This is a genomic window from Sphingopyxis sp. CR5, from assembly GCF_059693785.1.
In genome coordinates this window covers 134,302-249,644 of sequence record NZ_JCATIE010000001.1, presented here as the reverse complement: position 1 = coordinate 249,644, position 115,343 = coordinate 134,302, and the positions used below count along the sequence as shown (strand labels likewise).

Below are 115,343 nucleotides of genomic sequence, written 5' to 3'. Positions count from 1 at the left end.
GGCTCGGCGATCGGGTCCCAATGTGGCGCCGGCCGTCCACCCCAGCCGGTCCTGTGCCGCGGCGCGCCGAAGCCATTCGTTGTAATGCTGGCTGGCGACATAGCTGTTCTCCACCACCGCACCGCCGAAGGTCGAAAGCGCGAACCGTGCCATGGCGAAATTCACGGTCATCACGACCGCGAAGAAGGCGACGAGGATCGCCGTCATGTGCCAGCCGGTGAAAGACTTGCGTGTCCGCTGGGTCATTGTCCCGTCTCCGGCCGATCGAACTGGATGATTTCGCTGTCGCCGCGCGGATCGCCGTCGAGACCGCGCGTGGCGAGGGTAAAGTCCTGCCGCGCCGGTCCGGCGCCCGGCGCCGCCACGAACAGCCTGGCCCGCGTGACGCTGTCGGCCGGCAGGGTCAGTTCGATCCGCTGCGCACCGGACGCCCGCGCACCCTCTTCGGTCCACAACGCGGCCTCCGCAAGGCCCCGCATCGTCACCTCGACCCGGCGCGGACGCGTTTCCATGTTGCGCAGCTTCACCGTATAGCTGTTTCGGATATGACCGTCCGACAGCTGGACGTAGAGGGGACTGCGCTCGTGCTGGACCGCAAGGTCGAGCCGGGCCCGCTGGCCGAGCGAAAAGAGCATCGCGGCGCCGATCGCACACCAGATAGAGAAATAGACGATCGTGCGCGGGCGCAGCAGCGTCTTGCGCACCGGCTTTGCCGCGCCGCCGGCCTTTTCCGCCGCCGCATCCTCGAGCGTGCAATAATCGATCAACCCGCGCGGACGCCCGACCTGCGCCATCACGCCGTCGCAGGCATCGATGCACAGCGCGCAGGTGATACAGCCGATCTGCGGGCCCTGCCGGATATCGATGCCCGTCGGGCAAACCGCGACGCACTGGTTGCAATCGACGCAGTCGCCGAACGCGCCCGGATGCTTATCGGCCTTCTTGACGCTTCCGCGCGGTTCGCCGCGCCAGTCCTTATAGGTCACGAGCAGCGATTTTTCGTCCATCATCGCGGTCTGGATGCGGGGCCAGGGGCACATATAGATGCACACCTGTTCGCGCATGAACCCGCCGAGGACGAAGGTCGTGGCGGTAAGGACGGCCACGGTGCCATAGGCGACCGGCGCCGCCTGCCCGGTCCAGAAGGCGTGCGTCAGCGTCGGCGCATCGGCGAAATACATGATCCACGCGCCGCCGGTCCAGAAAGCGATCGTCAGATAGACCGCATATTTGAGCGCGCGCTTGCCGACCTTTTCCAACGTCCACGGACCGTTCGCAAGGCGGATCTGCGCATTGCGGTCGCCGTCGATCAGGCGATCGACATGCTGGAACAGGTCGGTCCACACCGTCTGCGGACAGGCATAGCCGCACCACGCACGTCCGACCGCGCTGGTGACGAGAAACAGCCCGATCCCCGCCATGATCAGCAGGCCCGCGACATAATAGAATTCATGCGGCCAGATTTCGATCTGGAACATGTAGAAGCGCCGGTGCGCAAGGTCGACGAGCACCGCCTGGTCCGGCGCATAGGGGCCGCGGTCCCAGCGTATCCACGGCGTGCCGTAATAGACGGCAAGCGTAAGCGCCATCACCAGCCATTTGAAGCGGCGGAATGGCCCGTCGACCGTCTTCGGATAGACGCCCTTGCGCGCGGCATAGAGCGACGCGGAGCCGCCGGTGAGGTCTTCAGGGCTGGCCATCGGCTCCCTGCCCTTCCGCGGCGGTGGCCGTCGCCGGCGCCGCTTCGCCTCCGCCGAGCGAATAGACATAGGCGGCGAGCATCTTGATCGTCACCGGATCGAGCCGCTCGCCCCAGCGGGGCATCACCCCGTTGCGCGGGCTGGTGACGGTCGCCGTAATGCTCGCGCGGTCGCCGCCATAGAGCCAGATCGCGTCGGTCAGCCTCGGCGCCCCGACATCGCGGCCGCCCTGCCCGTTGGCACCGTGGCACACCGCACAATTCGCCTCGAACAGCGTCGCGCCGCGCGCCGACGATACGCTCGGCTTTTCCTGCCGGCTGATGACGCGCACATGACTGACGACATCGGCGATCTGTCCCGCGTCCAGGATGCCGTCGCGGCCAAAGGCCGGCATCAGGCTGGTGCGCGTCGCCTTGTGATCGGGGTTCCGGATGCCGTGCGTGATCGTATAGTCGATCCGGTCGAGATCGCCGCCCCACAGCCAGTCGTCGTCGGTCAAGCTGGGATAGAGTTTCTGGACCCCGGCCCCGCCCGACCCGTGGCATTGGACGCAGTGGACGCGGAAGGCCGCGCCGCCGCCCTGCACGGCCGCCTGCATCAATTCGGGGTGCGCGGGCAGGTCGGCGACAGGCGTCGCGGCGATCGCATTGATCACGGGCGCGCGGCGTTTCGCGTCGGCTGCAAGCTCCTGCTCCAACTGGCCGCGGCTCGTCCAGCCGAGCATGCCCTTCGTCGCGCTGTTCACCATCGGCCACGCCGGATACAGGACGACATAGACCAGCGCCCAGGCAATCGTCAGGTAGAAGGTCCAAAGCCACCAGCGCGGCAACGGGGTGTTCAGCTCTTCGATGCCATCCCATTCATGGCCGACCGTGCTCGTGCCGGTGGCTTCGTCGATACGCTGTTGGTCAGCCATGCTCGTCGTCCTTGAAGATCATCGTTGCGGCCTCGCGATTGCGGTCGCCCGCACCGGGGCGGAACGGCCAGGCGATCAGGCCGATGAACAGCAGCGCCATGCACAGCAGGCCCCAGCTGTCGGCAAAATGGCGAAGGTCGTTGTACGTCATCGCGCCGCTCCAGCCGGGGCGGCCTCGACATGCGCCTGTTCCTGCGGTGCGGCCTTGTCGACATCGACGAGGGTGCCAAGCATCTGGAGATAGGCGATCAGCGCATCCATCTCGGTCACCCGGAACGGGTCACCATCGAAATCGCGCACCTGCGCCTTCGGATAGCGCTGGGCGAGGTCGCCGGCGCCGGCATTGGGATCGGCCTGTGCGCGGACATCGTCGTTCGCCTTTGCGATATCGTCCTGCGTATAGGGGACGCCGACGCGGTAAAGCGCCGTCAGGTCGTTGGCCATGTCGCCGGTCTTCAACTCGCGATCCGCCAAAAAGGCATAGGGGGGCATGATCGATTCGGGCACGACGCTGCGTGGGTCGATCAGGTGTGCGCGATGCCACTCGTCCGAATAGCGCCCGCCGACCCGCGCAAGGTCCGGCCCGGTCCGTTTCGACCCCCATTGGAACGGATGGTCGTACATGCTTTCGGCGGCCAGGCTGTAATGACCATAGCGCTCGACCTCGTCGCGGAACGGACGGATCATCTGGCTGTGGCAGACGTAGCAGCCCTCGCGCATGTAGATGTTGCGCCCGGCCAGCTCGAGCGGGGTGTAGGGCCGCATGCCGTCGACCTTTTCGACCGTATTGTCGATCCAGAAGAGCGGCGCGATCTCGACGATTCCGCCGATCGCGACGGTGACGAGCGCGAACAGGCCGAGCAGCGTGATATTGCGTTCCAGCTTTTTATGGCTGAAGCGCGGTTCGGCGGGTTGGGTAGCCATTTTCTGGGCGCTCCTCATTCGGCGGGAACGGGCGCGAGCGGGCGATCCGCCGCGGCGTTATAGGGGGTTTCGGTCATGGGCCGTTCGGCGCGGACGCGGCCGGCGAGCGTCGCCCAGACGTTGACGAGCATGATGACGAAACCCGCGAGATAGAGCGCCCCGCCGGTCGCGCGGATCAGATACATCGGGTGCATTGCGGCGACGCTTTCGGCAAAGCTGTAGACGAGGTAGCCGTCGGCGCCATATTCGCGCCACATCAAGCCCTGCATGATGCCCGCGACCCACATCGACGCGGCGTAAAAGACGATCCCTACGGTCGCGAGCCAGAAGTGCCAGTTGACCATGCGCAGGCTGTAGAGCCGCGGCCGACCCCACAAGCGCGGCACGAGATAATAGACGCTGGCGAAGGTGATCATGCCGTTCCAGCCGAGCGCGCCCGAATGGACGTGGCCGATCGTCCAGTCGGTATAGTGCGACATCGAATTGACCCATTTGATCGACATCATCGGGCCTTCGAAGGTGCTCATCCCGTAGAAGGCGAGCGCCATCACCATCATGCGGATGATGGGGTCGGTGCGGATCTTGTCCCACGCGCCGTTCAGCGTCATCAACCCGTTGATCATCCCGCCCCAGCTCGGCATCCACAGCATGATCGAAAAGACCATGCCCAGCGTCTGCGCCCAGTCGGGCAGCGCCGTGTAGTGCAGGTGGTGCGGTCCCGCCCAGATATAGAGGAAGATCAGCGACCAGAAGTGGATGATCGACAGGCGGTAGGAATAGACCGGCCGCTCGGCCTGCTTCGGCACGAAATAATACATCATCGCAAGGAAGCCGGCGGTCAGGAAGAAGCCGACCGCATTATGCCCGTACCACCACTGGGTCAGCGCATCCTGGACCCCGGAAAAGGCCGCGTAGCTCTTTGACCCGAGCAGGCTGGCCGGCATCGACAGATTGTTGACGATGTGCAGCATCGCGATCGTCACGATGAAGCTGAGATAGAACCAGTTCGCGACATAGATGTGCGGCTCGCGCCGCCTGACGATCGTGCCCACGAAGACCGCGAGATAGGCGACCCAGACCACCGTCAGCCACAGGTCGACATACCATTCGGGCTCGGCATATTCGCGCGCCTCGGTGACGCCCATCAGATAGCCGGTGGCCGCGAGGACGATGAAGAGCTGATAGCCCCAGAAAACGAAGCGAGCGAGCGTCGGAAAGGCCAGCCGCGCGCGGCAGGTACGCTGGACGACATAGAAGCTCGTCGCGATCAGGGCATTGCCGCCAAAGGCAAAGATCACCGCCGAGGTGTGGAGGGGGCGCAGCCGCCCGAAGGTCGTATATTCGAGATTGAGGTTGAGCACCGGAAACGCGAGCTGGAGCGCAATGTACAGGCCCGCGAGGAACCCCGCCGTGCCCCAGAATAGCGTCGCGATCACGCCCCACCGAACCGGGTCGTCATCATAGACGCCCTGGTCGGCGGGCATTTTCAACAGGCCGCGGGCGATCGCGTCGAAATCGGCACGGGAAACGGTCGCCCAGAGCGCGACAAGGCAGGCGACCGCGACGATCCCCATATGCACCGCGAAGGGCGCATCGACCGCGGATGCGGCCATGACGAGCGCGACGAGCGCCAGCGCCATCCATCCGCCCGCTTTCGAAACCAGACTTTCCATGTTCGCGAATCCCCGCTCGGCGCGGCCGCCCCGGCCGCAGTACGAGATCGCCATGAACGTCCGGGCACCGCGAAACATTGATACGGATCAACGAAAGAATTGCGCCGTATCAATGTGTCGGCACGCCGACGAGCGCAGGGGAAGCTCCGCCAACAGAGGAGCCATGACAATGAAAACGCGTACCATCTCCCTTATCGCCCTGGCCGCCGCCACGGCGATCCCCGGACAGGCTTTTGCAAAACAGGGCGACGTCCAGTTCAAGGTTCTCGCGACGCTGGTCGCCCCCGACGGCAAGATCAAGGACGTCAAATATGACGGCATCGGCCTGCCCGCCGGAACGCAGACCAAGGCGAACGACAATGTCACGCCGACGATCGCGGTCGAATATTTCGTGGCCGACAATGTCTCGCTCGAAACGATCGCCGGGGTGACCCAGCACGATGTCGACGGTCGCGGCGCGCTCGACGGAGCCGAACTTGTGTCGGATGCCAAGATCGTTCCCGCGACGCTGACGCTGAAGTATCATTTCGGCTCCGACACGGCGATCCGCCCCTATGTCGGCGCCGGGCCGAGCTATTTCATTTTCATCGACGAAAAGCCGGGAGCGGCAGCCCGCACGCTCGGCGCGACGCGGCAGAAGATGAGCGACACGTTCGGCTTCGCGCTGCAGGCGGGCGTCGACGTGCCGCTCAGCGCGAACGGCCTGTTCGTTTCGCTTGACGCCAAGCGCTATTTCCTGCGCCCGAAGGCGACCTGGTATGCGGGCACGACCGAAGTGTTGCAGACCAGGCACAAGCTCGATCCCTGGGTGATCAGCGCCGGCGTCGGTTTCCGCTTCTAGCGCCCTTGCGCGGCGCGGCGGTCGGGCCCCATCCCGCCGCTGCGCCGCGCGGCGCCTATCGGGCGGGTTTCAGGTTGCGGTCGGCAAAGGCGATATAGGCCGCCCAGTCCGCGGCGGTAATATCGTGCTTGCCGGTCCGGATATGATAGCCGATCCGCGCCCCGACCGAACGGTCGGGCGGCGGCATCTCGTCGCATCCCGGACCATCGAACCCGAACAGGCGATACACTGGCCCGGCAGCGCAGGCGGCGAGGAACTCGCCCCTGGGATCGGACCACCAATCCTCGGTCGCGCTCGCCACATAGACGGGGCGCGGCGCAATCAGCGCGATCAGTTCGTGGGCGTCGACCGGCAGCGCGGTCTCGCGTCCGGCAAAGGTCTTGAACCGCGGCGCGAACCAGTAATCGTTCATCACGCGGATCGTTTCGCCGAACGCCCGGCGATACAGCGCCGCGCCCCCCTCGCCGCTATCGTTCGCAACGACCATCGCGAAACGCGGGTCGGTTGCCCCCGCCCACAGCGCCGCCTTCCCATAGCGCGAGTGCCCGATCGCGATCACCCGCCCGGCGTCAACGTCGGGATCGGTCGCAAGATAGTCGTAGACGCGGCTCAGTCCCCACGCCCAGGTCGCAATCGCCCCCCACCCATCGGGGGCCGAAGGGCTGATCGGATAGGCAGGCTGGATACTTTCGGCGCGCATGTCGTCGCCGTCGGGGTAAAGGTCGCCCGGAAAGAAGGTGGCAACGCCATAGCCTGCCGCGAGGATCCGTTCGATCGGCCATTCGCCCGCGTCGATACCGCGCGAATCGGCGGTCGCGCGATGCTTGACGATCCCCTCGCCGGGCGCCGCGATCCAGCTATGCGCGATGTCGATCGCGGGGTCGGTCGAAACCGCCTGATTGCCGTGGAAATTCAAGCCCGCAAACAGGGGCACCGGTGCCTTTGCGCCGGCGGGAAGATAGATCAGGACCGAGGTTTGCGGCCCGTGGTCGGTGCCGTCGAGATAGAGCGTCACCTGCTTGCGGACCGCCCGGCCGCCAAGCGCCTGGCGGTCGAGGTCGGTCACCGCGAAGCGGATTGCCCCCGGCGGCGCCGGAGCAACGCCATAGATGGTCCGCTCGAACAGCGCGAGCAGTTCGCCGCGGCGTTGCGCGGTCCATTGCGCGGCGCTCGTGACGCGGGTGCCGTCGGCCATGACGAGCGGATCGGGCAGGGCATAGGCGGGCACCTTCGCCTCGTCGGAATTGCCATCGAGCTGCGCCCCGGCGGGCGTCGCCATGCAGAGCAGCGCCGCCGGCGCCAGCCGCAGAAGGCGAGAGAGGCTGGAAGCAGAATTCATGCGTCCAGCCTTCTCCCCCTTATGCCTTCCGATCAAGGATCAGAAGTTGATGTGGAACCCGACCTGATACGACCGGTCGAGCTGATTGCTCAGCGACGGCTGCAACGGGGTTCCGTAATATTGGTTCTGGTAGGCGATCGTGGCGTTGACCATGTCCGCCTTGATCGAAAGCCAGTCGTTGACATTGTAGGTCGCCGACACGTCGAGCGATTCCTGCGGCGCGTTCCACACGCTCAGATTCGCGTCGGCGTTGTTGCTCTGGATGCTGCGCGAGCGCCAGTTGTACGACACGTGCAGCGAGATCGGCCCCTTTTCGTATATGCCGGTGACGTTGTAGGCATTTTTCGAAAGCTGGTCGGCGGGAACGCGGCGGTCGATGCCGACCACGTCGAGCTTGCTGTCGACATAGGTGTAGTTCGCCTGAACCCCGAGCCCCGACAGAAAGCCCGGCAGGAAGTCGAAGAACTGCTGATAGGTCAGCTCGAAGCCGCGAATCTTGCCGTCGCCGCTGTTGCGCGGACGGCTGACCTGATAGACGTCGCCGTTAATCGTTTCGTCAGCATAGAATTTCTGGATGAACCCGCTGACATTCTTCTGGAACAGCGCCACCGCCACATAGTTCGACCTGCCGAAATAATATTCGAGGCTGGCGTCATATTGATCGGCCTTTGTCGGCTTCAGTGCCGGGTTGCCCCCGCTCGCGGTCAGGCTGACCGGGTTCAGCAGCAACGCGGGCGACAAATTGCCGAAATCGGGCCGCGTGATCGCCTTGGAATAGGCGAGACGCAGGAAGAGGTCGGGGGTGAACTGGAACCGGATATTGGCGCTGGGCAGCCAGTTTTCATAGGGTGTGCCACCGGTCAGCGGCTCATAGTCGCCGGCATCGTTCTGCACCAGGACCGTCTGCTCGCCGTCGGTCCGGACATAGCGCACACCCAGATTTCCATCGACGGGAAGCGTTCCGAGATCGAAACCGAACTGCGCTTCGGCATAGCCTGCCAGCGTCGTCTCGCGATAGTCGTAATGGCTGCCCGGCGCGCCCGCGGGGTCCCCCGGCGGCAGGCCGAACAGGCTGCGGTTGCGCGCCGCATCCACCATGTAGCGATGACTGATCGCGACCCATTGGTTCGTCGACGCATCCTGGTCGGTGAACAGATCGCCGGGTGTCAGTTCGGTGATGTCCGAATAGGGCCGCGTCAAACCCGCGCCGCTCTGCGAGAAGAAGTCGTAGATCGCGCGGTGATGCGCCCAGCGAAAGCCCGCCATCAGCGTCTTGATCGGCCCGGCATCGACGTCATAGGTCGCGTCGACCCGGAACGAGGGTTCGCGGCCGTCCTGCTGCGTCCCATATTCGAAATAGCTGACATTGCTCCAGGCATCGGGATCGGTCAGATCGACCCCCGACACCGCGACGTCGGGCGTGTCGCCGGCCAGGCTGATATCGGCCTGGTCGGCGCGGGTCTGGATCGTTGCGCTGCGGTAGTAGAAGGGCCCTTCGCTGCGCACATAGGATGCCTCGGCCGACAGGGTGAAGCGATCCGACGAATAGCTGCCGCCGAACGCCACGTTGATCGTGTCATAGGGATTGTCGGCCTGCCCGGCGGTCGACTTCACCACCGGATTGGCAAGCGAATAGCTTGCGGGAACCGACGATCCGTCCTTGAACGCGGGAACGCCCACGCCCGTCGTCGCCCCGTCGGTCTGCACCGAAAGCTGCTGCGTGTACGAATGGCCGCCCGAATAATTGTAGATCGTGTCGAGATGCAGTTCGACCGCGTCGCTCGGACGCCACTGGAGCGCGCCGTACAGGCCGGTGCGAGCCCGGTTTCCGGTCTCGTAGCGCGGGCGCACCTGCGACGGCATGGTCACGGCGTCGCCGGTTCCGCCCGTCGCACCGTCGCCGTCGACATCGAACAGGCTCGTGTTCGTGCCATAGCTGTTGGTCGAAACCTGATAGCCGCCCGAATAGAAACGCTCGAACTGCGCGCCGAGCAGCACGCCGATCTCGCCGATGCCGGTCTGCCAGCGGTTGGACACGACCCCCGACACGCGCGGCCCGGCCTTGTCCTGGAATTCCGAATAGGTCGCGGCGCCGGTGAAGGCGACGTGAAAGCCGTCGAAATCGAAGGGGCGCGCGGTGTGGATGTTGATCAGGCCGCCCAGGCCGCCTTCGATCTGGTCGGCGGTCGCGGTCTTGTAGACATCGACGCCCGACAGGATGTCCGACGAGAAATCGAGCAGGTGCGCCACGCGATCGGTCGTGCCGAACAGTTGCCGGCCGTTGACGGTCGTCATCACCTGCTTCAGGCCGTGAACGACATAGGCATTGCCCTCGCCCCGCGTATTGCGCGAAATCTGCACGCCGGGGATTCGCTGGAGCGTTTCGGCGATGTTGGTGTCGGGCAGCTTGCCGATGTCCTCGGCGACGATCGAATCCTGGATCTGGCCCGAATCGCGCTTGATCGCCGCCGCATTGCCGAGCGACGCGCGCAGGCCGGTGACGATGATCTCTTCGGTGCCCGCAGTCCCGCTTTCGTCCGCTGCCTGTGCAAAGGCCGTCCCCGGCATGGCCAGCATCAATGCCGCCACCGCGGCAGAGCCCAGCAGGGAAATCTTATCAGACATCTTCCTCTCCCGACATTCTCGGGCACGCGCCCGCTTTTTCTAGGAATTTACGACCATATCAATCAACCTTTCTGATATCTCAGTCAAGCAATTTCACGCATATAATATGCTTTTTCTGCGCGATCACGTCGATTTATTTGAGATATCAGATAAATTCCCCGCCCTCGCCGTCCGTGGCGGTCAATCGAGTTCGACCGAATCGAGGTCGAGGGGTGCCCCGGCCGCAATGTCCAGCGTCGCGCGATGGTCGCCGGCGTTGATCGCATCGGGCAGGACGATCGAGAGGTCGCGCCATCCGCGCCCCGGGGTGAACGACACGATGGCGCGCGCGATCTCGATTCCGCTCACATCGACAATGCGCAACAAGGCATCGCGGGGCGTATCGCCGTCGAGCGCGTAACGAACGCGGAGCGTCGGCCGACCGGCGGCGCCGGTCTTGACCGTCCAGCTCACCGCCGCCTCAGCCTTGCCGACCGCGCCATAACCGGTCCCCGCATAGCCCTGGCGACTGCTGGCGATGGCAAGGCCGCTGCGCTGCATCTCGGCCGCCTCGACCTGTCGCAGCCCTTTGCCCTTCGGCGATCCGAAAGCCCCGGGCGTGTAGGGAGAGGGCAAGGCGCGTTGCACGATCAACGGCGCCGCACCGCGGTGGGACACCCACTCGCCTGCCCGCGCTTCGCGTTTGGCAAAACGGTACGGCACGATTTGTCCATCCCTCACCGCACCGGCGGTCCATCCGGTCGGGGTCCAGCCCTCCGGAACCTCGGCGCCCTGCCGTAGCGCCAGATAGACGTCGGCATCGACGCGCGGGCGTACCGCTACGTCGCCCGCGTCCGTGGCGGCATCGGGCCGCAGCCAGTCGCTGTCGAGCAAATCGGCCGGCAGCTTCGTCCATTCCTCGGAACGATCGACGAACAGGGGATCGCCGTTGTCGAGATAGGGCCGCGGGGCGCCGCCGCGACTGTCGGCGATCAGGTCGGTGCCAGGCGCCTCGGGCACCGCCTGCCCCGGATCGGCGGCGGCAATCGCGATCGCCGATACGAGGGCCTGTCCCGCCGCGACCCGCGGAAAGGAGAGGGTCAACGCGCCGTCCGCCGCCTCGACCTCGATCACCTTCTTGACCGCACCGCCGAAGCCCGCCGCCGCGAACAAATCGACGTCGCTCAGCCGGGTTTCGCCATTTACCGCCACATCGAACAGGCGCCAGCCGCGGGCGTCTATTCCGGCGCGGCCATACCAGGGCTCGGCGAAGTACAGCTCCACCCGGTAGCGACCGGGCGCAACCGGGAAGCGGTAGCGCAATTCGCCCCGGCCGTAGCGATAGGTCTGGAACAGCGCCGCGTCGCGAGCGCCGCGGATGGCATCCGACGTCTTGCCGCGGCTGCCCAGTCGCGGATCGAGCGCGGGATAGGCATCGGCCCAGCTCGTCCACCCCCATTGGGCGCCGTCGCCGAAATGGCGATCGGCCTGCCACGCCTGCCCGTCGCCGTCGACGATTCCCGGTCCGCCGGCATTGACGCGGTACAGATAATGCCATCCCTTCGCCGCGCGCATCGAAACGGTCGGGGTCCCCGCGACGTCCTTCGCCCCGGGCGGGGGCGGCAGATGATAGAGCATCACCCGATCGCGGGCCGCGACCTTGCCACCGACAAGGCAGGCCGCCGACAACCGGTTGTAACGCACGGGCACGTCGTTCCACACGAACCGCTGCGTCGCATCGCGGCGCCGGCGCCCGAGCGACAGCCTGCCCGCTTCATCGTTGAACAGCTCGACCGCGTCGCAGTTGGAATAGACTTCGATGTGCGATTTGGCGCCGGGCGCCGTCCAGCGGTCGGGCCAGCTGTGCGAGACGATATAGACCATCGGCGCCACCGCGGCAGAGACCTGGCGCGCACGAAACATGTAATAGGCGTCGAGCGGTTCGCCCCAGAGCGTCATCAGGCCCTTGTTGTTCGACGGCCCGACATGGTCGAGCGGACGGATGCCGTCCCAGATCTGGGTCCCGTCCTCGCGCATCGCCCGGCCGGGGTTTTCGTGACTGGCGAGCAACCACTGGAAATGTCCGACGCTGCTGTCCGCGACCGAGTCGGCCAGGCGCGCCTTCTGCTGTTCCAGCGTCGCCATCCGCTCCTCGGAATGCGCGTCGGAAAAGGGCGGCTCTTCGTGCAGGCCCAGCGACCGCCAGGCGCCATATTCGCCGACCAGTCCCTGACGTTGCAGTTCCTCCGCATATCGATCCGGATCCCCGCCATAGGTGCCCGACCAGTTCTGGGGCACGTTCCAGTCGGTGCCTTCGCCGCCGTTGCAGGTCACGACCAGCCGCTCGACCGACGCGGTCGGGTCGAGCCGCCGGATCAGCGCGGTCGCTTCCTCCGCAAACGCCTTGGGAAGCTGGCTTTCATTCTGCAATCCCCACAGGAAGACCGCAGGATTGTTGCGTCGTTCGCGGACCCAGTCGCCGAGCAGCGACAGGAAGTTCGCACGATAGGAGGGATTGTCGAACCAGTTGTGTGCGCTGAACTGCGGCCACCAGAGCAGTCCGTCCTCGGCGATCCGTTCGCCATAGCGCAGGTTGTGCGGGTAATGGCCGTCGCGAAAGGCATTGAAGCCGGCCGCTTCGACCTGGGCGACGCGGGCCGCGACCTGTTCGGACGAAAAAGCATGGCTGCCGCCCAGCAGATGTTCATATTCGGCCGTACCGCGGATCGCGAAGGGCTTGCCATTGAGCAACAGGCGCCGCCGCCCGTCCGGCTCCTCGACGATCGCGACGGTGCGGATACCATAGGGCGTGCTCAGCCGGTCGCGCACGACCCCGTCCTCGCGAATCTCGGCGACGAGCGTATAGAGCGTCGGATGGTCGGGCGACCAGAGGCGCGGGTTGCGAATCGTCGGCAACGATTGGTCGATCGTCGCGTCCTCGCCCGCCGCGATCCGCACGCTGCGCCGCGCTTCGGCCACGACCCGCTTTTCGGGATCGACCAGGCGGGTGACGACTTCCAGCGCGCGCGAGCGCGCCGACGGGTTCTCGAACTCGGTGCGGGTGCGAAGCGTCGCGGTTGCGGCGTCGATCGCCCCGGGTTCGCCCCAGGCATAGACGCCGAAGGGACGCACGCGCACGTCGGCGGTCCGCACGACATGGACAGGTCGAAAGATGCCGAATGGTTGCGAGCCTTCCGAAAAGCCCATCTCCGGCTGGTCGTCGCCCGGCGCCCACGGCAGGTCGGTGATCCCCTTGGGATTGTCGGCCCTCACCACAAGCACGTCGGGCCCTGCCCGAACCGCCTTCGTCACCTCGACTTCGAAGCTCGTCAGGCCGCCGCCGTGGCGCCCGACCGCGACGCCGTTCAGCCACACCGTCGCATAGGCGTTAACGCCTTCGAAGCGCAGGAAGATGCGTTCGCCTGCGGCGGCCGGCGCGATGTCCAGCGCCTTGCGATACCAGGCGGTTCCGTGCCGCGATCCGTTGCGGACCTGACGGTTGTAGGAATAGCCCTGCCAATTGTGCGGCACCGATACCGGCGTCCAGCCGCTGTCGTCGAAGCCCGGTGCGGTCGCATCGCCTGCCGGCATCGTCGCGCCGTCCGCGGCGCCGGCGTCGAAGACCACCGATCGCCAGGAGCCCTCGACCGTCCGGTCGCTGCGCTGCGCCAGCGCGGCGGCGGGCAGCAGCGCGAGCAGCGACGCCGCGGCGAGCCATGCAGGCCGGCTCACCAGTTCCACAGCGTGCCGTCCGCCAGCCGCGCGACCGGAAGCTGTTTCGGGTCATAAGGGTATCGCGCCGCCAGCGTCTCGTCGATCTCGACGCCGTGGCCGGGCGTGTCGCCCGCGATCAGATACCCGTCCTCGAACCGGTAATCGTGCGGGAATACGGCGTCGGTTTCGGGGCTGTGCCGCATATATTCCTGGATCCCGAAATTCGGGACCCAGCTGTCGAAGTGCAGCGCCGCCCCCATGCACACGGGCGACAGGTCGGTGGCGCCATGACAGCCCGTGCGAACCTGGTACAGGCTGGCGAGGTCGGCGATGCGCCGCAGGTGGGTGATCCCCCCGGCATGAACAACGGTCGCCCGGATATAATCGATCAGCTGGTTCTGGATCAGCTCGCGGCAATCCCAGATGCTGTTGAATATCTCGCCGACCGCAAGCGGCGTCACCGTATGCTGGCGGATCAGGCGGAACGCCTCCTGATTCTCCGCCGGGGTCGCATCCTCGAGCCAGAAGAGACGATAGGGCTCCAGCGCCTTGCCAAGCCGCGCCGCCTCGATCGGAGTCAGCCGGTGATGCACGTCGTGGAGCAGCTCGATCTCGTCGCCGTGCACCGCGCGCAATCGTTCGAACAGCTTGGGCGCATGCGTCAGATAGGCGCTCGTCGACCACAGGGTTTCGGTCGGCAAGGCACCGTCGGCGGGTTCGTAGTAAAGATCGCCGCGGCCGACGCCATAGGCCCCGCGGACCCCGGGTATTCCGCTCTGCGCGCGCACGGCGCGGTACCCCATGTCGCGATAGACGCCGACCTGGTCGACCGTTTCTTCGATATCCGCCCCGTTCGCATGGCCGTACACGAGCACGCCCTCGCGCGAACGCCCGCCGAGCAGCTGGTGCAGCGGCATTCCCGCCGCCTTCGCCTTGATGTCCCACAGCGCGGTGTCCACGGCGGCGATCGCCGACATCGTCACCGGCCCGCGCCGCCAATAGGCGCCGCGATACAGAAACTGCCAGATATCCTCGATACGGTGGGCGTCGCGACCGATCAGATTGGGGATCACATGGTCGGCCAGATAGCTGACGACCGCCAGTTCGCGGCCGTTGAGCGTCGCGTCGCCGATTCCCGTCACACCTGCATCGGTTTCGATCTTCAGCGTGACGAAATTGCGACCGGGACAGGTGACGATCACCCGTGCATCGCGAATGCGCAGCGCACCGCCATTGCCTGCCGTCGATCCGGCCTCGCCCAACTCTCCCACCTCACGTCCTTTCACTCTAAGTTATCAGACTAATTGCCTGAACGCTTGCTGATAGGCAAGGGGGAAGGTGAAAGTCGAGGGCGATCGATGGCCCCGCCCCGTCAGGGGCATCAGAAAGCGGCGAGCCGCTCGGTGCGCGTCCGCAGCTCGGCCGCCTCGGCCTGGACGCGGCGAATCCCGTCCAGCTCGGTCGCACGGAGAAGGTTGTCGATGACGCGGCCCAGATGATCGCGCATCGCCTGTCGCGCACCGGGGCCGTCGTGCGCCGCGATCGCGTCGATGATCGCGCGGTGATCGTCGATCATCGGCTTGATCCCCGCGGCCCGCGACCGGGCGAGCATCCGTTCGCACAGCGGCGACCGGTGGCGAATGTCCCACAAGGTCTGGATCACCAGCACCATCGCGTCATTGTTCGTGGCCCGCGCGATCTGGACGTGAAACGCGCGATCGGCGAGCTCGTCGCGAAGCTCGCCCTTGTTTTCCTCGATCATCGCGTCGAGGATTTCGCGAAGTCGCGCGATCGCGGCCTCGTCGGCGGTGATCGCCGCCAGCGCGGCACATTCCCCTTCGATCAGCCGCCGGGCCTCCGTAAGCTCGAACGCGCCGATGTCGAGCTCGCTGGCGTCGATCGCGCCGCTCGACCGCTCGGTCACATAGACCCCCGACCCGCGCCGCGCCTCGACCAGGCCCAATATCTCCATTCCGATCATCGCCTCGCGTACCGTCAGGCGGCTGACGTCGAATCGCTCGACCAGCACGCGTTCGGGCGGCAGGCGGTCGCCCGCCTTGTAGCGCCCGGCGGCGATATCGGCCTGGAGGGCGTCGATGATCGCCTGATAGAGTTTGGGCGCGGCGGCTTTGGTCATGGCGTCTCCTTCACCGCTTGCGGATATCGCATCGGGACGGCGCTGTCACCGTTGTCAGCGCATGCCGCTTGCATTGGTCGAATAAATGATCAAATTGTTATCAGATATAAAATGCGTATCGGGAGAGTGATGATGGATATGTCGCGGCGGTCCCTGTTGCAGGCCGGGCTGGTCGCGCCCGTCGCTCCCGGCCTGCTCGCCTCGGCGCCGGCGAGCGCGGCGGAGCCGGTCCACCGCTCCCTGCTCTGGTACGGCAAGCCCGCGAACATGTGGACCGAGGCGCTGCCGGTCGGCAACGGGCATCGCGGCGCGATGGTCTTTGGCGGCATCAAGCGCGAACGCCTGCAACTCAACGAAGACAGCTTATGGTCGGGCGGCCCCTATTCGAACGTCAATCCGCGTGCGCGCGCCGCGCTGCCAAAGGTCCGCGACCTGATCTTCGCGGGACGTCACGCCGAGGCGGAAGAACTGGCCGACGCCGATATCCAGGCCGTGCCGATGCGCGAAATGGCCTATCAGGCGCTCGGCGATCTCCATATCGACCTGCTCGCGGTCAACGAGACCAGCGCGATCGACTATCGCCGCGAACTCGACCTCGACACCGCGATCGCGCGAACGCAGTTCGTCGCAGACGGCGTCGCCTATACGCGAGAGGTCTTCGCCTCTTCGGTCGATGGCGTGATCGTTGTGGCCATCGGCGGCGGGGGTGCTCCGATCGATGCCGAATTCTCGCTGAGTTCGGGCCAGCGCGCCCGTATCGAAGCCAGCGGACCCGACCTGATCATGCGCGGGCGAAACAACGCCGACCGGGGAATCGCCGGACGCCTCTCGTTCGAGGCGCGGGCGCGGGTCCTGGTCGAGGGCGGCGAGGTCGCCGCCGACGGCGCGACGCTGCGCGTGACCGGCGCACGCGCCATCCTGCTGCTGTTCGCCGCGGCGACCAGCCACCGGTCGCCGACCGACGTATCGGGCGACCCGGCGGCGCGGGTACGCACAGCACTCGACACCGCCGCGGCGCGGCCACTGGCCGACCTGCGCGCACGGCACGTCGCCGAGCATCGACGGCTGTTTCGCCGCGTCGCGCTCGATCTGCCGCGCGGCAAGCGCGCGCATCAACCGACCGACCAGCGGCTCGAACACGCCGCCGACGGCGACGACCCGTCGCTCGCGGCCCTCTATTTCCAGTTCGGCCGCTATCTGATGCTGGCGAGTTCGCGCCCCGGCAGCCAGCCCGCGAACCTTCAGGGAATATGGAACGAGCATAACCAGCCGCCGTGGGGCTCGAAATACACGATCAACATCAACACCCAGATGAACTATTGGCCGGTCGACAGCGCCAATCTGGCCGAATGTATCGAGCCGCTGGTGCGGATGGTCGAGGAACTGGCGGTGTCGGGCGCCCGCACGGCGCGGGACATGTATGGCGCGCGCGGCTGGGTGGCGCATCACAACACCGATTTGTGGCGCGCGTCGGGGCCCGTCGACCATGCCCGCACCGGCCTGTGGCCGACGGGCGGCGCCTGGCTCGCCTGCCAGCTTTGGGATCATTGGGATTACCACCGCGACCGCCGCTGGCTCGATCGCATTTATCCGCTGCTGCGCGGCGCGGCGCAATTCTTCCTCGACACGCTGGTGCGCGACCCGGCGACGGGGTTCATGGTCACCAATCCCTCGCTTTCGCCGGAGAATGATCATGGTCATGGCAGCACGCTGTGCGCCGGGCCGACGATGGACATGGCGATCCTGCGCGACCTGTTCGATCGCGCCGGCCAGGCGGCCGAACTGCTCGATCGGGATCCCGACTTGCGTGGCGAGATGGCGGCGATGCGCGCCCGGCTGGCGCCGCTGCGGATCGGCGGCGGCGGGCAGCTTCAGGAGTGGCAGGCAGACTGGGACGCCGACGCGCCGGACCCGCACCACCGCCATGTCTCGCATCTCTATGCGCTGTACCCCAGCTTCCAGATCGATGCGCGCGGCACGCCCGACCTCGCCGCCGCCGCGCGCACATCGCTCGACATGCGCGGCGACGATGCGACCGGGTGGGGTCTCGGATGGCGGCTCAACCTGTGGGCGCGGCTGCGCGATGGCGCGCGCGCCCACCGTATCCTGATCGACCTGCTCTCGCCCGGCCGGACCTATCCCGACATGCTCGACGCGCATCCGCCCTTCCAGATCGACGGCAATTTCGGCGGCGCGGCGGGCATTGCGGAGATGCTGGTTCAGGGCGACGGCACGTCGATCGACCTGTTGCCCGCCCTTCCCCCGTCATGGCGCGAAGGCGCGCTGCGCGGCGTCCGGGTCTGCGGCGGCTGCACGGTCGACCTCGCGTGGCGGGACGGCCAGGTCGAGCATGTCGACCTCCACCCCGAACAGCCGGTCGATTTCGAGGTGCGCAGCCCTGCCGGGCGGGCGCGGATTCGCGGCACCCCCGGCCGGTCGATCCGTCTGGACGCCGGCGATTTCGCCTGATCGCTGGCCGCTTATATAATCATACGATATTTCTATTTACGCCCCACCCTGGGGCCGATTATAAGCGGATTCGGAAGGCGCGGCGCGACGCCCGCCTTGTCCATTCGCCCTTTTCGTCGTGCAACCGGCCAGCGAGGACCATCATGCAGCTCACCCATTTCATCGGCGGCACCGCCGTCGCCGCCGACACGCCGTTCGAAAGCCTGAACCCGTCCGACACCGACGAGGTCGTCGCGACCTATCCGGCCGGTGACGCCAGCGACGTCGACCGGGCGGTGGCCGCCGCCCATGCGGCGTTTCCGGCCTGGTCGCAAGCGACGCCCGAGCTGCGATCGGACCTGCTGGACCGCGTCGGAACCGCCCTGTTTGCCCGGTCCGCCGCACTCGGCGAACTCCTCGCCCGTGAAGAAGGCAAGACTCGCGCCGAAGCGACGGGCGAGGTGATGCGCGCCGCGCGCATCTTCAAATATTTCGCCGGCGAGGCGCTGCGCCGCCACGGTCTCACCCTCGAATCGACGCGCCCCGGTGTCGACGCCGCCACCTATCGCGAAGCGGTCGGCGTCTTCGGCCTGATCACGCCGTGGAACTTCCCGATCGCCATTCCGGCGTGGAAGGCGGCGCCGGCGCTGGCCTTCGGCAATACCGTCGTGCTGAAGCCCGCGAATTCGACCCCCGCGACCGCCCACGCACTCGCGGCGATCATCCACGAAGTCGCCGACGACCTCAACGCGCCGGCCGGCATCTTCAATCTTGTGCTCGGCCAGGGCGGCGTCGGGTCGGCGATCGCCTCGCACCCCGATATCGCAGGGGTCAGCTTCACCGGGTCGCAGGAGGTCGGGGCCAAGGTCGGTGTCGCGGCAATGGCGCGGCAAGCCCGCGTACAGATGGAGATGGGGGGCAAGAATCCCCTCGTCGTCCTTGCCGATGCCGATCTCGACAAAGCGGTCGCGATCGCACTCGACGGCGGCTTCTTCCAGACCGGCCAGCGCTGCACGGCGTCGAGCCGCGTCATCGTCGAGGATGCGATCCACGACCGGTTCGTCGCCGCGCTCGCCGACCGCGCGCAGGCGCTGACGGTCGGCGCGGCGCTCGACCCCGACACCCAGGTCGGCCCCGCCGCGAGCGAGCAGCAGTTCGCGCAGAATCTTCGCTACGTCGAACTGGCGCAACAGGAAGGCGGACGCCTCGTCACCGGCGGCGAGGCGCTGCGGCTGTCGACCCCCGGCTATTACATGCGCCCCGCCCTCGTCGCCGATACCGCGCCCGACATGCGGATCAATACCGAAGAGGTGTTCGGGCCCGTGGTCTCGACGGTGCGGGTACGCGACTATGAGGAGGCGCTCGATCTGGCCAATCGCGGCAACTTCGGCCTGTCCGCAGGTATCGTCACCGGCTCGCTGAAACACGCCCGCCATTTCCGCCGCCACGTCCGCGCCGGGATGGTGATGGTCAACCTGCCGACCGCGGGGGTCGATTATCACGTCCCCTTCGGCGGCACGCGCGGATCGAGCTATGGCCCGCGCGAACAAGGGTTCGCCGCGGTCGAATTCTACACGCAGGTCAAGACCGTCTACACCGCCGACTGACGGCGCCGGTCGGGGAGAAGGCCATGTCCGACACACCGTCGCCCTTCGCGCTCTCCGGCCACCATGCCCTGATCACCGGCGGCGGCAGCGGGCTTGGCTTGGCCACGGCGCGGTGCATGGCCCGTGCGGGGGCCGCGGTGACGATCGTCGGCACCGACGCGGCAAAGCTGGCGCGCGCGCAGGCCGCGCTCGGCGATGTCGCGGCCGACGTGTTCGACGTCACCGCGGTCGACCGCGCCGCGGATTTCGCGGCGCGCATCGCCGACACGCACGGGCCGGTATCGATTCTCGTCAACAATGCCGGCAACACCGTAAAAAAGCCCCTCGACACGATGACGCCGGGCGAGTTTCAGTCGGTGCTCGACGTCCATGTATCGGGCGCGTTCGCCCTCACCCGCGCATTCCTGCCCCAGATCGCGGCGCATGGCGCCGGATCGATCCTCTTTACCGCGTCGATGGCGTCGTTCCTCGGCATTCCCGAGATCGCGGGCTATTCGGCGGCGAAGGCGGCGCTCGTCGGCCTGACCCGCTCGCTGGCGACCGAGCTCGCGCCTCGCGGCGTGCGCGTCAACGCGGTCGCGCCGGGCTGGATCGACACGCCGCTGTTCCAGAGCGCGAGTGCCAGGGACCCGGCGCGGGTCGAGCGGATCGACCGCCGCATTCCGATGGGCCGTTTCGGGACGCCCGAGGATGTCGGGCTGGCGATGCAGTATCTCGCCTCGCCCGCCGCCGCCTACGTCACCGGACAGGTGCTCGCGGTCGACGGCGGCGCGCTCCACGCCTTCTGACGCCCCTATTCGGCGACGATATCGACCGCCGACACGATCGGTTCGCCGACGCGCGGGGTAAAGTCGATCCTCAGCATCCCGTCGGCGACCGTCGCGGACAGGCGGATCGTCGCGGCCTTCAGCTTCCCCTTCCCCAGCGCGAACGGATCGACCGCACGCCGCACCGCGCCGCCGCTGACCGCGACGTCGTAGACGCGCTTGCCCGCCGCTTCCTCGACCGGCTCGAACAGGTGCAGCGTCACCCGATAGCGGCCGTTCGCCACCGGAACCCGATAGGCGGCAAGGCCGGTGCGATAATTTTCATACAGCGCGAGGGCCTCGGCGCCGGCGACCCGCAATTGCGGATCCTGTGCCTCGCTACCCGGCGCGGCGTAGATTTCGCGGCGGAAGCGGTTGAGCGGAACGCCCTTGCCGCCTTCGAAATAATTGTCGGAACCATAGCGGACCCCGTCCACGACCGCGCCGGTCAGCGTCCCGCTGCGGATATGGACGTCCCTCGCGCCGCCGTCATAGCGCCATTCGGCGGTGTCGCGCACCGCCCCGGCTTCGGCGACCAGGCTGTTCGCGCCGGGGTCGAGGCGGACCGCCTTCCAGACGCAGACCGCGTCGGCACAGCCCGTCCAGCCGACATCGCGACCGTTGACCGAAAGCCGCGCGCGCGGCTGGTTGGAATAGGCGCGGACATCGACCGTGCGATAGGCGCGGTCGATATAGCGCTTGCCCGTCAGGTGCAGCACCGGCACGTCGCGCCGCCACGCCGCCTTATAGAAATAAAAGGCGTCCTTCTTCACCTTGCGGTCGAAGCTGACGAGCCCCTTGGTGTTGACGTCGGTGGTATCGCCCTCTTCGCGGACCTCGCTCGCCGCGTCGAACATCTGCCACACCCACGCGCCGTACAGCCAGTCGAGCCGCTTGACCTGATCCCACGACCGTTCGTGGATATAGCTTTCGATTTCCTCGGGCTGGGGGCGGGAAACATTCATGATCTTGCCGCCGTGGACATTGTCGGTGTGCTGGCTGATCGCGCCGCCGCCGCCATATTCGCCGAGCGAGATCGGCAGTCCGGGGAATTTGCGGTGCAAGTCGGTCAGGTGGGCGCCCAGTCCCTCCACCTCGTCGACATACCCCTTGCCGTACCAGCCCATATACAGGTTGAACCCGACCGTATCGGCGATCCCCGAGAGGATCGGGCGATCGTCCTCGTCGCCCGGCATCGGCTCGCAACAGCTCGCCATCGTCGTCGGGCGCGTCGGGTCCTCACGCTTGGCGAGCCGGTTCAGCGCCTCCATCAGCGGGCGCGGGTTCGAGGGGGTCAGCCCTTTCCAGCTCCAGTTCGTCACCTCGTTGCCGATCGACCACATTGCGACCGACGGATGGTTGTAATTCTGCCGGATCAATTCGGTGAGCTGCATCTCGGCATTGGCCAGCATCGCGGGCGGGGTGTCGCGCACGCCCTTCGGCGCCGTCTGGTTCACCAAGCCCAATTCGGCCCACAGGATCATGCCGTTGCGGTCGGCGAGGTCGTAAAAAGGCGTCGCCTGGTTATAGTGAGAGAGCCGCACCGTGTTCGCGCCTAGCTCGCGAATCAACGCCATATCCTCTTCATGGTCGGCGACATCGATCGCCCAGCCCTTTGCGAAACGATCCTGGTGACGCGAGACGCCGTGCAGTTTCAATGGCTTGCCGTTGAGGAAGAATCCCTTGTCGGGATCGATCGCGATCGTGCGCAGGCCCAGCGGCTGCTCGACGCGATCGAGCAGCCTGCCCGCCGGATCGCGCACTTCGGCGACGATGCGATAAAGATAGGGATCGGCAAGCCCGTCCCATCGATGCGGATCCGCGACGCGCAGGCGTCGCTCGTCGCTGGCGACCGTCTTTGCCGCGAGCGGCATCCGCCCCTCGTCGCGTGCGACGACGCGCCCATCGGCATCCTTGATGGCGATGGCCAGCCGCGCCGACGAAGCCCGCGCACCGTCGTTGGCGATGCGCGTACGCACCACGACGTCGGCCGCGGCATCGCTCAGGGCCGCGACATGGCCGTATACGCCGGGTCCGCCATGATCCATCAGGTCGATATGCACGGGATCCACGCTGATCTGCGTGACCGGCCGATAGAGCCCGCCGAACATCATGAAATCGCCCGACAGCGGCACGACATGCCAGGTCGCGCTGCCCGGTTCGGGCTTGCTGTTGTCGGTCCGCACGGCGAGCAGATTGTCGCACCCCGGCCGCATCGCGGCGGTGGCGTCGACCCTGAAGCGCGAAAAGGCGCCTTCGTGACGGCCCAGCTTGACGCCGTTGAGCCAGACGTCGGCGACGATGCTCGCCCCGTCGAATTCCAGGAAACTGCGCCGGCCCGCCGCCGGGGCGCATAGCGCCCGACGATACCAGCCGATGCCGCGTTCGGCATTGATCGTCGCGTCGCGTTCGGTGCCCTTGTTGCCAAGACGGTTCCAGGTATGCGGGACCGCGACCCCGGTCCATTCGGCCTCGTCGACGGCTGGACGGACCGGCGATTCATCGGTGACGCCAAAGCGGAACGTCCAGCCGTCGGACAGCATCTGCGCATCGCGCGCCTGCGCCGGCGTCGCAGCCGCCAGGACCAAAGCTGAAATCGTCGCGAACCACCGCACATCCATCTCCCGCGTTTCTGAAATATAAGAATCATATATTGATATCTCAGAAACGCCAAGGCATAACGTCGCCGAACGCAAAATCGGGGAGAAGCGATATGCCGGGCAAGATCGGTCCGATAAGCCTTGCGGTGCTGGGCGCCACCCTCGCCGCGCCGCAGGCCGCCGGACAGACCGAGGGATTGACGCGCCCGACGGTCACCTTCGCGGTGTCGCCAGCCGGCGACGACACGGCCGATGGCAGCGCCGCCCACCCCTTCCGCACCCTGCCCCGCGCGCAAGCGGCGGTTCGCGATGCCAACAGGAACGGCGACGTCGTCGTCCGCATCGCCGGCGGGACCTATCGCCTCGACGCACCGCTTACGCTGACCGCCCCCGACGGCGGCCAAAAGCAATGGACCGTCACCTGGACCGCGGCGCCCGGCGCCCATCCGGTGCTGTCGGGCGGAATCGCCGTGACGGGATGGAAATTGCACGACAAGGCGCGCCATATCTATGTCGCCGACGTTCCGCGCGGCCTGGCGAGCCGGCACCTGTTCGTCGACGGCCGGATGGCCGATCGCGCCGCGATCGAACTCGATCGCGGCAAGGTGCGCTTTACCGACGAAGGCCTAGAGGTGAACGACCCGGCGGCGGGCGACCTGTCGCGCCTGGGCCGTAGCGGCGGCCTCGAACTGATGGGGCTCGGTCATTTCACCACGCGCTTCGCCCCGGTCGACCGGATCGAAGGCCGGATGCTGGTGATGAAACAGCCTGGCTGGGCGAACAATATCTGGGGCTATGACACCCTCGCGCACCCCTATAATCCGGACGATGGCAAGCTCTATCTGCGCGGCGACCTTGCCTTCCTGACACGGCCCAACCAGTGGGTGCTCGATGCCGGCGCGGGCAAGCTCTATTATCGCCCGCCGGTCGACACCGACATCGCGAAGCTCGACGTCGAATTGCCGCGGCTCGAAAGCCTGATGCACATCGCCGGCACCTATGATGCGCCGGTCCGCAACGTCACGATCAGCGGGCTGCGCTTTTCCTATGCCAGCTGGCGCGGTCCCAACGGACCCGAAGGCTATGCCAGCCAGCAGAGCGGATCCTATCTTACCGGCCGGGCCGCCGCATACCCCGCCGATCCCCTCCTGACCTGCAAATGGGGCTGCCCCGAGTTCGAAAGCGTGCGCAACGAATGGTCGCAGACCCCCGCCGCGGTCCAGGTTTCGGCCGCCGAAGGGATACGGTTCGACGGCAACATCTTTGCGCACCTCGGCCAATATGCGCTCGGTATCGGCAACGACGCGAGCGCCAATGCCTCGGGCGTCGGCCTGGGCGCCGTCGACGTCGTGGTTTCGCGCAATGTCTTCACCGACCTTGCCGGCGGCGCGATCGTCGCCGGCGGCGTCCGGCGCGACGCGCACCATCCGTCCGATCCGCGGATGACCAATCGCCAGCTCACGATCGTCAACAATCTGATCCAATCGGTATCAAAGGATTACAGCGACAACAGCGCGATCCTCTCGACCTATGTCGACGGCGCGCAGATCGTCCATAACGACATCAGCGACACCCCCTATGACGCGATCGACATCGGCTATGGCTGGGGGATGCACGATGCCGGGGGCAACGCCAACTACCGCACCCGCATGCACGGTTACGACTGGCCGCAGAACAAGGTCTACGAAACCCCGACGACGCATCGCAACGTCGTCGTCGCCTATAATCGCATCTATGACACCAAAAAGCATTTCGAGGACGGCGGCGCGATCTACAATCTGTCGGCCAGCCGCGGAACGGTGATTGCGGAAAACCATATTTTCGACCTCAATCGCCGCATCGCGCTCTACCTCGACGAAGGCTCGAAATTCATCACCGTTCGGAACAATGTCGTCGACGATGCCGGAACCTGGCTGAACATCAACGCCGTGACTCCGGCGGTGAAGATGTGGCTGCGGATCTCGACCGACAATCTGGCGACGGGGAACTGGCACAACGGCGGAGAGGTCGGCGGCTGGTGGACGGCGTATCTCGACAACCGGATCGAGGACGACCACCCGGTCACCGGCGACGACTGGCCGGCCGATGCAACAGCGGTGATGGCCAATGCCGGAATCGAACCTTCCGCCGGAGACGTCGCCTATGGAGATGTCCGCGCGCGCGCCAATCCCTATGCCGGAAAGCGGAGCGGCCAATGACCGGAGTTTCGCCTTCCATGCTGGACCGCGCCGACGTCAGCCGGCGCGCCGCGCTGCTGGGCATCGGTACCGCCGCCGCGATGAGCCCGTCGATCGTCCGCGCCACCGGATCGCTCTCCGGGTTTCACGACGTCCGCGATTACGGGGCCAAAGGCGATGGGCGCACGGTCGATTCGGACGCGATCAACAAGGCGATCGACGCCGCCTCGCGTGCGGGCGGCGGCACCGTCGTCGTCCCCCCCGGCCGCTATCTGTCCTTCTCCATTCGACTCCGGGACGATGTCACCATCGCGCTTGCATCCGGCGCGATCATCGAGGCGGCCGATCCGGATACGCATCCCGGCAGCTATGATGCGCCCGAAAATTATCTGGAGGAACAGTTCCAGGACTTCGGGATCACGCACGTCCATAACAGCCTGATCTATGGGGACGGGGTCCGCAACGCGGCGATCGTCGGCCGGGGCATGCTGCACGGGCTGGGGCTCGATCGCGAAGGACCGGGGTCGCATTGGCACGGCGTCGATGGATGGCAGTCCGCGAAAGCCCTGGGCCTTTCTCCCCGCGAGTTGCGGCTTCGCGATCCGAAGGAGCGCGCCCAGGTCGGGCGTGCGAACAAGACGATCGGGCTGATGAACTGCCGGAACATCTTGCTGCGCGACTTCACCATTCTGCAGGCGGGCCACTTCAGCGTCATCGCGCATGGCGTGACCAACATGACGATCGACGCCTTGACGATCGATACGGACCGCGACGGCATCGACATCGATTGCTGCCGCGACGTGCGCGTGTCCGACTGCATCGTCAACGCGCCAAAGGACGACGCGATCGTCCTCAAGAGCAGCTATGCGCTGGGGCGCAAGACGCTGTGCGAGGATATTGCGATCACCGGTTGCAAGACCAGCGGCTACCTGATGGGCAGCCTGCTCGACGGCAGCTATCGCAAGTCGGATTACATGGCCCCGGACAAGATCGGTCCTCTCGGCCGGATCAAGATGGGGACCGAAACCAACGGCGGATTTCGCAACATCCTGATTTCGGGCTGCACGTGCGAAGCAAGCCGTGGCCTTTTGATCGGCGTGGTCGACGGCGGCACGATGGAAGACGTGATCGTATCGGACATCGTGATGCGCGATCCGGTCAACCATCCGCTCTTCGTCCATCAATCGGGTCGCCTGCGCGCACCCAGGGGCACCGCGATCGGCAAATGCCGCCGTATTCGCTTCGACAACATCAACGTCTCCGGCGCGAACCCCCGCTTTCCGTGCGGGCTGACCGGACAGGCAGGCTACCCCGTTGAAGATATCAGCTTTTCGAACATCCTTGTGCAGAGCGCCGGAGGAGGCACGGCCGCGGATGCCGCCCGCACCCCCCAGGAACGCCCGACGTCGAGCCTCGAGGTCAGCTATCTCGGCACCCTGCCGGCCCAGGGCCTCTATGCCCGGCATGCCAGGCGGCTGACCGTCCGCAACGTCGGGTTCATCGTCGACACGCCCGACGCGCGGCCGCTCTTCCGGCTCGACGACGTGCAGGGCGCGACGATCGACGGCGTGACCTCTGCGCAGCCGCGCGACAATGCCGTCGTGCAGCACACAAGTAGCGATATCGCGCTGGGCGACGTGCGGACCCTCGGCTGATCCCTCGCCCGTTCCCCTTCCCGAAAAGGACAATTTATGACCGGAGTTTCGCATTCCATGCTGGACCGCGCCGACGTCAGCCGGCGCGCCGCACTGCTGGGCATCGGCACCGCCGCCGCCATGAGCCCGTCGATCGTCCGCGCCACCGGATCGCTCTCCGGGTTTCACGACGTCCGCGATTACGGGGCCAAGGGCGATGGACGCACGGTCGATTCGGACGCGATCAACAAGGCGATCGTCGCCGCCTCGCGTGCCGGCGGCGGCACCGTCGTCGTCCCCCCCGGCCGCTATCTGTCCTTCTCCATCCGACTCCGGGACCACATCACGCTGGTGCTCGCCCAGGGGGCCGTCCTCGAAGCCGCCGACCCCACGAAACATCCGGGCCGCTACGACCTGCCGGAGGGTGTCTATGAAGAACAATATGTCGACTACGGCCTGGCGCATTATCACAACAGCCTGATCTATGGCGACGGCGTCAGCGACGTCGCCGTGCTAGGTCCCGGCATGATTCACGGGCTGGGGCTGCGCCGCGAGGGTCCGGGACCGAAGTGGCACGGCGTCAAGGGCTGGATATCGCCGCGCGAGCGCGGAATGGACCCGCATGAGGCGCGGCTGAGCGATCCCGCCGAACTGGCCGAGGAAGGCAAGGGCAACAAGGCGCTGGCCTTCAAAAATTGCCGAAACATCCTGTTGCGCGATATCACCATCCTGCAGGGCGGCCACTTCTGCATGTATGCGCTCGGATGTTCGGGCATGACGATCGACAATCTGCGCGTCGACACCGACCGCGACGGAATCGACATCGACTGCTGCCGCGACGTCAGGATCAGCAACTGCGCGGTCAACGCGCACAAGGACGACGCGATCGTCCTGAAGAGCAGCTATGCCCTCGAACGCAAGGTGATGTGCGAAGACGTCACGATTATCGGCTGCAAGACGAGCGGCTATGCGCTCGGCACGATGCTCGACGGCACCTATCGGCTGTCCGACTATCGGGCGCCCGACGACGTCGGGGTGCTGGGGCGGATCAAGCTGGGAACCGACTCGGTCGGCGGCTTCCGCAACATATTGGTGACGGGGTGCACGTGCGAAAATTCGCGCGGTCTTCAAATGGGAGCGATCGACGGCGGGACGCTGGAGGACGTGACGTTCAGCGACATCACGATGCGCAACATCGTCAACCACCCGATCTTCGTCCGCTTGTCCATGCGCAACCGCGCGCCGCGCGACGCCGGCGTCGCAACGGTGCAGCGCGTACGCTTCGACAACATCAACGTGTCGGGCGCCAACGGCCGCTATGCCTGCGGGGTCGTGGGGATCGAGGGCGGGATCATCCGCGACGTCACCTTCTCCGACGTCCATGTATCGAGCGCAGGCGGCGGGACGGCCGCCGACGCGGCGCTGGAACCGCCCGAGCGCCGCACGAGCAGCCTGGAGCCGAGCTTCATGAAGACGCTGCCCGCGCACGGCCTGTATGTTCGGCGTGCGCAGCGGGTCGCCGCGGTGGATTGCAGCTTCGTCACCGAAACGCCCGATGCCCGGCCGGCGATCCTGTTCGACACCCAAAGCAGTGGCTTCGTGTCGGGGCTGCGTTCGCTCCACACGCCCGGCGACGCCGTGATTGCGCGGAACGGCGGCACGGTGAAGGCGGTCGATACGGTGCAGTTGACCTGATGAGCAAGCGCCGCCTTCTCGTCACCCGCAAATTGCCCGAAGCGGTCGAAAGCCATTTTCGCACGCATTACGACGTCGAGCTCAACGCCGGCGACGTGCCGCTGGACGATGCGGCGCTGCGCGCGGCGATGACGCGGTTCGACGCCATTTGCCCGACGATAACCGACCGCTTCGATGCCGACCTGCTGGCGACGCCCGGTGCGACGGTCAAGATCCTCGCCAATTTCGGCGCGGGATTCGAACATATCGACCTCGCCGCGGCGCGGCGCGCGGGCATAGCCGTGACGAATACCCCCGACGTGTTGACCGAGGCGACCGCCGATCTTGCGATATTGCTGATGCTGATGGCGACACGCCGCGCCGGCGAAGGCGAGCGCGAACTGCGCGCGGGGACCTGGACCGGCTGGCGTCCCACCCACCTGATCGGGCAGGGGGTGTCCGGCAAGACGCTGGGGCTCGTCGGCTTCGGCCGCATCGCCCGCGCGACCGCCGAACGCGCCCGCGCGGGGTTCGGCATGAAGATCGCCTATTTCAGCCGCCGGCAAGCGGCGGATGCTGGCGATGCGATCTTTCATCCGACGCTCGAATCGCTGGCCCGCGATGCCGACATCCTGTCGCTCCACGTGCCCGGCGGCCCCGAAACGCGGCACATGATCGACGCGCCGCTGCTGGCACGGCTCAAACCCGGTGCGGTCATCGTCAATACGGCGCGGGGCAGCGCGATCGACGAGGGGGCCTTGGCGGACGCACTGGCCGCACGGACGATCGCGGCGGCGGGCCTCGACGTCTATGAACGCGAGCCCGCCGTCGATCCGCGACTGCTCGCCTGCGAAAATGCGGTGCTGCTGCCCCATCTGGGCAGCGCGACGATCGAGGCGCGCACCGCGATGGGCCTGCGCGCCGCCGCCAATCTGGCAGCCTGGTTCGCCGGCAACGAATTGCCCGATCGTGTCGCCTGACGGGGCGGTCGACATCGCCGGCGCGGCCATCGCGGACTGGATCGCCGCGCCCCGCGGCCCGCGCCCGCTGGTCGTCGGCCTTTGCGGCGCACAGGGCAGCGGCAAATCGACGCTGGCCGGCGATCTGGTCGCGCGGCTCGACGGCGCCGGCCATCGTACGACCATCCTCTCGCTCGACGACCTCTATCGGTCCGCCGCCGCGCGCGCCGCGCTGGGCCGGTCGGTGCACCCGCTTCTGGCGGTGCGCGGGGTTCCCGGCACGCACGATGCCGCGCTTGGCCTGACGTTGCTCGACCGGCTCGCACGGCACGGGCCGGTCGAGATGCCGCGGTTCGACAAGGCGATCGACGACCGCGTCGCGCCCGTGACGGTCGAGGCCCCGTTCGACATCGTCTTGTTCGAAGGCTGGTGCGTCGGTGCGTGCCCGCAGGATGTCGAAGAACTCCCCGCGCCCGTCAACGCGCTCGAGACCGAACGGGACCCGGAGGGTATCTGGCGGCGGCGCGTCAACGCGATGCTCGCCGGCCCCTATCGCGCGCTGTTCGACCGGATCGACCGCCTGATCCTTCTCGCGGCCCCCGGCTTCGACATTGTTCACCGCTGGCGGGCCGAACAGGAAGACGGGCTGCGGGCCCGCGATCCGGGCGGCGCGCGGCTGATGGACGCGGCCGCGATCGCCCGGTTCATTCAGCATTACGAGCGGCTGACGCGGCATATCCTGGCCGAAATGCCGGGCCGCGCCGACCTGACCCTTCACCTCGACACCAACCGGCGCGTGCTTCGCGCCGAAACCAAGGACCCATCCCGATGACGCTTTCCTTCTCGCTCGACTGGCTCTGCGACGACTGGCGAGAGGCCAGGCTGCTCGGCCGCATCGAAACCGCCGACGGCCCGAGCCCGATCCTGGTGGACCGCGGCATCGTCCATGACATGAGCGCCGTGGCGCCCACCGTCGCGGCGTTGATCGAGGCGCGCGCCTTCGCCGCCGGATCGGGCCGCGTGCTCGGTCCGCTCGAAGACATCGGCGCTTCGCTGGAATTGCTGTCGCCGATCGACCTGCAATGCGTGAAGGCCGCCGGCGTCACCTTCGCGCTGTCGGCGGTCGAGCGGGTGATCGAGGAGCGGGCGCGCGGCGACGCATCGGCCGCGGGCGCCATCCGCGACGCGCTCGAGGCACGCGTCGGCGCCAGCATCCGGTCGGTCGTCCCCGGAACCGATGCCGCTGTGGCGCTGAAGGATGCGCTGATCGGCGAGGGGCTGTGGTCGCAATATCTGGAGGTCGCGATCGGCCCCGATGCCGAAATCTTCACCAAATCGCCCGTGCTTTCGACCGTGGGCGCGGGGGGCGACATCGGCGTGCGGTCGGATTCGAGCTGGAACAATCCCGAGCCCGAGATTGTCCTGGTCGCCGCACCCGACGGCCGCGCCGTCGGCGCCACGCTTGGAAATGACGTGAACTTGCGCGATTTCGAGGGGCGGTCGGCGCTGCTGCTTGGCAAGGCGAAGGACAATAATGCCTCCTGTTCGCTCGGTCCGTTCATTCGCCTGTTCGACGACGGCTTCGGGATGGAGGACATCCGGCGTGCCGTGGTCGAGCTGACCATCGACGGACCCGAAGGCTATCGCCTCGAAGGCAGCAGCTCGATGGACCAGATCAGCCGCGATCCCGAGGAATTGCTGCGCCAGGCGATGAGCGAGCATCATTATCCCGACGGCTTCGTGCTATTCCTGGGCACGCTTTTTGCCCCGACGCAGGATCGCGACGAACCCGGGCGCGGCTTTACCCACAAGGTCGGCGATGTGGTGAGCATCGCGAACCCGCGCCTCGGAACGCTGACCAACACCGTATGCACCAGCGCGGGCGCCCCGCCGTGGACGCGGGGGATCGGCGCCCTGATGCGCAATCTCGCGCGGCGCGGATTGCTTGACTGATATATCTATTGATTGAATTGATCTCTCTGTATATGCTTTTGCCCATAACAGCAGAGAGGAAATTTCATGGTCGACCTCTTCGGCCGCAGCATGAGCCGTCGCGACGTCGCTGCGCATTGCGGGGCGCTGTCGCAATTCGCCGGGGTGCGCCTGATGATCTTGGGCGACGGCGTTGAGCGCGGCATCCGGATGCTTGAGTTCCGTACCGGGACCGGACTGCGCTTCACCGTCCTCGTCGACCGCGCGCTGGACATCGCCGATTGCGAACATAACGGCCGCGCGATCGGGTGGAATTCGCCCGCGGGCTTCCGCCACCCCGGATTGCACGAATATGAAGGCGAAGGCGGCCTCGCTTGGCTGCGCTCCTTTTCGGGCCTCGTCGTCACCTGCGGGCTCGACCACACGCTGTTCATGGACGACGACGATGCGAGCCATTATGTCTACGGCCCTCGCGAAACGGTGTCCTCCTCCCTCCACGGACGGGTCGGGACGATCCCGGCGCGGCTGACCGGCTATGGCGAGCGGTGGGACGGCGACGACTGCACCCTGTGGTGCGAGGGCGTCGTGCAGCAGTCGACCGTATTCGGCGAAGACCTTCACCTGATCCGCCGGATCGAGGCGAAGGTGGGCGGCGACGAAATCCACCTGCACGACCGCGTCGTCAATCACGGCTTCTACCGGACGCCGCACATGTATTGCTATCATATCAATGTCGGCCACCCGGTCCTTGCCGATGGATCGCGCTATCTGGCCCCCATTGCCGAAACCGTGTGGGCGGCCCATGCGGGCGCCGATTATCGCAAGCAGGGGGTCGGATATCGAACCCTGCCGGCGCCGCAGATGAATTTTCACGAACAGGTCTGGCAGCACGAGATGGTCGCCGACGCCGCCGGCAGCGTGCCGGTCGCGCTGGTCAACGATGTCGCGGGACTCGGCATCGAAGTGGTGACCCGCAAGGATCAATTCCCCTGCCAGTACCAGTGGCAGAACCTGCAATCGGGCCAATATGCCCTGGGGATCGAACCCTCCACGAACCATGTGCTCGGCAAACCGTTCGCGCGCGAGCGCGGCGAACTGATCTGGCTCGAGCATGGCGACGCACGCACATATGACACGGTGTTTCGCATTCTCGACGGCGCCGACGCGATCGCCGCCAGCGAAAGCCGGATCCGCGCGATCGCACCGCAGCCCGACAGCGATTATCCCGAACCCACCGGCACCTATCGCCCGATTGCCGTGCAGGAGGGACGGGCATGAGCGTCGCGGGCAAAACCATCCTCTACACGGGCGCCGCGGGCGGCCTCGGGCTGCGCTCCACGCTGGCACTGCTCGCCAAGGGAGCGCGCGTCGTCGCGGTGGATCACGATCCGGCAAAGATCGCCGCGCTCCGCGAGGCGGCGGGCGACGCCGGGGGCCTGCACCTGGTCGCCGCCGACATGGCGGACCTGGACGGCTTTCGCGCCGCCCTGACCGAAGCGAGCGCCACGACCGGCGGGTTCGATGTCGTGATCAACAATGCCGCAATCTATCCGTCCAAACCCTTCGACGACTTTACGGTCGAGGAGCATCAGGCGGTCCAGCGGGTCAATGTCGACGCCGCGATCGTCGCCGTCCAGGTGGCGCGGCCGACGATGCGGGCGCGCGGTTGGGGGCGCATCGTCAACATCGCCAGCGTCACCTTCTACGGCGGCTGGGCCCTGCTCTCCCCCTATGTCGCGTCGAAGGGAGCGCTGGTCGGCCTGACGCGGGCGTGGGCGCGCGAATTCGGCCCCGAGGGGATTACGGTCAACGCGATCGCACCGGGCGCCTTTCCCACCGATGCCGAGAAAATCCACCCCGACCCCGAAGGCTATATGCGTTTCGTGCTCGATCATCAGGCGGTCAAGCGCCGCGGCACCCCCGACGACATTGCCGAAGCGCTCGCCTTCCTTGCCTCCGACGCGGCGGGGTTCATCACCGGCCAGACGCTGAACGTCGACGGCGGCTGGGTCATGCATTAAAGGAAAGCAGCGGATCATGGGAATTTTGAGCGGCTATCGAGTTCTCGATTGCTCGATCGCGATGGCGGGCCCGTTCGCGGCGCAGCGGCTTGGCGACCTGGGCGCCGATGTGATCAAGGTCGAACCGGTCACCGGCGAATGGCAGCGCCACGCCTCCGCGGGCGGGGCGCGCGGCAACCGGATCAACGTCTCCTTCCTCTCGCTCAACCGCAACAAGCGGTCGCTGGCGGTCGATCTCAAATCCCCCGAAGGCAAGGCGATCCTGCTCGATCTCGTAAAGACCGCCGATGTCTTCATCCAGAATTACCGGCCTGGCGTCGCCAAGCGCCTCGGCGTCGACTACGACACGCTGTCCGCGATCAATCCGCGGCTCGTCTATGTCTCGATGTCGGGGTATGGCGAGAGCGGTCCCTATGTCGATCGTCCGGGACAGGATCTGTTGCTCCAGGCACTGTCGGGGGCGATGCTTTCGGCCGGGCGCGCAAGCGATCCGCCGCAGCCCGCCGGTCAATTTCTGGCCGATGCGGTCACGGCCTACACCGCCTTCGAGGGCGCGCTTGCCGCGCTCCTGCACCGCGAACGCACCGGCGAGGGACAGCTTGTGCAGGTCAATATGCTCGACGCGATGGCCGCGGTGCAGATGCAGGAAATCTCGGTCCACACGGTCGGCGGCAAACCGCAGACGCGATCCGCGGAGCCGCATGCCCACAGCTATATCCGCGCGCCCTATGGCGTGTTCGAAACCGCGGACAGCCATATCGTCGTTGCCTTTGCCAGTCTCGACAGTTTCGGCGGCCTGATCGGCGAGCCGAGCTTCGCCGGAATGGACGACGAGACCGACAGTTGGACTCACCGCGATGCGATCTTCGCAAAGACGCGCGCGCGACTGAAGGAAAAGACGACGACCGAGTGGCTCGACATCCTGCTGCCCGCCGGCGTCTGGGCGGGCCCGGTCCACGGCTATGCCGATCTGGTCGAAGACCCGCAGGTCAAGCACAACGGCAGCTTTATCGAATATGACCATCCCAGCGAAGGCCGGGTGAAGACGCCGGGCTTTCCCATTCGCTTTTCCAAAAGCCCCGCCGCGCTCGATCGCGGCGCGCCGCAGGTCGGCGAACATACGCGCGATATCCTGACCGAAGCGGGCATCGCCGCCGACGAGATCGACCGCCTGCTCGCGGGCGGCGTCGTGAAGCAGGACTGATGCACTACCGCGGCCTGACCTGGGACCATCCGCGCGGCTATACCGCGCTTGCCGCCGCCTCGGCGGGATTGTCCGACGACACGCTCGAATGGGACAGGCATCCGCTCGAAGGGTTCGAAGCGCACCCGATCGCCGACCTGTGCGCGCGCTACGACCTGGTCGTGCTCGACCATCCGCATGTCGGCGAAGCCGTCGCGGCGGGATGCCTGCAACCGCTGGAGGATCATTTCGATGCGGGCGAGATCGCGGCGCTCGAGGCCGACAGCATCGGCCCCAGCCTCGCGAGCTATCGCTACGAGGGGCGCCATTGGGCCTTGCCGCTCGACGCCGCCACGCAGGTCATGGCGCGCCGCCCCGATCTGGTGGGCGAGGCGCCGCGAACATGGGACGAGGTCGTCACTCTGTCCGAACGCGCACCCGTGGCGCTGTCGCTTGCCGGTCCGCACAGCGTCCTGTCTTTCCAGTCGATCGTCGCCGCGCTCGGCGAGCGATGCGCGGCGGACGACCCCGGCATTTTCGTCTCGGCGGACGCCGGCGCACGCGCCCTCGATATCATGGCGACGCTTGCCGCGCGCAGCCCGGCGTCGGTACGCGGCCTGAATCCGATCGGGATCCTGGGCCACATGGCCGCGCACGACGATGTCGCGCTGTGTCCGCTGGTCTATGGGTATGTCAATTATGCGGCGCCAGCCGATACCGCGGCGAAACCCCTCGCCTTCACCGATGCCCCGCGGGTCTGTGCCGACGGCGCCCCCGGCTCGACTCTCGGCGGCACCGGAATCGGCATTTCGGCGCGGTGCCGCGTAACGCCGGCCCTGATCGCCCACCTGCGCTGGCTGATGAGCGAGGAAGCGCAAAGCGCGTTCATCCCCGCGCACGACGGCCAGCCGAGCCGGCGTTCGGCATGGCACGACGAGGCGGTCAATGCGCGGTGGGGCAATTTCTATCGGAACACCGCGGCGACGCTCGAGGCCGCCCATATCCGCCCGCGCCACGACGGCGCGATCGCCTTTCAGACCGAGGCGGCCGCGTTGATCCGCGACGCGATCCGTTCCCCCGTGCGACACGCGGCCCTGCTCGAAGAGTTGCAGGCCGCCTATACCCGGAGCCGCCTGCCATGACCGACACGGTCCAGTTCACCATCGACGGTGCCGTCGCCACGATCACGCTCAACCGCCCCGACAAGTTTAATGCCGCAACCCCCGCGATGGCGAAGGCGATCGTCGAGGCGGTGACCGAATGCAACGACAGCGACGCGATCCGCTGCGTGATCGTGACCGGCGCCGGGCCAAAGGCGTTCTGCGCCGGGTCCGATATTTCGGAACTCGATCGCTATGCGACGCCGTGGGATTTTCGCAACCGGTCCGATTATTGCGACGCGATCCATCGCCTGCTGAAGCCGACGATCGCCGCGGTGAACGGCTATGCGCTCGGCGGCGGGCTGGAAACCGCCCTGTCGTGCGATATCCGCCTCGCATCGAGCACAGCGCGCTTCGCCGCGCCCGAGATCAAGCTCGGCTGGATCGGCGGCGGCGGCATGGCGGCGATGCTGGCGCATTCGATCGGCCTGTCCAACGCCGCGCTGATGATCATGTCGGGCGACATGATCGACGCGCAGCGCGCGCTGCAATGGGGACTCGTCAGCGAAGTCGTGGAGCCCGAGGGCCTGATGGACCGCGCTCGCGAACTCGCTGCGACCATCGCCTCGCGCGCACCGATCGCCGCCGAAACCGCGAAGCTCAACCTGCGCGCCGCGGTATCGATGCCGCTCGACAAGGCGATGGAATATGAACGCGACCTCCAGGCGATCTGCTTTGCGACGGAGGATGCGAAAGAGGGGCGCGCGGCCTTTGCGGAAAAGCGGCCGCCGCAATTTCGCCGACGCTGATATCGGCCCGCGCGGAAGGCGGGAACCAAGGGAGATCCGGATGATGATGCGACGGACGATGCTGGTCGCAATGTGCGCGGCGAGCGCGGGGGCGGCGACCGCCCAGACGAGCTGGGACAAGCCATCGGTGGAATATCATGTCGCCCCCGACGGCGACGACACGGCCGCCGGAACCGCCGACGCACCGTTTCGTACCCTGGCGCGTGCACAGGCCGCGGTCCGCGCTGCGAATGCGGACCGGGACGTAACCGTCATCGTCCACGGAGGGCGCTGGGCGCTGACCAGACCGCTGGTCTTCACCGCCAGGGACGGCGGGCGGAACGGCTTTGCCGTGCGCTGGCGCGGGGCCGACGATGCGCGCCCGCTGATTACCGGAGGCATGGCGGTCGCCGGCTGGCGGCTTCAGGACAGCGCACACAATATCTATGTCGCCGACGTCCCGAAAGGCCTGCCGGCACGGCAGCTGTGGGTCGACGGCCGTCTTGCCCGGCGCGCCCGCACCGAAATCAGCCGCGCCGACGCCACGTTCGACGAAGGCGGGATCAGCCTTGTCGGCGCCAGCGCCCAGGCAGCGGCAGGGGCGGCGGGCGAGCGCCACGTGGACGTCGAGGCAACGGGATTTTTCACGCACCGTTTCTCTCCGGTGGACCGGATAACGGGCTCGCGGCTCGACATGCGCCAACCCGCCTGGAACAACAATGTCTGGGGCTATGACACGATCCCCGACCCCTTTCATCCCGAAGCGGCGCGCCTCTATCTGTCCAACGCCCTCGCCTTCCTCGACGAAGCGGGCGAATGGTATCTCGATCCCGAAGCCGGCAAGCTCTATTACAAGCCGGCCGCGGGCGTCGACATGGCCAGCGTAGACGTCCAGTTGCCACGCCTGTCCGCGCTCGTCAGCGTCGCGGGAACGGTCGAGCATCCGATCCGCGATCTGACGCTGTCGGGTTTCCGCTTTTCGCATACAAGCTGGACCGGCCCGTCGCGCGACGGATATGCGAACCAGCAGAGCGGGACCTTTATCGCCGGGGCGTCCAGGGCCTTTCCCGCTAACGCGCTGACCATGTGCCGGCAGGGCTGTCCCGAGTTCGAAAATGAACGCAACGCCTGGCGCCAGATGCCGGCGGCCGTCCAGATCTCGGCCGCACAGCATGTGACGATCAGCGAGAATATCTTCGCGCATCTCGGCCAATATGCGCTGGGGATCGGGATGGATGCGAATGCCAATATTTCGGGCGTCGGTCTGGCCACGGTCGACGTCACCGTGCGCGACAATCTGTTCGCCGACCTTTCGGGCGGCGCCATCGTCGCCGGAGGGGTCCGGCCCGACGCGCATCACCCGTCCGATCCGGGGCTGACCAATCGCCAGTTGATGATCCGCAGCAACCTGATCCAGGGGGTCGGGCGCGACTATACCGACAATGCCGCCCTGATCGCGACCTATTGGGACGATTCGATCATCATCCACAACGACATTTCCGACGCGCCGTACGACGGCATCGATATCGGCTTTGGCTGGGGCTATGTCGACCAGGGCGGAAATCCCAACTACCGCGCACGCCAGCGCGGTTATGATTCAGGGGTCAATCCGGTCTGGGACACGCCGACGATCCGCCGCGACGCAATCGTCGCCTTCAATCGCGTCTACGACGTCAAGCAGGTCGCCGACGACGGCGGCGCCATCTATAACCTGTCGGCCTGCACCGACTGCGTAATCGCCGAGAACCACATCTTCGATATCGGCCCGCGCGTCGCCCTCTATCTGGACGAGGGGTCGCGCGGCTTCACCGTTCGCGACAATGTGGTCGAAGGCGATGTCCGCCAGTGGCTGAACGTCAACACCGCCCACGCCTTTCAACCGGGGCGGACCAATTCCCGAAACAATGTCGCGCGGGGCAACTGGCACCAGGCGACGAATGTCGGCGGAATCTGGAACGCCTATATGAACAACCGGATCGAGGACGATCATCTCGTCCGCTTCAACAGCTGGCCGGGCGGCGCACGGCACGTGATGGGCAATGCGGGGCTGGAGGAGGAAAGCCGCGTCCCCGCTTATCGCGACTACCGGCCCCGGCCGAAAGGCGATCTGCCGCCGGCGCTGCCCCGCGGCAGCGGGACCTATGGCCGCAACGATCCAAAGGGTGCGCAGGCATCGAAGCCCGCCGGCGAGTGACCGTGGTCCGACGTCGATCCGGCCGGTGTTATTTCACGCTCTTGATCGGAAGCACGAGGAAGGACCCCGCATAGACGAAGGCGATCGCGGCGATGAACAGCGCGGTGTAATCGCCGCCCGACAGGTTGAGCAGCCAGGCCGCGAGCACCGGGCTCAGGATTTGCGGGATATTCACCGCGGTCGTCAATATCCCCAGATCCTTGCCCGTCGCCTCGCCGTCGGCCTTGGGCAGAACCTGCGTCATCAACGCCATGTCGACCGACATGAAGGCGCCATAGCCGATGCCGATCAACGCGGCATAGATCAGCATGCCCAGAAGCGACGGCAGGAACAACGGCACCGTAAGCGCGGCGCCCATCACGATGCTCGACGCGAAAACGATAGGCTTGCGGCGGCCGATCCGGTCGGACAGCAGCCCCGACGTAAAGGCGGCAAAGACCAGCGCAAAAAAGGTGATCGTCGACAGGGTCGCGATCGTCTTGTTCGCGTCGGCAAGCGACAGGCCGATGTAATCCTGCAGGATATAGAGCATGTAGGTGATCACGCCCTGATACCCCATGTAGATCGTGAAGCGCCCGAAGAAGGCCCAGGCGAAATCGGGATGCTCGCGCGGGCTGACCCAGAAGCTTTTCAGGAATTCGGCCGGACGGAAGCGCGGCGGCATCGGCGCGGTGACCTTCGGCTCCCGGTTGATCAGGACGAACGCGAAACAGGCGACGACGATCGCCGCGGCGAACAACCAATAGGCATAGGCGATCGTCCCGGCCAAAAGACCCGCCACGATCGTCCCGACCGTCAGGCCGGAGGTCATGCCAGCGCCCACGAAACCCGAAGCGGTGCCGCGCTCGTTCGGAGCGAAGCGGTCGGCGACCACCGTGGTCAGCGCCGCCTGCATCGAATTGAGCGCGACCGTCGCACCGACCCAGAACAGGGTGATCGTCCACAGCTGCGTCATCTGCGAAACGGCGAACAGGCACGCCCCGCCCGCCAGCGAACCGAGAACGATCCACGGCGTCCGGCGGCCGATCCGGGTTCGCGTGCGATCGGACAGGGCGCCGGCGATCGGGGTCGTCAACGTGCTGAAGATCGAGGTGATGGCAAAGACCAGCGCCAGCCCGCTCGCCTTGTTCGCGGGATCGATCGCCTGGATCTGGTTGGGCAAGAGGACCGAGAGCACCGCCGCATAGAGGGCGAGCAACACGAAGAAGACACTCGTCAGCGATGCGAGCAGGACCCATTTCTCGCGTCCGCGGGCGTGGGCGGCCTCACCCTGCAGGAACGCCGCTTCTTCGGGCGCTCCGCCGGCATAGGCGGCATTGAGGTCCGACATGCTATCCTCCCATTCGGCGGCCGTTCCCGCCCGACAAATCTATGCCGCCCTGCGCACCGTCATCCGCTGCTGCTCGGGCGCCGGGCCAAGCGCGTCGCGCGCCAGCAGGTCGGGTCGCCGCTGTTCGCGTCGCGCGGTTTCGCACAGGACGAGGCCGTGCCCCGGCGCGTCGTTGCCTCTGATGAAGCCGTTTTCGATGCGATAGGGCTGCTCGACCAGATGTTCGAAATTCTGGAAACTATATTCCAGCCAGTCGACCTCGGGCAATGCCAGCGCCATGTTGACCCCGATCTCGAGGAAGCTGTTGCCCATCGTCACCGGCACCGCCATATCGGCGGCAAGCCAGCCGATCCGCATCACGTCCGTGACGTGGCCGTGCACGTTGAGCATGTCGGCGGCCCCCGCCTGGATCAGCGCGCGCTTGCCCGAAACGTCGAGATATTCCCCCGAATTGAGCAAGGTCTCCCCCAGCGCGCCGCGCAACATCCGCAGGCCTTCGAAATCGGAGCGCAGGATGGGATCCTCCATCCAGTAGATGGGATGGCCGGCCCGGCGCATGGCCGCAATATTCTGCACCGTCTGTTTCGGGGACCAGGCTTCGTTCGCGTCGACCATGACCGTCGCGTCCTTGCCGACGGCGCGCTTCAACAGATCGAGCCGGTGGATGTCGCGGTCCAGTTCGGGATGGCCGACCTTGATCTTGAACGCCGTATAGCCTTGCTCCGCCGCCGAAGCGAACAGCGCGCCGAACGCCTCGTCGGACAGGTGAAAATCCAGCCCGCTTGCATAGGCGCGCACACGGTCGCGCCGCGCACCGAGCATTTTCCAGAGCGGCAGATCGACCGCCTTTGCCGCGAGGTCCCAGATCGCCTGCTGGAGCGCCTCCTCGAACGGGATGCTCATCCGGCGAATATTGCCGCCGCGCGGCCGGCCCACTCGATGCGCGAGCGCCTGGGCGCTTTGCCCTTCGAGTGCGGGCCACGCTTCGCTGCGGAATATGCGCTCGATCTCGCGTTCCGCGGGCAGCGGGTGAAAGAGCGACTGCACGAAACCCAGCCCGGTCCGGCCGGTCGAATCGACCAATTCCAGCGCCGCGAGATGGACGTCGTCGGCGCGCACCTGGCTGTCGCCGATCACCCTGTCGCGGGCAAACTGAAAGCGGGTAATGCGGAAGTCGACTATGTGCATATTCGGTGCTACCATCTTCCAGATGCCAAACGTGAAATATCAGATACGGGGATTAGATATGACAGAAGGGGGCAAACGGCAAGCGGCTTTTGACGCCGAGGGGACTGTAGCGGGAGAGCGCCCGACGAACGGCGAGCGGCTGAGCGATGTCGCCTACAAGGCGATCCTGCAGGGCCTCTTCGACCAAAAGGTTCCCGCCGGCGCGTTCGTCTCGCAAAACGACCTCGTCCGGCTGCTTGGCATCCCCGTACAGCCGCTTCGCGACGCACTACGCGTGCTCGAAGCCGAAGGCGTTCTGACGATTCATCCGCGTTCGGGAATCCAGTTCCTGAAGCCCGATCTGGAGCTCGCGCGCAGCACCTATCAGTTCCGCTCGATCATCGAACGCGCCGCGGCCCGCCGCTATGCCGAAACCGGCGATGCCGAGATGGCCCGCAAACTGATCGCCGATCACAAGGCGCTGATGACCCGGATCGAGACCGAAGGGCTCAGCGCGGGCGCGCTCGACCAGCTCGAGGTGCTGGAGGTCGGCCTGCATGGCAGCATGATCGCGAACATGCAGAACCCGCTGATCGAAAATACCGCGCGAAGGCTGAAGAACTACGTCACGCTGATCCGCCTCGACCGCCTGGTTACCGCGCCGCTCGCGCTGCGAACGCTTGGCGAGCATATCGAAATTCTCGAAGCTTTCGCCGCCCACGACCCCGACCGCGCCGAAGCGGCGATCGCAGCCCATTTCCAGGCCGCGCTGCAACGCATCCTCGGAATGTTCTGATCGAGCCGTTTACTGAAATATGAATTGAGATTTTTGAGATATCAGGCTAGGCGACGGGCATGACCATCGTGCCCGACCGCCACGCCTTCGACCAAAACCGCCTGGGCCGACTGGGATTCGGATGCTCGACGCTCGGGAACCTGTACCGGCCGATGCGCGACGCCGATGCCGAAGCCACGGTGCGCGCCGCGCTCGATGCGGGTATCGCCTATATGGACGTCGCGCCCCACTATGGCTTCGGGCTCGCCGAAAAACGGCTCGGCGCCGCGCTTGCCCAGGCCGATCCCGACGAACGCATCATCGTTTCGACAAAGGTCGGCCGTCGCCTCGATCCGGTCGCGCCCGGAACCGACCTGTCGCAGTCTCGACAGGCCTTCGTCTCGCCCGAGCCGTTCGAGAGCGTGTTCGATTACAGCTATGACGCGGTGATGCGGTCGTGGGAGGACAGCCGGCGCCGCCTGCGCCGCGAGCGCATCGACATCCTGTATGTCCACGACATCGGTCGCTATGCGCACGGCGACGATCACCCGCGCCTGTTCCGCGCGTTGATGGACGGTGGCTATCGCGCCTTGCGCGAACTGCGCGACGGCGGCGTGGTGGGGGCCATCGGGCTTGGCGTCAACGAATGGCAGGTCTGCGAGGAAGCACTCGCCGCGGGCGATTTCGACATGATGCTGCTTGCCGGCCGCTATACCCTGCTGGAGCAGGAGGCGCTCGACAGCTTCCTGCCGCTGTGCGCTGCACGCGACGTGCAGGTCGTGATCGGCGGCCCCTATAACAGCGGCATATTGGCGCATGGGGTCAAGGGTCCCGGCCCGTTCCACTATGAATATCAACCGGCGTCGCCGGAAACGGTCGCGCGCGTTGCGGCGATCGAGGCGCTGTGCGACGATCATCATGTTCCGCTCGCGGCCGCCGCGCTGCAATTCCCGCTCGCCCATCCGCAGGTCGCCTCGGTAATCCCCGGCATGAACAGCGCCGCGCGGGTGAAGCAGGCGGTCGGACAGGTCGCCCATCCCATTCCCGCCGCCTTCTGGGCGGACATGCGTTCGGCGGGCCTGATCCGCGCCGACGCCCCCACTCCCGTCTGATCTGAAAGGAAATTCCATGCCTCGCCTGACCGGCAAGACCGCCATCGTGACCGCCGCCGGCCAGGGGATCGGCCGCGCCAGCGCGGACCTGTTCGCCCGCGAGGGCGCGCGCACGATCGCCATCGACATCAACCCCGACACGCTGGCCAGCGTCGAAGGCTGCGAAACGCGCGTGATGGACCTGCGCGATGCGGCGGCGATCGAGGCGCTCGCCGCCGATATCGGCGGCGTCGACATCCTGTTCAACTGTGCGGGCTTCGTCCATGCCGGCACGATCCTGACGACCGACGAAGCCGATTTCGATTTCTCCTTCGATCTCAACGTCAAATCGACCTACCGGATGATCCGCGCCTTCCTGCCCGCCATGATCGGGCGCGGCGGCGGGTCGATCGTCAACATGGCCTCGGTCGCGGGATCGATCATCGGGGTCGGCAATCGCTTCGTCTACGGTGCCTCGAAAGCCGCGGTGATCGGCCTGACCAAGTCGGTCGCGCAGGATTTCGTGGCGCAGGGCATCCGGTGCAACGCGATCTGCCCGGGAACGGTGCAATCGCCCTCGCTCGACGACCGCATGGCGGCGACCGGCGACGCAGCGAAGGCGCGCGCGGACTTCATCGCCCGCCAGCCGATGGGACGCCTCGGCCGCGCCGAAGAAATCGCCCAGCTCGCGCTGTATCTCGCAAGCGACGAATCGGCCTACACGACCGGGACGGCCCAGGTTATCGACGGCGGCTGGACCAACGCATGAGCGACAGCGCGACGACCCGGCGCATCTGCCTGGCGCTCGACCTGGTCGACGATGCGGACCTGATCGCCGAATATGAACGCTGGCATCGGCCCGGCGAGGCGCCGGTCGAGATCGTGCGCTCGATCCGCGATGCCGGCATCCTCAACATGGAGATCTTCCGGGCCGGCAACCGCCTGTTCATGATCATCGACGCCGACGACCGATATTCGGACGCGGCGAAGGCAGAGGCCGACGCCGCCAATCCGCACGTTCAGAAATGGATCGCGCTGATGCAGCGGTTCCAGCAGCCGATCCCTGCGGCGGGTCCCGACGGAAGCTGGATGGCGATGGACTGCATCTACCGGCTGACCGATCACCTGGACTTTCACCGGCTCGACCGCTGACCCACCGATAGAACGGCGCCGCGACCCCGTCCCCGGGTGCGCCAGCGCGCGTAACAGACAAAAAAGAGGGACATTCCGGGCTCGCGGAAGGTCCCTCGATGTCGAAGGGGCGGCAGGGAGGCCGCCGCCCCAGGGAGGACAATCAGAATTTGGCACGCACCCCGAACGACAGCCGCCGTCCGGTCATGCGATATTCCTTCGTGCGATCGGGCGTCATCGAATAGAGGAACTCTTTCGAGTTCGTCAGGTTGAGCCCGTCGACGAATACCGTGAAATTGTCGGTCAGGTCATAGGACAGGCTCGCATCGAGCTGGCCGTAGCCGTTGAAATATTCCTGCTCGCTGTTGCGGCCGACCGCGGTCTGCAGGAAATCGTCGCGATAGGTATAGGCGACACGCGCCTGGATACCGTATTTCTCGTAATAGCCGACAAGGCTGTACGAATATTTCGACAGGCCCTCGAGGCTGTAGGTCGCCCCCGCCACGACGCTCGGGTAATTGGCGTTCGAGTCGGTATAGTTGAAGCTGGTCTGGACGCCGAAGCCGTCGAACGGCGCCGGCAGCCAGTTGGCGAACGACTGGCGATAGCCGATCTCGAAACCCTTGACCGTCGCGCCGTCGCCATTGCCCGGCACGGTGACCTGGAAGGTGATTTCGTCGACCTGCTGCGGCGTCGTGATCAGCGTCACGAAGCTGTCGATCTTCTTGTAAAAGACCGCCGCGTTGATCAGCGAATCCGGCGCGAAATACCATTCGGCCCCCAGCTCGGCCTGCCACGCCCGGAACGGTGCGAGGTCGGGGTTGCCGCGGCGGATGGTCTCGTTGCCCGGGTTGGTCTGGATCGACTGGCGGGGCGACAGGTCGGTCAGCGTCGGGCGCGTCATCACCTTCGACCCCGCGAGGCGCAGCACCAGATTGTCGGTGACGTCGAGCCGCACGTTCAGCGACGGCAGCCAGTCGTGATATTTGCCGCGGAAGCTGACCGGCACGATGTCCGACACGACGATGTCGTTCTGCCCGGTCGGGTTGCCGTCCTCGTCGACCCGCGGCCGCGCGCTGAGGACGGTGCGCGATGCGCCCGCCGAAGTATAGTCGGTATCCTCGAACCGCACGCCGGCGTTGATCGCGAGCGGCATGCCGCCGAGTTCGGTGTCGAGCGACGCCATGACATAGGCCGCGCGCACCTTTTCGTCGATCACCGACGACGCCGAGGCCGATCGCACCGCCGGATCGAAGGTGATCCCGTCTTCGGCGGCATAGGCATCGACCTGCTGCACCAGCGCACGGGGATCGTAGATGATCCAGTCGTGCAGGATATTGCCGTCATAGCCCGAGAAGAAATTGCGGTCGGTCGACTGGAACAGCGCTTCGGGAAGCGCGCGGTCCGATCCGCAATAGGCGCATTGCTGGCCAAAGGGCATTTCGAAGCCCTCGATCGTCTTGAGCCGCTTCGACGCCATCACGCCGGCAGAGATGGTCAGGTCGCCGCCGCCGGGGTTCCAGTCGGCATCGCCGCGATATTCCTGGATCTCGTCGTCGCCGTTCGATCCGCCGCCCCAGATATAATAGTGCGCGGTCAGTCCCTGGGGATTGGTCGCCGCATTGGAATAATTGGGGCTTTCGAGGCCATAGTCGTAGATCGGCGAGCCCGACCTCCGGTCGAACCAATGGTCGATATTCTTGCGGCGGATCGTCGTGAACAAATTGTTCTGGGCGCCGCGCTTGCGCGCGTTCGACAGCGACATGTCGAAGCGCAGCTTCAAATCGTCGGTCGCCTGCCAATCGACGTTGACGCCGATCTGGTCGGTCGTCACGTCGCGATCGTCATATTGGATGATCTCGTCGACGAACCCGCCGACATAGCGCTGGTAAACCGCCTCGCCGCCGGTCTGGACCCCGTTCACGACGCTGCCGCCTTCGACGACCTGCTCGACCAGCGTCCCGCCCGAGAAGTCATAGGCGAGGCCGGTCTGCTGCTCGATGAAGCGCGACTTGGTGTAGAGCCCGTCGATCGTCACCGTGAAGCGATCGGACGGGCGAAGCTGCACCGCACCGCTCAGGCCCCAGCGGCGCAGATCGCGCTCGAAGAAGAAGGGCGACAGGTTCGACGGCATCGAAACATTGGAAAAAGGTTCCACATCGTCGCCGATGCGCGCGCCCTGAACGCCACCCGCGGTGTAATAGGAATCGGTGCTCGACCGCCGCACATGTCCGGCGCCGATGGTGAATTCGTCGTCGCGGTTCTTCTGCTTCGCCCAGACGGCGGACAGCGACACACCGAAACTGCCGGCGTCGTTGCGCCAGCTGCCGACGGCGGCGACCTCGGGATTATATTTGTCCGACAGCTCGGACCATTGCATCGTCGCCGACCCGGCGAGCTTCAGCCCGGCCGGCTGGTCGAGCGGGCGCATCGTGCGAATGTCGACGGTCGCGCCGATCGACGACCCGTTGAGGTTGGCCTGCGGCGATTTATACACGTCGGCGCCCGAAATCACTTCGGACGGCAGGACGTCGAACGAAAATTCGCGGCCGTTGTTGTCGGTGGCGAGGGTGCGCCCGTTGACCGTGACGGCGTTGAACTTCGGACCGAAGCCGCGCACGGTGACGAAGCGCCCTTCGCCGCGGTTGCGTTCGATCGTGACGCCGGCGATGCGCTGGAGCGATTCGGCGACATTCTGGTCGGGCAGCTTGCCCATGTCTTCGGCCACGATCGAATCGACGACGGCGACATTGTCGCGCTTCAGGTCGATCGACGCGCGCTGGCTGGCGCGGATCCCGGTCACGATGATGGCGTCGGCCGCGGCATCGCCTTCGGCGGCCGGCTGAGCGGCATCGGCCGGCTCGGTCTGGGCGAATGCGGGCATGGACAACCCGATGCCCAACGCGGAAACCGCGATGCCGCCGACCAGAACTCGCTTTAAAACAGACATGAAACAACCCTCCTCCACAGACCGGGCAGCGTCGTGAGAAATTGCACTGCCCTTAACTGATATCTCAGATACCGTAACTGACATGGCAATGGCAACAGTTTTCGGTGATCGAAGCGTAAAAAAAGCAAGCTATCCCGCTGAAAATCGAAAGCGGGCGCGCCGGCCGCCCCCGACCTGACCGCGAACGGGCCGCTTAGTCATTAGTATTATTATATATATTCGGCACCGCCCGCCGAGGCAATCCCCGGCGGGCGTGCCGCGGCTCGACCGCGTCAGCGCCTCACATCGACCGGCGCGAGACGGGGAGAGAGCAGGTGCACTGCGACAAGGGCGATGAAATAGGCGCTGCCCGCCACGGCGAACAGCGGCGTATAGGTGCCGAGCGAATCGAGCACGAAGCCCGCATATTTGGCCATCAGCATCCCGCCGATCGCACCGGCCGTTCCGCCGATGCCGATCACCGACCCGACCGCGGCGCGCGGAAACACGTCGGAGGGCAATGTATAGAGATTCGCCGAAAAGGCCTGGTGCGCCGCCGCGGCAATGCCGATGACGAGGACCGCGAGCCACAGATTGTCGATACTCTGGGCAAAGAAGACGGGCAGGACCGCGATCGCGCTGAGCAGCATTGCGGCCTTGCGCGCATAGTTCACGCTCTTGCCGGCTTTCATCAGCCGCGAGGACATCCAGCCGCCGGCAACGCTACCGATATCGGACAAGAGATAGACGGCGACCAGCGGCGGCCCGAAACTGAGCAGGTCGAGGCCGTAGCGTTCGCCGAGATAGCCGGGCAGCCAGAAGAGAAAGAACCACCAGATCGGGTCGATGCAGAACTTGCCGATCGCATAGGCCCAGGTTTCGCGCACGCGCACGAGTTGTTTCCAGGGCATCTGGACGACGGGATCGACCGGATCCTGTTCGATCCATGCGAGTTCGCCCGCGCTGACTTTCGGATGCTCGCGCGGGCGGCGATAGAGGGTCCACCAGGCGATCAGCCAGACGAATGCCGCCACGCCGGTAATGACGAACGCCATCCGCCAGCCATAGGCGACGACGAGCAGCGGGACGAGCAACGGCGTGACGATCGCGCCGACATTGGCGCCGGCGTTGAATATCCCGATCGCCAGCGCGCGCTCGCGCGCGGGGAACCATTCGGTCACCGCCTTGATGCCGGCCGGGAAATTCCCCGATTCCCCGATACCGAGCCCGAACCGCGCCATCGCGAACTGCGTCACCGACATCGCGCCGCCATGCGCGATGTGCGCGAGTTGCCAGATGATGAACGCGACCGTATAGCCGAGCCGGGCCCCGACGACGTCGACGATCCGGCCGAACCCCAGATATCCGATCGCATAGGCCGCCTGAAACCAGAAGATCACGTTCGCGAAGTCGGTTTCGCTCCAGCCCAGATCTTGCGAGAGCGTCGGCTTGAGCACGCCGATCATCTGGCGGTCGATATAGTTGATGACCGTCGCGGCGAACAACAGCCCGACGACGACCCAGCGGTAGCGTCCCGCGCGTGCCGCCGCCTTTCCTATCGTATCCTGTCCCGTCGTGGCCATCGGCGATCCTTCCCATTATGTTGTCGGTGGCGGGCGCTCGCCCTCTGCCTTTCAGACGAGCGCCGAATAAATGTCCCCCGCCTCGATCCGGTCGAGGGCCGTCAGGACCGCGGCGCGCCAGGCGGGGTCGTCGGCCAGCGCCCTCGGGAACAGGTCGAGCGCGAGCAGCGCATCCATGAGGTCCCGGGCATCGCCCGCGGAGCGACCGATATCCGAAAGCCGCGCCGCAAGGGGGTCGGTTATCGTGTCGCCGCGCCGCGCCATGCGGCGAACGAAGGCCATCCACGCGGCGATCGGGACGGCAAGGCGTTCGATGGCCCGACCCGCGGCGCGTGCATCGCATGCGGTGTCGAGCAGCCGGTAGGGAAGTTTCTGGGTGCCGTCCCACGCGATCTGGCTGAGCAGGTGGCGGATCGCCGGATTGCGGAAGCGCGCGAGGACCGCCGTGGCATAGTCCGCCAGGTCGAGCCCGGCGGCCGGCGCGAGCGACGGGATGATGTCGGCGCGGATCAATCGCTCGGCAAAGGCGGCGAGGCGTTCGTCGGCCATCGCGCCAGCGACGCTTTCGTGGCCGAGCGCGAGACCGATATAGGCAAGGCTGCTGTGCGCGCCGTTGAGGATGCGAAGCTTCGCCTTTTCATAAGCGGCGACGTCGTCCGTCATTTCGACGCCGACGGCCGCGAGATCGGGTCCGTCCGGAAGGTCGAAATGTTCGACGACCCATTGGGTAAAGCCCTCGCGCTGCACCGCGGCGCCATCGTCCACGCCCAGCAGCTCTCGCGCCCGCTCGCGATGCGCGGCATCGGTCGCCGGAGTGATCGAATCGACCATCGTGTTGGGAAAGGCGACGGCGGCGGCGATCCAGTCCGCCAGATCGGCGTCGAACTGGCGCGCGAACAGCACCGCCGCCGCCGCCAGCTTCGTCCCGTTGCCGTTCATATTGTCGCAGCACAGGACGGCGAATGGCGCGACCCCGGCGGCGCGGCGGGCCGCCAGCCCGGCGACGATCCAACCGATGATGCTGACCGGCGCCGCACGGTCCGTCAGGTCGTGGACGATATCGGGATGCGCCAGATCGAGCGCGCCGTCGGCGCCCAGGCAATAGCCTTTCTCGGTCACGGTGCTGGTCACCAGCCGGACCGCCGGGTCGGCGAGCAGGCGATGGACCTCCGCATCCTCTCCCGGCCGCACGAAGGCGCTGTGGGCGGCGATCGCGCGGATCGCGATGTCCTCTCCCAGCGTCGTCAGGCTATAGAGGCCGCCTTGCTCGGCGAGCGCCTCGACGGTCGACGCCGACCGGAGCGATACCGCGGCGATCCCCCAGCGCGGATCGCGGTCGAGCAGCGCGTCGAAATAGCTCGCCTGATGCGCCCGGTGAAAGGCGCCGGGGCCGAAATGCACGACGCCGGTGCGGACCGCGGCAAGGTCGTGCCACGGGCGCGCCACGGTCGCCGGAAGGGTCGCGAGCGTCGCGGGCGACAGGCGGGTCAAAGCGTCACACCCCTTTTCCAGATGGCGATTTCGCGCTCGCCATTGCGCTCGGCGGCTGTTTCCCGGCCCGAGGCGACCGCGGCGACCAGATCCAGAAGCGCCGTCGCGCCGTCGTCTAGTCCGTCTTCCAGAACCTGCCCGCCATCGAAATCGACCCATCCGGGCTTGCGCGCGGCGAGATCGTGGTTCGACGCGATCTTGATCGTCGGCACCGGAAATCCGAGTGGCGTTCCGCGCCCGGTCGTGAAGAGGATCACCGTCGCCCCCGCCGCCGACAAGGCGGTCGACGAAACGGCGTCGTTTCCCGGCGCTTCGAGGAGGGTCAGGCCCGGCTTCGTTGCCCGCGCGCCATAGGCGATGACGTCGGTCACCACCGCCCGCCCGGCCTTCTGGACGGCGCCGAGGGATTTTTCCTCCAGCGTCGTGATGCCGCCCGCGATGTTCCCCGGCGACGGATTTTCCGACACCGGTTCGCCATGCGCGGTAAAATAGGCTTTGAAGTCGGCGACCATTCGGTCGATCGCATCGAAAATGCCGCGATCGGCGGCGCGCGCCATCAGCAGATGTTCGGCGCCGAAAATTTCCGGAATCTCGGTCAGGATCGTCGCGCCGCCAAGGCCGGTCACCGCGTCGCTCATCCGCCCGACGAGCGGATTGGCGGTCAACCCGCTCAGGCCGTCGGACCCGCCGCACTTGACCCCGAGCACCAGCTTGCCGAGCGGCAGTAGTTGGCGCTGCGCGGTTTCCGCCCGGTCGACCAGTTCGCCGATCGAAGCGAGCCCCTCGGCAATCTCGTCCCCCGCGCTCTGCGCCCGCAGGGACCGCACCCGGCCACGAACCGCCGGGTCGATCGAATCGATCAGGGCGTCGAGCTGGTTCGATTCGCATCCGAGCCCGACCAGCAGCACGCCGCCGGCGTTGGGATGCGATGCCAGCGCGGCGAGGATGGCGCGCGTCCCGTCCAGATCGTCGCCAAGCTGCGAGCAGCCAAAGGGGTGGGTGAAGGCATGGACGCCGTCGACGCGCCCGCGATGAAGGCGATCCGCCGCTTCGGCGATTTTCGTCGCGGTCCGCGCAACGCAGCCGACCGTCGGCAACACCCAGATTTCGTTGCGGGTCGCCGCGCGCCCGTCGTCGCGCAGATAGCCCATGAAACCGGGCGCATCCGCGAGCGGCGGCGCGGGGTCAGGATCGGGGCGATAGGCGTGGGTATCGTCGGTCGAGAGCGCGGTTGCCATATTGTGCGAATGGACATGCGCGCCGCACACGATCGCCGTACGCGCCGTGCCGATCGAGAAACCGAATTTCAGCACGGGATCGCCTGCGGCGATGTCCGTCACCGCAACCTTGTGCCCGCGTGCGATGGGCTCGATCAGGGTGACGCCCGCCCCGACATCGATCCGGTCGCCCGCGGCGAGATCGGCGAGCGCGGTTGCGACCGAATCGCGCGGATCGACAAAAATGGCTTTCCTCGCGGTCATGGCTCTACGGCGTCCTTGCCTTTTCGGATCGACTTGTTTTGAATAGAAAACGGTGTCATATATCACATCGTCAATGTTATATATCACCATTCGGAAAGCGACTGCAACCTCTGCGTTGCAGCGCCCGACCGAACGGATCTCGCGGATGCCGGACGACGCGACAATGCGGCGTACCGAACATGCGCTATAATGGGAAAAATAGACCGATGGCAAAGCCGCTCGACATCCACCCCGACCGCCTCTTCCCCGCCGAAGGTCGCACGCGCGACATCGCGCGGGCACTCTATGCCGATATCAGGGAATTGCCGATCGTCAGCCCGCACGGCCACACCGACCCCGCTTGGTTCGCCACCGATGCCAATTGGTCCAATGCGACCGAATTGCTGCTCGCACCCGACCATTATCTCTATCGCATGCTGTACAGCCAGGGCATCGCGCTCGACGCGCTGGGCGTGCCCGATCGCAACGGCACCCCCGCGACCGATCCGCGCGAAGCCTGGCGGCTGTTCGCCGCGAATTTCCACCTGTTCCGGGGCACACCGTCGCGGATGTGGCTCGACCATGTCTTTGCCGATGTGTTCGGCTTCGACACCGCCCTCGATGCGTCGACCGCGGACGATTATTATGACTGGATAAACGAGAGCCTCGCGACGCCCCAATTTCGTCCCCGCGCGCTCTTCGACCGCTTCAATATCGAGATGCTGGCAACGACCGAAGGCGCACACGAGGATCTCGATCACCACGCCGCCATCCGCGCATCGGGCTGGTCGGGGCGCGTCGTCACGACCTATCGCCCCGACGCCGTGGTCGACCCCGAACATCATGATTTCGCCGCCGCGATGCAGCGTTTCGGCGCGTTGACCGGCGAGGACGTCGAAAGCTGGCAGGGCTATCTGGCCGCGCATCGCAAGCGCCGCGCCGATTTCCGGGCCGCCGGCGCGACCGCGACCGACCACGGCCATCCGAGCGCCGCGACCGCGAACCTGTCCGGCGCCGAAGCCGAAGCCCTGTTTGCAAAGATCATTGGCGGCCGCTGGACGGCGGCCGACGCCGAATTGTTTCGCGCACAGATGCTGACCGAACTCGCCGCGATGAGCGTCGAGGATGGCATGGTGATGCAGATCCACCCGGGCTCGTGCCGCAACCACAATCACAAGCTGTTCGAAAGCCACGGCCGCGACAAGGGCTGCGATATTCCGATGCGGACCGACTATGTCCACGCGCTGAAGCCGTTGCTCGATCGCTTCGGCACCGAAACGAGGTTGTCGATCATCCTCTTCACGCTCGACGAATCGACCTATGCACGGGAACTGGCGCCGCTGGCGGGCCATTATCCGTGCCTGAAGCTCGGACCGTCGTGGTGGTTCCACGACAGCCCGGAGGGGATGCGCCGCTTTCGCGAGATGACGACGGAAACCGCCGGTTTCTACAACACGGTCGGCTTCAACGACGACACGCGCGCATTTCTGTCGATCCCGGCGCGGCACGACGTCGCGCGGCGCGTCGACTGCGCCTTTCTGGCCCGCCTGGTCGCCGAGCACCGGCTCATCGACTGGGAAGCTGCCGAACTGGCGCACGAACTTGCACACGGTCTCGTCCGCAAGGCCTACAAACTCGACGATCCGGCCTTTGCCCCGCACCCGGCGGAGGCCGTTCCGGCATAGCATTCCCCCGGCGCGCTCGCCCCGCGCCCGACCGGATCGTTCTAGACCCGGCGCACGCGCACCGCGATCCAGGGTTTGCCGGGCAGCGGGATCGTGGGACGCGCCGGATCGTGGACGTCGTAATCGTCGAGGCGCTCCATCGCGAAGACCCCGTCGACCGGCGTGACGGTCATCGCCCAGGTATCGATGACGTCGACGCGATACCGATGGAGCGGCTCGCCCTTCTTGACCGGAAGCCTCAGGCGCCATTCGGTCGGAGCGTCGCCGCCGAAATAGTGGAGATAATAGGCGCCGTCGCGGCCACCCAGATGATAATTCCACAGATGCTGGATCGGATCGATTCCAGGCGCAGGACCGTCCTCCATGATCCGCTTGAGAAAGGCGAGGCGCGGCGCGCTCGTCCCCTGCAGCGTACCGCCCTGCCCCAGCCAGGAAAAATCCGGATTGCGATCGGCTTGATAGGTTTCGCTGTGGCCGACATAGGTGCCGCCGACGAGACCCCACCAAAAGCGTTCGACCATTTGTTCGCCGGTCAGATTGGCCCAGCGCTGCGCCGAATTGCCTTCATAGACCACCTCGTCGAAAATCACCGGCTTCTGGGCGAAGTCGCGATGCAGGGCGGCGCGAATATCGTCGAGTACCGCGGCGCCGTTCTGGACGCTGGCGTGGGTCACCCAGGGCTTGCGGTGATCATAGTAGCGATGAAGTTGGTGGATCGAGCGCAATCGATCGTGCGGATCCGCGGCGACCAGGATTTCGAACAGCGCGTCCCAGTCGGCAACCGTCTTGCTCTCGACCGCGTCATATTCATTGGCCATCGACCACCACAGATTGCGGTAGGCGCCCCAGCGCGCGGCGACGTAGCGGATGTAGCGTTCGTCGTCGGCACGCGCCATGTCGCTGTAGCCGCGCGCCTTGTCATAGGGGTGGAAGAGGATGACATCGGCCTGTATCCCCAGGTCGCCGAGGCGGATGATCCGGTCCTCGAACCGCCGGAAATAGGCGGGGTCGAAACGCGCCGGATCCCAGTCCCCTGCCCCCGTTCCCGTCCGCACGAACGGATCGGTCGCAACCGATTCGACATTCGGAAAGACAAGCATTCGCATCTTGTTGAACGGAGCGGCCCGAAGCGTCGCCAGCGTTTCCGCGCACCGCGCATCGGACTGCAACGCCCAACTATAGGCGGTGGTGCCGATCTGGCGAAACGCGGTGCCGTCGGCGTGGACGAAGTGAAATCCGTCCGGGCTGACGCCAACCGGGCCATGATTGCCCGGTCCCGGCGGGTCACAATCGAACGCGCCCGTCGCACCCGAAAGGGCGGCGATGTTGCTGGCGCTGCGCCACGTCCATCGCCCCTCTTCGGGCGGGCTGAAACGAATCCGATAAATCCCCTCGCCGTCATAGAAGCCCGGCACGCGGATCGTGCGGTCTCCGTTTTCGAAGGTCGCGGCAAGATCGACCTCGACAAAGGGATTGCCGCCCGCAGGGCCGGTGAGCATGATTTCGTGGAGCCCCCACCGCTCGGTGCGGGCCGAACCCTCGCGCGCGACGGCAGGGGCAGCCGCCGCCGCGCCCGCGGCAAACCCGCCCGCCAGCATCGTCCGGCGTGAAACCTGCATCCTCTGCCTCCTTCGGCTGCGCGCCTCAGTCCGCTCGCGCGGCGGCGATTTCCTCGAGCGACTTGCCCTCGTTGCGCGGCGCCCAGATGAAGCCGATCAACCCGCTGATCGCGAGAAAGCCGACCAGAATCCAGGCCAGCGTGTGGAATCCGGTGGCCGTCAGCGCCGGCACGAAGAAGCTGAAAATCCCGAGCGCGATGCGCACCATCGCGAACATCACGCCTTGCGCCGTGCTGCGCAGCAGCGTCGGGAACATCTCCGAACTCCAGAGTTGAAAGAAGCATTGCGCGCCAAAGCCCTGGCCGACCGCCATCAGAAAGACGTGGACCAGCGCGACCGGCAGGGTCAGCGGAAAGATCGCGAGCAGCGACATGCCGATCACCTGGGTGATCGCGGAAAGGCCGAAGAGCAGCCGCTGGTTTACCCGGTCGGACAACTTCATGAAGATGAAGAAGATCGAAGCCATTCCGAGCAGGAAGCTCAACGCCTGCACCGCCACCGACATCGCCTGTGTCTGATTGCCGACCGTGCGCAGGATATAGGGAAAGAAAAAGCCGTTCGTGCCGGCCCACAGGTTCCAGAACAGATACATGCCCGAAAGGAATGCCATCGACCCGATGTGCTGACGGGTGAACAAGTCGCGCCAGCGCCCGCGCTCGGGCCGGCCATCCTGGCGCGCGCCTTCCGCCTGCGCCTCGAGCCAGCGCGGCGACTCCTTCATCCGCGAGCGGAGGAAGGTCAGCGCCACGGCGAGGATCGCGAGATGCGCAAAGACGATCCGCGCGCCGAGCAGCCCAAGCGGCGAGAGCGCAAGAAACATCAGGAGCACCACCACGGGTCCGAGGTACCAGAGCACCTGGGCGACCCCGCTGTGCTTGCCGCGCTTGTCGTTCGGCGCCATCTCCGCGATCAGCGACCAGGAGGCCGGGATGTCCGCGCCGACTGCCAGGCCGACGAGGAAAAATCCGACCACGATCATCCAGGCGTTGACCGCAAAGACGAGCCACAACATGCCAAAGGCATAGAAGAGCATATCATATTGGTAGATCTTCTTGCGCCCGAACAGGTCGCAAAGCCGCCCGCCGATCAGGGCGCCGACGCCGGCGGCGATCGCATTGGGGCCAAATGCTCCGATCAGGCCGACGAGGTCGGTATCGAGCCGATAGGCATCGACCCACAGCGCCAGCGCCGCGGCGCCGGCCACGATCGACCCGGCATCGATATAGTTGGCAAGGCCCGCCAGAATCGTATTTTTCCAGTCGTCACGGCCTGCAGTAGCGCTCGTCATAAGTCCTCTCCGGATCGGGCGGCGGTTCCCGCCTCAGCTGGTCTGGTCGGGGTCGCGACGATCTTGTCGGCCACCGGGCATCGATAGTCTATTCTGGCGGTCCTCCCGTTCCCGCCGCGACCGCCGCGTCCAGCGCGGCGCGCCAACCGCGGCGGATCGCCTCGCGCCGGCCGGGTTCCATGCGGGGTTCGAAACGCGTCGCATCGGGAAAGCGCCATTCGTCGCCATAGCCGAGCGCGCGGGCCGCCATCCGCGCGGCGCCGAGCGCGCTCGCTTCGGCGATCTCCGGCCTGGTGACGGTGTGGCCGCTCAGGTCGGCAAGAAGCTGCGCCAGAAAATCGTTGCGCGCGGCGCCGCCGTCGATCGACAGTTCGGCAAGAGGGTGGCCGAGGTCGGCTTCCATGGCGTCGAGCACGTCGGAAATCTGCAGGGCGATCGCTTCGAAGGCGGCGCGCGCGACGTGCGCCGGCCGGGTGCCGAGCGTCATGCCCGAAACGATCCCGCGCGCGTCGGGTCGCCAGTGCGGGGCGCCGAGGCCCGCGAGCGCGGGGACGAAGGCAACGCCTTGCGAACTTTCGACGCTTTCCGCCAGGCTCGTCAATGCTTGCTCGTCGGCAAGGCCGAGCAGCGCGGCCGCAAAGGCCGCCGCATGGCCCGATACCGAAATATTGCCTTCCAGCGCATATTGCGGCGCACGCGTACCGCATTGCCATGCCACCGTCGCCGACAAACCATGGCTCGAGGACGTACGGGCGGCGGTCGCCGCCATCAAGGAACTGCCGGTACCGATTGTCGCCTTGACCCGGCCCGGCTCGACGATGCCATGCGCGAAAAGCGCCGCATGGCTGTCGCCAAGCATGACCTGAACCGGTGTCCCGGCAGGAAGCGCCGTCGCGCCCGCGGCGACGCCCCCGAACCCCTCGTCGGACGGCACCACCCGCGGCAGCAGCGACAACGGGACGTCGAAGATGTCCGCCAACCGCGCGTCCCACGACGCGGTATCGAGATTGAACAGCTGGGTTCGCGACGCATTGCTGGCGTCCGTCGCATGGATCGTGCCGCCGCTGAGCCTCCACAAGAGCCAGCTGTCCACGGTGCCGCAGCGAAGCTCCCCACGGTCGGCGCGCGCCCGGGCGCCCGGGATCGAATCGAGCAGCCAGCCGATCTTCGCGGCGGGAAAGAGCGGATCGATCCCTAGCCCGCTGCGCGCCGCGATCTCGCCGGCGACCCCGGCTGTGCGCAGCGCAGCACAGCGTTCGACCGAGCGCTGGCATTGCCAGAGCACGGCAGGCGCGATGGGCTCGCCCGTCGCGGCGTCCCACAGCACCACCGTTTCGCGCTGGTTGGAAATGGCCAGCGCGGCGATCTCGACGCCCGGCGCCGCCGCGAGGCTTTCGGCGATCAGACCGGCGACCGCATCCCATATCTGCATGGCATCTTGCTGAGCCCAGCCGGGGCGCGGATAATCGACGTGCATCGGTCGCGCGTGCCGCGCGAGTACGTCCCCGCTGGACGCGACGAGCAACGCCTTCGTATTGGTGGTTCCCTGGTCGATCGCAAGGATGACGGGACCGGGCATCAGCCGTTCCGTAATCCCAGCATGTCGCGGGCGGCCGCGGCAATCCCGTCGGCCGACAGGCCGAAGCGATCCATCAGCCACGCCGCCGAACCGGTCGGCAGGAAGCCCGGAAAACCGAGCAGGCGCATTCGCACCGGGGCGTTCTCCGCGCACCATTCGGCGACCGCGCCGCCCAGCCCGCCACGCGCCAGCCCTTCTTCGGCCGTAACGATCGCGCCCGTTTTCGCGGCCTCTGCGATCAGATCGGTGTCGAGCGGCGCGATACTCGCCATATTGATGACCCGCGCCGCAATCCCTTCTTCGGCAAGAGCGTCGGCGGCTGCGAGGGCCCGGTGGACCAGCGTGCCATTCGCGATGATCGCCAGATCGCCGCCGTCCCGCAAGGTTTCGCCCTTGCCGATCGCAAACGCGGCGCTTCGACGCTCGAGCTGCGGCACCGGCATGCGACTGATCCGGACATAGACGGGACCATCGTGCGCGGCGGCGGCCTTGATCGCTTCGCCGGTCTCCCAGGGATCGGAGGGCACGATCACCGAAAGCCGGTCGATCGCGCGGAGCCAGGCGATATCCTCGATACTGTGGTGCGTCGCGCCGAGTTCGCCATAAGCGACGCCGCTCGAAATGCCGCACAGCTTCACGTTGGCGAAGCTGTAGGCGCAGTCGGCCTTGATCTGCTCCATCGCGCGCGCGCTCAGGAAGCAGGACGCGCCGCTGACGAAGGGAATCTTGCCACCGTTGGCAAGTCCCGCTCCGACTCCGACCATATTCTGCTCGGCGATCCCCACATTGATCAGGCGATCGGGAAAGCGGTCGCGGAACGCGCCGAGCTTCGACGAGCCGACCGAGTCATTGACGACCGCGACGATCCGCCGATCGGTTTCGGCCAACGCCTCGACGGCCCGGACATAGGCGTCGCGACAATCGAAGAGCGGGGTTGCGGCGGCGCTCATCGGGCCATCTCCTCTTCGAGCTCGCGGATTGCCTGGGCATATTGCTCCGCATTGGGTACGCCATGATGCCACCCCGCCTGGTCGCGCATGAAGCTGACCCCGTGGCCCTTGTGCGTGTCCGCGATCAGGCACAGCGGCTTTTCGCGCGGCCTGCGAGCCGCATCGAACGCCGCGAGCAGCGCGGCATGATCGTGACCGTCGACCCCCTCCACCAGCCAGCCGAAGGCGCGCCACTTATCGGCGAGCGGTTCCAGCGCATTGGTGTCCTCGGTACGCGCGCCCTGCTGGAGCCGGTTGCGGTCCACGATCACGGTAAGATTGCCAAGCCCGCGGTGACCGGCGAACATCGCCGCTTCCCACATGCTGCCTTCCTGCAACTCGCCGTCGCCGGTCAGCGCGAAGACGTGACGATCGGCGGCGTCGATCTGCGCCGCGACGGCGGCACCGACCGCGACCGGCAGACCGTGCCCGAGCGGCCCGGTATTGGTTTCGATGCCCGGCAGATAGGTGCGGTTGGGATGGCCGTTCAGCCGCGATTCGGGTTTGAGATAGGTGTCGAGCTCCGCCTCGGGAAAAAATCCCGCCCCGGCGAGCGCGGTATAAAGCGCGCCGGTGCAATGCCCCTTGCTCATGATGAAGCGATCGCGATCGGGGGCGTCGGGTCGCGCCGGATCGATTCGAAGAATATCGAAATAGAGCGTCGCGAGGATGTCGGTGGCCGACAGATCGCCGCCGGGATGCCCCTGACCCGCGTCGACGATCATCTTCAACAGGCGCCTGCGCATCCAGTTCGCTCGCTCGCGAACATGCTCGAAACGACGTAATTCTGTTGATTTCCGCGCCTCATCGGGCGCGCGAACGACTCCGGACATCATGCTCTCCTCGCCTGCCCGATAACGGATGTTGAAAGCGGGCGCAAGGAATAGTATTATTATATCTCGAATGGCGCTTGTATTTCGATCATTTTCGTTTTTATAGATTCCTGCCTCAAATCGAAAACAAGCGAACAAGGGGAGAGCCTGAATGAACAAAGCCGTCGAATCGCGCGCATGCGGCCCGTGCCCCCGTCGCCCGCTGCCTATGCCTTTCGACGCATGACCGCTCCCGCACGCCTGCTCGGCGAAGTTCGCCGCGCCAGGATACTGGCATGGCTCCGCGAGGAGGGAAGCGCCCGCGTCCGCGCGCTGGCCGACGCGTTCGACGTGTCCGAAGTCACCGTGCGGCAGGATCTGGAAAAGCTGGAGGCCGACGGCCATATCGTCCGCGAACATGGCGGAGCGTTCCTGAAATCGGTGACCCAGCAGGTCCGGGCCCTCGCGCTCCAGCATCACGAAAATATGGACGAGAAGCGGCGGATCGGCCGCGCGGCCGCGGCGCTGGTATCCGACGGCGAAACGATCATCCTCGATTCGGGATCGACCACCACCGAAGTGGCCGCCGGCCTCGGCGGGCGCCGGGACATGACCGTCATCACCAATGCCCTGAATATCGCACTGATGCTGGGCGCCGAGCCGGGTTTCGACATCCACATGCCCGGCGGACATTTCAAGGCGCCGACGCTGTCGCTCAGCGGCGACCGGTCGGCCGCCTATTTCGAGGGGCTTTTCGCCAAGAAGCTCTTTCTCGCCACCGCGGCGATCGATGTCGACGCCGGACTGACCTACCCGGCGCTGTCCGACATCGCGGTGAAGCGCGCGATGATCGAGGCTGCCGACCATGTCTATCTCGTCGCGGACGCCAGCAAGATCGGCCTGCGGTCCTTCACCGCGCTCGGCGGGCTCGATCTCGTGGGCACGCTGATCACCGACGACCGGATCGGCGACGCCGATCGTGCGGCGATCGAAGGCGCCGGCGTCGAAGTCGTCGTCGCCTGACCGCCCCGGCAGCAGCCATACCCCCAAGGATGAGGATCGAAGCGTGACCAGCAAATTGAAATTCGGAGCCGGCATCTGGCACTTCGCAACCTATGTCGACCGCTACGCCACGGACGGCTACGGACCGCCACGCTCGCTGATCGAGATGATCGACCTCGCGGGACAGGTGGATGACCTGTCGGTGGTCGACATCAACTATCCGTTCGTCGATCCCGGCCTTTCGCTGGACGAGGTCGGCGCCGCGCTCGACCGCAACAGCTTGTCGGTGATCGGCATCACGCCCGAAATCTACACGCGGCAGTTCGCGAAGGGGGCGTTCACCAATCCCGATCCGGGCATCCGCCGCCTGGCCAACGAGATGGTCAACGACGCCGCGAATGTCGTGCGCCACTTCGGCGCCGACTATGTCAAATTGTGGCCGGGGCAGGATGGCTGGGACTATCCCTTTCAGGTCGATCACAAGACGCTGTGGCAACGCAGCATCGACGGTATCGGGGACCTGGCGAGCCAGAACCCCGACCTGAAGTTCGTCATCGAGTACAAGCCGCGCGAACCGCGCGTCCACATGAGCTACGACAGCGTTGCCCGCACCCTGCTGGGGATCGAGAGGATGGGGCTTCCCAATGTCGGCGTCCTGCTCGATTTCGGCCACTCGCTTTACGGCGGGGAATCGCCCGCCGATGCGGCCCAGCTCGCGATCGATCACGGCCGGCTTTTCGGCATGGACGTGAACGACAATTTCCGCAGTTGGGACGACGACCTGATCGCGGGGTCGGTGCACCCGATCGAGCTGTTCGAATTTTTCTACACGCTGCGCAAGAATGGCTGGGAAGGCGTGTGGCAGCTCGACCAATTCCCCTTCCGCGAAGACAGCGTCGCCGCGGCCAATTCGGCGATCGGCTTCCTCAAGGCGATCGACCGTGCGCTCGACAAACTAGATTTCGAAGCGATGCAGGCGGCGCAGGAGCGGCACGATGCCGTTGCCGCGCTCGACCTTGCGCGCCGCGCGCTCTTCACATCCTACTGAGCCGGCGATGATCATTTCGTCGGCGAATGATTTTCGGGAAGCGGCGCGGCGGCGCGTGCCGCGCTTCCTGTTCGACTATGCCGATGGCGGCGCGAATGCAGAGGAGACGCTGCGCCGCAACGTCGGCGATCTTGCCGGCATCGCGCTGCGCCAGCGCGTGCTGAAGGATGTGGCGAGCATCGACCTGTCGACCAGGCTGTTCGGGCGCAAGCTCACCCTGCCCGTCGCGATCGGCCCGGTCGGGATCGGCGGCATGTATGCCCGGCGCGGCGAGTTGCAGGCGGCGCGGGCAGCCGCGGCGGCGGGCATCCCGACCTGCCTGTCCACCGTGTCGATCTGTTCGATCGAAGACGTCGCCCGCGCGGCCGACCCCTTCTGGTTCCAGCTGTACGTCATCCGCGACCGGTCGTTCATGAAGGACCTGATCGCGCGTGCAAAGGCGGCCGGGGCCGAAGCGCTGGTCTTCACCGTCGACATGCCGGTTCCCGGCGCACGCTATCGCGATGCCCATTCGGGCATGTCGGGGCCGCGCGGACCGCTGCGGCGGCTTTTGCAGGCGATGGGAAAGCCCGGCTGGGCGTGGGACGTCGGGTTGCGCGGCAGGCCGCACATGCTGGGCAACCTGCTGCCGGTACTCGGCAAGGATAGCGGACTCAACGACTATATGGGTTGGCTGGGCGCCAATTTCGATCCGTCGATCCAGTGGAAGGATCTCGACTGGATCCGGGCAGAATGGAACGGTCCGCTGATCATCAAGGGCATATTGGATCCCGAGGACGCGCGCGAGGCGGCGGCCATCGGCGCCGATGGCATCGTGGTATCGAACCACGGCGGTCGCCAGCTCGACGGCGTCCTGTCGAGTGCCCGGGCCTTGCCGCCGATCGCCGATGCGGTCGGCGACGCGCTCACGATCCTCGCCGACGGCGGCGTACGCAGCGGGCTGGACGTCGTTCGGATGCTGGCGCTCGGCGCGAAGGGCGTCCTGCTGGGTCGCGCGTGGATTTACGCGCTGGCCGCACAGGGAGAAGCCGGCGTCGCGAAGCTGCTCGAACTGATCGCAAGGGAAATGACCGTCGCGATGACACTGACCGGCGTGAACCGGATTGAGGCGATCGACCGGTCGATCCTTGCCGAAACGCCATGATCTGGAACAGGAAAGCGCCATGAAACTATTGGAAGGAAAAACGGTGCTGGTGACCGGCGGCTCGACCGGCATCGGCCGCGCTGCCGCGATCGGCGCGGCACGGCACGGTGCCCGGGTCGCCATCAACTATGCCTCGAGCGATGCCGCCGCCGAAAGCTGCGTCGCGGCCATCGAGGCCGCAGGGGGCCGGGCGATCGCGGTCAAGGGCGACGTCGCGCTGCCCGAAACCGCGCAGACTTTCGTTGCGCGCGCGCTCGACGCCTTCGGCCGGATCGACGTGATGGTGTCCAACGCGGGCATCTGTCCCTTTCATTCGTTTCTCGATATGCCGGCCGAGACGTTCGAGCGAACCCAGCGCGTCAATATGCACGGCGCCTATTATATGTGCCAGGCCGCCGCGCGGCAGATGGTGGCGCAAGGCGACGGCGGCGCGATCGTTGCGGTATCGTCGATATCGGCCCTCGTCGGCGGCGAATATCAGACGCACTACACGCCGACCAAGGCCGGGGTCCATTCGCTGATGCAGTCGGCCGCCATTGCGCTCGGGCGCCACGGCATCCGGTGCAACAGCGTGCTGCCAGGCACGATCCTGACAGAGATCAACAAGGACGATCTCGCCGACGAGGACAAGCGTCGCTACATGGAATCGCGCACCCCGCTCGGACGCCTGGGACAGCCTGAGGATATGGTCGGGCCCATCATATTCCTGGCCTCCGACATGGCCGCCTATGTCACCGGTGCCGCGCTGCTCGTCGACGGCGGCATGTATGTGAACCTGCAATAGGCGGCGCGCAAAGCGCCCCTGTCGCGGCTTGACCAAATAGTATTATTATATTTATAATCGCAATGGCGCAGCCGCCGCGAGTCTGCGGTGGCGACCCGGCGCGACGACGCCCACGTCCGGGCGGGGCGAGAGGATGTTGTGAAAAGGCGACTTGCGACGATATTGGCGGCGTTCGCGGCCTGCGCCATTGGGAAGCCGGCGTGCGCGGCCGCTACGCCCCTTCCGCAGCTTTCGGTCTCGGCGAACCACCGCTACCTCGAGGCAGGGGGCAAACCCTGGTTCTGGCTCGGCGATACCGCTTGGCTGTTGCTGAGCCGCCTCGACCGCGACGAAACCGAACATTATCTGACCGTGCGCGAGCGACAGGGCTTCAACGTCGTCCAGGTGATGCTGCTGCACACGCCGCAGATGACGAGCCGTTACGGCGCGCCTGCGCTTGTCGACGGCGACCCCGCGCGGCCGCGCACGACCGCCGGGCGGGATCCTGCAAAGCCCGGCGAATACGATTATTGGGATCATGTCGACTGGATGGTCGATCGCGCCGCCGCTCACGGCATCTATGTCGCGATGGTTCCGGCATGGGGCGATCTTGCCACCGACCGCCAGCTCACCGAAGCCAACGCCGCGGTCTATGGACGCTTCCTCGCCGAACGCTATGGCAAACGGACGAATGTCGTCTGGCTCAACGGCGGCGACACGCGATCCGAATCGCGCACGGCGGTCTGGGATGCGCTGGGGACCACCATAAAGGCCATCGCGCCCCAGCAGTTGATGACCTTTCATCCGATCGGCCGCACATCGTCGCTGTGGCAGTGGCATCAGGCGCCGTGGCTCGATTTCAACATGTTCCAGTCGGGACATCGCGCCTATGATCAGGAAGGGCCGAACGCGATCGGCGAGGACAATTGGCGCTACGTCGCCGAGGCCTGGGCGCGCTCTCCCGCCAAGCCGGTGCTCGACGGCGAGCCGAGCTACGAGAATATTCCGCATGGCCTGCACGAACCCGCCGGCGCCCCGCGATGGCAGGCCGCCGACGTGCGTCGCTACGCATGGTGGGCGGTGATGGCGGGCGCCTTCGGGCACACCTATGGCGAAAACCATGTGATGCAAATGTATCTGCCGGGCGCCGACACCGCCAATTTCGAGCCTGTCCTCCCCTGGTATGAGGCGCTGGAGGCGCCTGGCGCACCGGGGGCGGACCAGATGCGCCATCTGAAAGCACTCGTCGAATCGCGCCCGATGACCGGCCGCGTGCCCGATCAGGCGATGATCCTCGACAACGCTCCGCGCCACGACCGCATTCTCGCCAGCCGCGGCGACCGCTACGCCTTTGCCTACAGCTACACCGGCCGCCCGTTCACGATGCGGCTTGGGATCATCGCGGGGCGAACGGTTCGCGCCGCCTGGTATTCTCCGCGCAACGGCACGGTGACACCGATCGGTAGCTTCGCCAATCGCGGCACACGCCGCTTCGACCCACCGGGCGAGACCGCGCCGGGCAATGATTGGGCCCTCGTGCTCGACGATGCGGCCGCCGCCTTTCCCGCCCCGGGCACAACAGGAACCAGTTCGTGAACCAACAGCCTTCCATCGACATCGCCGCGACCCGCGGCCTGCCGAAAATCCGTCACGTCCGCGCTTTTACCCTGCGCGGCGGCGGCGCCGACTATCACGACCAGGGCGAGGGCCACTGGATCGACGACCATATCGCGACGCCGATGAGCCGCTATCCCGAATATCGCGCGTCGCGGCAGAGCTTCGGGATCAACGTGCTCGGCACGTTGGTGGTGGAGATCGAAGCCGAGGACGGGACCATCGGCTTTGCGGTGACCACGGGGGGCGAGCCCGCCTGCTTCATCGTCGAACGGCACCTGTCGCGCTTCCTGGTCGGGCGCAACCCGACCGAGGTAGAGAAAATCTGGGACCAGATGTATTTCTCGACCCTCTATTATGGCCGCAAGGGGCTGGTCGTGAATGCGATCTCGGGCGTCGACCTCGCGCTTTGGGACCTTCTCGGCAAGCTGCGCGGCGAGCCCGTCTATCATATGCTCGGCGGCGCGGTGCGCGACGAACTTCAGTTTTATGCGACCGGAGCGCGCCCCGATCTTGCGAAGGAAATGGGATTTATCGGCGGCAAACTGCCGCTCCACCACGGTCCGGCCGAGGGGCTGGAAGGGCTGGAGAAAAATATCGCGCTGCTGGCCGACATGCGGGCGAAATGCGGGGACGATTTCTGGCTGATGTACGATTGCTGGATGAGCCTCGACCTCGATTATGCGACGCGCCTTGCCCATCGCGCGTGGGACGAGTGCGGTCTCAAATGGATCGAGGAGGCGCTGTCGCCCGACGATTATTGGGGATATGCTGCACTCAGGAAGCAGGCGCCCAAAGGGCTGCTCGTCACGACCGGCGAGCACGAGGCGACGCGCTGGGGCTTTCGCATGCTGATGGACATGGAATGCTGCGACATCGTCCAGCCAGACGTCGGCTGGTGCGGAGGCGTGACCGAACTGATCAAGATCGCCAACTATGCCGACAGCAAGGGCGTCCTGATGGTACCCCACGGGTCTTCGGTGTACAGCTATCATTTCGTGATTACCCGTCACAATTCGCCGTTCGCGGAATTTCTGATGATGCACCCCGGACCCAGCGAAGTGGTGCCGATGTTCGCCCCCCAGTTGCTTGGCGAACCGGTTCCCGAGCGGGGCCGCATCCGCGCGACCGCGCTCGACAAGCCGGGTTTCGGCGTCGAGCTCAATCGCGACATCGCCCTTCACCGTCCCTATTCGAACTGAGGAAAGACCGATATGAAACTCTGTCGCTATGGCGCCCCCGGCGCCGAAAAGCCGGGCCTGATCGACGCCGAAGGGCGTATCCGCGATCTTGGCGCCCATGTCGCCGACATCGACCCCGCAGCGATCGGCAAGGACGGCCTTGCGAAGCTCGCCGCGCTCGACCCCGCCTCGCTGCCACTCGTCGAAGGCGACGTGCGCTATGGCGCCTGTGTCGCCGGGACCCGCCATTTCGTTGCGATCGGCCTCAACTACGCCGATCATGCCGCCGAATCGAACTTGCCGATCCCCGAAGAGCCGGTCGTCTTCAACAAGTGGGTCGGTTGCATCCAGGGACCGAACGATCCCGTGACGATCCCCAGGGATTCCGAAAAAACCGACTGGGAGGTCGAACTGGGCGTCGTCATCGGCACCCGTGCCTCCTATGTTGCCGAAGCCGATGCCCTCGACCATGTCGCGGGCTATTGCGTCGTCAACGACGTATCCGAACGCCACTGGCAGCAGGAGCGCGGGATGACCTGGGACAAGGGCAAGGGCTTTCCCACCTTCGGACCTGTCGGCCCCTGGCTCGTCACCGCGGACGAAGTCGGCGACCCCCAAAAGCTGGCGATGTGGCTGTCGGTCAATGGCAAGCGCGTGCAGGACGGCAGCACCGGCACGATGATCTTCACCGTGGCCCAGATCGTGGCCTATGTGTCGCAGTTCATGACCCTTGAACCCGGCGACATCATCACCACCGGCACCCCGCCGGGAGTCGGCCTCGGCCAAAAGCCCGAACCCTGGTATCTGAGGGCCGGCGATGTCGTCGAACTCGGCATCGAAAAGCTGGGGCAGCAGCGTCAGGATTTCGTGGCATGGCGGGCGTGAAGGGGCGCTTTGCGGACCGCGTCGCGGTCGTCACCGGCGGCGCCGCAGGCATCGGCCGCGCCGCCGCCGAGCGGCTGGCCGCCGAAGGCGCAAAGGTCAGCGTGTGGGACGTTTCCGAAGCCGCGCTTGCTGATTGCGGGTTCGCAGCGCACAGCGCGCGCGTCGACCAGTCGGACGAAGCGGCGGTCACGAAAGCGGCGGCGGATGTCGTCGCCAGGCTCGGCCGGCTCGACATATTGGTCGTATCGGCGGGGATCACCGGACCGAACGAAACGCTCGAACATTATCCGTCCGACGCCTGGCGCCAGGTCATGGCGATCAACCTCGACGGCACCTTCTTCTGCAACAAGGCGGCGATCCCGCATATGAAGGCGAACGGCTATGGCCGGATCGTCAACATCGCTTCGGTCGCCGGCAAGGAGGGCAACCCCAATGCCTCGGCCTATTCGACATCGAAGGCGGCCGTGATCGGGCTGACGAAGTCGCTCGGAAAAGAGCTGGCGAAGGACAATATCACCGTCAATGCCGTCACCCCGGCGGCGGTCCGCACCGCCATTTTCGACCAGATGACGCAGGCGCATATCGATTTCATGCTGTCGAAGATCCCGATGGGGCGCTTTGGCACGGTGGACGAAAATGCGGCGATGATCTGTTTCCTCGCCAGCGAGGACGCGAGCTTCTCGACCGGCGCGGTATTCGACACGTCGGGCGGCCGGGCGACCTATTGACATGGCCATCCGCCCTCCCCTCGTCGATCCGCACGTCCATCTGTGGGATCTGTCGCACATCCGCTACCCGTGGCTGACACCGCCCTTCGACAGCGACAATCCCAACGGCAGCGTCGAACCGATCGCCGCCGACTATCTGCTCGACGCCTATCTTGCCGATGCGAACCGATGGGATGTCCGCGGGATCGTGCATATCGACGCCGGCGCCCACCCCGACGATGCGCTCAGGGAAACCGAATGGCTTCAGGCGATGGCGGACGATCGCGGCCTGCCGAGCGGAATCGTCGCCTTCGCCGCGCTCGACGACCCGGGCGTCGGGACGCTCCTCGGCCGTCATGCCGAGCATGCGCGCGTTCGCGGCATCCGTCACATCGTCAACTGGCATCCCGACCCGGCGCGCAGCTATGCTCCCGACGACGTTACCACCAGCGATGCCTGGGAGCGCGGTTTCGCGTTGCTCCGAAATCACGGGCTGAGCTTCGACTTGCAGGCCTATGCCGGTCAGTTCGACCATCTCGCGGCGCTGTTCGCGCGGCATCCCGACACGCAAGTCGTCATCGATCACGCCGGAATGGCGATTCCGGACGACCCCGACGGCTGGGACCTGTGGCGCCGCGGCATGGCGGCGCTCGCGGCGCTGCCCCACGTCGCGGTCAAGATATCGGGAATGGGCTTTACCTGGCGGCCGTGGACTATCGAACGGGCGCGTCCCTATGTACTCGAAGCGATCGAGATGTTCGGCGGAGCGCGCACGATGTTCGCGAGCAACTTCCCGACCGACAAATTGTTCGGCAGCTTCGATAAGCATTTCGACGCCTATGATGCGATCACCGCCGATTTCACGGCCGACGAACGCCACGCCCTGTTCGCTGGCAACGCGAACCGCATCTATCGGCTCGGGCTCGACATATAGGGGTCCCGATCATGCGTATCGTCGACCTGCGCGCGGAGCATAGTCCGGACTTGCTCGGAACCGAGGAATCGCGGCCGCGCCTGTCCTGGCGGATGGAGAGCGACACGCGGGGCGCCGCGCAGCACAGCTATCGCATCCGTGCCGCCGCCAGCGCGCAGGCGCTGAACGATGGCGTCCTGCTGTGGGATAGCGGCACGGTCGCCTCTCGCGCCTCGCTCGACATTGCGTGGGATGGCCCTGCCTTCGCGTCGGGGCAGCGCCTGTGGTGGGATGTCGAAATCAACGGCGCGGTCCGGTCCGGTCCGGCGTGGTTCGAGACCGGGCTGCTCGCCCCCGACGACTGGCGCGGCGACTGGATCGAAGCCGAAGATGCGTTGGCCGCAGGCGACCGGGCGGCAGGCGTTCGGTGGATGTGGGGCGAACAGGCGCTCGATCCGCGCCGCCATGCCTTCCGGCTCGATTTCGACGCGCCCGACGACCTTGTTCGCGCCGAACTGCTGATAGCCGGCAAGGATCATCTGCGCGGCGTCTGGGTCAATGGCGCGCCGTCGCCGCTCGACCGGCCATTCGACTGGGACAGCGCGCTTCCCTTCTGGGGAACGCTCGCCGCCTACGACGGCGAGGTCGTGCCCGGCCGCAACTGTCTTTGCGCGCTCGTCGAAGCCGATACCGAAGGCTTTTTTCCGGTCGACGGCGGGGCCTTCGCGGCGCTTGTCCGCCTGCACCGGGCGGATGGCCGCATCGACCGGATCACCGCGGATGCGTTCCGGGTCTTGCCCGATCCGCCGGAGGGGTGGATGGCCCCCGGTTTCGATGCGAACGGCTGGCCCCCAGTCGTTCCCAGCACCTCCTGGGCGCAGGGTGACCCGCGTCCGAGCGAGCCCGCGATGTTGCTGCGCACCGAATTCTTGTCCGACAAGCCCATTGTCGCCGCGCGCCTTTATGCGACCGCGCTGGGCGCCTATGAGGCGCGGATCAACGGAGAGCGCGTATCCGACGGCATTCTCGCGCCCGAAATGACGGTCGCGAAAAGTCACATTCTTTATCAATGCTACGACGTCACCGCGCACCTTATCGAGGGCGTCAATTGCCTCGCGGCGCTCGTCGGCGACGGCTGGTACGCCAGCCCGTTCGGCTGGCGGATCGAACGCTACGGCTTTGGCCCCGCACCCCGCCGCTTTCGCGCCCAGTTGCGTCTCGACTATGCCGACGGCAGCCGGCAATGGGTCGCCACCGGACCGGACTGGACGATCGCGCCGTCCGCGGTGATCCGATCGGAAATCTACGACGGCGAAACCTATGACGCGCGCGCCGAGCGCCCGGGCTGGGATCGCCCCGGCTTCGACGCAGCGGATTGGGCGCGCGCCCGCGTGGGCGCGTCACCGGACACCCGGCTCGTCGCGCAAACCTCGCCCGCCATCGAGCGACGAAGCACCCGCCGCGCGCTGTCGGTCACCGAACCCGCCCCGGGTCGTTTCGTGTTCGATTTCGGCCAGAATATGTCCGGCTGGGCCCGGATCCGCGCGCGCGGCCCTGCCGGCACGACGATCGTCGCCAAATTCGCCGAACTGCTGGCTCCGGACGGCACCGCCGACCTGGCAAACCTGCGTCTCGCCGAAGCGACCGACCGGTTCACACTGGCCGGCACCGGCGCGCCCGAAAGTTTCGAACCGCATTTCACCTATCACGGGTTTCGCTATGTCGAAGTGACCGGATGGCCGGGCACCCCGACCGGCAGCGACGTCGAGGCAGTGGTCGTCCACAGCGCATGCCGCGAGGTCGGCCACATGGATTTCCCCGATGCGCCCTTGCTGCAAGCGTTCTGGAACAACGCGCTGTGGAGCCAGCGCAGCAACTTTTTTGCCGTGCCCACCGATTGCCCTCAGCGCGACGAGCGGATGGGGTGGATGGGCGACATTCAGGTCTTTCTCGACGCCGCGGCGTTCAATATGGAAGTCGACCCCTTCACGCGGCGCTTCCTTCGCGAGGCGCGCGCTGCGCAGCGTCCCGACGGCGCCTATCCGATCGTCGTTCCCCAACCGCTCTCCTTTCCGGACGTCGTGACGGCGGGCTGGAGCGAGGCCGGCATCATCCTGCCGTGGCAGCTGTGGCAACGCTATGGCGACACCGCCGCGATCGAAGAAAACTGGACCGCGATGGAAGCCTGGATGGATTTCGTCGCACGCTCAAACCCCGACCATGTCTGGCGCCACGAGCGCGGGCTCGATCTCGGCGACTGGCTGTCGGTCGATGCCATCGCGCCGGACGACGAAACGACGCCGCGCGCGCTGTGCGCGACCGCCTATTGGGCGTGGTCCGCCGCGTTGATGGCGGACATGGCAGCGGCGACCGGGCGCGACGACGACGCGGTCCGCTATCGCCGGTTGCGGACCGCGATCGGTACCGCCTTCCGGGCCGAGTTCGTCGATGCCGAAGGTCGCTGCGGCAACGGCAGCCAAACAAGCCACATCGTGTCGCTCTACATGGATCTCGTCCCCCCTGCCCTGCGGGCCGATGCCGCCGATATGTTGGCCGCCGACATCCGCCGTCGCGGCATGACGCTCTCGACCGGCTTCCTCGGCACCCCCTATCTGCTCGACGTGCTCGCGGATGCCGGCAAGTTCGACGAAGTGGCGGGCCTGCTGTTGCAGACCGCCTATCCGAGCTGGGGCTATATGGTCGCACAGGGAGCGACGACGATGTGGGAGCGCTGGAACGGGGATACCGGCGACCTCGCGATGAACAGCTACAACCATTACGCCTTTGGGGCGGTGGTCGGATTCTTCTATCGCCGTCTGGCCGGCATCGCTCCGGCCGCGCCGGGATTCGCTCGCATCGCCGCGCGTCCCTTGTGGCTGCCCGCCGTTGGCCGCGTCGCCGCCCGCTTCGATTCGCCCGTCGGACGGATCGAAGCCGCCACGCAGGGCGATGCCGACGGGTTGACGCGCTTCACGCTTGTCGTCCCGGCCAATGCGGTCGCGGACGTCGAGCTGCCGCCGGGAGAGTGGAAAGAGAGCGGCGTGATGCTGTCCGGCCACCCCGACGTCGCCGCCTTTGTCCACACGCCCGACGGACCGCGCTTCGAGGTCGGCGCGGGGCGCTATGATTTCAGGATCTAGGGTCAGGACCCATTAATTGTACGATCGAGGTTTGAAGCGATTTTGTTCAGTGCGAGGCGGAAAGGCGAAGGAATATGTCGATATTTCAAGCCTTTCCAACGACGCAATGGACAAAATCGGTCAACTCCCGAAGGGACGCCGAAATGGCTTCGATCTCGGGCCCGCGCGGCCTTGCGGGTAGCGATGCTACCCGCTGCGCCCGCCCGAACCCGATATCTTCGCCATTTCGACGCCTCGAACGTGCAATTAATGGGTCCTGACCCTAAGGCTGCCCCGGGGCCGCGCCCCTAACCTTTCCTTCTACCCGCCACGGCTTCGATCCGCCCAACCCCGTGGCCGATGATATCCTTCATCGCCCGGGCTGCGCCGTCCCCGTCGCCGGCCTCGATCGCATCGACGATGCGCCCGTGGCCGCGAACGCTGGCGCGATGCGCCTCGACCTCGTTCACCGGCGAGCTCATCCGGAACGACGCAACGAGCGCGGTTTCGATCACCGCCGACAAGGATCGCATCAGCGCATTGCCCGACGCGCGCCCCACCGCTTCGTGGAACGCAAGGTCGGCTTCGGCGAACGCGCGCGCATCGCTGGTCGCCGCATCCATACGCGCCAACGCATCGCGCATCGCCGCGACGTCGGCGTCGCTGCGGCGCTTGGCGGCCGCCTCCGCTGCGGCCGATTCGACCGCCACGCGCACTTCGGCCAGCGAACGGATGAAGGCGAGGTCGAACTCCTGGCTCACCTTCCAGGACAGAATGTCGGCGTCGAAGAAATTCCAGTGCGAGCTGTCGAGCACGGTCGTCCCGACCCGCGGCTTGGCCGCGATCAGCCCCTTGGCGGTCAGCGTCTTGAACACCTCGCGCAGCACCGTCCGCGATACGCCAAAGCGTTTCAATATGTCGGCTTCCTGCGGCAGCTTCGACCCGGCGGGGTACACGCCCGCCAGGATCTCGTTGCCCAAAGCCTGCGCCACATGATCGTGGCTCGATCGCGTCCCGTCGGCGAAACGGCCGAAGCCGCTCCGCTCGGCACCCCTGTTTGCATCTCCGAATTCGGTCAAATCTGGCTTCCTGCGGCGAAACACCCGTCACGGCCACGACGCAGGCGCTCCCCGCCGCCGCCCGCCTGGACACCCCTCTTCCTTATTTTGGAGTTCGACACCTGTAAACGACTGTCGCGGACGTGACCCCTGGATATCGGCTTCGGCGAAGTCCGCGCCAGCCCGTCCGTGCGGTCCTTGCCCGCCCCCGCGCGCGGGGTTAGACCTCGCCCATGACCGACGACAAAATCTTCATCAGCGCGAACGAACTGCTCGCCGATTCGATGCGGCTCGGGCGGCAGGTGCTGGACAGCGGCTTCGCGCCGACGCATCTCGTCGGCATCTGGCGCGGCGGCGCGCCGGTCGGCATCGCGGTGCAGGAACTGCTCGACTATCATGGCGTGCCCTGCGACCATATCGCGATCCGCACCTCCTCCTACCACGGCATCGACCGCCAGGACCCGGTGGTGCGGGTTTTCGCGCTCGGCTATCTGATCGACACGCTGAACCCCGACGACCGGCTGCTGCTGATCGACGACGTCTTCGATTCGGGGCGCAGCATCCGTGCGTTCCTTGCCGAACTGAAAGCACGTTGCCGCTACAACATGCCGCGCGACATCCGCATCGCGACCGTCTGGTACAAGCCGGGGCGCAACGTCACCGACCTCGCGCCCGACTATTTCGTCCACGAAACCGACCGCTGGCTGATCTTCCCGCACGAGATCGACGGGCTCTCCGAAGCCGAAATCCGCCGCCACAAGCCAGAGGCAGCGATCATCCTCGGCGAAGAGGCGGCACGCACCGATGGCTGAGGGCTTCGCCTCCGCCGCCGAGCGCGCCGCCTTTATCGACGGCCTGCCCAAGGCCGAGCTCCATCTCCATATCGAAGGCTCGCTCGAGCCCGAGCTGATGTTCGACCTCGCGCGCCGCAACGACATCGCGATCCCCTTCGCCTCGGTCGAAGAGGTGCGCGCCGCCTATGCCTTCTCGAACCTCCAGGATTTTCTCGACATCTATTATCAGGGGATGAGCGTCCTCCACACCGAGCAGGATTTCCACGACCTCACCGCCGCCTATCTCGACCGCGCCCGCGCCGACAGCGTGCGGCATGTCGAAATCTTCTTCGATCCGCAGGGGCATACCGCGCGCGGCGTCGCCTTCGACACGGTGATGGCGGGCATCACCCGCGCGCTCGACGACGCGCGCGAACGCCACGGCATCACCTCGAAGCTCATCCTCTGCTTCCTGCGCCATCTGAGCGAGGCGGAGGCGCAGGCGACGCTCGACGAAGCGATGCCGTGGCTGCACCGGATCGACGGCGTCGGGCTCGATTCCTCCGAAGTCGGTCACCCGCCGTCGAAGTTCGCGCGCGTCTTCGCCCGCGCCCGCGGCCTCGGGCTCAAACTCGTCGCGCACGCGGGCGAGGAAGGGCCGCCCGACTATGTCCGCGAAGCCCTCGACCTGTTGCGGGTCGACCGCATCGACCACGGCAACCGCAGCCTCGAAGACCCCGCGCTCGTGGCGCGCCTCGCGGCCGAAGGCATGTGCCTGACCGTCTGCCCGCTGTCGAACGTCAAGCTCTGCGTCGTCGGCGACATCGCCGACCATCCCTTGAAGGCGATGCTCGACGCCGGCCTCCACGCCACCGTAAACAGCGACGACCCCAGCTATTTCGGCGGCTATATCGGTGCCAATTACCACGCGGTCGCCGACGCGCTCGACCTGTCGCGGGACGAGCTTGCCACCCTCGCGCGCAACAGCTTCACCGGCTCGTTCCTCGATGCCGACGACCAGGCGCCACACCTCGCCGCGATAGAGGCCTACGCGAAAGCCGGCTAACCGGCACGGGTGACCGCGCGGGCAGAGGCGCGCGCGGGGGCGGAGAACCCGGCCGCGACACTGCGCGGTACGGTGCCGACATGCCCCCGGAGCCTGTCCCGCTTTGGTGGAATCAGAGCCGGAAAAACGCTAGAATTTTCCGCGCACGGAAAAGACGAAGATCGGGCCGATCAGGCGGTCGCGGCTTTCGTGGAACAGCACCGGGCTCGCCCCGCGCACGCCTTCATACACCGTGCGCTCGCGCCGCGACCGCGCGTTGACCGCGTTCGACAGCTGCGCCCGCACCGTCATCCCCAGCACATCCTTGTTCTCGACGAACACCGAAGCGAAAACCGGCCCCTCCCACGTTCGATTGGTTTCGTTGCGGCGGTAATTGGGCTGGTAATGGGCATAGTTCGCATTCAGTCCCCACGCCCAGTCGCTGCCGGGAATATCGTGACGCAGCGCAACCTCGGCATAGCTGTCCTGGAACCCGCTCCACTGGCGCTTGCGGCCGGTAAACGGATCGCGCAGGCTCGACGTTTCAAGGTCGACGCTCGCATCGATGCGTACGCCCTTCAGCCCGGCTGGATCGAGGTTGATCGTCGCCGACACCACCGCCGCCGCGGCCCAGGCCTTGGGGATATTGCCGACCGACTCGCCCGCGCCCACCGGCACGATGTCGACGAAATCCTCGGCATCGACATATACGAGCTGGACCTTGGTCGATCCCCATTTGCCGAGCGACATATTGCCTTCGAACTCGTACCGCCATTCCTGCTGCGGCCTCAGCTCGTTGTTGCCGCTATTGTTGTTCCCGTCGCCCAGAAAGGCCCGCGCGAGGAAGTCATAGAAGTCGAGCTGGCGCACCCGCCGCTTGATCTTCAGCGACAGATCGACCCCCTGTTCGGGCGTCCAGGACAGGGTCAGCGATCCCTTGGGACGAAAGAAACTGCGTTCCAGCCCGCTCATGCCGGTCTGGGTCAGCGTCGAATGTTCGGCGCCGCCGGTAAGCTGGAACGACAGCCGGTCGGTCAGCTTGCGGCCAAAGCTCAGCATCGCCTCATAGCGATCCTCGCTGACTCCCCCGCTTCCTTCCGGGAACGGCTCTTCGACGAAATCGCCCGATAGCGGATCGAGCGAATAGAGACGCGAGACGTTGTCGAGCGTGTTGAACGCCGCCTCGCCCGATATTTCCCAGTCCCCGCCCAGCATCGGCCACTGATATTCGCCGCGCCCGATCGTCTCGCCGACGTCGCCGACCTGGCTGAAGCGATCGCCGACCGCCGCCGACCCGTCGACCGGGGCGAGCACCACTTCCTGCGTATAGGGTTCGTGACTGAACCGGCGCAGCCCTATCAGCTTCAGCTTCCCCGGCCCTAGCCCGAACTGATAGTCGCCGCTCAGCTCGTAATTCCACGTGTCCTGCGTCTCGCGGATCGTCCGGATCCGGTCGGGCAGGCCGGGCGCGACCCAATAGCCATCCTCGTCATAGTGATAATATTTGCGCTGATAATGCGCCCCCAGATGCGCGATGCTGTCGCCCTTGGGGTCCCATGTCAGCCGCGCCGACAGCTTCGGCGAATCCTGATGCGTATTCCAGATGTCCTTGCGCCGTTCGATCACTTCGCCGGCGCCGTTGGTGATGACCGTCGGGCCACCCGCGCCGCTGCGCGAACTGTCGTCGTTGTTGAGCCCCAGCTCATATTCGACCGTGCCCTTGCGCCCGCGCACCGAGATGTCCCCGCGCGTCAGCAAGGGGTCGGTATAATGCGGCCGCGCCTGCGGCTTCCACGAAAACTGGCCCGAAAAACTGTCGGCGCGAAACACCAGATTGGCGACCTGACCTGACAGGCCGGGAATGTCGAGCCCCGCGCCCTCGACGATCTCGATCCGCTCGACATTGGCGGCGGGGATGCGCGTCAACAGCGTATAGATGTCGTCGGACTTGGTCGACGGGCGCGTGCCGTTGAACAGCACATTGCCCGTCGCCTGCCCCAACCCGCGCACCTCGTCATTGTCCCGGATCGAAAAGCCCGGAACCTGCGTCAGCATGTCATATGCGTTGCGCGGCGCATATCGCACGAAATCGGCGGGGGCATAGATTTGCCCTTGGGCATCCGCCCCCTGCATCACCGATCCCTCGACGGCCGGCGTGTCGCCCGGCGCGCCCGTGTCATCGGCCAGAGCGGGCTGGATCGTCAGCGCCGCCGCGACGGCGGCCAGGCTGGCAACGCGTCTCACCGGCGCGCTCCCGCTTCGTTCATCCGCCGCGCATAGTCGCCGGTGACGCCCAGCGCCTTCATCGCCACGATATCCTCGGCCGACAGGTCGTCATAGCCCGCCGCCGCCAGCTCGCGGACATAGGCCGGATCGACGCCGAGCGCGCGACAGGCCAGCGCGTCGTCGATCGAGTCGAGCTTCATCGGCGCGCGCTTGAGGTCGCGGACATAGGCCGGGGTCACGTGCAGCGCCGCGGCCGCGATCAGGTCGCCGCTATCGTCGGGGCGCAGCCCCGCGCGGGTCAGCCCGTCGGCAAGGTCTGTCGTCGCATCGACCAGCAGCATCGCGAGCAGGTCGCGCGGCCCGTCCGGAGACAGGCCGCGCTCCGACAGCGCGCGCTCGAACGTCGCATCGGACGCAAAGCGGCATTCGCCGTCGCCATCGTTGCGCCTCGCAAGGCGGCCCGTGCAGGCGAGCGTGCCCGCTTGATGCGCGATCCGGAACGCCACCGCGCCGGCTGCCCCCGACAGCGCGCGTTTCGCGGGCTCGACCTCGGGGCGCGATCCGTCGAGCGCCAGCGTGCTGTTCGATCCGGCGCTGCGGATGCGCAGGCGCGGTTCGTCGCCACCGTCGCCATCGGGGGGCAGAATATCCCAGCGAATGTCGGTCAGCGTCGGCGCCGCACCGATCGGCTGCATGGGCGCGGCGGATACGAGCGCCGACAGCATCGCAAGGCCGGTGGTTACAATCAGGGTTTTCATGGCACGTCTCCTCCGGGCCGAGAATCGCGGACGAGCGCCATCGCTCGCCGTTTTCCGCGGCGTTTCAGACAATCTTCAGGCTAGCTTTGGGGGCGCGCGCCGATCCGGTCGGCGCGCGCCGACATCAATCCTCGGGTGTTTCGGGCGGGGCCGGGGGCGCCGGCGGGGCGGCCGGGGCACCGGCACTGGCCGAATAGCGCGTTACCGATCCGTCAGCGCCCCGCACCTCGATCGTCGCATCCTTTCCGGCGCTCACGGCCGCCGATGTGCTGCGCGTCGCCGTGCTCACCGCTCGCGACACGGTGCGCGATATGTCGAGCGCCCCGCCGACCGCGCGATGCGCGATCGCATCGTCCGGATCGTCGAGCCGGATCCCCTCACGGCGCATCCGGCGCACATAGTCGCCCGTCACGCCCACCGCGCGCAATCCGCTCAGATCTTCGACGGTCAGGCCGGGGAAATAGCGTTTCATTTCGCGGGCATAGCCGACATCGATTCCCATGGCCGACGCGCCGATCAGATCGTCCATTTGCGCGCCGGGGAACACCGCCCGCATCCTGCTGAGATAGGCCGGGCTGGCTCCGACCGCCTTGGCGGCGATCGCGTCGTCGGCGGAAAGCGGCATCCCCCCCTCGCGCATCTCGCGCACATCGTCGGGCGTCACCCCCATCGCTTTCATGCCGACCAGCGTCTCGACGGGCAATTTATCGTCCTTGACTGCCGCTGCAACGGGCCGGGACCCGGCGGTGGCCGAATGAACCACCGCCGGACGGACGACAGCCAACGGGGACGAGCCGTCGTCGTGAAGCGTCTCCAGGGGGCGCGATGCCGTGGCCGAAAAGGCGGCAAGCGGAAGCGTGACGCCCGCCAGGAAGGCAAGGGTCAGCGCCATCCAGCTCGCGCTCGCCGGACCGCGCTTGGCCCGTGCGTCGAGGACGCGGGTGATCCGGCGCTTCAGGCTGTCCTTCCCCGGTGCGACCCCGTGTGCCGCGATCAGCGTCGCCCGGTTGTCGTGCCGTGCCGCGCCGACAAGCAGCGTCGCATAATCGGGACCGTCGATATCCGCGAGCAGCACCGCGTCGTCGGCGGCTTCCTCGCGCAGCTGGTGGCTTTCGCGTGCCAGCATCCAGACCAGCGGGTTGAACCAGAACAGCGCGCAGGCCACCCGCGCCGCGAGCAGCTTGGCCCAGTCGAGCCGCGCGACATGCGCCAGTTCGTGCGCGATGATGGCCTCGGCCTCCCCCACCGCACCGACGGCGGTCGGGCTCAGCACGATCGTCGGGCGCAGCACGCCCCAGCTGATCGGCGAACGCAATTCCTCGCTGACGAGCAGCGCAGTGCCATGCTTGAACCCCATGCGCCGCTGCGCCTCGGCAAGCGCCGACAGCCACGAGGGCTGCACCAGCACCTCGGCACGCCCGCGCATCGCGAACAGCCGCACGACCGCGACGAGCATCGTCAGGAACAGAAGCGCAAGCGGCAATGCGTAAATCCACGGCGCGAGATCGGACGCCGACGGCCAAAAGGCCCAGCCGGACAGCGCCCCGGCGGTGTCGGCCGTCGGCACGGTCCCCGTCAAAGCGGGAGCCCCGACGCTCGCGTCCTGGGCCGCCACCGTAGCGAGCGGCGCCGCCTCTGCTGTCCACGCGGCGGGAAGCGGAGCCCATTCGGGAAGCAGCAGCATCGCGGCGGGAAAGGCGAGCAGCGCCGCGAGGCCGACATGCGCGATCATCGAGCGTTCGGCCGCCGAGCGCGACCGCGCGATCCGCAGCAGCGCCAGCGTGATGCCGGCGATCAGCACCGACTTCCAGGCGAGCCCGACAAGCAGGCTGGTGGTGATCGTCATTTCGTCCTCCCGTCGCGGGCCTGCGCGATCAGCTTTTCGAGATCGTCGAGTTCCCTGTCGCTCATCTTGTCCTGCATGCCGAGCAGCGCCGCCGCGGCGCTGGTCGCGGATCCGTTGAAAAAGACGCGGACCACCTGCCCCAGGGCCGATTTGCTCGCGGTCTTTTCCTCGACGCTCGGGGCATAGAGGAACCCGCGATCCGACGCCTCGCGCGACACGAAGCCCTTGCCTTCCAGCCGTTTGAGCATCGCGCGGATCGCGGACCCCGACAATTCGTCGCTCAGCGACGATGCGATTTCGGCGACGGTCGACGCGCCCCGTTCATACAGGACATCGACAATTTCGCGTTCCCGCGGCGGCAGACTGGACAGCATCGAATCACTCCATGCGCTACATTTGTAGCCTAGCTACATTTGTAGCGCGCGCATGGCAAGCAGTTTTATCGCGCCAATACAGCCTGCGGGAACCGTCCATCTAAACGCCTGGAAAAACGCGCTTGTGCCGCCCGCCGGCACAGCCTACATCGACGATCCAGGCAACCGGAGTATCCGTCATGGACAAGACAGCGATCGCAACGCCCACTCGCCTTGCCGTCCGGAAAGTCCTTGTCCATGCCGTCGATTACCCTCTCGCATCTTCACTGGTCCACGCCTGACGGCCATCCCGTCCTCGCGGACCTCGATCTTCAATTCCAGGCCGAACGCACCGGCATCGTCGGGCGCAACGGCGTCGGCAAATCGACGCTGCTGCGCCTGTTGGCCGGCGAGACCGCGCCGGCGTCGGGCCATATCGCGATAGACGGCACCGTCGCGATGCTGCGACAGACGGTGCAGGTCGGCGCCGACGAAACGGTGGCCGACCTGTTCGGGGCACGCGCCGCGCTCGCGCTGCTGGCGAGGGCCGAGGCCGGTACCGCGACCGCCGACGACCTCGCCGCGGCGGACTGGACGATCGCGTCGCGTATCGAGGCGGCGCTGGCGAAACTCGCGCTGCCGGTCGGTCCCGATACGCGCCTCGCCGCGCTTTCGGGGGGCCAGCGCACGCGCGCGGCTCTCGCCGGGGCGATCCTCGCCGCCCCCGATTTCCTCCTCCTCGACGAACCGACGAACAATCTCGACCGCGCGGGACGGGCGATCGTCGCCGAGGTGCTGCAAGGCTGGTCCGGCGGCGCGATCGTCGTCAGCCACGACCGCGAATTGCTCGAGGCGATGGACGCGATCGTCGAGCTTTCGGGTATCGGCGCGGCACGCTACGGTGGTGGTTGGAGCGCCTACCGCGCCCGCAAGGACATCGAGCGCGCCGCGGCCGAACGGCAGGTCGCCAGCGCGGAGAAGCACGCCGATGCGGTCCAGCGTCAGGCGCAGGCTGCGACCGAGCGACAGGATCGGCGCGATGCCGGCGGCCGGCGCAAGGGCGCGCGCGGCGATATGCCCAGAATATTGATCGGTGCGCGCCGCAACCGCGCCGAGGAAAGCCGTGGTGCCGCGGGGCGCCTTGCCGAGCGCCAACGGGTCGATGCGGGTGCGAAACTCGCCGAAGCGCGCGGCAGGATCGAAATCGTCGACCCGCTTGCGGTCGCGCTGCCCCCGTCCGGCCTGCCCGCCACGCGCACCGTGCTCGAGGTCGATCGTGTCACCGCGGGCTATGACGCGGGCCACCCGGTCATCCGCGACCTGTCGCTGACGATAACCGGCCCCGAACGCGTCGCGCTTGCCGGCCCCAATGGCTCGGGCAAATCGACCCTGCTGGCGCTGGTCGCCGGAACGATGGAGCCCTGGCAGGGCCGTGTGCGCACGCCCGTGCCCTTCGCCCTGTTCGACCAGCGCGTGTCGCTCCTCGACCCCGCCCGGTCGATTGCGGACAATTTCGTGCGGCTCAATCCCGGCGCGACGAACAACGCCTGCCGCGCCGCGCTTGCCCGCTTTCGCTTTCGGGCCGACGCCGCCGACCGCATCGTCGGCACCCTCAGCGGCGGCCAGATGCTCCGTGCCGGGCTGGCCTGCGTCCTCGGAGCGCCGCAGCCGCCCCAGCTGCTGATCCTCGACGAACCGACCAATCATCTCGACATCGAGTCGCTGGCCGCGGTCGAGACGGGACTTGCCGCCCATGACGGCGCCCTCCTTGTCGTCAGCCATGACCGCGCCTTTCTCCGGGCGATCGGAACGACGCGAACCATCGAACCGGACGAAACCGGCGCGCGGTCGTGATCGGGTACGCATAAATGCACATGCGAGCACGCCCGCGCTTGACTCGTCCCCGCCCCGACCCAATGTCTGCCGCTCTTAAAATCCCCCTGACGCGAAAGGATGCCGCAATGACGATCAAAGCCGGAGACAAGCTCCCCGAAGCGAAGCTGGTAAAGGTCACCGAAAACGGACCGGAGCAAGTGAACAGCGCCGATTATTTCAAGGGTCGCAAGGTTGCGCTCTTCTCGGTTCCCGGAGCCTTCACCCCGACCTGCTCGGCCAAGCATCTGCCGGGCTTCGTCGACAAGGCCGACGCGTTGAAGGCCAAGGGGATCGACGAGATCGCCTGCACCGCCGTCAACGACGCCTTCGTCATGGGCGCATGGGGCAAGGGCGCGAATGCCGACGCGATCACCATGCTCGCCGACGGCAACGGCGATTTCGCCGAAGCGGTCGGACTGACGATGGACGGCAAGGCGTTCGGCATGGGCAAGCGCGGCCAGCGTTTCTCGATGGTCGTGAACGACGGCGTCGTCGAACAGCTCAACGTCGAGGCCCCCGGCGAGTTCAAGGTATCGAGCGCCGATCACATGCTCGAGCAACTGTAAACACCCCCAAACCCCTCCCCTTCAGGGGAGGGGCAGCGAGACTTGGTTCGGCGAAGCCGGACCTAGTCGCAGCGGGGTGGGCCGGCGGGCCTTGCGCCAGATCGCGAATCCCGCCCCAACTCGGTCGCAGGGTCGATCATGCCCCCGGCATGTTCGGTCCGGGGGACAGTTTCCCCGCCACACCTGAAAGGGAGGGGCTGGTTGCCCCCCTTCCCTTTTGTCACAATTTCGTGCAAGAGCGCCGCGATGACGACCTCATCGACACCCAACGACATCGCCGATCCCAACGCCCGCGTCGAGGCGATCCTCGACGAGCTCAAAAGCCGTTTCAAGGCTTCGGTCGCCGCGCTCAAGGCCGCTATCGCCGCCTATGTCCACGCCGGTACGCTGCCGCCGGCCGACGCCGCCTCTACCGGATTGTTCGACTATCCGGCGCTTCGCCTCGTCACGTCGGGCGAACTGCTCGAGGGACAGGGTCACAACCTCGCGTTCGGCCATTTCGAGCGCGCCGGCGAATTCATCACCACGATCACGCGGCCCGACCTCTTCGAAAATTATCTGCGCGACCAGCTGACCCTGCTCGTCCAGCATTACGACGTCGAGATCGAAGTCACCCGGACCGGACAGCAGATCCCCTTCCCCTATGTGCTCGACGCGAGCGACGGGTCGGATATGGGACGCATCACCCCGCTCGACCTTGCGCGCCATTTCCCCACGACCGAGCTTGCCGACATCGGCGACGAGCTCGCCGACGGATTGTTCGGGCTCGACCCCACCGCGCCGCTGCCGCTCGCGCTGTTCGACGCGCTGCGCACCGATTTCAGCCTCGCGCGGCTGCGCCACTATACCGGCACCGCGCCCGAGCATTTCCAGCGCTATATATTGTTCACCAACTATCATCGCTATGTCGACGAATTCGTCGCCTGGGCGGGCGCGCAGGTCGGTCAGGGCCGCTATACCGCACTCGCCGGCGCGGGCGGGCTTTACGTCGACAAGTCGGGGGTCAATGCGAGCGCGCTCGTCGCCGACAGTGCGTGGCGGCGGCACCAGATGCCCGCCTATCACCTCATCGCGCCGAACGGCAGCGGCATCACGCTGGTCAACATCGGCGTCGGCCCCTCGAACGCGAAGACGATCTGCGACCATCTCGCGGTGCTGCGCCCCGAAGCGTGGATGATGATCGGCCACTGCGGCGGGCTGCGCCCCAGCCAGCGGATCGGCGACTATGTTCTGGCGCACGCCTATCTTCGCGACGACCATATCCTCGATCAGGTGTTGCCGCCCGAAATCCCGATCCCGCCGATCGCCGAGGTGCAGCAGGCGCTCGCCAGCGCGGCGGAGGCGGTGTCGGGGACGAGCGGCGCCGACCTCAAGAAACGGATGCGCACCGGCACCGTCGTCACCACCGACGACCGCAATTGGGAACTGCGCTTCACCGACAGCGCGCTGCGCTTTTCACAGTCGCGCGGCATCGGCATCGACATGGAATCGGCGACGATCGCGGCGCAGGGCTATCGCTTCCGCGTGCCCTATGGCACCCTGCTCTGCGTGTCGGACAAGCCGCTCCACGGCGAACTCAAGCTGCCGGGGCAGGCCAACCGCTTCTATGAAGAAGCGATCGCCGCTCACCTCCAGATCGGCATCCGCACCTGCGAACTGCTCCACGATGAAGGCGCGAAGCTGCACAGCCGCAAATTGCGCGCGTTCAACGAGCCGCCCTTCCGGTGAGCAAAGCGCCCACCCTTTCGCGCTCCGTCGCCGGCCGCGTCGCGATCGTCACCGGCGCGGCGAGCGGCATGGGCCGCGCGACCGCGCTGCTGCTCGCGGCCGAAGGGGCGAAGGTCGCCGTCACCGACCTCGATCTTGCCGCGTGCGAGGCCGTCGCCGCGGAGGCGGGCCCGAACGCGAAAGCCTTCGCGCTCGACGTCGCCGACCGCGAGGCGATCGAGCGCAGCGTCGCCGCCATCGCGGCGCATTTCGGCGGTATCGACATTCTGATCAACAATGCCGGCGTGTCGAGCTTCGCGCCGCTCGACGCCGGCGACGATTATGAAGCGATCTGGCACCGCGCGATCGCGGTGATGCTGACCGCGCATCAGCGCATGGTCCGCGCCGCGCTGCCGTGGCTGCGGCAAAGCGACGCCGCGCGCATCGTCAACATCGCCTCGACCGAAGGGCTCGGCGCGACGCCGGGCGACACGCCCTATGTCGCGGCGAAGACCGGCGTCACCGGCCTGACGCGCGGGCTCGCAGTCGATCTGGGCAAGGAGGGGATCACGGTCAACTGCATCTGCCCCGGCCCGATCCGCACCGGCATGACCGACAAGGTGCCCGAGGACGACAAGGCGGTTTTCGCGCGGCGCCGCACGGCGCTGCGCCGCTATGGCGAGCCCGAAGAGGTCGCGCATGTGACGCTGAGTCTCGTCCTGCCCGCGGCGAGCTACATCACCGGCGCGGTGATCCCCGTCGACGGCGGGCTGACGGCGCGCAACGCCTAGGGTCAGGACCCTAGGATTTTTCCTCATACATACATATCCGTGCGCAGATGGATGCCGTGTTCGAGCCAGACCTTGAGCGCGCAGAGCATCTGCGACCAGCCCTGGCAATTGCCATAGGAAGCGCCGAGCGCGCTCTGATTTTCGCGCCAGCCTTCTTCGGCGATCTCGACGAGGGTGCGGCGGCCGTCGTCGAGCGGCTTGAACGTCATGGTGACGCGGGTGCGGTAATCGCTATCCGTCATCGCGCCGCCCTCGACATTGGGCGCCTCGCCCTCGTTCGCCTGCCATTCCAGCACGATCCGCTCGTCGGGCACCACCTCGATCACATGAACCGGAAAGGCGCCGGGGAAATCGTGGAAGTCCCACGTCACCGTCGCGCCGGCCTCCAGCCGGCCCTTGGCACCGCCGGTGGTGAAATATTCCGACAGTTGCGCGGGGTCGGCGACCGCCTCGAACACCTCGCGCACCGGCTTCGCGATCCGCGCCGCGACCCTGAATTTCAGTTCCATGCTCACTCTCCGCTTGAGTCGCCGCTAATTATGTTATAAATTTACAACATGTCAATCCACGACGATTTCGACCGGATATTCAAGGCGCTCGCGCACGCGGTGCGGCGGCAGATCCTCGACGACCTCAAGGATCAGCCGCTGACGACGGGCACGCTGTGCGCGCATTTCCCCGACCTCGACCGCTGCACGGTGATGCAGCATCTGAAGGTGCTGGAAGATGCGGATCTGGTGATCGCCGAACGCCGCGGACGCGAGCGCTGGAATCATCTGAATGCGATGCCGATTCAGGACATCCACGACCGCTGGATCGGCCCCCACGCCGCCGCCGCGAGCGCACGGCTGGCGCGGTTCAAGCGGGCGGTGGAGGCAGTATCCCGAGCGGATGCGAAGGGCGATGACTGAAAGCGACCGGTTGTGCCCACATAGAATATCGTCACCCCGGACTCGATCCGGGGTCCATGACTTCGGCGCTGCTATGGATCCCGGATCAAGTCCGGGATGACGAAGGAGTGGGATCGGCCGGTTGTGGTCCCTTGCCCACGTCATCCCGGCGAAGGCCGGGATCTCACCCTAACGGTTTTACGCACCGGCGAGATCCGGTCTGCGCCGGGATGACGGATAGGCAACGTCCGCTTTCCACCTCGAAGCCGCCTTCGCAAAAAAGGCTGTCCTACATTGTCCAGCTGTGCCAGCCTTCGTTTCGGCTCTTTCGACAGGTGGATAAAAGCGGTCACGTCCCGGTTTGCCCATGCGGGCGGAAGCCGGCGCGGCATGGTCGCCGAATGCCACCCATCGGCGGCTGCACAAGGCTGATCTTTGCTGAACTTTGAAGCGACCAGGCGGACCCGGCCCGTGATTACCAAAGGCGGCGATGGCAACCGGCCACCCCAAAGCTGCCGCTCCATGAAAAAGAGGCCGGGAGATACATCCCGGCCCCTTCGTCAAAACCCAAGGCGGATTACCACCCCGACGGATGCCCCTTGTTCTGCTCGTCGAGCCATGCCTTGAGCGGCGCGAAATACTCCATCATCGCCTTGCCCGACATCTCTCGCGTGCCGGTGAAAGCCTGGAGCGCGTCGGGCCACGGTTTCGACGCACCCATTTCGAGCATCGCGTTCAGATTTTCGCCGACCTTCTTGTTGCCATAGAAGGAACAGCGGTGGAGCGGCCCCTTCCACCCCGCCTGCTTGCACGCCGCCTGATAGAATTGGAACTGCAGGATGCGCGCGAGGAAATAGCGCGAATAGGGCGTATTGCCGGGAATATGATATTTGGCGCCCGGGTCGAATGCATTGGCGGGGCGGTCGACCGGCGGGGTGATGCCCTGATACTGGCGGCGCAGGTCGGTCCACGCCTTGTTATAGTCGGCGGGCTGGATCGTCCCGTCGAACACGCCCCAGCGCCAGCGGTCGACGAGCAGGCCGAAGGGCAGAAAGGCGACCTTGTCCATCGCCTGCCGCAGCAGCAGCCCGATATCCTTGTCGGCTCCCGGCACCTGCGATTTGTCGAGCAACCCGATGTCGACCAGATATTGCGGCGTGATCGACAGCGCGATGAAGTCGCCGATCGCCTCGTGGAAGCCGTCGTTGGCGCCGTTGAGGTAGAGATAGGGCTGCTTGTTATACGCGCGCTGGTAATAATTGTGGCCGAGCTCGTGGTGGATCGTGACGAAATCGTCGGCGTTCACCTTGATGCACATCTTGATGCGGATGTCGTCCTTGTTGTCGATGTCCCACGCCGACGCATGACAGATCACTTCCCGATCGGCAGGCTTGGTGAACAGGCTGCGCTTCCAGAAGGTGTCGGGCAGCTTCGCGAAACCGAGCGAGGAATAGAAATTCTCGCCCGCCTTGACCATGTCGAGCGGTCCCTTGCCCTGCGCTTTCAACAGGTCGCCGATATCATAGCCGAGGTCGCCCGAACCGGCCGGCGCGACGAGCGGATAGATATTACCCCATTCCTGCGCCCACATGTTTCCGAGCAGGTCGGCGCGGATCGGCCCGGTTTTGGGCTGCACCGCATCGCCATATTTCTCGTTGAGTTTCCAGCGGACATAGGTGTGGAGCGCCATGTAGAGCGGCTTCACTTCCTGCCACAGCCGCTCGGTGGTTTTCGCGAACTCCGCGGGCGGCATGTCATAGCCCGAGCGCCACATCGCGCCGACGTCGCTGAAGCCCAATTCCTTCGCGCCTTCGTTGGCGATCCCGACCATCTTGGCGTAATCGTCCTTCATCGGCGCGCCGACATTGTCGTGCCAGCTCGCCCACATCTCGGCATATTCGGCGGGCGTATGGTCCAGATTGCCCATCTCCGCCTCGATGTCCGAACCCGAGATCGGCTTGCCGTCGAGCGTGCCCTTGCCCTTGCCATATTGCGACGAAAGGCTGGTCGCGATCTCGTTGAGTTCGGTCGCGGCGCCCGGCGTCGTCGGTGCGGGAAGAACGAGGCCGGTGCGCAAAATGTCGAGCTTGCGCCTGGTGTCGGCGCTCAGCCCCGGAACGTCCTTATATTTGGCGGCTTCGAGCGCATACTGGACCGATTTTTCGGTGCCGATCGCGTTGATCCGCGCCGCCATCGCGTCGGTATCCTCGGTAATGAAGTTGTAATTGACCCAATTCACCTGGCTCGCCTCGACGCTATAGTCGAACAGATCCTTTTCGGCGGCGGCGATGAAAGCGTCGGCATCCCCGGCGGTCGGGGCGGCCGCCGGCTGGCTGGCGGCGGCGGGCGCATCCTGCGCGAATGCGGGGGGGGCGAGCGCAAGCGAGATCGCAAGCGACACGGTCGATATCATGGCTTTCATGGGGTGCTGTCCTCTGGGTATGGGGTGCGCTCTCGGCGGCGCGATGCCCACAGCTTGGCGCGAGCGCGCCCGGGGGTCAAGCGGTGAGGAAGTTCGCGATCGCCTCGCCGAGTTCGGGCTCGGTCACGCTCGACATATGGGTACCGGGGATCGTCACCAGCTGCGCATCGGGGAGCGCCGCGACCAGTTCCTCGGCCGATCCATTGTCCTGATCCTTGTCGCCGCACACGACGAGCACCGGCATCGTCAGTGCCGCCAGCGCCTCGGGCGGAGTGTCGGTGAAGCTGTCGAGCAAATGACCGGCCGCCACGCGGTCGATCTTCATCGTCTTCATGAACTGGATCGACAGCCAGGTGTCGTCACCGCGCTTGGCGCTGTCGTAATCGGCGATCACGCGCTTGAAGAAGCGTCCGCGCCGCTGCCAGCCGGCGAGCCCTGCCAGCCCCATGCCGCCGAGGATCAGCCGCCGCGGCCGCATTCCCGCGACCACCGCGCGAACGCTGGTCCGCGCGCCGAGCGAAAAGCCGCCGAGGTCGAAATCGGCGAGGTCCAGATGCGCGATCAGATCCTGCAGGTCGTCGACGAGCACGTCGGCCGGGTAATGCTCCGCCCCCTGCGGCGCGTCGCTCGACCCGTGGACGCGCAGGTCGGGCATGATCACGCGGTAACCCGCTTCGGCGACCCGCGCCGCGGTCCCGAACTTGATCCAGTTGACCTCGGCGCTCGAGAACAGGCCGTGGAGCAGGACCAGCGGCCGCCCCTCGCCCATCGCACGCCACGCCAGCCGCACGCCGTCGCGCGCCTCGAAAAAATCGGGTTCGATGCTCATCGCGATACAGCCTTAAGCGGAGCAAGCGAGTCTACGCAATGGCGAGGCAGCTCAGCGCGGCTTCAATCCCTTTTGTTCCATCCGCCATTTCGCCATTTCGATGCGATCCTGGCCGAAGAAGGGTTCGCCGTCGAACACGAGCGTCGGCACGCCCCAGTGACCGGCGATTTCGAGCGCGACCTGGTTCGCAGCGATTTCCTTGTCCAGCATGTCGGCATCGCGCTCGGCCTCGGCATCGAGTTCGGTAAGATCGAGGCCCGCGCGCTTCGCCGCTCCGGCCAGATGGTCGCCGAGATGCCAATTTTCGGCGCCGCCCCATATGAGCCGACCGACTTCGTCGCAGAACGCCAGGCTCTTGCCGCGGCGCGACGCCGCTTGGCCGAGCCGCGTCAGCCGATAGATATAGGGCTGCTCGGCCGCGATCTCGCGCGTCATGACATTCTGCACGATCGGGTCAGGGCGCGGCGGACCGAAGGGGATGCCGTGGAATTGCGCGACGCGGATCATGTCGCGCATCGTGTAACTGAGCCAGTTGGGATGGTTGCGCTCGAAAAAGTCGGGTTGGCGGATCGCGAGCGGGTAGACGGGGCGCAGGTTGATCGCGACATCGTGGCTCGCCGCAAGCGACCGATAGCGGCCGATCGCGAGATAGCTGTACGGCGAGCGGAAGGACCAGAAGAGGTCGGCGGTGAGACTCATGGGCGCATCCTGCCGAAACCGCGGGATAATTCAACCATTGTCGGAATAGTTTACAGCGGTGCGAATTTTTCCAAGTTCGCGCATATCGCGCAATGTTGCATATAATAGCAATTGCTATTATATGTCCTGCCATGAGCGAGACGATCGGATTCCTGCTGAACGATGCCGCGCGGCTGTTCCGCCGCGCGTTCAACGCGCGCACGCGCGACAGCGGGATCACGGCGCTGCAATGGCGGCTGCTCGTCTACCTGAGGCGCCACGAAGGCATAAGGCAGGGCCCGCTCGCCGACCTGATCGAGGTCGAGCCGATAACCCTGTCGCGCATGGTCGACCGGCTGGCGGAAGCGGAGCTCGTCGAGCGCCGCGCCGACCCGACCGACCGCCGCGCGTGGCTGCTCCACCTCACGCCGCGCGCCGACGCGCTGCTCGATGACATGCGGCGCACCACCGACGCGCTCGCCCAGGAGGCGACCGAAGGACTGAGCGATACCGAACGCGACCAGCTGGTCGCACTCGTCGGCCGCGTCCGATGCAACCTGTCGCGACGCGACGCGATCTCCGAATCCGCACCAAAAGAAAAAGAGGCCATATAATGGACCAGCTCTCCCCCGCCCGTCCCGATGCCGTGAACACCCAGCCCCGCGCCGAAGAGGCGACGCCCCCCAAGGCGGCTCCCAAGGCCGATCCCGTGCCCCCGCCGGTGCAGACGGCGACGCCCGAAGTGGAAACCAGGCCCAATTGGCGCACCCGCGCGCTGATGTTCGGCGTGCCGCTCGCGCTCGCGCTGGCGGGCGGCGCCTGGTGGCTGTTGAGCGGCGGATCGGTGTCGACCGACAACGCCTATGTCCAGATGGACAAGGTATCGGTCGCGGCCGAAGTCGGGGGGCTGATCACCGACGTCGCGGTCGACGAGGGTGAGCTGGTCAAGAAGGGTCAGCTGCTGTTCCGCATCGACCCCAAACCCTATGCGCTGACCGTCGCGCAGGCGAGCGCCGCGATCGATTCGGCGCAGGTCGACGTCGGCAACCTGTCGGCCAGCCTTGCGGCGACCAATGTCGACATCAAGGCGGCCGAGGAGAATATCGCCTTTGCCAAGTCGAATTTCGAACGGCAGGCCGCGCTGATGGAAAAGGGGTTCACCACCAAGGCCGCCTATGACGCCGCGAAACACGCGGTCGAACAGGCGCGCGCCGAGCTGGGACAAGCCAGAGCCGACGCCGCCGAAGCGCGGGCGAAGCTGGCGACCGGCGGCAGCGGCACCAACCCGCAGGTCGAGGCGGCGCGCGTCCAGCGCGCGCAGGCCCAGGTCAATCTGGGCCGGACCGAAGTGCGCGCGCCGAGCGGCGGCCGCGTCGCCGAATCGGACCGGTTGCAGATCGGTCAGATGATGGTCGCCGGGCTGCCCGCGGTGACGCTGGTCGATACCGAACATCCCCGCGTCGAGGCCAATTTCAAGGAAACCGACCTTGCCGACATGTGCGTCGGCCAGCCTGCCGAAATGACCTTCGACGCCTATCCGGGGCTCAAGGTCCGCGGCCATGTCGAGACGATCGGCGCGGGCACCGGCAGCGAGTTTTCGGTCCTGCCGGCCCAGAATGCGACCGGCAACTGGGTCAAGGTGACGCAGCGGGTGCCGGTGCGCATCGCCTTCGACGAAGTGCCCTCGCGCGCGATGATCGCGGGGCTGTCGACCGACGTGAAGGTCATCACATCGGGCGGCTGCAAGTAACGGACCGATCGTGGCGAGCCGTGCCTTCCCCCGCCGCGCCGCGCCGGCGGCAACCCAGGTCAGCGACGACCGGCCACTGTACGAACAGGTACGTTATCGCGGGTTGCTGACCGTCGCGGTGATGGGCGCGTCGGTGATGCAGATCCTGGACACGACGATCGCCAACGTCGCGATCCCGCACATGCAATCGAGCCTGGGCGCGACGAGCGAGACGGTGAACTGGGTGCTGACCAGCTATATCATCGCGACCGCGGTCGCGATGCCGATCACCGGCTGGCTCGCCGACCGCATCGGGCGGCGCAGGCTGTTCCTTGGCGCGGTGTTCGGCTTCATCATCGCTTCGATGGCGTGCGGCGCGGCACAAAATCTCGAGGAAATGGTCCTGTTCCGCTTCCTCCAGGGGATCAGCGCCGCGTTCATCGGACCGCTGTCGCAATCGGTGATGCTCGACATCAATCCGCCCGAACGCCACGCGCGCGCGATGTCGATCTGGGGCATGGGGATCATGGTCGGGCCGATCCTGGGGCCGATCATCGGCGGCTGGCTGACCGAAAGCGCGAACTGGCGCTGGGTCTTCTATGTCAACCTGCCGGTGGGGGCGGCGACCTTTGCGTTGATGTGGGCGTTGCTCCCGGCGACGGGGCGAAAGACGCGCAAGTTCGACCTGTTCGGTTTCTCGATGCTCGCGCTCGGCCTCGCGTCGCTGCAATTGATGCTCGACCGCGGCGCGCAGGAAGACTGGTTCGACAGCGTCGAGATATGGATCGAGTGCGGCGTGTCGGTCGCCTGTCTGTGGATGTTCGTCATCCACCTGATCACCGGCCGCAACACGCTGTTCGACCGCAAGATGCTCGCCGACCGCAACCTGCTCACCGCGCTGGGCTTCATGCTGGTGATCGGCGTGGTCATGTTCTCGTCGATGGCGCTGCTGCCGCCGATGCTCCAGCGGCTGTTCGACTGGCCGGTGATCGACACCGGCTGGGTGCTCGCGGTGCGCGGCATCGGCATTTTCATCAGCATGGCGATCGCGGGGCGGCTGCTCGGCAAGATCGATGCGCGCTGGCTGGTCGGCAGCGGCCTGATCATCGCGGCCTATTCGCTGTGGCAGATGAGCCACTGGTCGTTGATGATGGGGGCCTGGCCGGTCATCGTCAGCGGCCTGGTCCAGGGGCTGGGCATGGGCCTGATCTTCATTCCGCTCAACACGATGGCCTTTGCGACGCTGGGTCCGACCTGGCGCACCGACGGCGCGAGCCTGCTCAACCTGCTGCGCAGCGTCGGCGGGTCGGTCGGCATTTCGGTCGTGACGACGTTGCTCGGATCGAACACGCAGACGAGCCATGCCGACCTGGTCCAGCACGTCACCAGCGGGACGGTGCCGATGATCGACGCCTCGACCTCCGACCGGCTCGGATCGCTGGGTGTGAGCGCGATGGCGATCATCAATGCAGAGATCAACAAGCAGGCGGCCATGGTCGCCTATATCGACGATTTCTGGGCGATGATGTGGGTCACGCTGATCTCGGTCCCGCTCGTCATCCTGCTCCGGCCGCCGAAAGCGGGGGCCGAAGCGGCGTCGGCCGCCGACATGGGGCATTGACGATCAGCGCTGTTCGGCGCCTTCGAACTGTTCGATCACCCAATCCTCGGCCTGGGCGCCGCCGATCCATTCCTGCATGTGCGGATGCGCGATGACCGCCTCGCAATATGGCAAGGCGAAGCGCGGCAGCGGGATCGAATAGGTCAGGAAGCGGGTAACGACGGGTGCGAACATCATGTCGGCCGCCGACCAGTCGCCGAACAGATAATCGCCCTCGCCACCGAAGCGCGCCCGCGCCTCTGCCCATATTTGCAGGATCCGCATCACGTCGGCCTGCACCTCCGGCATCAGGTCGGCGGCGGGATAGATGCGGCGGATGTTCATGCTGTGGTGGCGGCGCAGCGCCGCGAAGCTGGAGTGCATTTCGGCCGCCATCGAGCGCGCCATCGCCCGCGCCGCCCAGTCGTCCGGCCAATAGCCCCGATCCCCGCCGGTCTTTTCGTTGAGATAGTCGATGATCGCGAGGCTGTCCCACACGACGATATCGTCGCCGTCCCACAGGATCGGCACCTTGCCCCCCGACGGGGCGAATTCGTCGCCCTCGCGCCGGTTCGACCATTGTTCGTCGTAAAGCGGGACGGTGACTTCCTCGAAGGCGAGCCCGCTGTGTCTGGCAGCGAGCCAGCCGCGCAGGCTCCAGCTCGAATAGGCCTTGTTGCCGATGAAGAGTTTCATGCGTCGTCCTTTTGTCCCCCTTCCGCTTGCGGGAGGGGTTAGGGGTGGGCGCGAGCGTAGCGAGCTTCGGCCTCGAAATCGCCCACCCCGCTGCGACTAGCGAGCAAGCTCGCAAGTCTCACTACCCCTCCCGCTTGCGGGAGGGGCGTCATTCCGTCAACTCTCCACCGCCTCGAGCACCGCGGTGCGCAATTCGGCGATGCCCATGCCCTTTTCGCTGCTCGTCGCGATGACCTGCGGGTGCGCGGCGGGGTGCTTGCGGGCTTCGGCTTCGGTCGCCGCCTGCACCGCGGCGAGGTCGCTGGCCTTGATCTTGTCGGTCTTGGTCAGCACGAGGCGATAGCTGACCGCCGCGACGTCGAGCATTTCGAGCACCTCGCGGTCTACGTCCTTCAGCCCGTGGCGGCTGTCGACCAGCACCAATGTCCGCTTGAGCACCGCGCGGCCGCGCAGATAGTCGTTTACAAGGAAGCGCCATTTTTTGACGACGTCCTTCGGCGCCTTGGCAAACCCATATCCGGGCATGTCGACGAGGCGGAACACCAGCGGGTTGCCGACGTCGAAATAGTTGAGTTCCTGCGTGCGCCCCGGCGTGACCGAGGTGCGCGCGAGCCCATTGCGGTTCGTCAGCGCGTTGAGCAACGACGATTTGCCGACGTTCGAGCGTCCCGCAAACGCGATCTCCGGCACCCCCGGCGCAGGCAGATGCTGAAGCGCGGGCGCCGATTTCAGAAAGGCGATCGGTCCTGCGAACAGCTTGCGCGCGCGCTCGGGACGGGTGGGGTCGATTTCGGTCTCACCCATCACTGTCATCCCCGCGAAAGCGGGGATCCAGCGTGCCGACGCTGAAGTCCGCGCTGTCACGCCCTGGCTTCCCGCTTTCGCGGGCATGACAAGGAGAAGGGTCGATCCTCATTTCGCCACTGCCGCCTTGAGCTGCGGGAACTTGCGATACATGAACTGCTGCTGCGCGACCGACAGGCAGTTGTTGGTGATCCAGTAGAGCAGCAGGCCCGCCGCGAAGGGCGCCATGATGAACATGAACAGCCACGGCATGATCTTGAACACCTGCGCCTGCACCGGGTCGGTCGCCTGCGGGTTGAGCCGGAACTGCAGGAACATGGTGATGCCGAGGATCAGCGCGAGCACGCCGATGCCGAGGAAGGACGGCGGCGTGAACGGCAGGAGCCCGAACAGGTTCAGGATGTGCAGCGGGTCGGGCGCCGACAGATCCTTGATCCACAGGATGAAGGGCTGGTGCCGCATCTCGATCGTCAGCATCAGCACCTTGTAGAGCGCATAGAAGATCGGGATCTGGAGCACGATCGGCAGGCAGCCCATCAACGGATTGATCTTTTCATCCTTGTAGAGCTTCATCAGCTCCTGCTGCATCTTCGGCTTGTCGTCCTTGTAGCGGTCCTGCAGCGCCTTCATCTTGGGCTGCATCACGCGCATCTGGGCCATCGAGTGGAATTGCCGCTGCGCGATCGGGAACATCGCCGCGCGGATGATCAGCGTCAGCAGCATGATCGCGACGCCGAAGTTGCCGACCTGCTTGAACAGCCAGTCGAGCAGCTTGAAGATCGGCTTTTCGAAAAATTCGAACCAGCCCCAGTCGATCGCGTTCGACAGGCGCGGGATGCCCAGATCGTCCTGATAGGCCGAAAGGGTGCTGACTTCCTTTGCGCCCGCAAAGATGCGGCTGGTCGTCGTGACCTGGCGCCCCGGCGCAACCTGGGTGAAGGGACGCGCGAACAGCGTCTGGTAGGTGTTGGTCGTCGGCGCGCTCATCGACGCGGTGACGCGCTCGCCCTTGGCCGGCACGACCGCGGCGAGCCAGTATTTGTCGGTGAAGCCCAGCCAGCCGGCACTGGTATATTTGGGCGTCGCCCCCTCTTCGAGATCTTCATAATCGACGTCGAAGATCGATTTGCCGTCGAGATAGCCGGTCGGGCCGACATGGATCGTCCAGCTGCTCTTTTCGTGCGGGTCGGTCGGCTTGCCGAGGCGGTCGATCAGCGCATAGCTGCTCGCGGTCACCGGCGCGCTGCCCTTGTTGGCGATCGTCTGTTTCGCGGTGATCAGGTAATTCCTGTCGATGCTGTACTCGATGCGGAAGGTCTGGCCCGTGCCGTTCGCCCAGCTGAGCGTCACCGGGGTTTCGGGGGTCAGCTTCGTCCCGTTCGGGGTCCACACCGTGTCGGCGCCGGGGGTCGCGATCCCCTGCGCCGACCAGCCGATCGCCGCGAAATAGGCGGCCCTGGTGCCCGCGGGAGCGAACAGTCGGACGGGCGGCGCGTTCTTTTCGACTGTCTGGCGATATTTGGTCAGCGTGATGTCGTCGATTCGCGCGCCGACGAGGTTGATCGATCCCGAAAGCGCCGGGGTTTCGATCGGAATGCGCCGGCCGCTGCCGAGCACCACGTCGACCGGGCGCACCGCCTGGGCCGCGGGTCTGGCGGCGGGGGTGACGTCGCCCGCCGGGGGCAGCCCGTTCGGTTCGCCCTGCGCCTTTGGCGCCGCGGCACCGTCGGTGCCCGCGACCGTCGTGGTCACATCGGGCTTGGCGGGGGTCGGGAAAAATCGGTCGGCGACGAAATTCCATCCCAGCAGGATGGCCACCGACAACAGGATGGCCGCGATCAGGTTACGCTTGTCGTCCACGCTCTAGGGTCTCTCTTCGTCTCAAAAATATCGGGGAGTTGGTCAGTCAAGGCACCGGGTCATAGCCGTGCCCGCCCCACGGATGGCAGCGCAATAGCCGCTTTATCGCCAGCCAGCCACCCTTGATCGCACCGTGGCGGCCCAGCGCGACGATCGCATATTCGCTGCACGACGGCGCATAGCGGCACGTCGGCGGCAGGATGCGCGAAGGGCCGAGCTGCCACCCCCGGGCAAGCAGGATGAGCAGGCGGGCGATCATGGGAGGCGCCCTGAAAGCCGGGGTGATTCCCGCGCGATAGACGCCTCTGTCCTGCGCACGGCCGTCACCGCGCCAGCTTTCTTGCCGCGCGCGCCAGCGCCGAATCGAGATGGTCGCCCAGTTCGGCAAAGACGATGTCGTTGCCGCCGCTACGGCCGATCAGCACATGATCGGCGCCGGCGATTCCCCGCACGGGCAGCGCGGCGCGGGCCAGCGCGCGCAGCCGGCGCTTCATCCGGTTGCGCGTGACGGCGTTGCCGACCTTCTTGCTGACGGTATAGCCGACGCCGATGTCCGCATCATCGTCGCCGCGCGGGCGGACGAGCAGCACGAAGCCGGGCATGGGGAAGCGAAGACCGCGGTTCGCGGCCAGAAACTCGCTTCGCTTGCTGAGGGTGCGCACGCGCGGCGCACCGACGGCCCTTAGGCCGACAGCTTCTTGCGGCCGCGGGCGCGGCGGGCGGCCAGGACCTTGCGGCCGCCGACGGTGGCCTTGCGGGCGCGGAAGCCGTGACGGCGCTTGCGCACGAGGCGGCTCGGTTGATAGGTGCGCTTCATCGCGGTATCCCCAAATTCTCTTCGATCGATCTAACGAAAAAGGGCCGCCAAACGCGGGCGGCCGCCAGTGGGGGCGCGGATAAGGGAGTCGCGCGCGAAAGTCAATCGCCCCCGGTCGCATCGGGCGATCAATCGTCATTGCGCAGGCTTTCCAGCCGATCGCGCGCGCGCCGCCGCGCCGCGCTGACCCGCCGCATCACCCGGTCGGTCCACGCTCCATAGCGCGGATGCCGCCGCTTGAAGCCGACATAACGCCGCTTTGCCCACAGGCTGTTCTGCAGGCACAGCATCAGGCCGGCGGGAAAGAGGATGATGAAGCCCGGTCCCGGCAACGGTCCGATGATCGGCGCGACGATCATCAGCAGCACGCCGGTCGCGAACAGCGCGAATCGCACCTGCGCGTTCGCGCGCAATCGCTGGTAGAGGCCGGGGCTCGCCATGCTCCGCGATGTGGGGAGGCGGCGGGCGTGTTGCAAGGCTAAGGCAGCCGGCTCGGCACTACACCGCCCAGCGGAACGCACGCCGCAACTCGGCGGCACCGTCCGACGCATAGGGCAGGCCGTGCGCCATCACGACGCGCTCGCAGTCCCAGCCGAGGATCGTGGCCATCGCCGCGCGCACGCGGCGGCGCCTGGGCCAGAAGGTCAGCCGCAGGTCGATCGGCGCCTTGCCGTCGGGATGCGCGGCGCCCGACAGGCGCACCAGCCACCGGTAGAAGCGGCTGCGCACGCGCTGCGGCTCGAGATTCTCGATCAGATCGGTCAGGATCACGGTGCGCGAAGGTTCGTGGAAGAAGACCGCTTCCGTGACCGCGGTCCCCGGCACGAGGACCGCCCGCAGCCCGCCGGGCAGCGGGGCATCGTCCGCATCGACGACCGCGTCGACGCGGAAGGGCCGCTTCGCATGGTCGGCAAGTCCCGGAACGGCGAGCGTGCGCGCCGCGGGATAGAGCCGCTGCCAATCGGCGACATACCAGTAATGGAGGCTGTTCGGCGCGACGAGCCATTCGACGGGCCCGATGCGGTCGATCGCGGCGACCAGCGTTTCTTCGGGCGCGATCGGCGAATGCACCCACAGCCCGCCACCGGCGAGCCGCACCACGGTCATCCGCGTCGGAAAGGGGATCGACGTCGGCCCATAGTCCATCCGTATCTCTGGACCGTCGACCGTCCAGACATCGGTTCCGAAGGGTTTGAGCGTGTTGAGCGGCGCATAGGGAACGAAGGACGACATCGACCGGCAGGCTAGCAGATGCCGGCCCGCCCGAGCAAATGCGAGCGCCCCGCCCCGCCGCGCCTACCGGAAGAAGCAGTTGGCGCCCGCGAACAATGCCTCGACCCTGGCGGCGTCGCCGGGCGCGGCGAACATGCCCCCGATCGCGTCGTCGCCGCTGCCGATCGTGAATTCCTCGCCCAGCGTGCTGTCCTCGACGTCGACGATGGCGACGCTTTGCTTCGCCGCGGCGCGCGTGGTGCCGACACCGATACCGCTCATCGTCGTGTACCGGTCGGCGCCGGGCTCGTTGCCGAGGAACCAGCCGGCGAACTTGTCGTCCTGGAAGTTGAGCGTCATCGCGTTGTAGCGGGTGAAGTCCATCGTCCCCGCCCCGCATTCCTCGTTGCTGCTGCGATCGTCGGCGGCGCCCTCGACGCGCGCGAGCGCCTCTTCGGCCTGCGCGCGCGGAACGCCGAAGGCGAGCAGGCTCGTCTTGCCGCTGGCCGTGTCGACGAAGCGCAACCCGGCGCCGTCGAGGCCGATCGCGGTGGTCGCCGCCGCCGGACCCTCTGCCGCGGCCTGCGGCATTTCCGGCGCGGTCGGCACCTCGCCCTCGTCGGGCGTCGCGGGCGTTTCTGCCGCCGGCTTGCACGCGGCGAGCAGCGCCAGCATCGCGATCGTCGTCAATCGTCGCATCAGGGCTCCTTCCGTTCGCCGCGCGGCACGAGCAGCATCGTTACCGCACCGAGCGCCGCGAGCGCCATATCCTTTTGCGCATCCCACATATCGCCCTGTTGCCCATTGTAGCGGTCGGCCGTTTCGCCCGCCGCGACGATGGTCAGCAGCCATTCGAAAATTTCGTAAAGGCACGAGACCGAAAGCACCCAGCCCAGCGCCGCCGCCATCGCGCCGCGCCGGCCGAGCCCGCCATAGCGCCGCGCGACCTCTACGACCGGGACGACCGACAGCAGGCCGAACGCAAAATGGACGAGGCGATCGTAGTGATTGCGCGTCCACCCGAGTGCCTGCGACAGCCCCCTGCCCGTCAGCGCGCGCGCCCAGTCGTCGTAGGGCACATTGCTGTACGCATAGCGCCCGCCGAGCGTATGCAGCGCGAGAAACAGCAGGATCGACGCGAGCGCCGGGGTCGACAGCGGCCAGCGCCGCAGCAGCCAGGGAGAGGCGGTCAGCAGCAGCGCGGTGGGACTATGCTGAAGCGGCGCGATCGACGGATAGGGCTGGTCGACCTGCGCGAGCAGCAGCAACGCGAGGAGCAGGCCGAGCAGCAGGCGTTGCGGGCGAGGGATGGGTGCGAAGACCGAAAACACCTCCCCCCCTACCCGTTCGCATCGAGCGAAGTCGAGATGCCTCGACGGCAGTCACCCCGACGGGTGTCTCGACTTCGGCCAAAAGCCGACGTTTATCCCGAGTGCCTGCCAAGGCAGTCGAAGGGCTCGACACGAACGGGACAGGGGCATCAGCCCTTTTTGAGGTGGCGGCGGCCGAGGAGTTCGGCGATCTGCACCGCGTTCAGGGCGGCGCCCTTGCGCAGATTGTCGCTGACGCACCACAGCGCGAGGCCGTTGTCGACGGTGCTGTCGTCGCGCACGCGGCTGACGAAGGTCGCATAGTCGCCGACGCATTCGACCGGGGTCACATAGCCCCCGTCCTCGCGCTTGTCGACGAGCATCACCCCGGGGGCTTCGCGCAGGATGTCCTGCGCCTGTTCGGCGCTGAGTTCGCGCTCGAGTTCGATATGCAGGGCCTCGGCGTGGCCGACGAAGACCGGGACGCGGACGCAGGTCGCGACGACCTTTACCTTCGGGTCGAGGATCTTCTTGGTCTCCACGACCATCTTCCATTCCTCCTTGGTCGAGCCGTCCTCGAGGAATTTGTCGATGTGCGGGATGACGTTGAAGGCGATCTGCTTGGTGAACTTGCCGATGTCCTTTTCGTCGCCGACGAAGATCTGGCGCGTCTGGTTCCACAGCTCGTCCATGCCCGCCTTGCCCGCGCCCGACACCGACTGGTAGGTCGAGACGACGACGCGCTTGATCCCGGCGGCGTCATGCAGCGGCTTCAGCGCGACGACCATCTGCGCGGTCGAGCAATTGGGGTTCGCGATGATGTTCCGCTTCGTATAGCCGTCGATCGCGTCGGGGTTCACCTCGGGCACGATCAGCGGCACGTCGGGATCCATGCGGTAGAGCGAGCTGTTGTCGATCACCGTGCAGCCCGCCGCGGCGGCCTTTGGCGCATAGGTCGCGGTCGCGTCGCTGCCGATGGCAAAGATCGCCATGTCCCAGCCCGACCAGTCGAAATTTTCGATATTCTGGCATTTCACGGTCTTGCCCGTGTCGCCGATTTCCACCTCGGTGCCCTGGCTGCGCGACGAGGCGACAGCGGCGAGTGCGTCGATGGGGAATTCGCGCTCGGCGAGAATGGCGAGCACTTCGCGCCCGACATTGCCCGTCGCGCCCGCGACTACGATACGATAACCCATGATGGTCCTGCCTTTCGTGGTTCTGAATATGCAAACGGCCGGTTCTGCCTGTTGGCGGAACCGGCCGTTTTGGAAAGCTGTTTCGGCTTTGGGTGAGAGAAGCTCTCCTTAGCCTTCGGTTCCGGGCCGGTTGTCGCGGCGCTCCGCAATACGCGCCGATTTGCCGGTGCGGCCGCGCAGATAGTAAAGTTTCGCGCGGCGGACGGCGCCCTTGCGGACGACGGTAATCGAATCGATGTTGGGCGAATAGAGCGGGAAGACGCGCTCGACGCCCTCACCGAACGACAGCTTGCGCACGGTGAAGTTCGATCCCATGCCCTTGTTCGAGCGCGCGATGCACACGCCTTCGAAATTCTGGACGCGGGTGCGTTCGCCTTCGACGACGCGCACGCCGACGCGCAGCGTGTCGCCCGGACGGAACGTCGGAATCTCTTTGCCGGCCTTGGCGATTTCTTCGGCTTCGATCGTCTGGATGAGGTTCATGCCTCTAGTCCTTCTTCTTTTGCCGCGCGCCAGAGGCAGGTCGGTCCCGAGCGCCCTCATGGCGCTCCCAAAGGTCCGGCCTGCGTAACCGTGTGTCGTCCTCCGCCCTTTGTTTCCGCCAGGCGGCGATCTTCGCATGATCCCCCGATCGCAGCACTTCGGGGATCGTGCGCCCTTCCCACATCGCGGGCCGGGTATAGTGCGGATATTCGAGCAAACCGTCCTCGAACGATTCGTCGTCGCCGCTTGAAGCCGCGCCCATTACGCCGGGAAGCAACCGAATGCAAGCGTCGAGCAGCATCAACGCCCCCATCTCTCCGCCCGACAGGATGATGTCGCCCATCGACACCTCTTCGATCGCGCGTGCCTCGAAAATGCGTTCGTCGAAACCCTCGAAACGACCGCACAGGATGATCGCGCCCGGACCCTCGGCAAGCGCGCGCACGCGGGCCTGGGTGACCGGGACGCCGCGCGGGGTCATCGCCAGCACCGGAAGGTCCGGATGCGCCGCCGTAGCGTGGTCGATCGCCGCGGCGAGCACGTCGGCGCGCAGCACCATCCCCGCTCCGCCGCCCGCGGGGGTGTCGTCGACGGTGCGATGCCGGTCGGTCGCGAAATCGCGGATCTGGACGGGCGCGCAGGCCCACGTTCCGCTTTCGAGCGCGCGCCCCGCCATGCTGTGCCCCAGCGGTCCGGGGAACATGTCGGGATAGAGCGTCAGGGGGACGGCGGCGAAGGTCATCGGCCGCCTATAGCGTCCAATTCTCGACCGTCAGCGCCGGAACGTCGGCGAAGTCGGCTTCGTTGTTGGTGACGAGGGTAAGGCCGAGCGACAGCGCATGGGCGGCGATCAGTCGATCGAATACACCCAGCCGGTGGGGCAACGTCCCATAAATTCTGGCCGCCGCCTCGTCGAACGGCACGGCCGGCACTGTTCTCAGAAAGGCCTCGAGATCGGCGGCGCTGCGCGCCTTCGCCCCATAACCTACCGCAATTTCGGCCAGATTGATGGACGAGCAGCAAAGCGTATCGGCGTCCTGTTCTTCCACTCGCGCAAGGAGCGTGGCGGAAACTCCGGTCAAGAGATAGATGCAGATGTTGCTGTCGAGCAGGAAGCGGAACTCACTCATCAGGCTTCAGTTGCTTGCCTTCCCAGTCCAGTTGCCGTTCCTCGACGTCCTCGCGTGGCGGCAGCTTGAGCCAAGGCGCCTTGCCCCAGAAGCCGCTGACGTCGATCTTGGCCTTTGGTTTTTCCACCGGCTCGAAGCGGAATTCGCCATGGTCTTCGCGAACGACCATTTCGGTCCCTTCCTTGAGTCCAAGAGCCCTGGGCAGGCGCAGTGCGAGCGAATTGCCCGACTTGAAGACTTTGGCGCGATATTCCTTGGTCATGGGACCCTCCGTATATACAGGATGTATATACAACGGTCGCCGCGGCAAGCAAAGCTAATCGAGCGGCCGCCATAGCGCGTCGGGGAGCAGGGGACGATCCGCTTCGAATTCCTCGCGCAGCCATTCGCGGAAGCGTTCGATCTTGCGCACGCGGCTGCGGCCTTCGCGATAGACGAGCCAGTTCGCGCCGCCGGGCTGGTAGAGCGTATCGAACGGCTGGACCATCCGCCCGCTGTCGAGCTCGGCGCGCCAGAGCAGCGGGGTCATCAGCGCGATCCCATAGCCGCCCTGCACCGCGCTCGCCTCCTGAAGCTGGCTGTCGAGTTCGACCCCGCGGCGCGGCGGCGGTGCGACGCCGACTCCGGCCTCGGCGAGCCAGCCCGCCCACCAGGGATCGTTGGGCGCCAGCCGTTCGACGTTGAGCAGGTCGGCGGGTGCGGCGATCCGGTTCGCCTCCCGAAAGGCCGGGGCGCAGATCGGCGTCACATGGCTGCGGAACAGGAAGTCGGCGCGCAGGCCGGGCCAGCCGCCCTTGCCGATACGGATCGCAACATCGACGTCCGACGCGTCGAAATCGACATAGGCGTTCGACATCGACAGCCGCACCGCAAGGTCGGGATAGCGCAGCTGGAAACGCCCGATACGCGCGCTAAGCCAGGTGCCGCCAAAGGTCGTCGCGGCGCTGATCGTCAAAATGTCGGCCTCGTCATTGCCGAGCGCGGCGAAGGCGTCGCCCATCGAGGCGAAGGCGGTGCTGATCGCGGGCAGCAATCGCTGCCCCGTTTCGGACAGGCGCACGCGCCCCTTCTCGCGCACGAACAAGGCGCGGCCGAGCCGATCCTCCAATTGACGGACCTGATAGCTGACCGCGGCCTGCGTCATCCCCAACTCTTCGGCCGCACGCGAGAAATTTTCCAGCCTTCCGGCGCATTCGAATGCACGGATCGCGGCAAGGGGCGGAATCCTGGACATCGGCATATTATAAGCTGAGCTTATGGATATCCGCAAAGCTTTTGTTGGCGGCGGACGCGCGAAGAGCGCATCTCACCCGCACCCCACCAGCAGGAGACGATCGATGATCGATGAAATATGGATGCGCGGCTGGGCCGACAATCACGGCCGCTTCAGCGCCGACCTCGACCGCGGCTTTTCGCAGATCGCGAGCGCCTGGCGCGCCTGGCGCCGCCGCGCGCGCGCCGCGTCGCCTTCGAACCCGCGCCTCGGCGCGAACTGAGACGGGCGGGAATCCCGTCGACCGTTCCGGCCGCCGTCACCGGCGCCCGGCCGCTCCCCCTTGCGGCGAGATTCCCGTCCGACCTATTCGGTTTCTGCGAAGGCCACCGCAACGGTGACTCCCTCATCGCTCCACGCCGGCACCGCCTGCGCGGTCATCGGCACCATGAAGCGCCGGGGCTTCTGGCCCGGCGGCGCGGGACGCTCGATCTCCAGGATGTCGCCGGCGCCGAAATTCTCGACCGCGACGACGGTGCCGAGCGCGGTGCCGTCGGTCGAGGTGCAGGCGAGCCCGATCAGATCATGGTGATAATATTCGCCCTCACCCAGCGGCGGCAGCGCCGAACGCGGGACCGTCAGGACGGTGCCGCGGAGCGCCTCGGCGGCGCCGCGGTCGGTGATTTCGGCGAATTGCGCGACCGCGCCCTGATTGGCGGGGCGCAGCGATTTCAGCGTGAGCTTGCGCCCGCCCGCGTCGAATGTGGAAAAGGCGCGCAAGCCTTGCACGCCTTCGCCGAACAATTTGAGCCGCACCTCGCCCCGCACCCCGTGCGCACCGGCGATGGCGGCAAGGGTGACGGGGCGGTCGCGCCTCTCAAGCCCCTCTCCTTCAGGGGAGGGGTTGGGGTGGGGGGGTGCGGGCGTAGGCGCTCGTTTGCGAGCCCCCACCCCCGGCCCCTCCCCTGAAGGGGAGGGGTGAGGCATGGCCTAGCCTTCGGCCTTTTCTTCGCCTTCGGCCGGAGCCGGGCCGCCTTCGGCGACTTCCTCGGCGATCGCGGCGGCGTCTTCGGCCGGCGTCTCGGCGGGGACCTCTTCGGCGACCGCGTCGGCAACCGCTTCGGCAGTGTCTTCGCTCTTCACCGAACCGGTCGCATCCGATTCAGCCGCAGCCTCTTCGGCGGGAGCGGCAGCGTCCTCGGCAGGGGCCGCAGCGGCTTCCTTGGCGGCCTCTTCGGCCTCGGCGGCCTTGGCGGCACGCTCTTCGGCGCGTTCCTTGGCCTTCTCGCCCGGCTCGGCCTTCTTCGGGTTGTTGCGCGCGGCGCGTTCCTTGAGGCCCGCGGCATCGAGGAAGCGGGCGACGCGGTCGGTCGGCTGCGCGCCGACGCTCAGCCAGTGCTGCGCGCGGTCGGTGTCGAGCTTGACGCGCTCCGGGTTATCCTTGGCGAGCAGCGGGTTATAGCTGCCGATGCGCTCGATGAAGCGGCCGTCGCGCGGGCTGCGCGAGTCGGCGACGACGATCTTGTAGTAAGGGCGCTTTTTCGAACCGCCGCGCGAGAGGCGAATGGAGGTAGCCATGATAATGTCCTTCTGAGTCTGAACTGTGGTTGTCGGGATTATTTCTTTTTCTTCATAAGGTTGGCGAGATCGGGCGGGATCGCACCGCCGCCGCCGAGACCGGGGAGGCCGCCGGCGCCGCCGCCGCCCATTCCACCCATTCCGGGAATGCCGCCGCCGCGTCCGAACAGCGCGCCGAGCCCCTTGAGCCCGCCCATCTTGCGGATCTTCTTCATCGCGGTGGACATTTCCTGGTGCATCTTGAGCACCTTGTTCACCTGTTGCACGTTGGTGCCCGACCCGTTGGCGATGCGGATCTTGCGCTTGGCGTTGATGATCGCGGGCTTCGCGCGCTCGGCGGGGGTCATCGACCCCATGATCGCATCGAAATGGACGAGCATCTTGTCGTCGGTGCCGCTCTGCGCCATTGCCGCCTGCGCCTTCTTGAGGCCGGGGATCATCCCCGCGAGCGCGCCGATGCCGCCCATGCGGCGCATCTGGTTGAGCTGGGTACGAAGATCGTCGAGGTCGAACTGCCCCTTCGCCATCTTCTTCGCCATCGCCTCGGCCTCTTCGGCCTGGATGGTCTCCGCCGCGCGCTCGACGAGGCTGACAACGTCTCCCATGCCCAGGATGCGGCCGGCGATACGCGACGGCTGGAACAGCTCGAGCCCGTCGAGCTTTTCGCCGGTGCCCGCGAACTTGATCGGCTTGCCGGTGACCGCCCGCATCGACAGCGCCGCACCGCCGCGCGCATCGCCGTCCATGCGGGTGAGCACGACGCCGGTGAGCGGCACCTGGTCGGTGAAGCGCTGCGCGACCTGAACCGCGTCCTGACCGGTCAGGCTGTCGACGACGAGCAGCGTTTCGGCCGGATTGGCGGCGCGCGACACCGCCTGCATCTCGTCCATCAGTTGCTGGTCGACGTGGAGGCGCCCCGCGGTGTCGAGCATCAGCACGTCATAGCCCTGGAGCTTCGCCGCCTGCATCGCGCGGTTCGCGATCTCGACCGGTTGCTGCCCGGCGATAATCGGCAGCGTCGCAACGTCAATCTGGGTGCCGAGGACGGCAAGCTGTTCCTGCGCCGCGGGGCGATTGACGTCGAGCGACGCCATCAGCACCTTCTTGCGCTCCTTGTCCTTCAGCCGCTTCGCGATCTTCGCGGTCGACGTGGTCTTGCCCGACCCCTGGAGGCCGACCATCATGATCACCGCGGGCGGCGCGACGTTGAGATCGAGTTCGGCGGTTTCGGAGCCGAGCATCTCGGTCAGCGCGTCGTTGACGATCTTGACCACCTGCTGCCCCGGCGTGACCGAGCGCAGGACATTTTGGCCGATCGCCAGTTCGGTGACCTGGTCGACGAAGCTGCGCACGACGGGCAGCGCGACGTCGGCTTCGAGCAGCGCGATGCGAACCTCGCGCATCGCCGCGCGCACGTCGGCCTCGGTCAGCGCGCCGCGGCCGCGGAGCTTCCCGAAAACATCGCCAAGCCGATTGCTCAGACTGTCGAACATGCGCCTTCAAATCCCTTCTGACGACCCGCAACGCAAAAGACGCCGGTGAGCGAAACCTCGCCAACCAGCGGCTATCCGTGGACAGAGTCTCCGTCGCGGATGTCGATATGCCCCTCCGCATGATGCGGACGAACGCGGTGCCCTTACGCCAATGCGCGGGCAAAGGCAAGCCGCCGCGCACCGCCACTTAACGCAAATTTCACCGCTTGCAGGGCAAAGAGGGCCCGAGTGTGGGGAATTTCAATGACTGTCGAACCGGCTGCGCCGAAGGAATGGGATCGTAGCGAAGGCGCGAAACGCGATATCGTCGCGGGAGGTATCGTCGTCGCGGCGATCCTGCTGTTCGTCGGAACGGGCAGCACCGCGATGCAATCGGCCGTGCGCGCGCTCGCCGGGCTCGGCGGCGGGCCCGACCGGCTGCTGACCGCGACCCTGATCCTCAACATCGCGCTGCTGCTGTTCGGCTGGCGCCGCTACGACGACCTCAACCGCGAGATCCGCGAACGCACGCTGGCCGAAAGGCGCGCGCGCTACCTGGCGGACACCGACCCGCTGACCGGCTATCTCAACCGGCGCGCGCTACTGGCGCAGGGCCAGCCGATGATCGCGCGCGCGATTTCGGAAAAGCGGCACGTCGCGCTGTTCCTGCTCGACCTCGACTATTTCAAGACGGTCAACGACATCCACGGCCACGTCGCGGGCGATCGCGTGCTGCAGATCGTCGCCGAACGCATTTCGGCGATCCTGCCGCCGAGTGCCATGCGCGCCCGGCTCGGCGGCGACGAATTCGTGGCGATGATGGCGTTCGAACCCGCCGCGCGGCCCGACATCGAAGCGCTGGCGGCGCAGCTTGTCACCGCGCTCGAAGAACCGGTCCCGCACGATGCGCAGCGCATCCGGATCGGCGGCTCGCTGGGCATCGCGCTGGCGACCGATGCAAGCGCGACGATGGAAACGCTGGTGCGCCAGGCCGATATCGCCATGTATCATTGCAAGGACGAGGGCCGGAACCGCTATTGCTGGTTCGAGACCGGCATGGAAATGGCGGTGCAGGTCCGCAACCAGATCGAGACCGGCATCCGCGAGGGCATGCCCCGCGGCGAGTTCATCCCCTATTTCGAGCCCCAGGTCGACATCGCCAGCGGGCGTCTGATGGGGTTCGAGATGCTGATGCGCTGGGATTCGCCCGAATATGGCATGATCCTGCCCGAGCGGTTCATTCCGGTCGCCGAGGAAAGCGGACTGATCGGCGAATTGTCGCTGCAGGTCATCCGCGAGGCGATGGCGATCGCCCGGGCCTGGGACCCGTCGGTGTCGCTCGCAGTCAACATATCGCCGCAGCAATTGAAGGACCCATGGTTCAGCCAGAAGCTGACCAAGCTGCTCGTCGAATCTGGGTTCCCGGCAAGCCAGCTGGAGGTCGAGATCACCGAAAGTTCGCTGTTCGAAAATCTGCCGCTCGTGCGATCGATCGTCACGAGCCTGAAGAATCAGGGCGTATCGCTGAGCCTCGACGATTTCGGTACCGGATATAGTTCGCTGTCGCACCTGCGCGCGCTGCCCTTTGACCGGATCAAGATCGACAAGAGCTTCATCGCCGCGATGCGCGGAAGCCAGGACGCGAAGGCGATTGTCGTCGCGATCGTACGGCTGGGCGAAAGCCTGGCGATGCCGATCACCGCCGAAGGTGTCGAGGACGAGGCGACCGCGGTCGAACTGACCCGCCTCGGTTGTTCCAAGGGCCAGGGCTGGCACTATGGCCGGGCGATGTCGCCCGCCGATACCGCGGCAATGCTCGCCGAGCGCGGCCTGCTGCGCGCGCCGATGCTGCCTGCGGACGAAAGCGCCGCCCCCGCAGACGAAACGCTGCGCCGGACGGCGTAGTTTCCGCCCCTTCCCGGAAACGGAGAATGCGAAGGCTGCACCCGCGTCGCTAGACTTCGCGCCTGCGCGCCCCTAAATGCGCGGGACCATGGCGGATCGCTTCACCAAGATGCACGGGCTGGGCAACGACTTCGTCGTCATCGACGCGCGCGAAAGCGCGGTCGAGATGACCCCCGCGCGCGCGCATGCGATCGCCGACCGGCGGCACGGCATCGGCTGCGACCAGCTGATCCTGCTCGAACCGTCCGACAAGGCCGACGTCCGGATGCGGATCTTCAACGCCGACGGCGGCGAGGTCGAGGCATGCGGCAATGCGACGCGCTGCGTCGCGACGCTGATCGGCAAACCCGCGGTGATCGAGACGCTGGGCGGGATGCTGCGCGTCACCCCCGCGGACGGAGGCGCCGAAGTGACGCTGGGCGAGCCCGCCTTCGACTGGGAATCGATCCCGCTCGCGATGCCGATGGACACGCGCGACATGCCCGTCGCGTGGGACGAGCTGGAACGCGGCGCCGCGGTCAATGTCGGCAATCCGCACATCATCTTCTTCGTCCCGGAGGCCGACGCGGTACCGCTCGCCGAGCTGGGCCCGCGGATCGAGACCGACCCGCTGTTCCCCGAGCGCGTCAACGTCAATGTCGCGAGCCTCGATGGCCCCGACCGCCTGCAACTGCGCGTCTGGGAACGCGGCGTCGGGCTGACGCAGGCGTGCGGCACCGGCGCGTGCGCGACCGCGGTCGCCGCGATCCGCGCGGGACTGGTCCGCTCTCCCGTCACCGTCTCGCTGCCTGGCGGCGACCTGGTCATCCGCTGGCGCGATGGCGATCCGATCGTGATGAGCGGCGCGGCGACCCGCGTGTTCGAGGGCGAGACCGACTGGACGCGGTTCGGATGAGCGGCGGCGGACGCGTCGAAGTCGTCAATTTCGGATGCCGGCTGAACATCGCCGAGGGCGAGGCCGTGCGCGCCGCCGCGATCACGGCCGGCGCGGCGGACACGATCGTCTTCAACAGCTGTGCGGTGACCGACGAGGCGGTGCGGCAGGCGCGGCAGGCGGTGCGCCGGGCCTTGCGCGAACGACCCGAGGCGTCGGTGGTGGTGACAGGCTGCGCCGGCGAGCTCGAACGCGACGCTTTCGAAGCGATGGGCGCGCGGGTGGTCGGAAACGACGCCAAGGGGCTGGCCGAGAGCTATCAGACCCGTGTGTCCCCGCGAAGGCGGGGACCCATCTCCGACCGGTTCGACATCGCACCGACGGGTGATGGGCTCCCGCCTCTGCGGGAGCACACGGATTCATCAAAGGCAGTTGGCCCCTACACCCCCGCCCTCTCCGGCGCCGACCATGCCCGCGCCTTTCTGGGCGTCCAGACCGGCTGTTCGCATAGCTGCACATTCTGCGCGACCGTGCTCGCGCGTGGGACGGCGCGCTCGGCGACCGTCGCGGCCGTTGCCGACGCCGCACGGGCCGCGCTCGACTGCGGCCAGCGCGAAATCGTGCTGACCGGGGTCGATCTGGCGAGCTATGGCGACGACAGTGGCACCAGCCTGGCGGCGCTCGTCGAGGCGCTGCTCGCGCTGCCGGTCGATCGGCTGCGCCTGTCGTCCCTCGACCCCGACCGGATCGACGACGCGCTGTTCGCGCTGCTGACCGGCGAACCTCGGGTGATGCCGCACGTCCACCTGTCGATGCAGGCGGGCGACGACATGATCCTGACGCGGATGAAGCGCCGCCACCGCCGCGCCGAAACGGTGCGGCTGGTCGAGCGATTGAAGGCGGCGCGCGGCGACATCGCGATCGGCGCCGACCTGATCGCCGGATTCCCGACCGAGGATGAGGCGATGTTCGCCAACACGCTGGCGTTGATCGACGACGCCGACATCGTCTTTGGCCATATATTTCCCTATAGCCCGCGCGCGGGCACCCCCGCCGCGCGGATGCCGCAGGTCGGACGCGCGCTGGCGCGCGACCGTGCCGCGCGGCTTCGCGACGCCAATGCGCGGCGGCGCCATCGCTGGCTGGACGCGCAGCGCGGCGACCGGACCGCGATGCTCGTCGAACGCGACGGGGTGAACGGGCATGGCGAAAATTTCGCGGCGCTGACGCTGGCGACCCCGGCCGAACCCGGCAGCATCGTGCCGGTGCGGATCGGCGGCCGCGACGGCGACCGGATGCAGGCAACCAGGATCGAGAAGGATAGGACGGCATGAGCGGCGCAAGCTGGAGCGAGCGGCTGTTCGGCGGGCTGAGGCGCACGTCCGAGCGGCTGGGCGAAAATCTGTCGGGGCTGACCGGCAAGTCGCGGCTCGACGACGAGGATCTGGACCGGATCGAGGAGGCGCTGATCACCGCCGACCTGGGGCCCGGTATGGCGGCGCGCATCCGCGAGCGGCTCGCGGCGCGGCGCGACGCGGTCGCCGGCGGCGTCGAGGGCCTGCGGACGATCGTCGCCGAAGAGATTGCGGCGGTGCTGCGGCCGGTCGCCGAACCGCTGGAGATCGACGCCTTTCCGCGCCCGCAGGTCATCCTTGTCATTGGGGTCAACGGGTCGGGCAAGACGACCACGATCGCCAAGCTCGCGCATCTGTTCCAGGAACAGGATTATGGCGTGATGCTGGTCGCCGGCGACACGTTTCGCGCCGCCGCGATCGGGCAACTGAAGGTCTGGGCCGAGCGGCTGGGCGTGCCGATCATGGCCGGGCCGGAGGGCGGCGATGCCGCCGGCATCGTGTTCGACGCGGTGAAGCAGGCGACCGCGACGGGCATCGACGTGCTGATCGTCGACACCGCCGGACGGCTTCAGAACAAGCGCGAACTGATGGACGAACTCGCGAAGATCAAGCGCGTGCTCGGCCGGCTTAATCCCGCGGCGCCGCACGACGTCGTGCTCGTCCTCGATGCGACGACGGGGCAGAATGCCCTGTCCCAGATCGACGTGTTCCGCGAGGTTGCCGGGGTCACGGGGCTGGTCATGACCAAGCTCGACGGCACCGCGCGCGGCGGCGTTCTCGTCGCCGCGGCCGAGCGCCACGGGCTTCCCATCCACGCGATCGGCATCGGCGAGACGATCGACGATCTGCGCCCCTTCGACGCCGACGAGATCGCGCGAATCATTGCAGGAAACATCCGATGAGCGACCAGTTGCCCGGCGGCCCCGAACCCGTCCCGGCCCCGCCGCCGGCCAAGCATGGCTGGCTGAATTTCGCGATCGACTTCGGGCCGTTGCTGGTCTTTTTCCTGACCTATAAAGTCACGTCGGGCGGCGACGGCGCGTTCGCCGCGACGTCGGGGGCGATCAAGGGTACGCTGGCCTTCATGGTCGCGATCGTCGTCGCGATGATCGTGTCGAAATGGAAGCTGGGCCGGATTTCGCCGATGCTGTGGATGTCGGGCGTCCTGGTCCTCGGCTTTGGCGCGCTGACCATCTGGTTCCACGACGAACGCTTCATCGTGATGAAGCCGACGATCATCTATGCCGCCTTTGCGCTGTTGCTGCTCGGCGGCTGGCTGATGAAAAAGCCGATGCTCAAATATCTGCTGCAATCCGCGCTCGACGGCGTGACCGAGAGGGGCTGGCTGCTCCTGTCACGCAACTGGGGACTGTTCTTCGCCGCGCTGGGGATCGCCAACCATGTGATGTACGAGTTGATCCAGGCAGGACGGATGAGCTTCGATGCGTGGCTGACGATCAAGGTCTGGGGCGTGACCGCCCTGTCCTTCCTGTTCACCCTGACCCAGTTGCCCGTGATGATGAAGAACGGGCTGGCGGTTGCCGAGGGCGATAGCTGACTGATCGCCCCTCCCGCAAGCGGGAGGGGCGAGATCAATTTTCCACCGCCTCCCGGTGCATCCGGCCGTTGAGCACATAATGCGCGACGCCCGCCTGCATTCCCGCCGCCTGGGCATCGTCGATCGCGCGGATGCGGCGTGCCGGCGCACCGGCCCAAAGTTCGCGGTCGGGAATCTCCTTGTGCTCGGTCAGCAGCGCACCCGCGGCAAGCATCGCGTCGCTGCCGATGCGGCAGCCGTTCATCACCGTCGCCTTCAAACCGACGAAGGCGCGATCGGCCAGCGTGCAGCCGTGGACCATCGCCATGTGGCCGATCAGCACATCCTCGCCGATGATCGTCGGATAGCCGTCGGGGCGGTGCGGCATCGGGCCGTCGCAATGCACGACGCTGCCGTCCTGGATATTCGAGCGGGCGCCGATGCGAATGTGGCTGACGTCGGCGCGCAGCACGCAATTGTACCAGATGCTGACATCGGGGCCGATCTCGACGTCGCCGATGATCCGGCAGCCCGGCGCGATGAAGGCGCTGGGGTCGATGCGCGGCGCCTTGCCGTTGACGGCGATGATGCTGATGTCGTTGCGGGTCATTCGCGACCTCCGATAAGATGCTTCCACAAGAGGACCGGCAGCGTCGAGGCATAGTCGTCGGTCCAGCGGTCGAAATGCGCGCGCTCTTCGAGCGGCACCCAGGCCCCCGCTTCATAAGCCTTGTCGCGCGGACGCAGGGGGCCGGTCAACCGGGCAAGCCGCTGCGGCGTCGCCGCGAGCGCGACCCAGTTCGATCCGGTCAGGTTGGCATCGGCCTGCGCCGGGCCGGGGTCCATGCGGATCGCCGCCGCCCAGCCGCGTGCCCGCGCCTCCGCCGCCAGAACGGGTTCGAGGTCGAAGAAGCGGTTCGAAATGTGAACGAGAAGCAGTCCGTCGGGTTTCAGAGCGCGGGCATAGAGGCCCATCGCCTCTTTGGTGAGCAGGTGGAGCGGGATCGCATCGGACGAAAAGGCGTCGATGACCAGCACGTCGAGCCGCCCCGGCGGCTGCTTTGCAATCTCGAGCCGCGCATCGCCCAGCACGATCGGCGTGTCGGGGGCGCAATGCGAAAGGAAGGTGAATTTGGCGGGGTCGCGCGCGATCGCGACCATCGCCGGATCGATCTCGAAGATCGTCCAGTGCTGGCCGGGCCGGCGATAGCAGGACAGCGTGCCCGCTCCCAGGCCGACGATGCCGATCGCCGCATCGGACGGCGCGCGGTCGAGCGCCAGGCCCACCCCCGAATCATGCCCGTAATAGGTCGTCGGTTCATAGGCATGGCCCGCGTCGGTGCGTTGCAGGCCGTGCAGCGTCGTGCCGTGCGCGAGCCGCCGCTGGTGCCGATAGGGATCGTCGGTGACGGTGTAGACGCCGAAATAGCTGCGCACGCGCATGTCGGTGAAACTGTCCTGCACCGTGCTCCACCCGCCGACGCCGAGCATCAGCATCGCAAGCACCGCGACATAGGCCCAGCGCCAGCCGATCACGAACAGGCCGATGGTGAAGATCGCGGCACTCCACCCGATCGCCGCGCCCTCGAAGCGGCCGGTCCAGTCGCCGACCATGCGCCACGCGGCGAAAGCGGCGATCGCAACCAGCAGCGCGACGGCCATGCGCGCGGCGCGCGGCGCGAGGCCGAAGGCGCTATCCCACGGGATCAACTTGGGCAAAGGCAGCAGCAGCGCCGCGGCGAGGACGAGCAGCGGATGTTCGTACACCCAGTCGAAGACGAGCGGCGCGACGAGCGCCGCGAACAGCCCGCCGAACACCCCGCCCGCCGACATGATCAGATAGAAGAGCGTCAGATGCCCCGGCGCGGGTCGCAGGTGATAGAGATAGCCGTGCAATGCGACCGCGACGACGAACAGCATCGCAAGGCTGGCAAGGGCGACCATCATCGATCCGCCGCCCGAGCTGAGCAGCGCGAGCCCGCCGACCCCGAGCAGCACCGGCGGCGCGACGAAGGTGACGATCATCGTCAGCCGCGTCAGCGTCGAAAAGGCGATGACGAAGCTGAGCAGGTAGAGGCCGAGCGGGAGCACCCACAGGAGTGGCATGGCGACGATATCGGTGGTCAGGTGGGTCGTGGTCGAGAGCATCAGGCCCGACGGGACCGCGGCGATCGCCAGCCAGTGAAGCCGGCGCCGCCATCGCGGGCGCGGTTCGTCGTCGCGCGCGGCCTCCGGTATCGCCGCCCCGCCGCCCCGGCGCGCCGCGGCGCTTGCCGCGACGAGCACGAACAGCAGCGCATAGCCCGCGGTCCACCCCCAGCTTTGCGCCGCGAGCGGCATCGCCGGCTCGACGAGGGCAGGATAGCTGATCAGCCCGGCGAAGCTGCCGAGATTCGACGCCGCATAGAGGAAATAGGGATCGCCGGCGCGCGGATCGGCGGCGAACCAGCGCTGCATCAGCGGGGCCTGCGCCGACACC

General features: G+C 66.5%; 100 protein-coding genes (2 of these 100 only partly in view). 47 read left to right on the top strand and 53 right to left on the bottom strand.

Going from position 1 to position 115,343, the window contains the following annotated elements:
* The 6 genes in view from AC58D2_RS01120 to ccoN are tightly spaced (at most 14 nt apart) and all read right to left on the bottom strand, a layout consistent with a single transcriptional unit that may run on beyond the window.
* Positions 1–246: the 5' portion of a FixH family protein gene (locus AC58D2_RS01120; RefSeq protein ID WP_497386503.1), read on the bottom strand. The gene continues 222 nt to the left of window position 1, outside the view; 246 of the gene's 468 nt are visible here — the first part of the coding sequence; it begins with the start codon at positions 244–246; the stop codon falls past the left edge of the window.
* A complete protein-coding gene (ccoG, locus tag AC58D2_RS01115; protein WP_497386501.1) occupies positions 243–1,700 on the bottom strand; it encodes a cytochrome c oxidase accessory protein CcoG in 1,458 nt (485 codons plus the stop codon). Before ccoG ends, AC58D2_RS01120 begins: the two co-directional genes overlap by 4 nt.
* Positions 1,687–2,616: a cytochrome-c oxidase, cbb3-type subunit III gene (gene ccoP / locus AC58D2_RS01110; RefSeq protein ID WP_497386499.1), complete on the bottom strand. Its 930-nt coding sequence runs from the start codon at positions 2,614–2,616 to the stop codon at positions 1,687–1,689. Before ccoP ends, ccoG begins: the two co-directional genes overlap by 14 nt.
* The gene (locus tag AC58D2_RS01105) at positions 2,609–2,767 is read right to left on the bottom strand and encodes a cbb3-type cytochrome c oxidase subunit 3 (protein WP_497386497.1); all 159 of its coding nucleotides are present in this window, start codon (positions 2,765–2,767) and stop codon (positions 2,609–2,611) included. The genes ccoP and AC58D2_RS01105 overlap by 8 nt, the downstream gene beginning before the upstream one ends.
* Complete coding sequence (ccoO, locus tag AC58D2_RS01100; RefSeq protein ID WP_497386495.1) at positions 2,764–3,540, bottom strand: cytochrome-c oxidase, cbb3-type subunit II; 777 nt, start codon at positions 3,538–3,540, stop codon at positions 2,764–2,766. The genes AC58D2_RS01105 and ccoO overlap by 4 nt, the downstream gene beginning before the upstream one ends.
* Positions 3,541–3,554: 14 nt before the next feature.
* Positions 3,555–5,213, bottom strand: a complete 1,659-nt coding sequence (ccoN, locus tag AC58D2_RS01095) for a cytochrome-c oxidase, cbb3-type subunit I (RefSeq protein WP_497386493.1) — start codon at positions 5,211–5,213, stop codon at positions 3,555–3,557.
* A gap of 169 nt (positions 5,214–5,382) precedes the next feature.
* Here ccoN and AC58D2_RS01090 point away from each other — a divergent pair, with 169 nt between their 5' ends.
* Entirely contained in the window at positions 5,383–6,054 is a 672-nt protein-coding gene (locus tag AC58D2_RS01090) for an OmpW/AlkL family protein (protein WP_497386491.1), read from the top strand.
* Positions 6,055–6,109: 55 nt separating this feature from the next.
* Here AC58D2_RS01090 and AC58D2_RS01085 read toward each other — a convergent pair whose 3' ends face one another.
* The 5 genes from AC58D2_RS01085 to AC58D2_RS01065 all read right to left on the bottom strand — a co-directional run bounded on the left by AC58D2_RS01085 (position 6,110) and on the right by AC58D2_RS01065 (position 15,848).
* Positions 6,110–7,393, bottom strand: coding sequence for an alpha/beta hydrolase family protein (locus AC58D2_RS01085; protein ID WP_497386489.1), 1,284 nt, complete (start codon positions 7,391–7,393; stop codon positions 6,110–6,112).
* A gap of 39 nt (positions 7,394–7,432) precedes the next feature.
* Entirely contained in the window at positions 7,433–10,018 is a 2,586-nt protein-coding gene (locus tag AC58D2_RS01080; protein ID WP_497386487.1) for a TonB-dependent receptor, read from the bottom strand.
* A 180-nt stretch (positions 10,019–10,198) separates the two neighbouring features.
* Positions 10,199–13,729 (bottom strand): malectin domain-containing carbohydrate-binding protein, encoded by a 3,531-nt coding sequence (locus AC58D2_RS01075; RefSeq protein WP_497386485.1) that lies wholly within the window; start codon positions 13,727–13,729, stop codon positions 10,199–10,201.
* Positions 13,726–14,934, bottom strand: a complete 1,209-nt coding sequence (manD, locus tag AC58D2_RS01070; RefSeq protein ID WP_497387145.1) for a D-mannonate dehydratase ManD — start codon at positions 14,932–14,934, stop codon at positions 13,726–13,728. The genes AC58D2_RS01075 and manD overlap by 4 nt, the downstream gene beginning before the upstream one ends.
* 158 nt (positions 14,935–15,092) lie before the next feature.
* Positions 15,093–15,848 (bottom strand): FadR/GntR family transcriptional regulator, encoded by a 756-nt coding sequence (locus AC58D2_RS01065; RefSeq protein WP_497386483.1) that lies wholly within the window; start codon positions 15,846–15,848, stop codon positions 15,093–15,095.
* Between the two features lie 129 nt (positions 15,849–15,977).
* On the opposite strand from AC58D2_RS01065, the gene AC58D2_RS01060 reads away from it, so the two are divergent.
* The 3 genes from AC58D2_RS01060 to AC58D2_RS01050 all read left to right on the top strand — a co-directional run bounded on the left by AC58D2_RS01060 (position 15,978) and on the right by AC58D2_RS01050 (position 20,691).
* The gene (locus AC58D2_RS01060) at positions 15,978–18,317 is read left to right on the top strand and encodes a glycoside hydrolase family 95 protein (protein WP_497386481.1); all 2,340 of its coding nucleotides are present in this window, start codon (positions 15,978–15,980) and stop codon (positions 18,315–18,317) included.
* A 143-nt stretch (positions 18,318–18,460) separates the two neighbouring features.
* Entirely contained in the window at positions 18,461–19,903 is a 1,443-nt protein-coding gene (locus AC58D2_RS01055; RefSeq protein WP_497386479.1) for an aldehyde dehydrogenase family protein, read from the top strand.
* 23 nt (positions 19,904–19,926) lie between these two features.
* On the top strand, positions 19,927–20,691 hold the full coding sequence (locus AC58D2_RS01050; protein ID WP_497386477.1) for an SDR family NAD(P)-dependent oxidoreductase: 765 nt from the start codon (positions 19,927–19,929) through the stop codon (positions 20,689–20,691).
* Between the two features lie 5 nt (positions 20,692–20,696).
* Here AC58D2_RS01050 and AC58D2_RS01045 read toward each other — a convergent pair whose 3' ends face one another.
* Positions 20,697–23,330 carry a glycoside hydrolase family 2 TIM barrel-domain containing protein gene (locus AC58D2_RS01045; RefSeq protein ID WP_497386475.1) on the bottom strand — a complete coding sequence of 878 codons (2,634 nt, stop codon included), beginning with the start codon at positions 23,328–23,330 and terminating at the stop codon, positions 20,697–20,699.
* 92 nt (positions 23,331–23,422) lie between these two features.
* Between AC58D2_RS01045 and AC58D2_RS01040 the strand changes: the two genes are divergently transcribed.
* The 12 genes from AC58D2_RS01040 to AC58D2_RS00985 all read left to right on the top strand — a co-directional run bounded on the left by AC58D2_RS01040 (position 23,423) and on the right by AC58D2_RS00985 (position 38,971).
* Positions 23,423–25,507 (top strand): right-handed parallel beta-helix repeat-containing protein, encoded by a 2,085-nt coding sequence (locus AC58D2_RS01040; RefSeq protein WP_497386473.1) that lies wholly within the window; start codon positions 23,423–23,425, stop codon positions 25,505–25,507.
* Complete coding sequence (locus AC58D2_RS01035) at positions 25,504–27,141, top strand: rhamnogalacturonidase (RefSeq protein WP_497386471.1); 1,638 nt, start codon at positions 25,504–25,506, stop codon at positions 27,139–27,141. Before AC58D2_RS01040 ends, AC58D2_RS01035 begins: the two co-directional genes overlap by 4 nt.
* 36 nt (positions 27,142–27,177) lie before the next feature.
* Complete coding sequence (locus tag AC58D2_RS01030; protein ID WP_497386469.1) at positions 27,178–28,815, top strand: rhamnogalacturonidase; 1,638 nt, start codon at positions 27,178–27,180, stop codon at positions 28,813–28,815.
* Positions 28,815–29,774: a 2-hydroxyacid dehydrogenase gene (locus AC58D2_RS01025; protein WP_497386467.1), complete on the top strand. Its 960-nt coding sequence runs from the start codon at positions 28,815–28,817 to the stop codon at positions 29,772–29,774. Before AC58D2_RS01030 ends, AC58D2_RS01025 begins: the two co-directional genes overlap by 1 nt.
* Positions 29,764–30,585 carry a kinase gene (locus AC58D2_RS01020; protein ID WP_497386465.1) on the top strand — a complete coding sequence of 274 codons (822 nt, stop codon included), beginning with the start codon at positions 29,764–29,766 and terminating at the stop codon, positions 30,583–30,585. The genes AC58D2_RS01025 and AC58D2_RS01020 overlap by 11 nt, the downstream gene beginning before the upstream one ends.
* Entirely contained in the window at positions 30,582–31,706 is a 1,125-nt protein-coding gene (locus tag AC58D2_RS01015; RefSeq protein ID WP_497386463.1) for a fumarylacetoacetate hydrolase family protein, read from the top strand. The genes AC58D2_RS01020 and AC58D2_RS01015 overlap by 4 nt, the downstream gene beginning before the upstream one ends.
* Positions 31,707–31,772: 66 nt before the next feature.
* On the top strand, positions 31,773–32,963 hold the full coding sequence (locus AC58D2_RS01010) for an aldose 1-epimerase family protein (RefSeq protein WP_497386461.1): 1,191 nt from the start codon (positions 31,773–31,775) through the stop codon (positions 32,961–32,963).
* Complete coding sequence (locus tag AC58D2_RS01005) at positions 32,960–33,706, top strand: SDR family NAD(P)-dependent oxidoreductase (RefSeq protein ID WP_497386459.1); 747 nt, start codon at positions 32,960–32,962, stop codon at positions 33,704–33,706. The genes AC58D2_RS01010 and AC58D2_RS01005 overlap by 4 nt, the downstream gene beginning before the upstream one ends.
* 16 nt (positions 33,707–33,722) lie before the next feature.
* Positions 33,723–34,910, top strand: coding sequence for a CaiB/BaiF CoA transferase family protein (locus AC58D2_RS01000; RefSeq protein ID WP_497386457.1), 1,188 nt, complete (start codon positions 33,723–33,725; stop codon positions 34,908–34,910).
* Positions 34,910–36,031, top strand: coding sequence for an ABC transporter substrate-binding protein (locus tag AC58D2_RS00995; protein ID WP_497386455.1), 1,122 nt, complete (start codon positions 34,910–34,912; stop codon positions 36,029–36,031). Before AC58D2_RS01000 ends, AC58D2_RS00995 begins: the two co-directional genes overlap by 1 nt.
* A complete protein-coding gene (locus tag AC58D2_RS00990) occupies positions 36,028–36,798 on the top strand; it encodes an enoyl-CoA hydratase/isomerase family protein (protein ID WP_497386453.1) in 771 nt (256 codons plus the stop codon). Before AC58D2_RS00995 ends, AC58D2_RS00990 begins: the two co-directional genes overlap by 4 nt.
* 40 nt (positions 36,799–36,838) lie before the next feature.
* Positions 36,839–38,971: a right-handed parallel beta-helix repeat-containing protein gene (locus AC58D2_RS00985; RefSeq protein WP_497386451.1), complete on the top strand. Its 2,133-nt coding sequence runs from the start codon at positions 36,839–36,841 to the stop codon at positions 38,969–38,971.
* A 28-nt stretch (positions 38,972–38,999) separates the two neighbouring features.
* On the opposite strand, the gene AC58D2_RS00980 is transcribed toward AC58D2_RS00985, so the two are convergent.
* Both AC58D2_RS00980 and AC58D2_RS00975 read right to left on the bottom strand, forming a co-directional pair.
* On the bottom strand, positions 39,000–40,301 hold the full coding sequence (locus tag AC58D2_RS00980; protein ID WP_497386449.1) for an MFS transporter: 1,302 nt from the start codon (positions 40,299–40,301) through the stop codon (positions 39,000–39,002).
* A 39-nt stretch (positions 40,302–40,340) separates the two neighbouring features.
* Positions 40,341–41,489, bottom strand: coding sequence for a mandelate racemase/muconate lactonizing enzyme family protein (locus AC58D2_RS00975; protein WP_497386447.1), 1,149 nt, complete (start codon positions 41,487–41,489; stop codon positions 40,341–40,343).
* Positions 41,490–41,547: 58 nt separating this feature from the next.
* Here AC58D2_RS00975 and AC58D2_RS00970 point away from each other — a divergent pair, with 58 nt between their 5' ends.
* From AC58D2_RS00970 to AC58D2_RS00955, 4 genes are read left to right on the top strand one after another with little or no spacing between them, the layout of a single operon-like run.
* The gene (locus AC58D2_RS00970; RefSeq protein ID WP_497386445.1) at positions 41,548–42,264 is read left to right on the top strand and encodes a GntR family transcriptional regulator; all 717 of its coding nucleotides are present in this window, start codon (positions 41,548–41,550) and stop codon (positions 42,262–42,264) included.
* A 59-nt stretch (positions 42,265–42,323) separates the two neighbouring features.
* Complete coding sequence (locus tag AC58D2_RS00965) at positions 42,324–43,355, top strand: aldo/keto reductase (RefSeq protein ID WP_497386443.1); 1,032 nt, start codon at positions 42,324–42,326, stop codon at positions 43,353–43,355.
* 16 nt (positions 43,356–43,371) lie between these two features.
* On the top strand, positions 43,372–44,103 hold the full coding sequence (locus AC58D2_RS00960; protein ID WP_497386441.1) for an SDR family oxidoreductase: 732 nt from the start codon (positions 43,372–43,374) through the stop codon (positions 44,101–44,103).
* On the top strand, positions 44,100–44,486 hold the full coding sequence (locus AC58D2_RS00955) for an L-rhamnose mutarotase (protein WP_497386439.1): 387 nt from the start codon (positions 44,100–44,102) through the stop codon (positions 44,484–44,486). The genes AC58D2_RS00960 and AC58D2_RS00955 overlap by 4 nt, the downstream gene beginning before the upstream one ends.
* Before the next feature lie 142 nt (positions 44,487–44,628).
* Here AC58D2_RS00955 and AC58D2_RS00950 read toward each other — a convergent pair whose 3' ends face one another.
* The 4 genes from AC58D2_RS00950 to AC58D2_RS00935 form a co-directional block, all read right to left on the bottom strand.
* The gene (locus tag AC58D2_RS00950; protein WP_497386437.1) at positions 44,629–47,415 is read right to left on the bottom strand and encodes a TonB-dependent receptor; all 2,787 of its coding nucleotides are present in this window, start codon (positions 47,413–47,415) and stop codon (positions 44,629–44,631) included.
* Positions 47,416–47,687: 272 nt separating this feature from the next.
* Entirely contained in the window at positions 47,688–48,977 is a 1,290-nt protein-coding gene (locus AC58D2_RS00945) for an MFS transporter (protein WP_497386435.1), read from the bottom strand.
* A 51-nt stretch (positions 48,978–49,028) separates the two neighbouring features.
* Positions 49,029–50,468 carry a mannitol dehydrogenase family protein gene (locus AC58D2_RS00940; RefSeq protein WP_497386433.1) on the bottom strand — a complete coding sequence of 480 codons (1,440 nt, stop codon included), beginning with the start codon at positions 50,466–50,468 and terminating at the stop codon, positions 49,029–49,031.
* A complete protein-coding gene (locus AC58D2_RS00935) occupies positions 50,465–51,949 on the bottom strand; it encodes a UxaA family hydrolase (protein WP_497386431.1) in 1,485 nt (494 codons plus the stop codon). Before AC58D2_RS00935 ends, AC58D2_RS00940 begins: the two co-directional genes overlap by 4 nt.
* A gap of 206 nt (positions 51,950–52,155) precedes the next feature.
* On the opposite strand from AC58D2_RS00935, the gene uxaC reads away from it, so the two are divergent.
* Positions 52,156–53,613 (top strand): glucuronate isomerase, encoded by a 1,458-nt coding sequence (gene uxaC, locus AC58D2_RS00930; RefSeq protein WP_497386429.1) that lies wholly within the window; start codon positions 52,156–52,158, stop codon positions 53,611–53,613.
* Between the two features lie 41 nt (positions 53,614–53,654).
* On the opposite strand, the gene AC58D2_RS00925 is transcribed toward uxaC, so the two are convergent.
* The 5 genes from AC58D2_RS00925 to AC58D2_RS00905 form a co-directional block, all read right to left on the bottom strand.
* Positions 53,655–55,232 (bottom strand): DUF5060 domain-containing protein, encoded by a 1,578-nt coding sequence (locus tag AC58D2_RS00925; protein WP_497386427.1) that lies wholly within the window; start codon positions 55,230–55,232, stop codon positions 53,655–53,657.
* Positions 55,233–55,257: 25 nt separating this feature from the next.
* A complete protein-coding gene (locus tag AC58D2_RS00920) occupies positions 55,258–56,520 on the bottom strand; it encodes an MFS transporter (RefSeq protein WP_497386425.1) in 1,263 nt (420 codons plus the stop codon).
* Between the two features lie 88 nt (positions 56,521–56,608).
* Positions 56,609–58,099, bottom strand: coding sequence for an FGGY family carbohydrate kinase (locus AC58D2_RS00915; protein ID WP_497386423.1), 1,491 nt, complete (start codon positions 58,097–58,099; stop codon positions 56,609–56,611).
* Positions 58,099–59,049: a transketolase family protein gene (locus AC58D2_RS00910; protein ID WP_497386421.1), complete on the bottom strand. Its 951-nt coding sequence runs from the start codon at positions 59,047–59,049 to the stop codon at positions 58,099–58,101. Before AC58D2_RS00910 ends, AC58D2_RS00915 begins: the two co-directional genes overlap by 1 nt.
* A complete protein-coding gene (locus tag AC58D2_RS00905) occupies positions 59,046–59,834 on the bottom strand; it encodes a transketolase (protein ID WP_497386419.1) in 789 nt (262 codons plus the stop codon). The genes AC58D2_RS00910 and AC58D2_RS00905 overlap by 4 nt, the downstream gene beginning before the upstream one ends.
* A 309-nt stretch (positions 59,835–60,143) precedes the next feature.
* Between AC58D2_RS00905 and AC58D2_RS00900 the strand changes: the two genes are divergently transcribed.
* The 10 genes from AC58D2_RS00900 to AC58D2_RS00855 all read left to right on the top strand — a co-directional run bounded on the left by AC58D2_RS00900 (position 60,144) and on the right by AC58D2_RS00855 (position 72,297).
* The gene (locus AC58D2_RS00900) at positions 60,144–60,923 is read left to right on the top strand and encodes a DeoR/GlpR family DNA-binding transcription regulator (protein WP_497386417.1); all 780 of its coding nucleotides are present in this window, start codon (positions 60,144–60,146) and stop codon (positions 60,921–60,923) included.
* A gap of 43 nt (positions 60,924–60,966) precedes the next feature.
* Complete coding sequence (locus AC58D2_RS00895; protein WP_497386415.1) at positions 60,967–61,950, top strand: sugar phosphate isomerase/epimerase family protein; 984 nt, start codon at positions 60,967–60,969, stop codon at positions 61,948–61,950.
* Between the two features lie 7 nt (positions 61,951–61,957).
* Positions 61,958–63,094 carry an FMN-dependent L-lactate dehydrogenase LldD gene (gene lldD, locus AC58D2_RS00890; RefSeq protein ID WP_497386413.1) on the top strand — a complete coding sequence of 379 codons (1,137 nt, stop codon included), beginning with the start codon at positions 61,958–61,960 and terminating at the stop codon, positions 63,092–63,094.
* Positions 63,095–63,113: 19 nt separating this feature from the next.
* Positions 63,114–63,878 carry an L-rhamnose 1-dehydrogenase Lra1 gene (gene lra1 / locus AC58D2_RS00885; RefSeq protein WP_497386411.1) on the top strand — a complete coding sequence of 255 codons (765 nt, stop codon included), beginning with the start codon at positions 63,114–63,116 and terminating at the stop codon, positions 63,876–63,878.
* Between the two features lie 87 nt (positions 63,879–63,965).
* Positions 63,966–65,453, top strand: coding sequence for a glycoside hydrolase family 140 protein (locus AC58D2_RS00880; protein ID WP_497386409.1), 1,488 nt, complete (start codon positions 63,966–63,968; stop codon positions 65,451–65,453).
* Complete coding sequence (gene rhmD, locus AC58D2_RS00875) at positions 65,450–66,673, top strand: L-rhamnonate dehydratase (protein ID WP_497386407.1); 1,224 nt, start codon at positions 65,450–65,452, stop codon at positions 66,671–66,673. Before AC58D2_RS00880 ends, rhmD begins: the two co-directional genes overlap by 4 nt.
* A gap of 12 nt (positions 66,674–66,685) precedes the next feature.
* Positions 66,686–67,537: a fumarylacetoacetate hydrolase family protein gene (locus AC58D2_RS00870; protein WP_497386405.1), complete on the top strand. Its 852-nt coding sequence runs from the start codon at positions 66,686–66,688 to the stop codon at positions 67,535–67,537.
* Complete coding sequence (locus AC58D2_RS00865; protein ID WP_497386403.1) at positions 67,525–68,265, top strand: SDR family NAD(P)-dependent oxidoreductase; 741 nt, start codon at positions 67,525–67,527, stop codon at positions 68,263–68,265. The genes AC58D2_RS00870 and AC58D2_RS00865 overlap by 13 nt, the downstream gene beginning before the upstream one ends.
* Position 68,266: 1 nt before the next feature.
* A complete protein-coding gene (locus tag AC58D2_RS00860; RefSeq protein WP_497386401.1) occupies positions 68,267–69,178 on the top strand; it encodes an amidohydrolase family protein in 912 nt (303 codons plus the stop codon).
* A gap of 11 nt (positions 69,179–69,189) precedes the next feature.
* Positions 69,190–72,297, top strand: coding sequence for a family 78 glycoside hydrolase catalytic domain (locus AC58D2_RS00855; RefSeq protein WP_497386399.1), 3,108 nt, complete (start codon positions 69,190–69,192; stop codon positions 72,295–72,297).
* Positions 72,298–72,584: 287 nt separating this feature from the next.
* On the opposite strand, the gene AC58D2_RS00850 is transcribed toward AC58D2_RS00855, so the two are convergent.
* Positions 72,585–73,355: a FadR/GntR family transcriptional regulator gene (locus AC58D2_RS00850; RefSeq protein WP_497386397.1), complete on the bottom strand. Its 771-nt coding sequence runs from the start codon at positions 73,353–73,355 to the stop codon at positions 72,585–72,587.
* A 212-nt stretch (positions 73,356–73,567) separates the two neighbouring features.
* Between AC58D2_RS00850 and AC58D2_RS00845 the strand changes: the two genes are divergently transcribed.
* Complete coding sequence (locus AC58D2_RS00845; RefSeq protein ID WP_497386395.1) at positions 73,568–74,146, top strand: phosphoribosyltransferase; 579 nt, start codon at positions 73,568–73,570, stop codon at positions 74,144–74,146.
* Complete coding sequence (locus AC58D2_RS00840; protein ID WP_497386393.1) at positions 74,139–75,173, top strand: adenosine deaminase; 1,035 nt, start codon at positions 74,139–74,141, stop codon at positions 75,171–75,173. The genes AC58D2_RS00845 and AC58D2_RS00840 overlap by 8 nt, the downstream gene beginning before the upstream one ends.
* A 129-nt stretch (positions 75,174–75,302) precedes the next feature.
* Here the strand turns inward: AC58D2_RS00840 and AC58D2_RS00835 are convergent, their stop codons facing one another.
* The 4 genes from AC58D2_RS00835 to AC58D2_RS00820 form a co-directional block, all read right to left on the bottom strand.
* Positions 75,303–77,396, bottom strand: coding sequence for a TonB-dependent receptor plug domain-containing protein (locus AC58D2_RS00835; protein ID WP_497386391.1), 2,094 nt, complete (start codon positions 77,394–77,396; stop codon positions 75,303–75,305).
* A complete protein-coding gene (locus AC58D2_RS00830; RefSeq protein WP_497386389.1) occupies positions 77,393–78,136 on the bottom strand; it encodes a hypothetical protein in 744 nt (247 codons plus the stop codon). The genes AC58D2_RS00835 and AC58D2_RS00830 overlap by 4 nt, the downstream gene beginning before the upstream one ends.
* A gap of 124 nt (positions 78,137–78,260) precedes the next feature.
* On the bottom strand, positions 78,261–79,982 hold the full coding sequence (locus tag AC58D2_RS00825) for a M56 family metallopeptidase (protein WP_497386387.1): 1,722 nt from the start codon (positions 79,980–79,982) through the stop codon (positions 78,261–78,263).
* Entirely contained in the window at positions 79,979–80,356 is a 378-nt protein-coding gene (locus AC58D2_RS00820; protein ID WP_497386385.1) for a BlaI/MecI/CopY family transcriptional regulator, read from the bottom strand. The genes AC58D2_RS00825 and AC58D2_RS00820 overlap by 4 nt, the downstream gene beginning before the upstream one ends.
* A gap of 237 nt (positions 80,357–80,593) precedes the next feature.
* Here AC58D2_RS00820 and AC58D2_RS00815 point away from each other — a divergent pair, with 237 nt between their 5' ends.
* The 4 genes from AC58D2_RS00815 (at position 80,594) to AC58D2_RS00800 (ending at position 85,274) form a co-directional block, all read left to right on the top strand.
* Entirely contained in the window at positions 80,594–82,189 is a 1,596-nt protein-coding gene (locus AC58D2_RS00815; protein WP_497386383.1) for an ABC-F family ATP-binding cassette domain-containing protein, read from the top strand.
* Positions 82,190–82,296: 107 nt separating this feature from the next.
* The gene (locus AC58D2_RS00810; RefSeq protein WP_497386381.1) at positions 82,297–82,776 is read left to right on the top strand and encodes a peroxiredoxin; all 480 of its coding nucleotides are present in this window, start codon (positions 82,297–82,299) and stop codon (positions 82,774–82,776) included.
* Between the two features lie 246 nt (positions 82,777–83,022).
* On the top strand, positions 83,023–84,504 hold the full coding sequence (locus AC58D2_RS00805; protein WP_497386379.1) for an AMP nucleosidase: 1,482 nt from the start codon (positions 83,023–83,025) through the stop codon (positions 84,502–84,504).
* Positions 84,501–85,274, top strand: a complete 774-nt coding sequence (locus tag AC58D2_RS00800; protein WP_497386377.1) for an SDR family NAD(P)-dependent oxidoreductase — start codon at positions 84,501–84,503, stop codon at positions 85,272–85,274. Before AC58D2_RS00805 ends, AC58D2_RS00800 begins: the two co-directional genes overlap by 4 nt.
* Before the next feature lie 23 nt (positions 85,275–85,297).
* On the opposite strand, the gene AC58D2_RS00795 is transcribed toward AC58D2_RS00800, so the two are convergent.
* Complete coding sequence (locus AC58D2_RS00795; protein WP_497386375.1) at positions 85,298–85,783, bottom strand: SRPBCC family protein; 486 nt, start codon at positions 85,781–85,783, stop codon at positions 85,298–85,300.
* Positions 85,784–85,831: 48 nt separating this feature from the next.
* Between AC58D2_RS00795 and AC58D2_RS00790 the strand changes: the two genes are divergently transcribed.
* Positions 85,832–86,185, top strand: coding sequence for an ArsR/SmtB family transcription factor (locus AC58D2_RS00790; RefSeq protein WP_497386373.1), 354 nt, complete (start codon positions 85,832–85,834; stop codon positions 86,183–86,185).
* 556 nt (positions 86,186–86,741) lie between these two features.
* Here the strand turns inward: AC58D2_RS00790 and AC58D2_RS00785 are convergent.
* The 3 genes from AC58D2_RS00785 to AC58D2_RS00775 form a co-directional block, all read right to left on the bottom strand.
* Positions 86,742–88,586 (bottom strand): M2 family metallopeptidase, encoded by a 1,845-nt coding sequence (locus AC58D2_RS00785; protein ID WP_497386371.1) that lies wholly within the window; start codon positions 88,584–88,586, stop codon positions 86,742–86,744.
* A 76-nt stretch (positions 88,587–88,662) separates the two neighbouring features.
* Positions 88,663–89,415, bottom strand: a complete 753-nt coding sequence (locus AC58D2_RS00780; protein WP_497386369.1) for an alpha/beta fold hydrolase — start codon at positions 89,413–89,415, stop codon at positions 88,663–88,665.
* A gap of 51 nt (positions 89,416–89,466) precedes the next feature.
* Positions 89,467–90,114, bottom strand: coding sequence for a 2-hydroxychromene-2-carboxylate isomerase (locus AC58D2_RS00775; RefSeq protein ID WP_497386367.1), 648 nt, complete (start codon positions 90,112–90,114; stop codon positions 89,467–89,469).
* A 131-nt stretch (positions 90,115–90,245) separates the two neighbouring features.
* Between AC58D2_RS00775 and AC58D2_RS00770 the strand changes: the two genes are divergently transcribed.
* Genes AC58D2_RS00770 through AC58D2_RS00760 form a run of 3 tightly spaced genes read left to right on the top strand, consistent with a single transcriptional unit; the run spans position 90,246 to position 93,443 of the window.
* Complete coding sequence (locus AC58D2_RS00770) at positions 90,246–90,707, top strand: MarR family winged helix-turn-helix transcriptional regulator (RefSeq protein ID WP_497386365.1); 462 nt, start codon at positions 90,246–90,248, stop codon at positions 90,705–90,707.
* On the top strand, positions 90,707–91,843 hold the full coding sequence (locus AC58D2_RS00765; protein ID WP_497386363.1) for an HlyD family secretion protein: 1,137 nt from the start codon (positions 90,707–90,709) through the stop codon (positions 91,841–91,843). The genes AC58D2_RS00770 and AC58D2_RS00765 overlap by 1 nt, the downstream gene beginning before the upstream one ends.
* A 10-nt stretch (positions 91,844–91,853) precedes the next feature.
* The gene (locus tag AC58D2_RS00760) at positions 91,854–93,443 is read left to right on the top strand and encodes a DHA2 family efflux MFS transporter permease subunit (protein ID WP_497386361.1); all 1,590 of its coding nucleotides are present in this window, start codon (positions 91,854–91,856) and stop codon (positions 93,441–93,443) included.
* A gap of 3 nt (positions 93,444–93,446) precedes the next feature.
* Here the strand turns inward: AC58D2_RS00760 and AC58D2_RS00755 are convergent, their stop codons facing one another.
* From AC58D2_RS00755 to AC58D2_RS00680, 16 genes are all read right to left on the bottom strand, one after another.
* Positions 93,447–94,118 (bottom strand): glutathione S-transferase family protein, encoded by a 672-nt coding sequence (locus AC58D2_RS00755; protein ID WP_497386360.1) that lies wholly within the window; start codon positions 94,116–94,118, stop codon positions 93,447–93,449.
* Positions 94,119–94,274: 156 nt separating this feature from the next.
* Positions 94,275–94,922, bottom strand: a complete 648-nt coding sequence (gene yihA, locus AC58D2_RS00750; RefSeq protein ID WP_497386358.1) for a ribosome biogenesis GTP-binding protein YihA/YsxC — start codon at positions 94,920–94,922, stop codon at positions 94,275–94,277.
* Positions 94,923–95,030: 108 nt separating this feature from the next.
* Positions 95,031–96,782 carry a membrane protein insertase YidC gene (gene yidC, locus AC58D2_RS00745; RefSeq protein ID WP_497386356.1) on the bottom strand — a complete coding sequence of 584 codons (1,752 nt, stop codon included), beginning with the start codon at positions 96,780–96,782 and terminating at the stop codon, positions 95,031–95,033.
* Between the two features lie 46 nt (positions 96,783–96,828).
* Positions 96,829–97,041, bottom strand: coding sequence for a membrane protein insertion efficiency factor YidD (gene yidD / locus AC58D2_RS00740; RefSeq protein WP_497386354.1), 213 nt, complete (start codon positions 97,039–97,041; stop codon positions 96,829–96,831).
* 64 nt (positions 97,042–97,105) lie between these two features.
* Positions 97,106–97,444, bottom strand: a complete 339-nt coding sequence (gene rnpA, locus AC58D2_RS00735) for a ribonuclease P protein component (protein WP_497386352.1) — start codon at positions 97,442–97,444, stop codon at positions 97,106–97,108.
* 20 nt (positions 97,445–97,464) lie between these two features.
* Entirely contained in the window at positions 97,465–97,599 is a 135-nt protein-coding gene (gene rpmH / locus AC58D2_RS00730) for a 50S ribosomal protein L34 (protein ID WP_003046693.1), read from the bottom strand.
* Between the two features lie 128 nt (positions 97,600–97,727).
* Positions 97,728–98,039: a hypothetical protein gene (locus AC58D2_RS00725; protein ID WP_497386349.1), complete on the bottom strand. Its 312-nt coding sequence runs from the start codon at positions 98,037–98,039 to the stop codon at positions 97,728–97,730.
* A 58-nt stretch (positions 98,040–98,097) separates the two neighbouring features.
* Positions 98,098–98,832, bottom strand: a complete 735-nt coding sequence (locus AC58D2_RS00720; RefSeq protein WP_497386347.1) for a DUF4336 domain-containing protein — start codon at positions 98,830–98,832, stop codon at positions 98,098–98,100.
* A gap of 63 nt (positions 98,833–98,895) precedes the next feature.
* Positions 98,896–99,510, bottom strand: a complete 615-nt coding sequence (locus tag AC58D2_RS00715; RefSeq protein ID WP_497386345.1) for a hypothetical protein — start codon at positions 99,508–99,510, stop codon at positions 98,896–98,898.
* On the bottom strand, positions 99,510–100,142 hold the full coding sequence (locus AC58D2_RS00710) for a DUF2238 domain-containing protein (protein ID WP_497386343.1): 633 nt from the start codon (positions 100,140–100,142) through the stop codon (positions 99,510–99,512). Before AC58D2_RS00710 ends, AC58D2_RS00715 begins: the two co-directional genes overlap by 1 nt.
* Before the next feature lie 149 nt (positions 100,143–100,291).
* Positions 100,292–101,317: an aspartate-semialdehyde dehydrogenase gene (locus AC58D2_RS00705; RefSeq protein WP_497386341.1), complete on the bottom strand. Its 1,026-nt coding sequence runs from the start codon at positions 101,315–101,317 to the stop codon at positions 100,292–100,294.
* A gap of 108 nt (positions 101,318–101,425) precedes the next feature.
* The gene (gene rplS / locus AC58D2_RS00700) at positions 101,426–101,800 is read right to left on the bottom strand and encodes a 50S ribosomal protein L19 (RefSeq protein ID WP_089215281.1); all 375 of its coding nucleotides are present in this window, start codon (positions 101,798–101,800) and stop codon (positions 101,426–101,428) included.
* A 4-nt stretch (positions 101,801–101,804) separates the two neighbouring features.
* Positions 101,805–102,542 carry a tRNA (guanosine(37)-N1)-methyltransferase TrmD gene (gene trmD / locus AC58D2_RS00695; RefSeq protein WP_497386339.1) on the bottom strand — a complete coding sequence of 246 codons (738 nt, stop codon included), beginning with the start codon at positions 102,540–102,542 and terminating at the stop codon, positions 101,805–101,807.
* A gap of 7 nt (positions 102,543–102,549) precedes the next feature.
* Positions 102,550–102,930 carry a type II toxin-antitoxin system VapC family toxin gene (locus AC58D2_RS00690; RefSeq protein ID WP_497386337.1) on the bottom strand — a complete coding sequence of 127 codons (381 nt, stop codon included), beginning with the start codon at positions 102,928–102,930 and terminating at the stop codon, positions 102,550–102,552.
* Positions 102,923–103,192, bottom strand: coding sequence for an AbrB/MazE/SpoVT family DNA-binding domain-containing protein (locus AC58D2_RS00685; RefSeq protein ID WP_497386335.1), 270 nt, complete (start codon positions 103,190–103,192; stop codon positions 102,923–102,925). The genes AC58D2_RS00690 and AC58D2_RS00685 overlap by 8 nt, the downstream gene beginning before the upstream one ends.
* Positions 103,193–103,246: 54 nt before the next feature.
* Positions 103,247–104,164 carry a LysR substrate-binding domain-containing protein gene (locus tag AC58D2_RS00680; protein ID WP_497386333.1) on the bottom strand — a complete coding sequence of 306 codons (918 nt, stop codon included), beginning with the start codon at positions 104,162–104,164 and terminating at the stop codon, positions 103,247–103,249.
* A 103-nt stretch (positions 104,165–104,267) separates the two neighbouring features.
* Here AC58D2_RS00680 and AC58D2_RS00675 point away from each other — a divergent pair, with 103 nt between their 5' ends.
* On the top strand, positions 104,268–104,426 hold the full coding sequence (locus AC58D2_RS00675) for a hypothetical protein (RefSeq protein ID WP_497386331.1): 159 nt from the start codon (positions 104,268–104,270) through the stop codon (positions 104,424–104,426).
* 83 nt (positions 104,427–104,509) lie between these two features.
* On the opposite strand, the gene rimM is transcribed toward AC58D2_RS00675, so the two are convergent.
* Genes rimM through ffh form a run of 3 tightly spaced genes read right to left on the bottom strand, consistent with a single transcriptional unit; the run spans position 104,510 to position 107,214 of the window.
* The gene (gene rimM, locus AC58D2_RS00670) at positions 104,510–105,094 is read right to left on the bottom strand and encodes a ribosome maturation factor RimM (protein ID WP_497386329.1); all 585 of its coding nucleotides are present in this window, start codon (positions 105,092–105,094) and stop codon (positions 104,510–104,512) included.
* A 39-nt stretch (positions 105,095–105,133) separates the two neighbouring features.
* Positions 105,134–105,721 (bottom strand): 30S ribosomal protein S16, encoded by a 588-nt coding sequence (rpsP, locus tag AC58D2_RS00665; RefSeq protein ID WP_497386327.1) that lies wholly within the window; start codon positions 105,719–105,721, stop codon positions 105,134–105,136.
* A 38-nt stretch (positions 105,722–105,759) separates the two neighbouring features.
* On the bottom strand, positions 105,760–107,214 hold the full coding sequence (gene ffh / locus AC58D2_RS00660; protein WP_497386325.1) for a signal recognition particle protein: 1,455 nt from the start codon (positions 107,212–107,214) through the stop codon (positions 105,760–105,762).
* A gap of 243 nt (positions 107,215–107,457) precedes the next feature.
* Between ffh and AC58D2_RS00655 the strand changes: the two genes are divergently transcribed.
* From AC58D2_RS00655 to AC58D2_RS00635, 5 genes are all read left to right on the top strand, one after another.
* Positions 107,458–109,098, top strand: coding sequence for a putative bifunctional diguanylate cyclase/phosphodiesterase (locus AC58D2_RS00655; protein ID WP_497386323.1), 1,641 nt, complete (start codon positions 107,458–107,460; stop codon positions 109,096–109,098).
* 88 nt (positions 109,099–109,186) lie between these two features.
* The gene (gene dapF / locus AC58D2_RS00650) at positions 109,187–109,993 is read left to right on the top strand and encodes a diaminopimelate epimerase (RefSeq protein WP_497386321.1); all 807 of its coding nucleotides are present in this window, start codon (positions 109,187–109,189) and stop codon (positions 109,991–109,993) included.
* Positions 109,990–111,306 carry a MiaB/RimO family radical SAM methylthiotransferase gene (locus AC58D2_RS00645; protein WP_497386319.1) on the top strand — a complete coding sequence of 439 codons (1,317 nt, stop codon included), beginning with the start codon at positions 109,990–109,992 and terminating at the stop codon, positions 111,304–111,306. The genes dapF and AC58D2_RS00645 overlap by 4 nt, the downstream gene beginning before the upstream one ends.
* The gene (gene ftsY / locus AC58D2_RS00640; protein ID WP_497386317.1) at positions 111,303–112,229 is read left to right on the top strand and encodes a signal recognition particle-docking protein FtsY; all 927 of its coding nucleotides are present in this window, start codon (positions 111,303–111,305) and stop codon (positions 112,227–112,229) included. The genes AC58D2_RS00645 and ftsY overlap by 4 nt, the downstream gene beginning before the upstream one ends.
* Entirely contained in the window at positions 112,226–112,885 is a 660-nt protein-coding gene (locus AC58D2_RS00635) for an inner membrane-spanning protein YciB (RefSeq protein ID WP_497386315.1), read from the top strand. Before ftsY ends, AC58D2_RS00635 begins: the two co-directional genes overlap by 4 nt.
* A gap of 34 nt (positions 112,886–112,919) precedes the next feature.
* Here AC58D2_RS00635 and AC58D2_RS00630 read toward each other — a convergent pair whose 3' ends face one another.
* The gene (locus AC58D2_RS00630; protein WP_497386313.1) at positions 112,920–113,474 is read right to left on the bottom strand and encodes a gamma carbonic anhydrase family protein; all 555 of its coding nucleotides are present in this window, start codon (positions 113,472–113,474) and stop codon (positions 112,920–112,922) included.
* Positions 113,471–115,343: the 3' portion of a spermidine synthase gene (locus AC58D2_RS00625; RefSeq protein WP_497386311.1), read on the bottom strand. Its footprint extends 365 nt past the window's final position; only the last 1,873 of its 2,238 coding nucleotides appear in the window; the start codon falls outside the window, past its right edge; its stop codon occupies positions 113,471–113,473. Before AC58D2_RS00625 ends, AC58D2_RS00630 begins: the two co-directional genes overlap by 4 nt.

Bases quoted from the DNA above. Each gene is read 5' to 3' on its own strand.
- ccoG (WP_497386501.1), bottom strand. From the start codon at position 1,700: ATGGCCAGCCCTGAAGACCTCACCGGCGGCTCCGCGTCGCTCTATGCC.
- ccoP (WP_497386499.1), bottom strand. From the start codon at position 2,616: ATGGCTGACCAACAGCGTATCGACGAAGCCACCGGCACGAGCACGGTC.
- AC58D2_RS01105 (WP_497386497.1), bottom strand. From the start codon at position 2,767: ATGACGTACAACGACCTTCGCCATTTTGCCGACAGCTGGGGCCTGCTG.
- ccoO (WP_497386495.1), bottom strand. From the start codon at position 3,540: ATGGCTACCCAACCCGCCGAACCGCGCTTCAGCCATAAAAAGCTGGAA.
- ccoN (WP_497386493.1), bottom strand. From the start codon at position 5,213: ATGGAAAGTCTGGTTTCGAAAGCGGGCGGATGGATGGCGCTGGCGCTC.
- AC58D2_RS01090 (WP_497386491.1), top strand. From the start codon at position 5,383: ATGAAAACGCGTACCATCTCCCTTATCGCCCTGGCCGCCGCCACGGCG.
- AC58D2_RS01085 (WP_497386489.1), bottom strand. From the start codon at position 7,393: ATGAATTCTGCTTCCAGCCTCTCTCGCCTTCTGCGGCTGGCGCCGGCG.
- AC58D2_RS01080 (WP_497386487.1), bottom strand. From the start codon at position 10,018: ATGTCTGATAAGATTTCCCTGCTGGGCTCTGCCGCGGTGGCGGCATTG.
- AC58D2_RS01065 (WP_497386483.1), bottom strand. From the start codon at position 15,848: ATGACCAAAGCCGCCGCGCCCAAACTCTATCAGGCGATCATCGACGCC.
- AC58D2_RS01060 (WP_497386481.1), top strand. From the start codon at position 15,978: ATGATGGATATGTCGCGGCGGTCCCTGTTGCAGGCCGGGCTGGTCGCG.
- AC58D2_RS01055 (WP_497386479.1), top strand. From the start codon at position 18,461: ATGCAGCTCACCCATTTCATCGGCGGCACCGCCGTCGCCGCCGACACG.
- AC58D2_RS01050 (WP_497386477.1), top strand. From the start codon at position 19,927: ATGTCCGACACACCGTCGCCCTTCGCGCTCTCCGGCCACCATGCCCTG.
- AC58D2_RS01045 (WP_497386475.1), bottom strand. From the start codon at position 23,330: ATGGATGTGCGGTGGTTCGCGACGATTTCAGCTTTGGTCCTGGCGGCT.
- AC58D2_RS01040 (WP_497386473.1), top strand. From the start codon at position 23,423: ATGCCGGGCAAGATCGGTCCGATAAGCCTTGCGGTGCTGGGCGCCACC.
- AC58D2_RS01035 (WP_497386471.1), top strand. From the start codon at position 25,504: ATGACCGGAGTTTCGCCTTCCATGCTGGACCGCGCCGACGTCAGCCGG.
- AC58D2_RS01030 (WP_497386469.1), top strand. From the start codon at position 27,178: ATGACCGGAGTTTCGCATTCCATGCTGGACCGCGCCGACGTCAGCCGG.
- AC58D2_RS01025 (WP_497386467.1), top strand. From the start codon at position 28,815: ATGAGCAAGCGCCGCCTTCTCGTCACCCGCAAATTGCCCGAAGCGGTC.
- AC58D2_RS01015 (WP_497386463.1), top strand. From the start codon at position 30,582: ATGACGCTTTCCTTCTCGCTCGACTGGCTCTGCGACGACTGGCGAGAG.
- AC58D2_RS01010 (WP_497386461.1), top strand. From the start codon at position 31,773: ATGGTCGACCTCTTCGGCCGCAGCATGAGCCGTCGCGACGTCGCTGCG.
- AC58D2_RS01005 (WP_497386459.1), top strand. From the start codon at position 32,960: ATGAGCGTCGCGGGCAAAACCATCCTCTACACGGGCGCCGCGGGCGGC.
- AC58D2_RS01000 (WP_497386457.1), top strand. From the start codon at position 33,723: ATGGGAATTTTGAGCGGCTATCGAGTTCTCGATTGCTCGATCGCGATG.
- AC58D2_RS00995 (WP_497386455.1), top strand. From the start codon at position 34,910: ATGCACTACCGCGGCCTGACCTGGGACCATCCGCGCGGCTATACCGCG.
- AC58D2_RS00990 (WP_497386453.1), top strand. From the start codon at position 36,028: ATGACCGACACGGTCCAGTTCACCATCGACGGTGCCGTCGCCACGATC.
- AC58D2_RS00985 (WP_497386451.1), top strand. From the start codon at position 36,839: ATGATGATGCGACGGACGATGCTGGTCGCAATGTGCGCGGCGAGCGCG.
- AC58D2_RS00980 (WP_497386449.1), bottom strand. From the start codon at position 40,301: ATGTCGGACCTCAATGCCGCCTATGCCGGCGGAGCGCCCGAAGAAGCG.
- AC58D2_RS00975 (WP_497386447.1), bottom strand. From the start codon at position 41,489: ATGCACATAGTCGACTTCCGCATTACCCGCTTTCAGTTTGCCCGCGAC.
- AC58D2_RS00970 (WP_497386445.1), top strand. From the start codon at position 41,548: ATGACAGAAGGGGGCAAACGGCAAGCGGCTTTTGACGCCGAGGGGACT.
- AC58D2_RS00965 (WP_497386443.1), top strand. From the start codon at position 42,324: ATGACCATCGTGCCCGACCGCCACGCCTTCGACCAAAACCGCCTGGGC.
- AC58D2_RS00960 (WP_497386441.1), top strand. From the start codon at position 43,372: ATGCCTCGCCTGACCGGCAAGACCGCCATCGTGACCGCCGCCGGCCAG.
- AC58D2_RS00955 (WP_497386439.1), top strand. From the start codon at position 44,100: ATGAGCGACAGCGCGACGACCCGGCGCATCTGCCTGGCGCTCGACCTG.
- AC58D2_RS00950 (WP_497386437.1), bottom strand. From the start codon at position 47,415: ATGTCTGTTTTAAAGCGAGTTCTGGTCGGCGGCATCGCGGTTTCCGCG.
- AC58D2_RS00945 (WP_497386435.1), bottom strand. From the start codon at position 48,977: ATGGCCACGACGGGACAGGATACGATAGGAAAGGCGGCGGCACGCGCG.
- AC58D2_RS00935 (WP_497386431.1), bottom strand. From the start codon at position 51,949: ATGACCGCGAGGAAAGCCATTTTTGTCGATCCGCGCGATTCGGTCGCA.
- uxaC (WP_497386429.1), top strand. From the start codon at position 52,156: ATGGCAAAGCCGCTCGACATCCACCCCGACCGCCTCTTCCCCGCCGAA.
- AC58D2_RS00925 (WP_497386427.1), bottom strand. From the start codon at position 55,232: ATGCAGGTTTCACGCCGGACGATGCTGGCGGGCGGGTTTGCCGCGGGC.
- AC58D2_RS00920 (WP_497386425.1), bottom strand. From the start codon at position 56,520: ATGACGAGCGCTACTGCAGGCCGTGACGACTGGAAAAATACGATTCTG.
- AC58D2_RS00915 (WP_497386423.1), bottom strand. From the start codon at position 58,099: ATGCCCGGTCCCGTCATCCTTGCGATCGACCAGGGAACCACCAATACG.
- AC58D2_RS00910 (WP_497386421.1), bottom strand. From the start codon at position 59,049: ATGAGCGCCGCCGCAACCCCGCTCTTCGATTGTCGCGACGCCTATGTC.
- AC58D2_RS00905 (WP_497386419.1), bottom strand. From the start codon at position 59,834: ATGCGCAGGCGCCTGTTGAAGATGATCGTCGACGCGGGTCAGGGGCAT.
- AC58D2_RS00900 (WP_497386417.1), top strand. From the start codon at position 60,144: ATGACCGCTCCCGCACGCCTGCTCGGCGAAGTTCGCCGCGCCAGGATA.
- lldD (WP_497386413.1), top strand. From the start codon at position 61,958: ATGATCATTTCGTCGGCGAATGATTTTCGGGAAGCGGCGCGGCGGCGC.
- lra1 (WP_497386411.1), top strand. From the start codon at position 63,114: ATGAAACTATTGGAAGGAAAAACGGTGCTGGTGACCGGCGGCTCGACC.
- AC58D2_RS00870 (WP_497386405.1), top strand. From the start codon at position 66,686: ATGAAACTCTGTCGCTATGGCGCCCCCGGCGCCGAAAAGCCGGGCCTG.
- AC58D2_RS00865 (WP_497386403.1), top strand. From the start codon at position 67,525: ATGGCGGGCGTGAAGGGGCGCTTTGCGGACCGCGTCGCGGTCGTCACC.
- AC58D2_RS00860 (WP_497386401.1), top strand. From the start codon at position 68,267: ATGGCCATCCGCCCTCCCCTCGTCGATCCGCACGTCCATCTGTGGGAT.
- AC58D2_RS00855 (WP_497386399.1), top strand. From the start codon at position 69,190: ATGCGTATCGTCGACCTGCGCGCGGAGCATAGTCCGGACTTGCTCGGA.
- AC58D2_RS00845 (WP_497386395.1), top strand. From the start codon at position 73,568: ATGACCGACGACAAAATCTTCATCAGCGCGAACGAACTGCTCGCCGAT.
- AC58D2_RS00840 (WP_497386393.1), top strand. From the start codon at position 74,139: ATGGCTGAGGGCTTCGCCTCCGCCGCCGAGCGCGCCGCCTTTATCGAC.
- AC58D2_RS00830 (WP_497386389.1), bottom strand. From the start codon at position 78,136: ATGAAAACCCTGATTGTAACCACCGGCCTTGCGATGCTGTCGGCGCTC.
- AC58D2_RS00825 (WP_497386387.1), bottom strand. From the start codon at position 79,982: ATGACGATCACCACCAGCCTGCTTGTCGGGCTCGCCTGGAAGTCGGTG.
- AC58D2_RS00820 (WP_497386385.1), bottom strand. From the start codon at position 80,356: ATGCTGTCCAGTCTGCCGCCGCGGGAACGCGAAATTGTCGATGTCCTG.
- AC58D2_RS00815 (WP_497386383.1), top strand. From the start codon at position 80,594: ATGCCGTCGATTACCCTCTCGCATCTTCACTGGTCCACGCCTGACGGC.
- AC58D2_RS00810 (WP_497386381.1), top strand. From the start codon at position 82,297: ATGACGATCAAAGCCGGAGACAAGCTCCCCGAAGCGAAGCTGGTAAAG.
- AC58D2_RS00805 (WP_497386379.1), top strand. From the start codon at position 83,023: ATGACGACCTCATCGACACCCAACGACATCGCCGATCCCAACGCCCGC.
- AC58D2_RS00795 (WP_497386375.1), bottom strand. From the start codon at position 85,783: ATGGAACTGAAATTCAGGGTCGCGGCGCGGATCGCGAAGCCGGTGCGC.
- AC58D2_RS00790 (WP_497386373.1), top strand. From the start codon at position 85,832: ATGTCAATCCACGACGATTTCGACCGGATATTCAAGGCGCTCGCGCAC.
- AC58D2_RS00785 (WP_497386371.1), bottom strand. From the start codon at position 88,586: ATGAAAGCCATGATATCGACCGTGTCGCTTGCGATCTCGCTTGCGCTC.
- AC58D2_RS00780 (WP_497386369.1), bottom strand. From the start codon at position 89,415: ATGAGCATCGAACCCGATTTTTTCGAGGCGCGCGACGGCGTGCGGCTG.
- AC58D2_RS00775 (WP_497386367.1), bottom strand. From the start codon at position 90,114: ATGAGTCTCACCGCCGACCTCTTCTGGTCCTTCCGCTCGCCGTACAGC.
- AC58D2_RS00770 (WP_497386365.1), top strand. From the start codon at position 90,246: ATGAGCGAGACGATCGGATTCCTGCTGAACGATGCCGCGCGGCTGTTC.
- AC58D2_RS00765 (WP_497386363.1), top strand. From the start codon at position 90,707: ATGGACCAGCTCTCCCCCGCCCGTCCCGATGCCGTGAACACCCAGCCC.
- AC58D2_RS00755 (WP_497386360.1), bottom strand. From the start codon at position 94,118: ATGAAACTCTTCATCGGCAACAAGGCCTATTCGAGCTGGAGCCTGCGC.
- yihA (WP_497386358.1), bottom strand. From the start codon at position 94,922: ATGGGTGAGACCGAAATCGACCCCACCCGTCCCGAGCGCGCGCGCAAG.
- yidD (WP_497386354.1), bottom strand. From the start codon at position 97,041: ATGATCGCCCGCCTGCTCATCCTGCTTGCCCGGGGGTGGCAGCTCGGC.
- rpmH (WP_003046693.1), bottom strand. From the start codon at position 97,599: ATGAAGCGCACCTATCAACCGAGCCGCCTCGTGCGCAAGCGCCGTCAC.
- AC58D2_RS00725 (WP_497386349.1), bottom strand. From the start codon at position 98,039: ATGGCGAGCCCCGGCCTCTACCAGCGATTGCGCGCGAACGCGCAGGTG.
- AC58D2_RS00720 (WP_497386347.1), bottom strand. From the start codon at position 98,832: ATGTCGTCCTTCGTTCCCTATGCGCCGCTCAACACGCTCAAACCCTTC.
- AC58D2_RS00715 (WP_497386345.1), bottom strand. From the start codon at position 99,510: ATGCGACGATTGACGACGATCGCGATGCTGGCGCTGCTCGCCGCGTGC.
- AC58D2_RS00705 (WP_497386341.1), bottom strand. From the start codon at position 101,317: ATGGGTTATCGTATCGTAGTCGCGGGCGCGACGGGCAATGTCGGGCGC.
- rplS (WP_089215281.1), bottom strand. From the start codon at position 101,800: ATGAACCTCATCCAGACGATCGAAGCCGAAGAAATCGCCAAGGCCGGC.
- trmD (WP_497386339.1), bottom strand. From the start codon at position 102,542: ATGACCTTCGCCGCCGTCCCCCTGACGCTCTATCCCGACATGTTCCCC.
- AC58D2_RS00690 (WP_497386337.1), bottom strand. From the start codon at position 102,930: ATGAGTGAGTTCCGCTTCCTGCTCGACAGCAACATCTGCATCTATCTC.
- AC58D2_RS00685 (WP_497386335.1), bottom strand. From the start codon at position 103,192: ATGACCAAGGAATATCGCGCCAAAGTCTTCAAGTCGGGCAATTCGCTC.
- AC58D2_RS00680 (WP_497386333.1), bottom strand. From the start codon at position 104,164: ATGTCCAGGATTCCGCCCCTTGCCGCGATCCGTGCATTCGAATGCGCC.
- AC58D2_RS00675 (WP_497386331.1), top strand. From the start codon at position 104,268: ATGATCGATGAAATATGGATGCGCGGCTGGGCCGACAATCACGGCCGC.
- rpsP (WP_497386327.1), bottom strand. From the start codon at position 105,721: ATGGCTACCTCCATTCGCCTCTCGCGCGGCGGTTCGAAAAAGCGCCCT.
- ffh (WP_497386325.1), bottom strand. From the start codon at position 107,214: ATGTTCGACAGTCTGAGCAATCGGCTTGGCGATGTTTTCGGGAAGCTC.
- AC58D2_RS00655 (WP_497386323.1), top strand. From the start codon at position 107,458: ATGACTGTCGAACCGGCTGCGCCGAAGGAATGGGATCGTAGCGAAGGC.
- dapF (WP_497386321.1), top strand. From the start codon at position 109,187: ATGGCGGATCGCTTCACCAAGATGCACGGGCTGGGCAACGACTTCGTC.
- AC58D2_RS00645 (WP_497386319.1), top strand. From the start codon at position 109,990: ATGAGCGGCGGCGGACGCGTCGAAGTCGTCAATTTCGGATGCCGGCTG.
- ftsY (WP_497386317.1), top strand. From the start codon at position 111,303: ATGAGCGGCGCAAGCTGGAGCGAGCGGCTGTTCGGCGGGCTGAGGCGC.
- AC58D2_RS00635 (WP_497386315.1), top strand. From the start codon at position 112,226: ATGAGCGACCAGTTGCCCGGCGGCCCCGAACCCGTCCCGGCCCCGCCG.
- AC58D2_RS00630 (WP_497386313.1), bottom strand. From the start codon at position 113,474: ATGACCCGCAACGACATCAGCATCATCGCCGTCAACGGCAAGGCGCCG.